Origin of the sequence: Glycomyces sambucus (genome assembly GCF_900102815.1) — a bacterium.
Lineage (GTDB): Bacteria > Actinomycetota > Actinomycetes > Mycobacteriales > Micromonosporaceae > Glycomyces > Glycomyces sambucus.
Genome location: NZ_FNGF01000006.1, coordinates 1 through 109766 on the forward strand (window position 1 = coordinate 1; position 109766 = coordinate 109766).

A 109766-nucleotide genomic window follows, 5' to 3' on the forward strand; every position below is an offset into this window, starting at 1 on the left:
GCTCAGCTCAGCTCAGCTCAGCTCAGCTCAGCTCAGCCCAGCTCAGCTCAGCGACCACGATTATCGCTCTTGCTCCTCGCCTTCGCGCTCGCCACGGCGGCGACCGCCAGCGCGGCCAGACCCATGGCGACGCCGATCCAGATCGGGGCGGTGAGGCCCCAGTGCGCGTCGATGGCGAGGCCGCCGAACCAGGCCGAGAGGGCGATGCCGACGTTGAACGAGGCGGCGTTCACCGAGGAGGCCAGCGAGGGGGCGCCTTCGGCGGCGTCGAGGACCCGCGTCTGGAGCACCGGGACCATCGCGAACCCGGCCGCGCCGATCACGAAGACCATGATCGCGGCCGGGATCGGGGCGTGCACGGCGAAGGCGAAGACGACCAGCGCGACCGTGGCCGCGGCGAGCGTTCCGAACAGGGCGGGCGTCACGGCGCGGTCGGCGAGGCGTCCGCCGAGGAGGTTCCCGGCGGTGAGGCCGACACCGAAGAGGAGCATCAGCCAAGGGACCGTTGCCGTCTCGAATCCCGAGACCTGGGTGAGGATCGGTTCGAGGAAGGTGATCGCGGCGTAGGCGGCGCCCCAGCCGAGCATGGTGATCGTGAGGACCACCCACACCTGCGGGCGGCGGAAGACGGCGAGTTCGCCGCGCAAGCCCTGGCCCGGGTCGTTCGCGCGCGAGGGCACGAAGAGCAGGATCGCGGCCAGCGCGAGCGCGCCGATCGCGACGATGGCCCAGAACGCGGCGCGCCAGCCGAGCTCCTGGCCGAGGGCGGTGCCGAAGGGCACGCCGACGACGTTGGCGAGCGTCAGGCCGGTCATCATGAGTGCGATTGCGCGCGAACGCTTCTCGGGGGCGACCAGTCCGGCGGCCATGACCGGGCCGATGCCCATGTAGGCGCCGTGGCACAGGGCCGAGACGATGCGGCCGGCCATGAGCACGGTGTAGGTCTCGGCGACGGCGGCGAGCACGTTGCCGGCGATGAAGAGGGCCATGAGGACCGCGAGCATGGTCTTGCGCGGGAGCCTCACACCGACGGCGGTCATGATCGGGGCGCCGATGGCGACCGAGGCGGCGTAGCCGGTGACGAGGAGGCCCGCGGTGGAGATGGAGACCTTCAGGTCCTCGCCGAGCGGGCCGAGGAGGCCGACGACCACGAACTCGGTGAGCCCGATCCCGAAGGCGCCCAGTGCGAGTGCGCCGATGGCGAGCGCGCGGCGGCGCTTGGCCGCGGTCGGCGCAGCGTCGGGGGCGCGGTCGGTGCCGCGGTCGGGGGCCGGGTCGGAGGCGGGGCCGGTGGAACGGTCGGTCGCGGCGGTGGTCGGCACAGTGGTCCTCTCGGGCGGGTCCGGTTCCGGGCGAGACGGGGGTGCCCTGAAACCGCGGCCAAGTATTCCTCGCGTCCCGGAATCGGTCCATCGGTTTGTCCGACCGTTGCGGAAAGGGTGCGGGGCGTGCGGATGCGACCTTCGTCGGACGTCAGGTGCTGCTTTGGTCGTGAGCCGCTGGGGCGCAGGTCATCCCGCGGGGCGAGGCGGCGCACCGGTGCGCCGGGCGAGGCTGGAGGCCGACTTCAGCAAGGGAGAGACCCCCGTGACCAACACCCGTCGTCGTACGCTCATTGCCGGAACCCTGGGAGGCATCACCATCAGCGCTTCAACACTCGATGCGGCGGCGGCCGAGCCGTCGCGGCAGATCGCGTTCGGCCCCGAAGGCTGCGAGCCGGACCTGGAGGTCGACTGGCACGCGGGCTGGCCCTCGTCCAAGCACGACCCCGAGCCCGAGATCCAGTCGCACGCCGCCGACGAGCACACGATCGTCATGCGGCAGAACAAGTCCGTGAACTACGAGGCGCCGTTCATGTTCCTTCTGTTCGGGAACGAGCGGGCGCTCCTCATCGACACCGGGGCGACCCCCGAGCCGGAGTACTTCCCGCTGCGGGCCACCGTCGACGGGCACGTCTCGGACTGGCTGGACCGCCACCCGCGCCGCAAGTACGAGCTGGTGGTCGCCCACACCCACGGGCACGGCGACCACAAGGCGGCCGACGCGCAGTTCGCCCACCGGCGGCGCACCACTGTGGTCGGTCCGGGCCTGGACGAGGTGTTGGCGCACTACGGGTTCGACGACTGGCCGGCCACGCCGCGCGAGATCGACCTGGGCGGCCGGGTGGTCGACGTGATCCCCGGGCCGGGTCACCACCCGGCGGCGACCGTGTTCTACGACCGGTGGACGCGGATGCTGCTCACCGGCGACACGTTCTATCCGGGGCGGCTGTACGTCGACGACTGGAATGCATTCGAGACCACTGTGGACACGCTTGTGGCGTGGTGCGACGCGCACCCGGTGTCGCATGTGGTCGGCTGCCACGTCGAGATGTCGGTGCTGCCGGGCGTCTCGTACCCGCGCGGGTGGACGTACCAGCCCGACGAGGCCCCGCTCCCGATGACGGCGGCGCAGCTCCGGGAGCTCCAGGCGGCCGTACGCGAGATCGGCGGCGCGCCGGGGAAGCACGTGTACGACGCGTTCGAGGTCTGGTACCAGGCGGAATAGGGGCGCGGCGCGGAGGTCCGGACGCCCGGCGGTTCGAAGGCCCGGCGATTCGGCCGGCCGATGACCGGTCGGTCGGTGCCGGTCGGTCGGTGGCCGGCCAGGACCTCCCGGTCGCCGCTCCGGCCCGTCCGATCCGACCGGTCTTAGGACCTGCGGTGCAGAGGGGACCGGGACGCGCGACCGAGGCGGGCGGGCCTTCGCGTTCCTAGCCTTGGACTCCCGCGGGCCGGAACCGGTCCGGGGAACCCGAGGAGGAGAACATGACCATCCTGGTCACCGGTGCGACGGGGAACGTCGGCCACCACCTGGTCGAGCGGCTGGTCGCCGACGGTCACCCCGTCAGGGCCCTCACGCGCGACCCGGCGACGGCGCGGCTCCCCGAGGGGGTCGAGGCGGTCGCGGGCGACTTCGCGGACCTGGCCAGCCTGGAGCGGGCGCTCGACGGGGTCACCGGCCTGCACCTCATGACGACCTTCGGGCCCAAGAACGAGACCGTCCCGCACAGCGCGCAGCTCGCCTCAGCCGCGCTCGCGGCCGGGGTGAAGCGGGTGACGCTGCTGTGGAACGGGTACCGCGGGCCGGTCGAGGACGCGTTCGCGGCGCTCAACGCGGTCGAGCTGCAGCCCGGCGAGTTCATGTCGAACGCGCTGACCTGGGCCGAGGAGATCAAGGCCGAGGGCGTGGTGCGCGAGGCGTTCGGGCACATCGGGCACGCGCCGGTCCACGAAGGCGACATCGCGGCCGTCGCCGCGGTAGCGCTGACCACCGATGGCCTTGCGGGGCAGCAGATCCCGCTCACCGGGCCGGAGACGTTGAACGTGGCCGACCAGGTCGGGGCGATCAACGACGCCACCGGGAAGGACGTGCGGTTCGAGGCCCTGAGCGAGGACGACGGGCGGCTGCGCATGCAGGCCCTCGGCTACGACGAGGCGACCATCGACTACGTGCTCGGCTGGCGGGAGGCGCCGCCGGCCTGGACCCAGCGCCCCAACGACGCGGTCGAACGCGCCACCGGCCGCCCCGCCCGCACCTTCGCCGAATGGGCGCGCGAGCACGCGGGCGCCTTCCGCTAGAGGTACGGCCAGAATCGGGGCGGGTGGCTCCGGCCCGGAGCCTGACGGCATCCACTCGAAGCACGGTCCGAACGAGGACCCCGCCCCGGAGCGGCACGGATCGCTCCGGCCGGGGCCGGACGGAAAGAGGGCAGCCTCGGGCGCCTCACGGCGCCGTATCGAGCAGCCCCCGGTTCGAGGGTGCCTCCAAGGTCCGACGATTTCCCGCCCGCTCCCCCGCTTCTCGGCCCTGCCGGGCCGAAAAGCGGCCATGATCACTTCCCTCGCCCCGGGCCAGGACGGCACTCCCTGCCCCGGACGGCGAAGCGGCCCGCAGGTGTCCCTGCGGGCCGCTTTCCCGTTGCGGTCGCTTGGTAGTCCTGCCGGCCGGTGTCGACCGCGCCGTGCGACCCGGTCCGGTCGGGCGGACTCGCGCGCTCGCGAACCGGCCGTCGAGCGGCGCACTGCCCGATCCGGTCGGGCGGACTCGCGCCCTTGCGCAACCGGTCTGCGAGCGGCGCACTGCCCGATCCGCTCATGCGCACTCGCGCGCTCGCGCAACCGGTCGGCGAGCGACGTACTGCCCGATCCGCTCGGGCGGACTCGCACCCTCGCGTAACCGGTCGGCGAGCACCGCACTGCCCGATCCGGTCGGACGGACTCGCGCGCTCGCGAACCGGCCTTCGAGCGGCGCACTGCCCGATCCGCTCGGCGAACCCGCGCGCTTGCGCAACCGGTCGGCGAGCACCGCACTGCCCGATCCGGGTCGGCGAACCCGCGCTTCCGCCTTGCTCAGACGGACTTGACGCCCTGGGCGATGGCCTCGGCGACCGGGGTCGTCGGGCGGCCGATGAGCCTGGAGAGGTCGCCGGTGCGGGTCGCGAGGAGGCCCCGCGAGATGGCGTCGTCGGCCCCGACGAGGATCGGCACGAGCGTCCCCGGCAGCCCGGCGCCTTCGAGGATCCCGCGGTGGACCTCGGGCGTGACCCGGTTGAGCGGAAGCTCCTTGCCGAGCTGGCGCGACGCCTCCGCGGTGAACTCCTCGAACGTCCACGCCCGGTCGCCGCTGAGCTCGTACTCGGCGTTCGCGTGCCCGTCGCCGGTGAGCACCGCGACCGCGGCGGCCGCGAAGTCCGCGCGCGAGGCGCTGGCGACCTCGGCGCCCTCCGCGGCGCTGGTGAGCAGGCCGCCCGTGGCGAGCGCCTGGCCGATCGCCTCGGTGTAGACCTCGTGGTACCAGCCGTTGCGCAGCAGCACGTACGGAATGCCGGAGTCGATCAGGTACCGCTCGGTGATCTGGTGCTCGCGGGCCAGCTCGAAGTCGGCGGCCGGGCCGCCGAGGATGCTCGTGTACGCGAGGAGCGCGACCCCGGCGCTCTTGGCCGCGTCGACCACGGCCTTGTGCTGCGGGACCCGCTGGCCCACCTCGCTGCCGGAGATGAGGAGGACCTTCTCGCCCTCGCGGAACGCGTCCGCCAGCGACGCCGGGTCGCTGTAGTCCGCCTGGCGGACCTCGACGCCCAGCTCGCCGAAGCGGCGGGCCTTCGCGGCGTCGCGCGCGACGACGGCGATCTCCTCGACGGGGACCTGGTTGATCAGGCCCTCGACCACCAGGGTGCCGAGCTTTCCGGTTGCTCCGGTCACGACGATCATCTGCTGCTCCTTCAGTGTCGGTTGCGACGATCTTTTCACTTTCCAAATGAAAGCACAATCAAAATGAAAGCACTATCGCGGAGGTAACATTGCGGGATGACCTCCCGTCCCGTGCCGCACGTCCTCAGCGAGTTCCAGGTGCTCGCCGACGGCTGCCCGTCCCGTCCGGTCCTCGACCACGTGACGGGGCGCTGGGGCACGCTCATTGTGCTGTCGCTCCATGAGGGCCCGAAGCGTTTCAGCGAGATCCGCCGCGCGGTCGGCGGCATCAACGACAAGGCCCTCGCGCAGGGCCTGCGCCACCTCGAACGCGACGGCCTGGTCATCCGCGACGCCTCCGACGGCTTCCCCTCCCGCGTCGAGTACGCCCTCACCGAGGTCGGCACCGGCATGGAGGCGCGGCTGCGCGAGATGGTCGCCTATCTCTACGAGCACATGCCCTCGGTCCTCGAAGCCCAGGCCGGGTACGACACCGAGCACCCGGCGGCCCCCTAGCGGCGCCGCGCGCACGGCCCGCCGACCCGATCCGGTCGAACCGTCCTCCCCCGGCCCTTGACGATTCCTCCGAATGCCCGAAACCGCAGGTGACGGCCGCCCCGGCGCCTAAACTCGGGCCATGGCGTCGCGGGCCTCGTTCTTCGGAGGGCTGCGGCCGGCCACGGCGATCCCGCTGTGGGTCCGGCTGCTGCCCCTCGTCGCCCTGTTCGCCGCCTCCTTCTTCCAGCTCTTCCGCCCCGACCCGCTCCACGCGGGCATCGCCATGGCGGTCGTCCCGATCCTCGCCGCGTTCGTCCTCGGCCCCGGCTGGACCGCCGCCATCGCCGCGTTCGGCCTCGCGGTCGTCGCCGCGCCCATCCCGGTCTCGCGCCGCTTCGACGGCGACGACATCGTGGTGGTCTCCATCGTCTTCGCCACGGCCATCGGCATCTCGTGGCTGCGCCAGCGCTTCGAGACCGGCCTGGTCACCCTGCTCAGCGTCTCCGAGGCCGCGCAGCGCGCCATCCTCCCCGAGCTGCCCGAGCGCGTCGGCGGCCTCGCGTGCGCCGGGTTCTACCACTCGGCGCAGCAGGGCGCGAGCATCGGCGGCGACCTGTTCGACGTGCGCCGCAGCCCGTTCGGGACCCGGCTGATCCTCGGCGATGTGGAGGGCCACGGGCTCGACGTGGTGGGCGCGGCCTCGATGCTCCTGGCGGTCTTCCACGAGGCGATCCTGGACGAGCCGGAGCTGACCGGGGTCGCGCGGCGATTGGAGCGGCGCATCCTGGGCGACGCCGACGGCGGGTACATCCCCGAGCTGTTCGCCTCGGTGCTGCTGGCCGAGTTCTCCGAGGAGTGCGACGAGGTGCGGCTGCTGTCGTGCGGGCACCCCTCGCCGCTGCTGCTGCGCGGCGAGACCGTGGAGGAGGTCGACCTCAAGCCCGCGCCGGTGCTCGGGCTGCGGCTGTCCGACACGCCGCGGGCGGGCACGGTCGCGGTGCTGCCGTTCGGGATCGACGAGACGCTGCTGGCGTTCTCCGACGGCCTGGTCGAGGCGCGCGACGCCGACGGGGAGTACTACCCGCTCGCGGAGCACCTGGAGGGGCTGGTCACGCCCTCGCCGCGGTCGCTGGTGGCGTTCGTGTGGGAGGACGCCTCGCGGTTCGCGGCGCGCATGGACGACGATGTCTCGATCCTGGCGGTGACCAGGGTGCTCGGGAGCGGTGCCGCGGATTAGTTTTTCAATCCGTTTGACGAAGGGTGTTTACAAGAGTTCGGTTCTGTGTGAATATCCAAATGACTCGATTGGCACCCCCGAAGGAGACGACGATGTCATCCCCCCGTCCCCCGCGTGCGCTGCCCCTGCGCCGCAACGGCTTCCGGCGCGGGCCGGCCGCGCTCGGCGCCGCCGGCCTCGCGGCGGCCGTCGCAGCCGCGGCCCTCCCCGCACTCACCGGCGGCCCCGCGAACGCCGAGGAGGCCGCCGCGAACGCGGTCACCGTCACGCTCGACCCGTCCTATCAGCAGGCGGCGTTCGAGGGCTGGGGCACCAGCCTCGTGTGGTTCGCCAACGCCACCGGCGGCTACCCCGACGAGATCCGCAACGAGCTGGCGGACATGCTCTTCGGCGAGGACGGGCTGAACCTGAACATCGCCAGGTACAACATCGGCGGCGGCAACGCCCCGAACATCGACGACGAGTACCTGCGCGGCGGCGCCGCGGCCGTCCCCGGCTGGTGGGCCGCCCCCGAGGGCACCACCCAGGCCGACAAGGACTGGTGGGACCCCGAGGACCCCGAGCACTGGGACTGGGACGCCGACGAGCGCCAGCGGTGGTGGATCGACGCGGTCAAGGACGACGTCACCCACTGGGAGGCGTTCGCCAACTCGCCGCCGTACTTCCAGACCGTCTCCGGGTACGTCTCGGGCGGCTTCGACGCGAACCAGGACCAGATCAGGACCGACACCGTGGACGAGTTCGCGGTGTACCTCACCGAGGTCATGGAGCGGGTCGAGGCCGAGCACGGGATCGAGTTCGACACCGTCGACCCGCTCAACGAGCCGAACACGAACTACTGGGGCACCCAACTCGGCCCGGACGGCGTGCAGCCCACGGGAGGGCGCCAGGAGGGCGCGCACGCCGGACCCGAACTCCAGCAGCTCGTCATCAACGCGCTTGCGGAGCAGCTGTCCGTCTCGGAGCTCGACGCGGTCGTGTCCGCAATGGACGAGACCAACCCGGGCACGTTCGTGCGCAACTGGAACGCGTACACGGAGGAGTCGCGCGCGAACGTCGACCAGCTCAACGTCCACACCTACGGCACCGGCCAGCGCACCAGCGCCCGCGACCTCGCCAAGGCCGCGGACCTGCCGTTGTGGATGAGCGAGGTCGAGGGGTCGTGGACCTCGGGCCAGGATTACGAGTCCATGGAGAACGGCATCGGGATCGCCGCGCGGATCACCGACGACCTGCGCGAGCTGGAGCCCGCGGCGTGGGTGCTGTGGCAGCCGGTCGAGGACGTGGCCGGCGGGCACAGCTGGGGCTCGATCCACCTCCCGTTCGACTGCACGGCCGAGGACACGCTGGAGACCTGCCCGATCCGGGTCAACACGAAGTACTACACGATCCAGAACTTCACGCACTACATCGAGCCCGGCGACCACGTGATCGCGACCGACGACGCGGCGACCACGGCCGCGGTCGAGGCGGACGGCAAGGGCGCGAACGCGGTGTACACCAACAGCAGCGACGCGGCCGTGGAGGTGACCCTCGGCCTGTCCGGGTTCGACCGGATCACGCGCGGCGCGACCGTGACACCGGTGGTCACGAGCGCGGACGGCGCGCTCGTGGAGGGCGAGGCGGTGCGGGTGCGCGGCGGCGAGGCGACGCTGACCGTGCCGGCGAAGTCGGTGACGACGTTCGTGATCGAGGGCGTGTCAGGTGTGGCATGTGACATGGCACTGTTCCAGGACGGGCACGTGTACCGGTTCGACGGGGTCCAGAGCGGCAAGTCGATCGCGCCGAGCGCGGACGGCACCGGGATCGTCATCGAGACCGACGACGCCGCCGACGGGGCGCAGCTGTGGGAGGTCGAGCGGCTGACCGAGGGCTACACGAACACCGAGGAGTACGCGATCGTCAACGCGGCCACGGGGGCGCGGCTGGCGGTCGCGGACGGGCTGGCGGTGCTGGAACCGGACGAGGGCGAGCCCTCGGCGGCGGCGACCTGGTACCTCTCGACCACCGGCGACGGCACCTACGTGCCGGTGAACGCGGGCACGGGCCTGGTGCTCGACGTGTGGGGCGAGGCGACCGCGGACGGGTCGCCGGTGCAGACGTACACGCCGACCTCGGCGCCGAACCAGCGCTGGGGCGTGGTCGACGAGACCGTGCTGCGGGCGCAGCAGGTCAGCGCGTACACGGTGCCCGGGTTCGTGCCGGAGCTGCCGGCGACCGTGCCGGGCGTGTACCGGGACGGGGTGCGCGGGGCGCTCCCGGTCGAGTGGGACATGCCGCGCGAGTCCACATGGAACCGGGTCAGGACCGTGACGGTGACGGGCGAGGCGACCGACGCGCTCGGGAACACGTTCCGCGCCAAGGCGAAGGTCGGCGTGGACACGTTCTCCGCGACCGAACCCGCTGCGGCCGTGACGTACCCGGGGTTCACGCCGCCGCTGCCGGCGACGGTGACGGCGCTGGGCGACCACGGGACCGAGGCCGCGGTGCCCGTGGCGTGGGAGGAGCCCGCCGAGGGCGCCTTCGACGAGTACGGGACCGTGGCGGTCGCGGGCACGGCGGTGCTCGTGGACGGCACGGAGCTGCCCGCGGTGGTGAACGTGGAGGTCACGGACCCGGTCGAGGCGAACGTGGCGCTCGGCGACGGGGTCTCAGTGACGGCAACGTACACCGAGCCGGGGTACTCGGCCTCGGCGCTGCGCAACGGGGTCCTGACGGACAAGGCGTGGTCGAACTGGAAGTCGGGGCCGTTCAACACCGAGGAGACCATCGCGGTGGAGCTGCCGGAGGCGCGGGACGTGACCCGGGTGGTGTCGTACTTCTGGAGCGACGGCGGTCGTCCGTCCTATGCGGACACATTGACGGTGCAGTACCGCGACGCGGCGGGGAACTGGGTCGACGCGGGGTTCGTGGACGTGCCGACCGGTGAGGCGCCCGTGGTCGACGTGGAGGTGAACGCGAAGACGTCCGCCGTGCGGTTGGTCATGACCGCCGGTTCCGGCGGGACCGCGGGGTGGATCATCCTGAGCGAGATCGAGGTCTACGCGAAGGCCCCGGCCGCCTAGGCGCCCGGGGGCACGACGAGCCGGGGCCCGCACCGCGTTCGGCGGTGCGGGCCCCGGCCGTGTGCGGAGGGCAGGAGTGCGGAGGGCAGGAGTGCGATGGGCGGGGTGGAGGCGGTGCCACAGGCGCCGGGACGGGCGGACGCGGCGGGCGGGCCGGCTCGGCGGGCGGGCGGGCTCGGCGGCTTTGGTCTGCGGCTTCGATTCCGGGGCGGCTGTCGGTCCCCGGTCCTACGCTTGGCCGGTCGGAAGGGGAATGCCATGTCAGACGACCCGATCGCGATCTCGCCGCCGGTGCCGATCCTGCGGATCTTCTCGGTCGAGAAGGCCCTGGAGTTCTACGTGGGCTATCTGGGCTTCGCAGTCGCCTGGGAGCACCGGTTCGAGCCGGGCATGCCGCTGTACATGCAGGTGGAGCGCGGTGCGGCGGTGCTGCACCTGAGCGAGCACCACGGCGACGGCACACCGGGCACGGCGTGCTTCGTGCCGATCCGCGGCATCGAGGCGTTCCACGCGGAGCTCGCCGCGAAGGACTACCCGTTCGCGCGGCCCGGGATCGAGGACGCCCCTTGGGGATCGAGGACCTTGACCGTCGGCGACCCGTTCGGCAACCACCTCAGGTTCGACGAGGCGCGGTAGCGGGACCCGGGAGCGGGGCCGGGCCACGGGAACGGTGACGCACCGCGCCGCCCGGCCGTCGAGCGGCCGGGCGGCGCGTGTCGATCGTCTAGGCGCCGAAGGCGTCCGAGAGGGCGGTCAGGCTCTCGGCCTCCTCCTGCGTGAGCTCCAGTTCGGCGGAGGCCAGGAGCGGGGCGAGCTGGTCGAGTTCGCGCGCGCCCGCGATCGGGGCCGCGATGCCGGGGCGGCTGCGCGCCCACGCGAGCGCGACCGAGGCGATCGCGGTGCCGCGGTCCTGCGCGATCTCGTCGAGGCGCTCGATGATCGCCAGGCCCGCCGGGTTCAGGTTCTTCCCGGCCGAGCCCCCGCGCACCGACCGCTCCAGGTCGGCCTCCGTGCGGTACTTGCCGGTGAGGAACCCGCTGGCCAGCGCGTGGTACGGGAAGACGCTCAGGTCCTCGGCCACGGCGATGTCGCGCAGGCCCGGCTCGAAGGTCGCACGGCTGACGAGGCTGTACTTGGGCTGGAGGGCGACCGGGCGGGCGGCCCCGGTGCGCTCGGTGATGTCGAGCCACTCGCGCAGGCGCTCGGGGCTGTAGTTGGAGACGGCGACGTGCTTGACCTTGCCGTCGGTGACGAGGGCGTCGAAGGCGGCGACGGTCTCCTCCAGCGGGGTCTCGGCGTCGTCGAAGTGCGCGTAGTAGACGTCGATGGCGTCGGTGCGGAGCCGCTTGAGCGAGGCTTCGGCGGCGGCCTTGACGTTCGCGGCCGAGAGGCCCTTGTACTCGGGGTGCTGGGAGACCTTGGTGGCGATGAGGAGGCGGTCGCGGTTGCGGGCGAGCCAGGAGCCGATGACGGTCTCGGACTCGCCGCCGGAGTTGCCTGGCGCCCAGGCCGAGTAGGCGTCGGCGGTGTCGACGAGGGTGCCGCCGGCGTCGGCGAACGCGTCGAGGACCCGGTGGGCCTCGGCCTCGCCGGTGGTCCAGCCGAAGGTGTTGGTGCCGAGGACGAGCGGGTGGATCTCGATGCCGGTCCTGCCGAGCTTGGCCATGGGTGACCTCCAGGGTCGTGTTCCCGGGGCGCACGGGCCGTGCGCCGCCGCGGCCCGGCTCCGCCGGACCGGTTTCCGAAGCGATCCTTTCATACACCCCGGGAACACCGCGCCGGAATCCGGACGGCCGTTCGAGTGACCCGTTCGGCGGTTGCCGGCGTCAGAAGCCGAGCAGCGACAGGTGGAGGCGCGTCTCCGTCCCCTGCGCGCTGGTGTGCGTGCGCAGGAGGTCGACCACGGAGTTGACGAGCAGGAGCCCGCGCCCGAAGGGCTGGGCGGCGTCGACGGGGCGGCGCCCGGCGAGGAGGTCGGTGATGTGGCCGGCGTCGGAAACGGCGCAGACGAGCGCCCGCTCGTCCGACCAGATCCGCAGCTCGGCGCTGCCGCCGCCGTGGAGGACGGAGTTGATGAGCAGTTCGGTCACGGCGATCTCGAGGTCGACGAGCTGCATCCCGGAGAGGCCGGCGCGGCGGCCGAAGGCCACTGTGAACCAGCGGGCGTTGTCGATCGTGTCGATGTCGACGGCGCGCTCGATGGCGAACTTCGGCGGCGGTTCGAACGGCGCGTTGTACTCGCTGACGACGCGGCCGGGGTCGTAGGCGGCACTCGCGTGCTCCCCGGTGGGGTCGATAAGGCGGGGGTGGGTGGCGCGGAGGTCGGCCACCGCGCGCGTGCCGAGGCCGGCGACGTCGTGGGGGCAGAGCATGGCGACGTCGCGTCCGGCGAACGCGTAGTTGATGAGCGCCTCGTGCTGGGCGCACGCGGGGTACTCGGTGTCGGTGCGGCCCGGCCAGGTCGACTCGCCGACGACCCAGGACCGCCGGTCGGCGTAGACGTCGGTGAACGCGCGCAGCACGCCGGGGATGATGCGGCCGGGGTTGGCGCCGACCTCCGACATGTTCAGGAGCCGGACTCGGTCGACGGCGCCGCCGAGCGCCTTGCGCAGCAGTTCGAAGTGCTCGACGGGGACGGCGATCACGACCGGCGCGTCGAGGGCGAACGCCTGCTCGATGAACGCCATGGTCCCGGTGAGGTACTCGTCGTCGCCCGTGTACTGGAAGGCGGTGTGCCTGAAGGGATCGCCGGTCGCGGGACCGGCAGCGGCGGTCAACTCGGATCTCCTTCGATCGCAAGGACGTTGACGGGGATCTGCCCCGGCGGCGGGATTCGGGGCGATGTGGAGCCAGCAGCCTCAGTCTAGGCCGCGGAGCACGGCCGGACAATGTGGCATGTCCAGGGGGTCCACGCCCCCGTGACAACACCGCCGCGCGGGGTTACGGTGGAGGTCACAGTGGAGAGTTTCGGGTACCCGCGTGGGCCAGTGCTTGCGATGCCGGCCAGGTGCGGGGGAACGGTCGTCTGAGCGCTCCAGCGGACACTGATCGGTGGCGGGCCCCGTGCCCGTCGCGGGAATGGGCCCCTCCGCAGCGGGCCGCCCGCAGCCCACCGGTGACCGCCTGGCCGTCCGGCCCGCTCGCCGAAGACCCGGCCGCGCGCCGGGAACCGAACCGACCGCTCAGAGGCGGTGCTCCACCATGAACGCACGACATCCCGATGACCGGTACATGCTCGGCCGCGGCGGCGACCGGACCCGGGAGGCCCTGTTCGCCCGGCTCGCGGCGCTCCCCGACGGCGACCCGGAACGCCTCGTGTTCCGCGACCGGCTCGTCGCCGGCCACCTGCCGCTGGCGGCGCACATCGCGAAATGCTACGCCGGCAAGGGTTTCACCGAGGAGGAACTGCTCGAAGCGGCCTCGGCCGAACTCATCGGCGCCATCGACCGGTTCAACCCGGCCTGGGGCGACTTCCTCACCTTCGCGATCCCCTCCATGATGGACGCGGTGCGCCGGCACTGCCGCAGGACGACCTGGCCGCAGGACGTCCCGCACCACCTCGTGGAACTGCGCTCGGCGATCGCGTACGCCGACGCCGCACTGGCCCAGGACCTGGAGCGGCCGGTCACGACGGCCGACATCGCCGCACGCCTGGGCACCACCGAAGCCCGCATCGAGGCGGGCCGGGAGGGGGGCCGGGAGTTCCCGCCCGACCCCCTGGACCGGCCGCCGAAGGCTGCGGCTCCTCCGGTGCCCGTCTCCCGCCTCCTGGAGACGACACTGGAGGAGCTCAGCCGGCGCCTGCTGGCCGCGCCCGAGACCGGCGAGATCCGGACGAGCGACTACGGCGGCCGAGACGGGCCCTAGCGGTCCTGCGTCAGTCCTGTGCGTCTCCAACGTGCGGCCCGATTCGCCGAGGCGCTCCGGCTCCTGGACGCCTGGACCGCCCGCGGCGGCACGCGACCGCTGAGGCCCGGGCGGCGTGCGAGGGGCCGGCGCCGGTTCACCTGACCGGGACCAGGTGCGCTCGAGCGCCCGCCGTCCGGCGCCGGACGTAGTGGACCGTGAGCACCGCCAGCAGCGGCCCCCAGGCCGCCAAGGGCGCGTAAGCGACCCAGAAGACCGCGGTCTGCCAGCCGTGCACGACCAGCCGGGTCGGCTCGCCGTCGATGCCCAGGCCGAACGCGTACAGGACCAGCGCGTACGGCAGGACCATCAGCGCCGCCGCGCCCAGCGCGGCCGGCACCGCCGCGGCCCAGACCGGCACCGTCCGCCCCCGCAGCAGCGGCACCCAGCGCGGCCACACCTCGCCCCACACCGTCACCAGCCCGACCGCCAGGAACGCCAGCGCCTCGCTGACCACGCTGAGCGCCACGATGTACCACCACGGGCCCGCCTCCAGGCCGCTCGCGGCGGCCATGACCTCAGGGTCGGTCTCCAGCAGCGGCGCACCGCCGATCATCGCCAGGATCCTCCAGACTCCGGAGGGCAGGGCGGTCAGCGCGACGGCGTAGGCGGTCCACACCGCCCAGCGCGGGACCCCTGCGGCGGTGCGGCCGTGGAACCGCTCGGCGAAACCGGGACCGGTCATCGGAACTCCTCTGCTCGACGTGGACGCCGGGACGCCGGCGCGGTCGCTCGAGTCTCACCCGGCGGCACGCGGCGGGGCCTCCCCCGAGCGCCGCGAACCGCTCCCCCGCTCGGGGGAGCGGACGCGCCCGAGCACCCACGCCCCGGGACCCGTTCCATGGAGCCGCTCCTTGGGACCCGCGGAAGTAATCGAGTGTGATCAATCACTACGTCCGCCGGAATTGCCCGCACTGGTTATGATTCACGGCCATGACGTATCTGTTCGATGTCATCACCTGGGGCCGTGAAGGAAACACGGTCGACGGGCGGCTCACCAGCCTGATCGGCCGTGACGCCCGCTTCCACCGCGGCCCCGAGTTCGCCCTCCAGCTCCTCATGGACGCGTGGTTCCAGGGGTTCGGCGCCGGCGACATCGACGCGGGCACCGCCAAGGAGTTCGAGGAGTGCTTCGAGCTGTTCCTGGGCAAGCGCGTGTGGATCGACGGCAAGGGCTTCGTCCTCGACGAGCACACCAAGCAGCCGGTCGAGCCGAAGGTCAACGCCTACAAGGCGTACGAGGGCCAGCTCGACGGCACCGCGGGCGCGTGGGGCAAGTACACGATCCTCACGACCAAGCCGCGCGGCGAGGACTTCCGCAGGCGGACCGAGGCGATCATCGCCGCGTTCCGCATGGAGCCCGAGGACGACGGCGAGCACGCGGACTTCTCGATCGAGGTCACCGATCCGAGGTACCTGGCGCACATGGGCCGGCACGCGAGCTTCGAGACGGCGTTCACCGGGCACCTGCCGGGGTAGACGGCCCGCGGTGCCGCCCGGTGCGGCCCCGTCCGCTGCCGCACCGGACCGTCCAGCACCGCCTCGTATCGCACTGTCGCTTGCGGCGCATGGGGAACCGCCGCCGAATCGTGCCCCGCCGAACGGCCCCGCGCCGGTAGGCTCCTGCGGATGACCTCCTGGGAATGGGACGAGACGCTGTACGCCGGCGCGGCAGTCCACTACGGCAACGGCCGCATACCGTACCCCGCCGCGCTGGCCGAGGCGGTGCGCGACGCCCTCGGGCTCGACGGCACCGGGCGGCTCCTCGACGTCGGGTGCGGGCCCGGATCGCTCACCGTGCTCCTGGCGCCCCTGTTCGCCGAGGCGGTCGGCGTCGACGCCGACCCCGGCATGATCGCCGAGGCGCGGCTCAAGGCGCCCGGCATCCACTGGCAGCACCTGCGGGCCGAGCGGCTGCCCGCCGACCTGGGGACGTTCCGGGTCGCCTCGTTCGCGCAGTCCTTCCACTGGATGGACCGCGACCTCGTCGCGAAGCGGGTGCGCCCGATGCTCTGCCCCGAGGGGGCGTGGATCCACATCGGAGCGACCACGCACCGCGGCATGGACTCCGATGAGCCGCTGCCGCTCCCGTCCCCGCCGTGGGAGGCGGTCGAAGCGCTCGTCCGGCGCTACCTCGGGCCCGTGCGCCGCGCCGGGCAGGGGGTGCTCCCGGACGGGACCGCGGGGGGCGAGGACGAGGTGATGCGCCGGGCCGGGTTCTCCGGGCCCGAGGTGATCAGCGTGGGCGAAGGGCGTGTGGCCGTGCGGAGCGAGGACGAGATCGTCGCCTCGGTGTTCTCGCTGTCGAGCTCGGCGCCGCACCTGTTCGGCGACCGGCTCGCGGCGTTCGAGGCGGATCTGCGCGCGGTGCTGCGGGAGGCGGTCCCGGACGGGCGCTTCGCGGAGCGGTTCCGCGACATCGGGATCTCCGTCTGGCGCCCGTGACCGGCACCCGTAAAGACTGTTGGCACGCTCCCACGGACAGGCAAACCATGATATTTATTGATATCGATAGATTAGGTCTTCCGCAGTCGGGTTGGGATGCGGACCGAGCAGAGGAGATTCTGCATGGCTTCCATGCCGACCCGGCCGCGGCGCCTCGCCGCGGCCGTCGCCCTGTCAGCGGCCGTCGCCGCCGGCACGATCGCGATCGTCGCGGCGGGCCCGGCGCACGCCGTGGGCTGCCAGGCGCTCGACTACCGGGTGGTGAGCGACTGGGGCTCGGGCCACCAGGCCGCCGTCTCCCTCACCGCCGAGGACGGCGCCGTGAACGGCTGGGAGATCGAGTTCCAGCTCCGGCCCGGCGCCCAGGTCCAGAGCGCCTGGAACGTCGACTGGTCGCAGTCCGGCACCGCGTTCACCGGCGCCGACGTGGGCTGGAACGCGACCGTCGGCGCGGGCCAGACCCGCGAGCTGTTCGGCCTCGTCGTCTCCGGCGCGGGCGCCGAGCCGACCGAGTTCACCCTCAACGGCGTCGACTGCGGCACCGTCGAGGAGCCCACCGAGACCCCCAGCGACGATCCGACCGAGACGCCCACCGAGGACCCGACCGACCCGCCGACCGATCCCCCCGAGCCCGGCGAGTGCCCGGCCGGGGCCGTCTGCGACGGCTTCGAGAACCAGACCGGGACCGTCCCGGGCGGGGCGTGGAGCGTCGGCGCGCCCGACTGCACCGGCAGCGGCGCCGCCGCGGTGGACTCCACTGTGGCCAACGGCGGCGGCAAGTCGATCCGCGTCGACGGCGGTGCGACCTACTGCAACCACGTGTTCGTCGGGCGCACCTTGCCCGCCGACGCCGACTGGTTCCGCGTCTACATGCGCCACACCACGGCCCAGCCCGCCAACCACACCACGATGATCGCGATGCAGGACCGCAACGACGCCAACTCCGATCTGCGCCTGGGCGGCCAGAACTCGATGCTCCAGTGGAACCGCGAGTCCGACGACGCCACCCTCCCCGAGCAGAGCCCGGCCGGCGTCGCCCTGAGCGAGCCGTTCCCGGTGAACACGTGGATCTGCGTCGAGTACCGGATCACCGGCGGCACCCTCACCACCTGGGTCGACGGCGACCCCGTCACCGGGCTGACCGCTGACGGCACGCCCACCCACGACGTCGACTCCCAGTGGCTCTCCAAGCCCTCCTGGAACCCCGACCTCGCGGACCTGCGCCTGGGCTGGGAGAGCTACGGCAACGACGCCGACACCGTCTGGTACGACGACGTCGCCTTCGGCCCCGACAGGATCGGCTGCTGAACCCGCACCCCCGCCCCGCCGCATCCGGCGGCGGGGCGGGGTCAGTCCCGCGCGCGGAACCGGGCCGAGGCCCACGGGGCGAGCTGCACCGCGCCCCAGGCGATCTCCACCACGAGGAAGGCCCACAGGAGGTCCGGGGCGCCGTGGGCGAGGGCGTTCGCCATCCACAGCGAGAAGAGGACGCGGGCGGCGGCGTCGAACAGGCCGTGGAGGCGCTGCGGGCGCACGAGGCGCAGCAGGGACCACACCACGACCACCGAGCCCATGAGGTTGGCGTACAGGACCTGCATCGGGTCGAGGCCGGGGAACGCCGCGAGGCCGAGGGACCCGCTCAGGGCGTTCAGGCCGGCGTGGACGAGCGCGAGGGTCCAGGGCGTGGCGAACCCGGCCGTGACGGCCAGGTCGTAGGTGGCGCTGGCGCGGACCACGGTGAGGTACGAGAGGCGTTGCGGCGCAGTGGTCGCGATGAGGGTCGACATGGTGTCTCCGTTCGTTCGGTCGCGCTACCGTAAACGGTGGAGTGCACTCCAGTGTCAAGTCGAGAGGAGCGGCCCGTGCGGATCGGGGAGCTGTCGGAGCGGTCGGGGCTGAGCCGGGACGCGATCCGGTTCTACGAGCGGATCGGACTGGTCGAGTCGCACCGGTCCCCCAACGGGTACCGGGACTTCGGCGACGAGACCCTGCCGTGGCTCGACTACGTGCGCACGGCCCAGCGGCTCGGGTTCTCGCTCGCGGAGATCGCGCGGCACGGGGCCGAGGTGCGCCTGGCGCCGGACCCGACGGCGGCCCTGTCGGCCCTGTTCGCGGAGCGGATCGCCGCGGTCGACGCGAAGATGGCCGAGCTCGCGGCGCTGCGCGCCGAACTCGCCGAGCGGGCCGGCACGGGCTGTCCGCTCGAACCGGACCGGGTCAGATCGGCGCGGGCCGGATCGCGGCGGGCCGGATAGCGGTGGATCGGGTAGCGGCCGTTCAGATCGCGACGGCGCGATAGCAGCGGTTCAGCAGCGGCGGTTCAGTCCTCGACCCCTCAGTCCTCAGCCGTTCCGTCCTCGACCGTTCCGTCCTCGACCGTGAGGACGGTCTTGCCGCGGGACTCGCCGGCCCGGATGCGGGCGAGTGCGGCCGCGGCGTCCGCAAGCGGCGCTTCGTGGTCGATGCGGAACCGCAGCTGTCCTCTCTGGACGGAGTCGGCGAGGGACGCGAGGGTCGCGGGCCGGGCGTTCGCGTACAGGTTCGAGCCGCGCAGGCCGCGGGAGGCGAGGAGTTCGGCGTCCACGGCCCCGTTGGCGGAGACGATCGCGCCGTTCGGCTTGAGCAGCCCGGCGATCGCCTCGATCTGGGCCGGGCCGGAGACCAGGTCCACGATCGCGTCGATCCCGTCCGGGTGGGCCTCGCCGACCTGCTCGGCCGTGGGCCCGGCGGTGTAGTCGACGGTCTCGGCGGCGCCGAGGCTCCGCAGCAGCGCGGCCGTCTCAGGGTCGGTCGTGGCGATGACGCGGATGCCCTGGGCCGCCGCGAGCTGCACCGCGGCCTGGCCGACGCCCCCGGACGCGCCGTTGACGAGCAGGCACTGGCCCGGCCCGGCGCCGGTGCCCTCCACGAAGTCGTGGGCGGCGGCCCCGGCCGTGGGCAGGGCCGCGCCGGTCGCGAAGTCGAGCTTGTCGGGGAGGCGGGCGAGCTTGGCGGCCTTGGTGATCGCGTACTCGGCGTAGGAGCCGCGGCCGGTCTTGACGTCCATGAACTGGCCGAAGACGCGATCGCCCGGCTCGAAGCGCGGGTCGGTGAGGTCGGGCTCCCCGGCGCTGACGACGGTGCCGGCGCCGTCGGAGCCGAGCACGAGCGGGAACTCGTGGTGGACCGCGTCGCGCATGGCGCCCTCGACGACCTTCCAGTCGAACGGGTTGACGCCCGCGGCGGCGATCTTGACGAGGACTTCCCCGGGGCCGGGTTCGGGGACGGGGAGGTCGGTGAGGCTCGGCTCGGTGTGGAAGTCGGTGACGACGACGGCGCGCATCTCGTGGGTCCCCTCGGTTGGCCCGGCGGGCGCCCGGCTGCGCCCGGCCTGAATCTACACCGGTGCGTACCCCGATGCGGCCGTTCGAATGCCGCTGACACCGAACGCTTTCACCCCCAAGGGGATCGACGCATACCAATCGGGGCGTTTCGCCAGCGCACGAGGGCCTTGTACGCTTCATCGTGGACACGGCCCCCCTCCGCCGTCCCCTGTGCGAACGCGTCCGCCCCTGCCCTGCCGACCCCTCGGAGGAGACCCCCATGCGTGCTCGGACGGACCGCGGCGTGCTCCGCGGACGGATCCACGGCCGCTCGCTCCTGGCCCTCGTCGCCGTCGCCGCGCTCGTCTCGGCGGTCGCGGTCTGGCAGTTCGGGTCGCTGCGCGACGAGCACGACCCCGACGTGGCCGGGGCCGACCAGCCCGACCGGCCGCGGTACACCGAGTCGGCCGAGAGCCCAACCCCGAGCGCCCCGGTCTCGCCGTCGCTCACCCCCGAGTCCTCCGCGGTCCCGGAGACGAGCGGCGCGCCGGATCCGGGCTCGGAGGAGGCCGCGACCAGCGCGGCGAGCGAGGCGGCGGTGACCGGGCCGCAGTGCACGGCCTCGCTGGAGCTCGACGACGAGTGGTCGGGCTCGATCTCGGTGGACGTGGAGGTCGCGAACACCGGAACCGAGCCGATCGACGGCTGGGAGGTCGTCCTCGACCTCGCGGGGCTGGAAGTGACCGGGCTCTGGGGGCTCGACCACCTGGACGGAGACCGCTACGGCGACATCATGTTCAACGCCGGCATCGACCCAGGGTCGAGCGTCGGCCCGAGCTTCCAGGCCGAGGTCGAGGGCGAGTGGTCGCTCCCGGCGACCGTCCCGTGCACGCCGGAGGCGTGAGCCGGGGCAGGTCCCGGCCTGCGGATCGGGGCGCTAGGCGGTCAGGGTGGTCGGGTCGTGGCGGACCGGGAAGTTCACCGAGTTGGCGATGAAGCAGGTCTTGTTGGCGTCGTGGTGGAGCTCGGCGGCGCGTTCGGCGTGCGCGGGGTCGGCGAGGGTGACGACCGGGTGGAGGACCACCTCGGTGAAGCGGCCGCTGTAGCCGCCCTCCTCGGTCATGGTGCCGGTGGCGGCGTCCTCGTAGGCGGTGACGGCGATCTTCTCGCGGGCGCACAGCGACATGAAGGTGAGCATGTGGCACTGGGAGAGCGAGGCGAGGAGGAGTTCCTCGGGGTTCCAGCGGTCCTTCTGGCCGCGGAACGCGGGGTCGGCGCTGCCCTGGATGAGCGGCTTGCCGGGGGTGGCGATGTCGTGGTCGCGCCCGTAGCCGAGGTACGAGGCGGTGCCCTTGCCGGTGTTGCCGGTCCAGGTGACGGTGACTTCGTAGTGGTGCTCGCGGCCGGTCATGGCGGCTCCTTCCGGGTCGACGGTGCCTCTTCTTGACAGTGGGATTTCGCAGCTGTGCATCTTCGTCTGAGCGAATCGTAGCCGGGGGCGGGGCGCGGCGGCCGGTTCAGGAACCGGGCAGCAGGACGGTCTCGTGGTCGGGGAGCTTGTCCCACCAGTGGCGGTGGCGGCGGTAGACGTCGGGCTCGCGGTCGGCGAGGAGCGCGGTGAGGCCCTTGGCCTCGGCGGCGAGGGCGTCCCAGACGTCGTCGGGGAGCGGGTGGAACGCGGTGGCCTCGATGCCGCCCTCGACGGTGCGCCAGACGCCGGCGGCGAAGCCGTCGACCAGGAGCATGGGGAGGACGTCGCCGTTGTTGCGGATGAGGGTGGTCCGGTAGTCGGGCGGGACGGTGCGGCCGCGGTCGTGGAAGGCGAGGAACACGTTGTCCCACATGGCCATCAGGCGGGGCGGGGCGGGAACGTCCTCGTCGGGGAGGGCGGCGCCGGGGAGGTCGTACAGGACCTCCCCGTTCGGGCCCTGGTAGAGCTCCAGGTCGAGGGTGGCGACGGCCTGCTTGACGCGGGCGCGCTGGACCATCGCGAACTGGGCGACGTCGGCGATGGCGACGGGGCCGAAGCCCTCGATGTGGCGGCGGACGAGGGTGGCGAGCGCGGCGTCGGCGGCGTCGGGGTCGCGGAGGGTCGGCTGGTCGGGGAGGGCCGCGTAGGAGACGGTGTCGGCGAAGCTCCAGGGGCCGCCGGTGGGGACGCGCAGGAGGGGCGCGTACTGGCGGATGCCGGGCCAGACCTGCTTGGCGGTGTCGGGGCCGAGCCGTCCGGCGAGCCAGTCCTCGCATTCGCGGGCGGTGCGGACCTCGCCGTCGGCGAAGAGGGCGGCGAAGAGGTCGTCGGCGAGCGCGGCGGCCTCGGGGCCGGTGATGCCGGACTTGGCGATGCGGCCGCCGAGCTTGGCGGCGTAGAGGGAGGGCTCGGTGGCCTCGCGGAAGGGCCGGTACTCGTCGGCGGCGACGGCGTGGAGGGTCATGCGCACGGGGTTGCCGCGCAGGACGCGGCGGTCGGCGTAGGCGGCGTCGAGGTCGGCGGGGTCGAAGCCGGCGACGCGGTTCCACAGCCCGATGTACGGCGAGACCGGGGACTGGGCCTGGACGGCGACCGCGCCGCGGATCGCGGAGGCGGCGTCGGTGTCGGCGCGGACCAGGAGGGACTGGCGGTCGAGGGTGGCGCGGTTCAGCCGCCGGGTCGTGAGCTGCATGGTCAGAGGCTAGCGGCCGGGGCCGACAGGAGGAGGCGGGGGCCGCCGGCCTCAGCGCGCGGCGAGGTACTGGGCGAAGGTCATCGGGGGCGTGCCGGTGAGGGCTTCGACCTCGCCGGGGGCGGAGGCGAAGCGGCCTTCGCGGACGGAGGTGAACATGCTCGCGTACGCCTCGATGAGCCAGTCGGGTTCGCCGTCGGCCTTGAGGCGGGCGCGGTAGTCGGCGTCCTCAACGGGCGTGTAGCGGACCGCGGTACCGGTGGCCCGCGAGGCCGCGGCGGCGATCGCCTCGCCCGTGGCGTCGACCGGGCCGGTCAGCTCCACGACCCCCTCGGTCCCGGCCAGGACGAGCGCGGCGAGCGCGCGCGAGACGTCGTCCCTGGCGATGAGCGACATGCCCGCACCGCCGAGCGGCAGTGCGAGTTCGCCGGTGCGCTGGGCCTCCTCGAGCCAGGTGTCGGCGAAGAAGTCGGCGAACACCGAGGTGCGGGCCACGCAGTGCGGGCGGTCCTGGAGGAGCGCTTCGGTGGCGCGGTGGCCGGGCGCGTAGTAGAAGCCCGTCGCGGGGTCCGCGTCGAGGATGCCGGTGTAGACGATCCGGCCGACGCCGGCCGCGTCGGCGGCGGCGAGGACGTTGCGGTGGTGGCGCACCATGGTCTCGGCGAGGCCGTCGCTGGAGACCACCACGAGTGTGTCGAGGCCGCGCATCGCGGCTTCGAGGGAGGCGGGGTCGTCGTAGTCGGCGCGGCGGGCCTCCAGGCCGGGCGCGGGCGGGACGGCCTCGGGGCGGCGGGCCAGCGCGGCCACGTCGTCGCGGCCCGCTGCCAGCAGGTGCCGCACGGTCCCGGAGCCCACGCCCCCGGTCGCCCCGGTGATGCCGATCATCTCGTCCCCTTCGTGCCGCCCGGTCCTTCGAGGCGCAACTGTAGCGGGACGCGATCGGGGCCGGGCCCTGCCGGCCCGGCCCCGAACCCCGGGGAGGTCACATCTTCGCCACGTACTCCGCGCAGGACTGGAGGAGCAGCTCGCTGCCCTGCTTGGACATGTCGTGGGCCTCCTGGGTCTCCAGCGTCTGCGTCAGGACCAGGCGCGTGCGGTCGCCGCCGAGGTCGGTCAGGTCCAGGCGCATGACCTCTTCGCTGCCGCCGGGAACGTCCATGCCCATGACCAGGTACTCGTTCTCGGCCACGTCGATGTAGCGGCCGGTGATCGGGAACTCCTGGCCGTCGGGGGTGACGACGGTGGCGGTGTACTTGCCGCCGGGCCGCACGTCGAGCTCGACGGAGCCGGGCTTGGAGTAGCTCCACGCCTCGTAGTGCGGGTTCTCGGTCCACGCGGTCCAGACGGTGCTGACGGGCACGTCGACCTCGGCGGTGAGGGTGTAGGTGTAGCCGTTCTCGTTGGCGGTCATCTCGTTCTCCCGTGTTCGGTGCTTGCTGCTTATGCCGGTGTAGACGGGGCGGCCCGCGCGGATTCATCGCACCTCCCGGAATCTTTTCTCCGCCCCTGCTCAGCGCGGTCGCCGGGCCGGTGGCGGGGGTCTGCGAACATGGAGTCACCCTCTGGAACGGAGCGCGCGATGCGACTGCCGGACGGCGCGAAGTCGCGCGCCCTGCTCATCGGGACCGCGGCGTACGACCACCTGCCCGGAGTGCCCGCGGCCCGGAACAATGTGGACGGCATGCGGGAGTTCCTGCTGGGCCGCACCGGACTCGACGCCGCGAACTGCACCTCGCTGACCGACCCGCGGGATCTGACGGCGGTCGGGCGGGCCGTGGAGGAGGCGGCCCGCGAGGCCCGCGACCTGCTGCTGGTCTACTACAGCGGCCACGGGCTCGTGGGCTCGGACGGGCTGCTGCACCTGGCGCTGCCGCAGACCTCGCAGGAGCTGCTGCCGTGGAGCGGCGTCCCGTTCGCGTTCCTGCACCGGGCGGTCCAGTCGGCGCCCGCGCAGACCAAGGTGATCGTCCTGGACTCGTGCTTCTCGGGCATCGCGACCGAGGTGCTGGGCGGCGAGGACGGCATCCTCGGGCAGCTGCGCGTCTCGGGGCACTTCACGCTCACCTCCTCCCCCGCGAACTCGCCGTCGTACGCGTTCGCGGGGCGCCACTTCACGGCCTTCACCGAGCTGCTGCTGCGCGTGTTCGAGGAGGGCGTGGCCGGGGCCGGGGAGCTGCTGACGCTCAACGACGTGTACCGGGAGCTGGTGCGCCGCGCCCGGGAGCTGGACCTGCCGCAGCCGCAGAAGTGCGGCACCCACACCGCCGACATGCTCGCGCTCGCGGCCAATCCGCGCCGGGGCGGCGCGCCCGCCGAGCCGGTCCCGGCCGACGCCGTGCACGGCCCGGCGCCGGGGCACCCGCCCGCGGCGGCGCCCGAGGCGCTGGTCTCGGCCGACGAGGTGCGGCGCTGCGCGTTCGCGACGGTGAAGCTGACCGAGGGCTACGACGAGGACGAGGTCGACGTGTTCCTCGACCGGGTGGTGCTCGCGCTGCTCGAACCGGAGCGGGGCGCGCAGCGGCTCAGCGCCGACGACGTGCGGACCGTGCGGTTCACGCCGACCCGGCTGCGCGAGGGGTACGACGTGACCGAGGTCGACGCGTTCCTGGACCGGATCGAGGCCGAGTTCGAACGGCGCCAGGCGCTCGGCGCGACCGGGGTGTAGGCCCGGGCCGCCTCGGTCCGGTGGAGCAGGCCCGTCGTTCCGGCGTTAGGCGCGTTCGAGGGCGGCGACCATGTCGGCGACGAGGGCGCGGACGCGGTCGGGGTCGGCGCCGGGCAGGACCGGGGAGTCGACCAGGTCGCGCATGACGCCCATGCCGAGCAGGAGCGCGCCGACGAGTTCGGCGCGGAGGGCGGCGTCCTCGCCTTCGAAACGGCGGGCCAGGTCGGCGAGGTAGCCGTCGCAGACCTCCTCGTGGAGGCGGGCGCGCACTTCCGGGCGCCCGGCCGAGCGGAGCATGAGCATGAGCGGGTGCTCGCCGCCGGAGGCGGGCCGGGTACCGAGGACCACCTCGCGCACGAGCGCGTCCGCGAGGCCGACGGGGCCGGTGCCGGGTTCGCCGATCCCTTCGGGCACTTCGGCTTTCGACGCCTCCGCGAAGAGGTCCTGCTTGGACCCGAAGTAGCGGAAGATCAGCGTCGGGTCCACGCCGGCGTCGGCGGCGATCTCGCGCACGCCGGTCCCGTCGAATCCGTGCTCGGCGAAGCGCCGGCGGGCGGCGTCGAGGAGGGCGGAGCGGGTGGCCGCGCGGTCGCGGCGCTTGGGCGCGTTCATGAAGTCAGCATAAGTCATCACTTGTTGACATAAGCGGCGGGTCGCGCTAGCGTAGTCATCGATCGATGACTTGACTTCCGAGAGGCGGCACTCCGTGCGCACGTACCTGATCACCGGCGGCACCGACGGCATGGGCCGGGGCCTGGGCCTGCACTTCCTGGGGCGCGGCGACCGCGTCGTGGCCGTCGCCAGCGGCGAGGCCAAGGGCCGGGCCTTCCTGGAGGCGGCCGGGCGGCTCGGCGCCGCCGACCGGGCCCGGTTCCTGCGCGCGGACCTGAGCACCGTCGCGGGGATGAACGCGGTCGTCGCCGACGTCGCGGCGACCGAGACGCGCCTGGACGGCGTCGTGTTCGCGACCCAGCGGTTCCAGGAGCGGCGCACCCTCACCGCGGACGGCCTGGAGTACACGTTCGCGCTGTCCTACTTGAGCCGCTTCGTGATCGGGCACGGCCTCGCGGGCCTGCTCAGTGCGTCCCCCGCGCCCGTGGTCTTCAACCTCGCCGCGCCCGGCGGCTTCGCGGGGCGGATCTTCTGGGACGACGTGCGGTTCGAGCGCGAGCCGTACAAGGGCATGAAGGCCGCCACGCAGGCGTCCCGCGCCAACGACCTGCTCGCGGTGGACTTCCCGCGGCGCCACCCGGACTCGCCGGTGAAGTACGTGGTCTACAACCCGCTGTTCGTCAAGACCGCCATGGCCGAGCCGCTCAAGCAGCCGAAGAAGGCCGTCACGAGCGTGCTCGCCGCGCTCTTCGCCCAGCGCGTGGAGCAGGCGATCGTCCCGATGGCCCGGCTCATGGACGACCCGCCCGCCGAGCGCGCCAGCGCCTGGCGCCGCACCACCCGGCTCCCGCTGACCGGCGCCGACTTCGACCCCGAGGCCGCCGACCGCCTCCACGCGCTCACCGAGGACCTGGTCGCCTCGCTCCGCGCGTGAAAAAGGCCGCGCCCCTTGGTGATAGGGGGCGCGGCCGCGACCGTCGCCTAGTCCACGACCTCGTCGAGGTCGATGAGGCTCTTGACCGCGTCGAGGCGGCGGGTGGACTCCTCGGGGTCGACCGTTCGGCGGTCGATGAAGGCGAGCGCCTGGTTCGCCTCAACGAAGGGGCGCATCCGGGACTCGTAGCGGGCGAAGGCGAGCGCGTGGTCCTCGGTGCGGCCCAGTTCGTAGGCGAGGACGTACGCGCCGGTCAGCGCGAGGCTCGTGCCCTGGCCGGAGGTCGGGGCCGCGCAGTGGGCGGCGTCGCCGAGGAGGACCACGCGGCCGTGCGACCACGCGTCCATGTTGATCTGCGCCATGGAGTCGAAGTAGAAGTCCTCGGCGTCGGCCATGCGCTCCAGGAACCCCGGGACCTCCCAGCCGAAGCCGGTGACGCGCTCGGCGACGAGCCGCTTCTGCGCGGCGGTGTCGCGGTGGTCGTACTCGATCGGCTCCGAGGCGAAGCCCAGGAAGATGCGCAGCTCCGCGTTGTCGCGCACGGTCATCACGACGCCGCCGTTGGCCCCGTCGTTGAACCAGGTCTGCCAGCGGTCCATGCCGAGGTAGTTCTCCTCGGAGAACACCCCGAGGTAGGTGCCGAGGTGGTTGATGTACGCCGACTCCGGGCCGAACACGAGGCGCCGGGTGTTGGAGTGGAGGCCGTCGGCGCCCACCACGAGGTCGAAGCGGCGCGGGGCGGCGTGCTCGAACTCGACGGCGACGCCGTCGGCCTCCTCGCGGACCGCGGTGATCGAGTCGCCGTAGAGGTACTCGATGCCCTCGTTCCTGGCGTGCATGAGGTCCACGAGGTCCTCGCGGAGGATCTCGACGTCCTCGGAGTCGAGGGCGCCGGCGGAGAGCGCGAACTCCTCGGAGCGGAAGACCTCGTTGCCCGCGGCGTCGAGCATCGACATGCCGCTGGAGTGGTTCGCGAGGGCCTTGACGTCGGCTTCGAGGCCCATGCGGCGCACGACCTGGAGGCCCGCGCCGCGGACGTCGACGGTCTGGCCGCCGCGGCGCAGGGCCGGGGCGCGCTCGACGACGACGGGGGTGAGGCCCTGCTCGCGGAGCCAGTAGGCGAGGGCGGTGCCGGCGACGCTGGAGCCGGAGATCAGGACGGTGCTCATGGGGGTTCCTCCCGTTGCGGAATCGCCGGGTCGGCGGTGTTCCTCGACTGGCACCACCGTAGAAAAATCTGTCCTGACCTGCAAATACGCTCGGCAACTGCGCTAGGACAGCGTGCCCCGCAGCGGCCGGGGCGCACTAGGATCTGTCGTAGGACAGACCGAGAAAGGGGTTGCCGTGGCCGAGCCGACCGAGCCGCCGTACGCGCGCATCGCCGCCGAGCTGAGCAGGCGCATCGCCGACCGGGAGCTCGCGCCGGGCGACAGGGTGCCGTCCACGCGCCAGGTCGCCCAGGAATTCGGTGTGGCCCTCGCCACAGCAACGAAGGCGCTGGACGTGCTGCGGGCCGAGGGCCTGGTCACCACCCGCCCCCGCTCGGGGACCGTGGTCGCGGCGCGGCGGACCGCCAGGGCCGGCGGCCCCGCCGCACTCACCCGGGACGCCGTCGTCGCCGAGGCCGTCGCGATCGCGGACACCGAAGGGCTGGAAGCGGTCTCGATGCGCGCCGTGGCCGGACGCTGCGGCGTGGCGCCGATGTCCCTGTACCGCTTCGTGGAGGACCGGCAGGAGCTGCTGCTCCTCATGGCCGACACCACGTACGGCGCCGCGAGGTTCGATGTGGACGAGGCCGGTCCCTGGCGGCCGCGAGTGGAGCGGATCGCCCGCGAGCTGTGGCGGCTCCACCGCGCCCACCCCTGGCTCGGCGGCGTCAGCCCGCTCACCCGGCCGCTCCCCCTGCCGAACGTCATCCGCATGGGAGACAAGCTCCTCGGCGCCCTCGCACCCCTGGGACTGCCGCCGCTCCTGCACTTCAACGTCCACGTGCTCGTCTACAGCCACGTCGTCAGCCTGGCGGGCACCGTCGAACTCGAGGACGAGGCCGTCTCCGAGACCGGCCTCACCGCCGACGAGTGGACCGACCTGCAATGGGTGCAGCGCATCGGCGACGACGCGTTCATGGCCGAACTCCCCCACTTCGCCCGCCTCTTCGGCGCGCTCGGCTCCATGTCCGACGGCTACGACATGGACCTCGACGAGATCTTCACGCTCGATCTCGCCGTCTTCCTCGACGGCGTCGAAGCCCTCGCCGCCCGCCACCGGGAGGGCCCGGGGCGCACCGGCCCGGACCCGGAGCAGACTGGTGGCGGGCGACGGGAGGACGCGCATGGGTGATCGGGCGAGGACGGCCGCCGTCATCGGCGGCGGGGTCGCCGGAGCCGTCGCGGGCGCCGCGCTGGCGAAGGCCGGGATCGAGGCCGTGGTGTACGAGGCGTACCCCGGGCGGCCCGAGGGCGTCGGCGGCACGCTGTCCCTGGCCCCCAACGGGGTTCGGGCGCTGGAGGTCATCGGCGCGGACGAGGCGGTCCGGGCCGCGGGCGACCCGGTCGACCGGATGGACATGACCGTCGGGAACCGGAGGCGGTTCACGATCCCCGCGCTCCCCGATCTCGGTCCACTGTGGTCGATGCATCGGACGGACCTCCACCGGGTCCTCCACGAGCGGGCCGAAGCGCTCGGCGCCCGGTTCGCGTACGGCAGGCGGCTGGCGTCGGTGCGCGAGCGCGCCGACGGCGTGACCGCGGTGTTCGCGGACGGCACCGAGGCGGAGGCCGACGTGCTGATCGGCGCGGACGGCGTCCACTCCGCGGTGCGCGGCCTGGTCGACCCGGCCAACCCCGGGCCCGCGTACACCGGAATGCTCGGCTTCGAGTCGGTCGCCGGCTACGAGCCGCCGGTCGACCCCGGCGTCATGACCTTCGCGTTCGGGCGGCGCGGGTACTACCTGTACTGGCGCCTCCCCGAGGGCGGCACCAGGTGGGGCGTCAACCTCCCCTGCAAGGAGCCCTTGACGTCCCAGGCGGTCCGCGAGCGGTCCAGTGAGGACTGGATCGCGACGATGCTGGAGGTCTACGACACCGACGAGCCCGGCGGCGCGCTCCTGCGCTCGACCGGCCCGGTGCAGGCGCACGGCGCCCTGTACCTCATGCCGAAGGTCCCGACCTGGCACCGCGGCCGCCTGGTCCTGGTCGGCGACAGCGTGCACGCCCCGTCGAACTCCTCGGGGCAGGGCGCCTCGCTCGCGATCGAGAGCGCGATCGAGCTCGCCCGGTGCCTGCGCGACCTCCCGGTCGCCGAAGCGCTGCCGGCGTACGAGCGGCTGCGGCGGTCGCGCGTCGAGTCCGTCGCCGCGCAGGCCGCGAAGGCCAACGCCGTCAAGGCCCCCGGAGCGCTCGCGCAGGCGGTCATGCCGCTGGTGATGCCGCTGTTCATCCGGACCGTCATGCGCCCCGAGCGCACCCTCGGCCCGGTGCAGCGCCACCGCATCGACTGGGACGCAGCGGTGGCATAACCAAGGGACGCAACGAGAAGGAGCACTCCGATGACCGACCTGCACGTCGTCCTCGGCGCCACCGGCGCGATCGGCTCGGCCGTGGCCGCCGAACTCGCCGCGCGCGGGCACCGGGTGCGCGCCGTCAGCCGCCGTGCCGAGGGGCCGGACGCGCTCGCCGCCGATGTGACGACGCCCGAGGGCGCGGCCGCCGCGTGCGAGGGCGCCGCCGTGGTCTACCAGTGCGCGCAGCCGCCGTACGCGAAGTGGGCCGCGGAGTTCCCCGGGTTCACCGACACCGTGCTCAGCGGCGTCGAGCGGGCCGGGGCGCGCCTGGTCATGGCCGACAACCTGTACATGTACGGCCCGGTGCGCGGCGCCATGACCGAGGACCTGCCGTACGCGGCCGAGAACCCGAAGGGCCGGGCCCGCGCGGAGGTCGCGAAGCTCGTCCTCGACGCGCACCGCGAGGGCCGCGTGCGCGCGAGCCTCGGCCGCGCCTCCGACTACTTCGGACCCGGCGGGCTGAACACCATCCTCGGCCCGACCGTGTTCGCGGCGGTCGCGGCCGGGCGGACCGCGCGCTGGGTCGGCGGGCTCGACGTGCTCCACACCGTCTCGTACCTGCCCGACATCGCCGCGGGCCTGGTCACGCTCGGGGAGCACCCGGAGGCCGACGGGAAGGCGTGGCACCTGCCGGTGCTCGCCGCGCCCACGGGCCGGGAGTTCCTCGACATGGTGTGGGAGGCCGCGGGCGGGGAGCCGAAGCACGCCGCGCTCGGGCGCGGGACGCAGCGGCTCCTGGGCCTGTTCAACCCGGTCGTCAAGGAGCTGGGCGAGACCTGGTACCAGCGCGACCGGGACTGGGTCGTGGACGACACCGCGTTCCGGGCGGCCTTCGGGGAGCCGCGCCCGACCCCGCACGAGGACGCGGTCGCCGCGACCCTCGCGTGGTTCCGCAAGCAACGCTGATTCGGCCGAAACCGCACGAAAGGGCTCCGGAGCTTCGTACACTGCGCACATTTCCGTCTCCAATGGAGGGCATCATGACGCAGGAATACGGGCAGCCCGGAGCCCCGGCACGCATGCCCCGGGAGATGAACGGACTCGCGGTCGCGGCGTTCGTCCTCGCCATCGTGGGCTGGTGCAGCCCGCTCGGCATCCTCGGGCTCATCCTCGGCTACGTGGCCAAGGGCCAGATCGTGCGGCGCAACAACTCCGGGGAGGGGCTGGCGCGGGCCGCGATCATCCTCGGATGGATCGCGATCGTCGCGTTCATCCTCCTCCTGGTCTTCGGCATCGTCGGCGGCGTCTTCGCGAACTGGGACGAGTGGCGCCAGGACTGGAACGAGAAGTACAACTAGCACTCGGCGGGGGATCGGGCGGGGCCTGCGGGCGCCGCCCGATTTCCGTGATCCCCCGCCCCCGCCCGGGCCTTCCCCTACGCTTCGGGGCCATGGGAGACAGGACAAAGAGGACAGTACTCGCGTTCGCCGCCGGGGCGTTCGCGGTCGGCGCGCTCACCGCGCCCGCCGCCGCGGCCGAGGAGCCGCGGTACCGGGCCGACCAGATCGCCGAGCTGGAGGCCGCCGACGTGCGGCTGGAGGCGGGCGAGACGCGGTCGGTGGCGCACGGGGAGGCGGCGTTCATCAAGGCCCGCTTCGACGGCGTGGTGCTGGGCGAGCGGGACCGGATCGCCGTCGCGAGCCCGGACGGGACCGAGTCCTACGAGTACGGCCCGGCCGACGTCGAGGACGGCGTGCTGCGGGCCCTGTCGATCGAGGGCGACACCGCCGAGGTCGAGCTGCGCGACGCCGCCGACGGGGTCGCGGCGGCGGCGCGCCTCGCCGCGTACGCGCGGGGCCTGAACGAAGAGGAGCTGGCGTCGCGGCCCAGCGGCTCCGCGGCCGGGCCCGAGAGCGTGTGCGGGCGCGACGACTCCGCCGACGCGGCCTGCTACCGGGAGACCGACCCGGTGGCATGGGACGCGAGCCGGTCGGTGGCGCGGCTCATCATCAAGGACGAGTACTACTGCACGGCGTGGATCGCCGACGACTCGAACCGGATCATGACGAACAACCACTGCCTCGACACGCAGAAGGAGGCGCGCGCGACCGAGGTCCAGTTCGGGTACGAGTGCGCCGAGTGCGGGGGCGGGGAGGTGGAGACCCCGCTCAAGGTGCGGGGCGAGGAGGTCCTGGCGACCGACTACACGTACGACTTCACGCTGTTCACGGTGGACGACTACGACGCCATCGCGCACCTGCCGCACCTGGTCGTCGATCCGCGGCACGCCGAGAACGGCGAGAAGGTCTTCATCGCGGGGCACCCGGGCGGGAAGCCGATGCGGATCGCGAGCGAGGACGGCCGGGCGGTCGCGGGCGGCCAGTGCCGCATCGAGGACAACCGGGCCTACGGGCGCGGGTACGCCTCGGACCTGTCGTACTACTGCGACACCGAGGGCGGGTCCTCCGGTTCGCCGGTGGTCAGCCGCACCACGGGCGCGGTGGTGGGCCTGCACCACCTGGGCGGGTGCCCGAACAGCGCCGCGCGCATGGACCTCATCTACCCGATGATCGCGCCGTACCTCCAGTGGGACTTCTGAGGCCGGGAACGGACCGGCATCCGGCGGTCGCGTTCGTCGGCGGCCCGGTTGATCGGCGGGCGGCGGGGCACTCCCCCGCCGCCCGTTCCGTTTTCCCGGCGCTCGACGTTTGCGCTGGTTACAGTGGATGCAAGCCGATGTGGAGGTGCCCGTGAGCGAGACGCCGAGCGAAGAGGCCAGTTCGAGAGACGCAGCCGGAGACGCAGCCGAGACCGCGTCCGAGTCCGCGGCTGGGGCCGGGTCTGCGGCCGGGTCCGCGACCGGCGCCGAGTCGGGGACCGGCGCCGAGGCCGCCTCGGATGAACGGCAGGGCGGGGTCGGCAGAGTCGTGCGGTGGGTGGTGGCCGTGCTCGCGTGCGTCCTCGCCGTCGTGGCCGTGACCGGCGCCGTGGCCGCCTACTATGCGCGCCTTGAACTCCTGACCACCGACCGGTTCGTGGAGCGGACCGAGCCGATCGCCGAGGACGAGCGGGTGCAGGCGGCCGTCGCGAAGACGATCACCACCGAGATCACGAACGCGATCGACCTCGACGCGATCTCCTCGCAGGCGGCCGGGTGGGCCGGGGTCGAGAACCCGCCCGCGTACATCGAGGACCTCATCGCCTCCGCGGCCGAGACCCTGCGCGCGTACATCGAGACCGAGGTGAACGAGTTCGTCGCGAGCCCGGCGTTCCTGAAGGTGTGGGACGCGGCGGTCACGGAGGCGCACTCGTCACTCGTGTCGGCGCTCGAAGGCGAGAACACCGGATCGCTCAGGGCCGAGGGGAACACGCTCACGCTCGACCTGGGCCGGGTGGTCGAGGTCGTCAAGGAGCGGCTGGCGGAGAACGACTTCGCGTACGCCGCCGACATCCCCGCGGTCGAGGCCGAGTACGTGCTGCTCGACTCGTCGCAGGTCCCCGAGCTCCAGCAGCGCACCGAGCAGTTGGAGTGGGCCGCGACCTGGCTCCCGTGGATCGCCCTGGGGCTCCTGGTCGTGGCGGTGGTGGTGGCGCCGCGGCGGTGGGTCGCGGCGCTCGTCGTCGGGGTCCTGGCGGCGATCCTGGCGGGGGCGGCGCTCATCGCGCTGGGGATGGGCCGCGAGCGGTTCATCGCGGAGGCAGGGGACGCCTCGTTCGCGCCGATCACCTACGACGCGTTCACCTCGGGCCTCAAGGGCTCCTATGTGGTCATGCTCGTCGCCGCGATCGTGGTCGCGGTGGCGGCGGTCGGTGCGCTGTTCCTGCGCCGGAACCGGGCTTAAACGCGCGAGGTCGCGGCCGCGCCTGGCGGCCGCGACGACCGCGCGCTTGACGGTGTCGTCCACGGCGGCGCCGTTGAGGACGTCCAGGGCGGCGGCGGTCGTGCCGCCGGGCGTGTCGACGCCTTCGAGGAGTTCGGCGGCGGGCTCGTCGCTGGACTGGAGGTGCAGGCACGCGCCGAGGAGCATCTGGTCGACCATGACGCGCGCGGCGGCGCGGTCCATGCCGCCCTCGACGGCGGCGGTGGTCATGGCGTCGGCCAGGTAGAACAGGAACGCCGGGCCCGAGCCGGCCACGGCCGTGACGAGGTCCATCATGGGCTCCTCGACGACCACGGTGACCCCGACCCGGTCGAACAGGTCCTCGATCTCGGTGAGGTCGGTGCCCTCGGGCGCGGTGAGCGCGGTGGCGGCCTCGCGGGCGCGGGCGGCGACGTTCGTCATGGCGCGCACGACGGTCACGCCCTCGGGGAGCCGGTCCTGGATCGCGGCGAGCTTGACGCCGGCGGCGAGCGAGACGACGACGGCGTCCGGTTCGAGCACGGGCGCGATCTCGGCGAGCACGCCGTCGACGGCGCCGGGCCGCACGGCCAGGAGCACGACGTCGGCCTCGGCGACCGCGCTCGGGTTGTCGGTCCCCACCTCGATCCCGTACGCGTCGGCCAGGACGGCCGCGCGCTCGGCGGGCAGGGCCGTGGCCCAGATCTGCGCGGGCGGCATCCCCGAGTCGAGCAGCCCGATGAGGACGGCCTCGCCGAGATGGCCGACGCCCAGTATCGCGATGTCCATGACGCACCTCCCCCGGAACCGCAATCTAACGGCCCCTGCCCACCACGCTCAGCGTTTCGGACGAATCGGCGCTATCGAAGCGCTTCGGCCATGGCGCTGAGCCAGCGGTCGGTCGCACGGGTCTGGATCGCCTGCGCGACCGGGCGGGCGAGGCGACTGGCAACGGTACCCGGGACGGAGAAGGACCGCACGGTGAAGCGAGTGCGGTCACCGAGGGGTTCGAGGAGGAACGCGGCCTCGCCGCGCTCGGGGTGGCCGGGCAGGGACCCGTAGCCGAAGCCGACCAGCCCGGGGGTCTCCTCGGCCCACACGACCTGGCAGGGGATGCGCATGACGCCGGCGAAGCGGAGGGCGACCTCGACCCCGGCGGCGGCGCGGGGCGCGGTGGGCTCGGGGCGCAGGCCGCAGCGTTCGTGGAGGCCCCAGGTCATGAGGATCTCGGCGGGGCGGTCGAGGGGCGCGTCGAGGACGGTCTCGCGTTCGAGGTGGCGGTAGCCGGCGGGGAGGTCGCGGGTGCGGGTGGCGCCGATCTCGGGGTAGGTGACCTTCAGGTCCACGGGGGCTCCGTCCGGGGGTTGGGGGCTTCGAAGAGGACGTGGTCGCGCAGGCGGCCGGTGGCGAGGGAGTAGCAAGGGGAAAGTCCGATGCGACGGAACCCGTTGCGGGACAGCACTTTCTGCGAGGCGAGGTTGTCGGGCAGAGTCTCGGCGCGGAGCTGGTCGAGGCCGAGTTCGCCGAACGCGATGTACTTCGCGAGGCGCACCGCCTCGGTGGCGATGCCGCGGCCGCACTCGGCGACGGCCACCCAGTAGCCGACGCTGCACGTGCGCAGGTACGGGCCCTGGACGATGGTGTTGAGCAGGAGGCCGCCGACGGCGCGGCCGCGTTCGAGGATGACGTAGGAGCGGCCGGTGCCCGCGGCGGTGCGGGCCAGAGCGGCGGCGATGGCCTCGCGGACGCCGGAGAGCGTGTAGGTGGCGTCGTCCTCGTCGGGCTCCCAGCGGGCGAGGTGGTCGCGGCTGGCGCCGCGGAGCGCGGCGAGGTCCGCGGCGTCGGCCGGCGCGACGGGCCGGAGCGCGATCGCGGGCGGGGCGGGGATCTGGTCGAGCATGGTTCCCCCTTCGGTCGGTGCCGACCGGTCGAGCGTAGTCCCTCGGGCGGGCCGGCCGCCCGACCTTCGGAGGGGGCGGGGCGACTTCGGTATCGGATCGGGGCGGAAGGGTTGGCCGGGCGGCGCGCATTGGCTAGGTTCGGCGCATGCAGGGTGAGCGGCGCGGGGCGCGCGGGTGGGCGGCGGACGCGGCGCTGTTCGCGTTCGGCGTGTTCGCGTGGCTGTACCTGAGCGCGGACCGGATGCGGCTGGGGCTGCCCTCGCCGCCGTGGCTGTTCGAGCTGGACCAGCTCGCGGGGGTGCTCGCGCTGGGGCTCTTGTGGCTGCGGCGGCGGTGGCCGACGCAGGCGGCGGCCGTGGCGGCGGGCCTGTCGTCGTTCTCGGAGACGTCGGCGTTCCCGCTGCTGGTGCTGCTGTTCACGGTGGTGGTGCGGCGGCCGCTGCGGACGGCGGCGTGGGTGTTCGGCGGGGCGATGGCCGCCGCGGTGGTGTACTCGGTGATCCGGCCGCAGGAACTGGGCGTCCTGGGGAACCTGGCGTTCGCGGTGGTGCTGTACGGCGGGGTCGCGGGCTGGGGCATGTTCACGCGGTACCGGCGGGCGCTGCGGGCGCGGGCGGCCGAGCAGGAGCAGGGCGAGCGCGAGCGGGCGCGCCAGCGCGCCCGCGAGGAGCTGGCGCGGGAGCTGCACGACCTGCTGGGGCACCGGTTGTCGCTGCTGAGCCTGCACGCGGGCGCGATGGAGTACCGGACCGACCTGACGCCGCGGGAGCTGGCGGGCGCGGCGGGCGTGGTGCGGGAGCAGTCGCACCTGGCGATGCGGGACCTGCGGGAGGTGATCGCGGTGCTGCGGGCCCCGATCGGGGAGCTGCCGCAGCCGTCCGTGGCGGATCTGCGGGCGCTGGTGGAGGAGGCGCGGCCGGGGTCGGAGATCGCGTTCGAGGTCGCGTTCGACCCGGAGGCGGCGGGCGAGGCGCCGGAGCGGTCGGGGCGCACGGCGTACCGGATCGTGCAGGAGGCGTTGACGAACGCGCGCCGGCACGCCGAGGGCGCGGCGGTCGCGGTGACGGTGTCGGGCGGGCCGGGCGACGGACTCGAGGTCGCGGTCGTGAACGGGCCGGGCCGGGACTCCGGCGCGGGTTCGGGGCACGGCCTCATCGGGCTGGAGGAGCGCACGGCGCTCGCGGGCGGGCGGCTCGACTACGGGCCGACCGGGGACGGCGGCTGGAGGGTGCGGGCGTGGCTACCCTGGACGGCATGAGCGAGCGTGTGAGGGTCCTGGTCGTGGACGACGACCCGCTGGTGCGGGCGGGCCTGCGGATGATCCTCGGCGGCGCGGCCGATGTGGAGGTCGTCGGCGAGGCGGGCTCGGGCGTGGAGGTGCCGGCGCTGGTGGCGGAGCTCGGTCCGGACGTGGTGCTCATGGACCTGCACATGCCGGTGGTGGACGGGCTGACGGCGACCGAGCGGCTGCGGAAGGTTCCGGGCGCGCCGGAGGTGCTGGTGCTCACCGCGTTCGAGGCCGACGGGCACGTGCAGCGGGCGCTGCGGGCGGGCGCGGGCGGGTTCCTGCTCAAGGACACGCCTCCGGCGCAGATCGTGGCGGCGGTGCGGCGGGTGGCGGCCGGGGAGCCGGTGCTGTCGCCGGAGGTGACGCGGCGCCTCATCGGCATCGCGGTCGGCGGCGGCGACGACCGCCGCGCACCGGCGCGAGAGCGCCTGCGGGCCTTGAACCCTCGGGAGACGGAGGTCGCGGCCGAGGTGGGCCGGGGCCGCTCCAACGCCGAGATCGCCGCGACCTTGCACCTGAGCATCCCCACGGTGAAGACCCACGTCTCGGCGGCCCTCGCGAAGCTCGGCCTGAACAACCGGGTGCAGCTCGCCCTACTGGTCAACGACGCCGGCCTCGTGAGCTGACTTCGGGCGGGCTACTGACCGAAGCCACCGGACTCGTGAGCCGCCCACACAACGCTTCGACCGCCACCGCCACCGCCACCGCCACCGCCACCGCCACCGCCACCGCCACCGCCACCGCCACCGCCACCGCCACCGCCACCGCCACCGCCACCGCCACCGCCACCGCCACCGCCACCGCCACCGCCACCGCCACCGCCACCGCCACCGCCACCGCCACGATTGTGAGCCGATCTCACTCCTGCTGCAATGTCGGACCCTTGGGGCAGGGTTGCGACGGGGGGCCCGTGGTGACTGTAATACATCACATGTCACACAGCACCGTTGTCCGAAGTGTTCCGACGGGCCCCGGCGCGGGCGGGCGGACCGGAGGTCGATCGCCGCGCGCGCACTGACACAATGCTGGCACCGACCCTCCCTCACCAGACGGAAGCCCCATGACCGACACCGACGCACTGCGCAAGCGCCTCAACGAGATCCGATGGCAGCTCCGGGGCGAGGCCCGCCTGGCCGCCCTGGAGGAGCACCTGGCGGCCGTCGAGGCCGACGGGGACGCCCCGCTGCTGAACGCGACCCTCACCGCCCTGGTGGACTGCTACGAGTACTCGACCGACTCCACGCGGCTGCTCGTCCCGTACGCGCGGCTCCTCCGCAACCTCGACACGGCTCCCGAGCACTTCGACGATCAACTGCTGCGGTCGGTGTACTGGCAGTTCAAGTGGATCGTGTACAAGCTCCGCGACCACCCGGACGTGCCGCTTGACTCCATTGAGGACGCGCTGACGCAGTTCCGCGAGCGCTACTCGGAGGCCGGCCACTCGCTGCACCCGTACTACGAGGCCGAGCACTGGTTCGCGCACTACATCGGCGACCGGGAGCGCGCCGACCGCGCCGCCGCGCAGGTCCGCGCGACCGAGCCCGACTCCATGAGCGACTGCGAGGCCTGCCGCGTCAACGACATCGGCGACATGGCCGCGTGTGCCGGGGACGACGAGGCCGCCGTCGCGGCCTGGCGCCCCCTCCTCGACGGGCGCCTGCGCTGCGCCCACGAGCCGCACAACACCCTCGCCGACTCGCTCCTGCCGCTCGCCCGGCTCGGCCGCCTCGACGAGGCCCGCGCGAACCACCACCACGGCTACCGGATCAGCCGCGACAAGGACGACATGCTCGGCTACATCGCCCGGCACCTGCGGTTCTGCGCGCTCACCGGCAACGAGGCCCGCGCGATCGAGATCCTCGCGGCCGACCGCCGCGCCTACGAGCTGCCGCTGAGCCCCGACACGCGCCAGGAATGGCTCGAAGGCGTCCAGACCCTCGCCGCGGCCCTGCGCGCCCGCGGCATGGGCGACGCCCTCCTCGCCGGGCCCGGTGAGCGTGACTGGACCGCCGACGACCTGCACGAATGGGCCGACACCGAGCGCCGCGAGCTGTGCGAGCGGTACGACCGCCGCAACGGCACCACCGTCCACTCCGAACGGTCGCGCGAGCTGGTCGAGCCCGACCGGAGGTATCCGCACGTCCCGCTGGGGCTCAAGGCGATGCCGCTCATCGAGACGGCACCCGAACCCGTGGAGGCCGAGCCGGGCGACCGGTCCCTTGAGGACGCGCTCGCGCACGCCCGCGAGGGCATCGAGGACGCCGCCGACGACCGCGCCGAGCGGTGGCTGGAAGTCGGCCGCATCGCCGAAGCGCTCGGCGCCGAACTCGACCCCGCCGACGAGGCCGAGATGCTGCTCGCCAAGGCCGAGCCCAAGACCGCCCTCGAAGCGGCGCAGGACCTCGCGGCCATCGCCGCGACCCTCTTCGCCGAGGCCGGGCTCCCCGGCCGCGCGCTGCTGTGCCGGATCGCCAAGGCCGCCTGGGGGATGCGCGCCGAGCCCGCCGCGTTCGGGCCGCTCGCGCCCGGGTTCCTCGCCGAAGCCGACGCGCTCACCGCCGCCGCGCCCGCCGACGCCGCCCGCGCGCGGGCGCAGGTCCTCATGGCGCAGTTGCAGTCCGGGCTCATGCTCGGCGAGCGGCCCGGCGACGACCTCGCCGCCGCGTTCGCCGAGGCCGACGCCGGCCTCGCCGTCATCCCCGGGCACCGCCGCGCCGCGCTCGCGCGGACGCAGCTCGCGATGATGCTCCCCGAGTTCGAGACCGAGGCCGAAGGCCGGATCACCGCCCTGGGCAAGGCGTTCGGGCTCGCCACCGACGGCGGGTTCCGCTACGAGACGTTCATCAGCGCCTTCCAGTACGGCTCGATGCTCAACCAGGCCGGGCGCCTCGGCGAAGCCCTCGCGGTCGCCGAGACCGGCATCGCCGCGGTCAAGCACGACTACCCGCCGTTCCCGGTCGCCGCGCTCCACCTGACGGCCGCCGAGTGCTCGATCAACCTCGGCGACGCCCGCGCCGCCGAGCGGCACGCCGTCCAGGCCGCCCACTGGTACGACCGCGCGGGCGAGACCGGCTGCGCGGGCGTGGCCCGCCACCTCCTCGGCAAGTCGCTCGCGATGCAGCAGCGCGGCGAGGAGGCGGTCGTCATCCTCGAAGCGGCCCTTGCGGACCTGGCCGAGATGCACGAGGACGAGCACTGGCGCCTGGTCGACTCCCGGTACCTGCTCGCCGAGAACTACCAGCGGACCTTCGACGCCCAGGTCGGGCTCACCCACGTCCTGGAGGGCCTGCGGCTCATGGACGAGGGCCTCCCCCACCCCAACCCCGCGTTCTACGCCCAGTCCGCGCACCTCGCGGGCGAGCTGCTGGAGCGCACCGGCGAGGCGAAGTCCGCAGTGGACGCCTACGGGCGCTCCGCCGCCGCGTGGCGCGGTCTCGGCTCGCTCTCGGCCGCCGCCAACCCGATCCGCGCGGCCCTGTGGGCGCGCCTGCGCACCGACGGCGCCGACACCGAGGCCGCGGTCGCCGAGATGGGCGCGCTCGCAACGGAACTCGAAGCGTCGTGGCGCAACCCCGACCACCCCGAGGACTACCGGGACGCGTGCCGCCGCGAGTACGCCAAGACCCTCGCCCAGGAGTCGCGGATGCGCGGCGACGACGAGGAGTCCGAAGAGGCGTGGGCGCGGCGCGCCCTGACCTCCGGGGAGGCGGTGCTCGCCGTGGCCGAGGACGGCGAGTTCCTGGTCGAGATCGGCGTCCAGACCGCGCACAACATGATCGCGGCATACGAGGAGCTCGGCGACCTCGACGCCGCGGGGACCCTCGTCGACCGCATCACCGCCCGCCTCGACCCCGAGGCCCACGACGGCCCCCGCAGGGCCCTCGCCGGCCACTTGGAGGACGCCCGGGAGCGCGCGGCGGACGACGCGACCGAAGCCGAAGCGGGCGAGGACGACGCGACCGAGGGCGGGTCGGCCGAAGGCGAAGCGGCGGCCGACGCCTCTGCTGAAGGCCAAGCGACCGAACGGGACTGAGCCCGGTCGGCCGCGCCCGAACCCGTGCGCGTCCGTCCGGGCCCCGGCTCACCCCTGGCGGCGCTCGATGAGCTCCAGCAGCTTCGTCACCAGGTCGACCAGCGCGGCGAACGGGCTCACCAGCCGCTCGATCGCCTTGAGCTTGCTGCGGACCCGCCCGGGGGGCTTGGCCTCCTCAAGGGACTCTTCGAGGTCGTCGAGGTTGTCGCTGATGACCTCGTAGCGCTCGCCCACGTTGTCGCGCAGCTCCTCCAGGCGCTCGCGCAGCTCCTCGACGAGTTCGAGCATCTGCTCCACCAGCACCTCGTCGGCGTGCGCGCGGTTGACGAACACCGTGCCCCGCGACTGCTCCCCGATCGCCCCCACGGTGGCGGAGGCGCCGGTCCCGATCGCGCCGGTCTGGACGCTGCCGTGGAACCGGTATCCGGTGGTCTGGTCGTCGTTCTGCTTGTCGCCCATCACTTTCCCTTCTTGACGGTGCCGCGGCTGCCCTTGCCGACCGCGCCGACGTTCGCGGAGGCGCCCGCACCCGCCGCCCCGGTGTTGAGCTGCCCGTAGTTGATGACCCCGTTGTTGACGATGGCGCTCGCGCGCTCCTCCAGCTCCCCGGTGTCCACATTGACCTCGTGGAGGTAGTTCACGAGCGCGTCGAGGATCTGGCGCTCCATGATCTCGATGTACTTGACGGCGTCGCGGAACTGGAAGTAGTTCTGCTCGACCTCGTCGGTGCCGATCTCGCGGACGCCGATCACGGCGCCGTGGTCCTCGGGCTCGCCGCGCCTGCCGGTGCGGCTCGCACCCGCGCGGCCGATGTTGCGGATCGTGTCGAAGGGGCTGCGGGCCAGTTCGATCGGCATGAGCGCGAGCCCGCGCAGGAACCCGAGGAACACCGCCGCCCCCGGGGAGGCCGACCCGCGCCCGAACACGTGGTAGCGCTCGGGGGTGGGCGGCAGGATGCAGCTGGAGAACTCGACGTACAGGGTCTCCCCCTGGAGTGCGGCGTGCACGAACACGGTGGTGACGAGCTCGCCGTCCCAGGCGTCGACCTCGCACCGCAGGTAGTGGCGCACCGGGGTGGTGGGGTCGCGTTGGACGTGCTCCACCGACTGGAACTGCGGGTACCCGACCGAGGGCAGCTCGCTGGGGTACGAGATCGGCTTGTCGATGTCCCGTCCCGAGACGTAGACCTGGTCCTCCAGGGTGAGGTTCGGCAGCCGCTTGGTGATCGCGGTGTCGTGCGCGAGCTTGGCCATCCACTCCCTGATGAAGTCGTCGAGGCCGATCGGGTCGATGGCCATCGGCGAGGGCCCGCCCTCGCCGTCGCGGTCGGCCGGGTAGAGCGTCAGCGCGAACTGCCACGTCGTGACGTCCTGGCCGGAGCCGACGAAGGGCGAGCGCGAGGCGTGGTAGTTGACGACGGGCGCGCGCTGCGCCATGCCGATGAACGCCGCCCGGGAGGTGGGCGGGCGCTGCGGCTCCGGTTCGCCGGGGATGCGCACCAGGGCCCGCCGGCGCACGACGCCGAAGGTGGTGGTGACGGCGGCGAAGACGATGAGCCACACCACGACCGACGCCAGGCCCGGCGTGCCGTCGTTCAGGTACACGGCGCAGTTGCCGTACATGTCGTACTCGACGCACTCGCCGGGCTGCGGGCCCAGGAACTGCTCGAACAGGTCCCCGGACTCGGGCGAGACCATGCCGGTGCCGAGGAGGTAGGAGTACAGGAAGACGGGGACCGCCACGGCGATCGCGGCGATGCCGGCCTGGCGCGCGGTGCGCTTGCGCCGCGCTTCGGGGCTGCGGTCCCGCTGGTGGGGCGGCGGCGTGAACCCCCGGTCGACCATGAGGACCGGCAGGCCGATGAGCGCCCACAGGACCAGGGCGACCACGAGCGCGACGAGGTTCGTCGTCCCGGCGCAGAGGGCGATCACGAGCAGGCCGGCGAGCAGGGCCTGCTGGGCGGTGTCGATGGTGCGGGCCTTGAGCACGTGGCGGAGGATGGGCGCCGCGTCGGTGCCCGGGTTGGGGGCGATGGCGCGGTCCTCGCGCCGGTACACCTCGTCGATGACCCGGTCGCGGAACTCGCGGTCGAGGTAGGCGGCGGCGCACAGGTGCTTGGTGGCGTCGTTCTTGAACGTCCGCGGCGGCGGCTGGGGCGGCGGGGGTGCGAGCGCGGGCGCGCTCATCGGTTCGGTCACGGGGATCGGCCTCCTGCGTCAGGCGAGCTGGTCGCGGTCTTGGAAGTAGATGCGGCCCTTGGCGTTCGGTCCCATTGCTCCGATGGCAGCCCGGGCGCCGTCGCCGAGGGCCCCGATGTAGGTGCCGCCGGGGCGGGCCGGGGGGCGGGCCGGACCGGGGGCGGTGTGCTCGATGAGGGCCAGCGCGAACGCGGCGGCGTTGCGGGCGGCGCGCGGCTGGTCGCGGAGGTCGTCGGCCTTGTTCTTGCCGTCGACGAGGTCGGAGACGCCGCGGACGACCATGGCCTCGACGCCGCTGCGGCGGGCGGCGGCGGCCATGGCGCCGTGGCTCTCGGTGTCGAGGGCCTGGGCGTCGCCGCTGTGGAGGGCGATGAGGCGGGCAGTCTCGGAGCGGCGTCCGGTGACGACTTTGGCGCCGGAGGCGATGGGGCGGTGGAAGACGCGGGGGGCGTCGGTGCCGAGGCGGCGGGCCCACTCGCCCTTCTCGGCGAGGAGCATGGCGAGCTGGTGGAGGGCGAAGGAGGTGGGGAGGGCGTCGGGGCGCGGGAGGCGGCCGTGGTCGGTGTCCTCGCCGGACTCGTAGCCGTAGACCTTGGTGGCGGCGACGACGTCGCCGACGGCGGCGTCGCGCAGGCCCCCGGCGACGCCGCAGAGGACGAGGAGTCTGGGGTTCCAGGTGGCGAGGGCGTGCTCGGCGGCGGCCGCGGCGCGCTCGTTGCCGCGCCCGCCCATGGCGAGGACGAGGTTCCAGGTGCCTTGGCGCCCTTCGAGTTCGAGGGTGCGGTAGGCGGTGCCGTCGCGTTCGTGGTCGGTGATGGCGCTGCCGCGCAGGAGGTCGAGGAGGGCGGCGCGTTCGATGTCGATGGGGGTGAACAGGACTGCGGTTGCGGGAGGGTTCATGGGTGTCTCCGGAGTCGTTCGGCCGCGGGTCCGCCCGCGGGATGCGTTTCGGCGGGCGACTGGCGCTCACACCTGCTCGGGAGTTATTGTTTTGACAACAACAAGGCGAGCGTAAGCCGCCCGGGAATTATTGTCAAGTCATCAATAAGGAGGACACCGTGGTCGACGATCCGGCTCCGACCAGCTATGTTGCGGCGGACATCGTGATCCTGACGATCAGTGGCGGCGAGTTCCGCGTCCTCCTCATCGAGCGCGGCAAGGCGCCCTTCGCGGGGCGGCTCGCGCTCCCCGGCGGGTTCCTGGAGGACGACGAGACCGTGGACGACGCCGCGGCGCGGGAGCTGTTCGAGGAGACCGGGTTCGCGGTCGGGGAGTCGCTGCTGGAGCGGGTCGGGGTGTACTCGGAGCCGGACCGGGACCCGCGGAGGCGCGTCGTCAGCGTCGCCTACGCCGCGCTCGTGCCCGGGCCGCCGCCGACCCGCGCGGGCGGCGACGCGGCCGAGACGGCCTGGCTGCCGGTCGACGAGGCCCTGAAGGAGCCCCTGGCGTTCGACCACTCGCGGATCCTCGGGGACGCGGTGGCCCACGCGCGCCGGCACCTGGAGTACACGACCGCGGCGACCGCGTTCTGCCCCAAGGAGTTCACGATCGCCGAGCTGCGGCGGGTCTACGAGATCGTCTGGCGCACGAGCCTGGACCCGGGGAACTTCCACCGCAAGGTCACGCGCATCGAGGGGTTCCTGGTGCCGACGGAGGAGACCACGACGCGCAACGGCGGGCGGCCCGCGGCGCTGTACACGGCGGGGCCGCTCAAGTGGCTGCCGCTGCCGCTCTCGCCGGCGCACTGAGCGCGGCGGGGCACCGGCCGCGAGGCCCGTCGCTCCCGCGAGCACGAGGCGGGCGGGGGGCTACTTGCGCGGCAGGGTCTCGGCGAAGGCGATGCCGCGTTCGATCCACTCGCGGAGTTCGACGTCGGAGGCGCAGATGTCGTCGCCGAGCCTGATCCAGCCGGTGACGGTGCGCCCGCCCATGACCATGGGCCCGGCGCCGGGCTCGGCGAGCAGGTCGGCGTAGTCGTCCTTGCCGACGCGGACCATCGCCCCGCCGGCCCCGAGCGCGGCGGCGGCCATGTTGCCGTGGACCATCCAGCCCAGCCCGCCGAACATCTTCCGCTCGAACACGTAGGGACGGTTGTCGAACGCGTCCCTGATCCTGTCGGCCAGCCCCTCGTCGTACGCCATGCCCCCATCGTGCCAGCAGGGTCCGACAATCCCGTCCGACAATCCCGTCCGGCAGCCGGGCCCGGTCAGGCGCGCGGCGCGGTGCGGAAGCGGTTGCGGTACTCGGTCGGGGCCGTGCCGAGCTGGCGCCGGAACGCCCGGATGAGGGTGTCGACGGTGTTGAAGCCGCACGCGGTCGCGATGCGGTCGAGGGTGTCGTCGCCGCCTTCGAGGCGGTGGCGCGCGGCCTCGACCCGGGCGGCCTCCACGTACGCGGCCGGGGTGCGCCCGAGCTCGGCCTTGAAGACGCGGGTGAGCTGGCGCTCGCTCAGGTGCGCGAGGCGGGCGAGGTCGCCGATGCCGAGCGGGTCGGTGAGGTGCCCGGCGATGTGGTGGCGCAGCTCCTCGACCCGGCGGGTGGTCGAGACCGGTTCGAGCGGGACGCTGAACTGGCTCTGCCCGCTCGGTCGCTTGAGGTACATGACGAGCTGCCGGGCCACGCGCAGCGCCGCGGCCTCCCCGTGGTCCTCGGCGACCAGCGCGAGCGTGAGGTCGAGGCACGCGGTGATGCCCGCCCCGGTCCACACGTGCCCGTCGCGGATGAAGATCGGGTCGGCGTCGACCGCGACGGCCGGGTGCTCGGCGGCGAGCTGGCCCGCGGTGGACCAGTGGGTGGTGGCGCGGCGGCCGTCGAGCAGGCCGGCCTCGGCGAGGATGTGCGCACCGACGCAGACCGAGGCGACCCGGGTCGCGTTGCGCGCCAAGGTCTTCACGTGCGCGACCACCTCCGGGTCGGTGACGGCGCGGACCCGGCCGCCGGGCGCGGCCTCGACGCGTCCGGGGACCAGGAGCGTGTCGATCCGCTCCCCCGCCAGCGCGTCCAGGGTGGTGTCGGGCAGGACGCGGACCCCGGCGAACGTGGTCACGGGCGCCGCGCCCGGCGCCGCGAGCACGACCCGGTAGCCCGCGGCCTCGCCGAGGTCGCGTTCGAGCAGGGCGAAGACCTCGGGCGGGCCGGTGACGTCGAGGAGGTCGACCCCGTCGAAGAGCACGATGACGACGAGGCGTTCGGGACGGTCCATGGCCGCGACCCTAGCCGCGGATGTCGGTATCTGCAAGTCAGGCGACATTGCGGACACACCCGGGCGGTCGTAGCGTGGAGCCCGGGCCGCCGCGGGGCGGCCGGAACCTTGAGGAGGAACCCATGGGCGCCAGCACGTTGCGCGAGATCATCGGCCTGGACCAGGCCCCGGCGGCGCTGTCCGACGCGACGCTGATCCTGGTGGACTACCAGAACACGTACACGCGGGGCGTGATGGAGCTGGAGGGCTGGGAGCCCGCGCTCGACGCGGCGGCGGACCTGCTCGCGCGGGCCCGCGAGGCCGGGGCGCACGTCGTGCACGTGGTGAACGACGGCGGTCCCGGGCCGTACGACTACAGCGCGGAGATCGGGCAGATCCACCCGAGGGTCGCGCCGGTCGACGGCGAGGACGTGGTGGTGAAGTCGGTGCCCGACGCGTTCGTGGGCACCGGGCTGGGCGGGGTCGTCGACGCCGCCGGGCACGGGGACGTGGTGGTGGCGGGGTTCATGACCCACATGTGCGTCCAGTTCACGGCCCAGGGCGCGTTCCTGCGCGGGAACCGCCCGACGGTGGTCGCCGACGCGTGCGCGACCCGGCCGCTGGGCTCGGCGGTGGGCGAGACGAGCGCGGCGGCCCTGCACGGGGCGGCGCTCGCGACGATCGCGGACCTGTACGGGGTGGTCGTGCGGGGTGCGGGCGACCTGGGCTGAGTCGCGGCCCGGGTGGACAGTCGCGGCTCGGACGCTGGGCCGGGACGCGTCGCGCCCGGCCGGTGGGCCGGGCGCGAGGGTCAGGGCCGCTGGCTGATGCGGACGAGGTTGCCGGCGGGGTCGCGGAACGCGCAGTCGCGCACGCCGTGCGGCTGGTCGACGGGTTCCCAGGCGAGTTCGGCGCCCGCGTCCCGCAGGCGGGCGAAGACGGCGTCGAGGTCGGCCGTGGCGAGGGTGACGGCCGCGTACGTGCCCTTGGCCATCATCTCGGCGATCATGCGGCGCTCGGCCGCGGTGACGCCGGGGGCGGCGCCCGGGGGCTCCAGGACGAGGGACGTCCCGGGGCTCCCCGGCAGCGCGAGGGTGATCCAGCGCCCGCCCGCGTCGCCCTCGTCGGAGCGGACCGCGAAGCCGAGGGCGTCGCGGTAGAAGGCGAGCGAGGCGTCGGGGTCGGTGTGCGGCAGGGTCGCGGAGTGGAGCACGAGGTCCATCAGGCCCCGGTGCCCTCCCAGGCGAAGCCGTCGGGGTCGGTGAAGGACCCGCCGGAGCCGCCGATGGCGATGCGGTGCGAGCCCGAGCCCTCGGTGTCGACGAACGCGGTCTTCTTGAACGCCTTGCGCGGGTAGAGGGCCAGCTTCACGGCGCCCTTCTCGGTCGCGAACTCGGTGTACTTGCCGCCGTAGCTCTTCGCCACCTCCAGGCCGTTGTCCTCGTAGAACTTCTTGCTGGCCTTCATGTCGGTGGTGCCCATGAGGAGGACGACCTCGTCGTACTCCTTGGCGGCGGGCCCGGTGTCCTTCTTGGAGGAGGACACGAGCTTCATGACCACGCCGTCGGGGGTGCGCAGGACGCCGCCGTAGCCCCAGAAGGACTTGACGGGGGCCTTGACGACCTCGGCGCCGGCTTCGACGGCCGCGTTGAAGAGCAGGTCCACGTTCGCGGGCTGGGAGGCGATGAGGTCGAGCGTGAAGCCGCGGAAGCCGCTCGTGGGCTCCTCGGAGGCGCGGAACTTCAGCGGGAGTTCCGGACCGAACGCAGTGGTGTAGAAGTCCTCGGCGGCCTGCGCGTCGGCGGCCTCGACGGTGATGTCTTCGATGTAGGTCATGCTTACAGGCTATTTCCGGGGCGGGCCCCGGCGCTTCTCGATTCGTGATCGCTTCGGCGCCCGCCCCGGACCGGGCGGTCAGGAGGTGACGCGGAAGGTCGCGTCGGCGCGCTCGGTGGCGGTCGAGACCGGGTCGAGGCGCAGCAGGTAGTTGTAGTGGCGGATGTAGCGGGTCGGGTGGTTGTACGAGGTGAACGAGCTCCACGAGGCGTCGGCGAGCCCGGAGACGCGGTTGAAGGTGGCGTCGCCGTTGAACTGCGAGGTGCCGTCGCGCGGGGCGAGCACGAAGTCGTAGTCGACGTGCCGCAGGAAGTACCCGGGGTAGTTGACCGACTCGAAGGAGACGGCGCTGGAGGACGCGAGGCCGGGCACGAGGCGGAACTGGGCGTCGGCGCCGGGGCTGACGCCGGCGTCGATGCGCACGTCGAGGTTCGCGTGGCGCACGTACCGGTCCTGGAAGTTGTAGGACTGGAGGCGGTTCCAGACCGGGGACTGGTAGCGGCCCAGGACCCGGTTCTCCTCGGCCTGGGTGAGGTTGAGGACGTAGCCGTGGCGCTTCAGGTTCGCGCCGAGGCTGTAGCCGGAGGTGGTGCGGTAGCCGGAGACGGCGGCGGGGTTGGTGGTGAGGACGGGCATGTAGCCGCGGCCGGTGGCGTACTGGTCGAGCCACAGCGCCCATTCGGTGCGGTCGTTGAACTTCTGCCACATGGGGCCTTCGACGCCGCCGCCGGTGAGGTTCGCGAGGTCGCCGAGGCGGGTCCAGGTGCCGGTGAGGGAGTTGCTGCCCTCGATGACGATCTGGCTGGTCTTGGAGGCGCGGTAGTAGCGGTAGCCGCCGGTGCTGCCGGCCGCTTCGACGATCTGGGTGTCGATGAGCCCTTCGCTGCCGGCGAGGTTGATGTACGCGGTGGGGGTGGTGATCGAGCGGAAGTCGGTGGTGCGCGCCGACCAGATGCGGTGCTTCCTGATCCCGCCGACGGTGGAGTTGGTGGCCCAGTAGAGCAGGAAGTTCCCGGCCCCGGCGTCCCAGATGGCCTCGGGGGCCCAGGCGTTGCCGGCGTCGCCGATCGAGTTCGCGACCCCGAGGAGCCAGGGCGCGGACCAGTTGACGAGGTCGGTGGACTCCCACACGACGAGGTTGCGGCTGCCGCGGTTGGCGGCGTCGTCCCAGGAGGTGCCCGAGCCGATGCGCAGGTCGGTGGCGACGATCCAGTACCGGTTCCCGGCCGGGTTGCGCACGATGACGGGGTCGCGCACGCCCTGGGTGCCGATCGGGCTGCGGAGCACGATCTGGCCGCGGTTGAGGTCGGTCCAGTTGAGGCCGTTGTCGCTGTGGGCGAGGTAGATCTGCTCGCCGCCGGTGCCCTCCCCGATGAAGTGGGCCATGAGGTAGCCGGTGTAGGTGGTCTGGGCCGCCGCGACGTCCGGGAACGCGGCGACGAGCGGCGCGGCGGCGGCCGCGGTGAACAGTCCGCGGCGACTGAGGCGCGCGGAAGGGGATGCTGGCATGGGCCACTCCAATAGGGGTCAGGCAGCCGGAACAGGTGATGTGAAGGCTAACATCAACACATTGAGACAGTCAACATCTTCGATTTCGTGCGCTTGGAGGAAGTTGGCGACGGCCGTCGGCGGATTCGGGGTCCGCGACCGCGCGGAACCGGCTGTAGGGGCGGTCTCGAACCCGCAACCTACTGTTTACAAGACAGTCGGCCTGCCGTTCGAGCCCGCGTACCGGGCCGGGGTCGTCCCCACGACGCGTTTGAAGTGCCGCGTCAGGTGCGACTGGTCGTAGAACCCGGTCGCCGCGGCGACCGCGTGGACGGGCCGCCCGGCGAGCAGGAGCCGCCGGGCGCGGTCGACGCGGCGCGTGACCAGGTACTGGTGCGGGGCGATCCCGAACTCGCTCCCGAAGGCCCGCACCAGGTGCGCCGGGTGGGCGTGGAGCTCGGCCGCGGCCTCGCGCAGGCTCACCCCAGGGCCGATGCGGCGGTCGAGCAGGTCGCGCATCGCGTGCGCCAGGCGCCGGTCGCGCACCGGCTCGGGGACCGGGTCGCGGCGGCGCAGGTGCCTGCGGAGCCGGTCGGCGACCAGCTCCACGCGGCTCTCGGCCTCCAGCTCGTCCCCCGGCCGCACCAGCGACTCGTGCAGCAGGTGGACCTGGCCCCGCAGCGCGGCGTCGGCGATCTCGGGGCCGTCGACCGCGCGGCCGATGAGGGCGTCGTCCAGAAGCGTGCCGTCGAGGTAGAGGACCCGCTTGCGGAACCCGTGCGGCGTCGCGGACTGGCCGTCGTGCGGGACCTGCGGCGGCAGCAGCGTCACCAGGCTCCGGAGTGCGCCGTGCTCGTGGCGGTCCAGGTCGTAGCGGACGGCGCCCTCGTCGATGAGGAGCAAGGTCCACGTGTCGTGGACGTGCATGGGGTAGGCGTGGTCGGTGAAGCGGGCGTGGAACGCCTCGGCGACCCCGCCCACGGCCGGTCGCCACGCCTTGACCTCGGACACCACGTTTAGAACGTACAAGACTCCGGGCCGCGCCGGTTCGTAGCGTTGCCCGCATGGATCACGAAGCACCAGTCCGGTTCGACACCAAGATCGCCGTCCTGCTCCGCGCCGACCTCGCCGTCTGGCAGCGCCTCAACGTCACGGCGTTCCTGGTCAGCGGCCTCGGCACGGCCGAGCCGGAGGTCATGGGCGAGCCCTACGAGGACGCGGCGGGGAACGCCTACCTGCCGATGTTCCGCCAGCCCGTCATGGTCCTGGAGGCCGGCGGGGAGCAGCTGGCCGCCTCGCACGCGAAGGCGCTCTCGCGCGGACTCCGCCTGTCGCTGTTCACGACCGAGCTGTTCACCACCGGGAACGACCGGGACAACCGCGCCGCGGTCCGCGCGGCCGACAAGCTCGACCTCGCCGGGATCGGCGTCTACGGACCGAAGAACGCGGTCGACCGGGTCGTCAAGGGCGCGCGGATGCATCCCTGAGCCGGGGTGGGAGGCGTCCGCGCGCCCGCGGAACGTGCGGCGCCGGTCCCGGGCGGGCGACCCGCCCGGGACCGGCGCCGGCGACTACTCGCCCCAGTTCGCGGCGGCGCGGCGGCGCCGGACGGCGAACACGGTCAGCGCGCCGGCGACCGCCAGCGCGGCCGCTCCGGCGATGGTCGCCGTGAGCGCGGCGCCGGTGCTCGGCAGGCTGCCGCCGCCGCCCGGCTCCTCGACGTCCTCGACGAACTCGGCGATGCCCCAGTTGGCGTTGGTGTTCCAGGACAGGCCGGTCGGGTCGTACCAGGTGTGCACGGCGGTGCGGACGCCGTCGGTGCCGTCGTTGACCTGGAGTTCCAGGCCGTGCTCGGTGCCGATCGCGGCCTGCTCGGGCGCCATGGCGACCCTGATCTCGACCAGGTACCCGGTGTCGGTCGCGGTCGCGGCGCTGGTGACCTCGCCGGCGTCGGGTCCGTTGCCGCCCACCGAGACCGCGTTGGTGAAGCTCACGCGGTACTGGCCGTCGGACGCCTCGTAGCCGCCGCCTCTGGTGTTGCCCGGGTTGAGGAACACCTCGACGGAGTCCTCCTCCCAGGGGTTGGCGCTGGCCTCGTCCAGGGCCGGGTCGGTGACTTCGAAGAGCGCGTAGATCCCGCTCTCGTCCCACAGGAGCGAGACGTCGGCCTTGGCGCCGTCGGCGGATCCCTCCACATTGACTTCGGTCGCCACAGTGGACGCCTCGTCCCAGGCGGCCTCCCTGGTCCCGTCGATCGCGGGGGCCGAGTCCGCCAGCGGCACTTGGACGCGCGCGAACTCGGGGTCCTCGGTGTCGGGGATCTCGGGGAGGACGCTCGGGTCGACGATGCCCCAGTAGGCCCACTTGGACCGGAGCGTGTCGTCGAACAGCAGCGGGCTCTCCAGGGGCCGGGTCTCCGAGCGCAGCCAGGAGCGGCCGTCGTGCAGGCCCCAGACGGTGACCGACTCGAGGAGGTCGCTGTGCTCGCGGTACATCGCGAACAGGTCGCGGAAGTAGTGGCCCTGCTCGATGAGGCGGGCCTCGTACTCGGGGAACTCCTCGCCCTCGCCGGGGGCGCCGATGGCGACGTCGAGTTCGGTGACCGCTTGCAGGACGCCGAGGTCGGCGAACTTGAGGAGGGTGTCCTCGATCTGGTCGATGGAGGTGTTCAGGTTGATGTGGGTCTGGTGGCCGACGCCGTCGACGGGCACGCCCGCGTCGAGCATGTCCTGGACCAGGCCGTAGAGGTTGTCGCCCTTGCCGGGGTTCTCGGTGCCGTAGTCGTTGATGAAGAGCTTGACGTCGGTGGCGCCCACGGCGTCGAACTGCTCGCGGGCGATCCGGAACGCCTCGTAGACGTACTCGGGGCCCTCGAAGATCTCGTACCAGCGGCTGTGGCGGTAGACCTCGGCGTTGTTGTCGCTGATGACCTCGTTGACGACGTCCCAGGCCCAGATGCGGTCGCCGTAGTGGCCGGCGAGGGCGCCGATGTGGGCCTCCAGCCGGTCGATCATGATCTGCCGATCCTCGGCGGAGCTGCCCAGGGGCTCACCGGCGTTCGGGTGGCCTTCGGGGTACTCGAACCACCATTCGGGGACCTGGCTGGTGTGCCACAGGAAGGTGTGGCCGTAGACGTCCATGCCGTTGGCCTCGGCGTAGTCGACCAGCTCGTCGGCGGCGCTGAAGTTGAAGTCGCCCTCCGTCGGCTGGATCGCGTCGGGCTTCATGTGGTTCTCGGCGGTGATCTGATCGAAGTGCTTGTTCAGCAGCTGCCCGGAGGACTCGACGAGGTCGCGGCCGTCGACGGCGGCGCCGATCCGGAAGTCGTCGGCGAGGACGTCCTTGAGGCTGGGGATGTCGGGTTCGATGCCGGGCGGCTCCAGTTCGGTGACGGTGAAGTCGTCGATCCAGTAGGAGGCGTCCACAGTGGGCGATTCGACGTAGAACGTCAGGCTCGTCGCGGGCGAGGCGATCGAGTACTCCCCCGACAGCGTGCTCCAGTCGCCGCTCGCCGGGGCCTGGTACACGACGCTGTCGTAGGAGGTCCCGTCGGCGGTCTCGCGCTGCACGGTGGCGGTGAGCGCGTCTCCGGCGCTCCCGTCGGCGAAGCGCACGGAGACCGAGATGTCGTACACCCCACCGGGTTCGACGACGTCGGTGAGGTCGACCGAGGGGCCGTGCCAATCGGCGGAGCGCCCGGTGGTGAGGAGCGCGCCGTCCTCGACGGCGAGCGTGACGGGCCCGCGCGGGGCCCAGTCGCCGGCGGTGCCGTCCTCGAAGTCGGAGGAGTAGACGACGCCGTCCTGGGCGGAGGCGGACGGGGCGAACACGAACGCCGCCGCGGGCAGGAGCAGTGCTCCGCCCACCAGCGCGGGCAGTCGCCGGCGCCGTTCGCGAGCTTGTTGATTCATGGGTTGCAGGCTCCAACGCGGAGGAGGGACACGAGGGTTCCGAAAGTTTCGGGGATTTCATGAAACTTTCAGGTGAGGGTGGGGCCATGATATGCACGACTTCGACGCCTGTCAATTCGGTCGCGCGAGCGTTGCGAGCCGCCGGGCGGGGCGTTCGCAGGCGGGAGCCCTCCCGCCCCTGCTCGCGGCTTAGGAGGCGGTCCGGTCGGGGACGGCGAGGCCGACGATCCAGGAGACGACACCGACGAAGATCGCGCCCCAGAACGCCGGCCGGAACCCGTCGATCGCGAACGGCAGGCCGAGCGCGTCGGCGATCCACTCCGTCAGCAGGAACAGCAGGGCGTTCACGACCAGGGCCGCGAGGCCGAGCGTCACCCAGTACACGCACCCGCCCGCGCGGCGGAACAGCGGTTTGAGGGTGGCGTTGACCAGGCCGAAGACGAGCGCGACCCCGATGAGCGTGAACGTGTTGCGCACCGGGCCCGCCGCGTCGACGCGGATGCCGTCGATCATGAGCGCGGCCAGCGCGAGGGCGGCCGCGGTGATGAGGGTCCGGACGAGGAAGCGCATGGCGGGACCGGTCAGGCCAGGAGCTTGGCTTTGGCCGCGGCGAACTCGGCGTCGTTCAGGGCGCCCGCGGCGTGCAGCTGGGCGAGGCGGTCGAGCTGGGCGAGCATGTCGTCCCCGCCGCCGGACGGCGCGGGCGGGGGCGCGGCGGCCTGCTGCCGGTACGCCTGGGCGTCGGCCTGGGTCTGCGCCCGGTTCTGGGAGGCGCGCTCCATAGAGCGGTTGACGGCGCCGGCGGTCCCGGCGATGACGGCGGTGCGCGCCATCGTGCCGAGCAGGCCGGGGCGTCCGAAGCGTCGTGGCATGGCGTGTCTCCTCAGGTCGCGGCGAGTTCGGCGAGGGCGGCGGCCGGGACGCGTTCCCAGTCGACCACGCGCCCGCCCTTGCCCCGGATGGAGGCGGCGAGCGCGGCGGCCCAGGCGTGCTCGAACACGAGCATGCCGATCGCGGTGCCGGGTTCGAGCTCGGCGGCGACGGCTTCGGCGTCCTCGGCGGCCAGCAGCCCGGCCGGGTCGCCGACGAGGGACGCGAGGCGCTCGTCCGCGGCGGCGGCCTCGATCCACTCGACCGACCCGTCTTCGGTGCGGCTGACCAGCAGTGCGTCGATGACGGTGATCGTGCCGGCGGCGGTGAGCGATTCGAGCTCGGCGAGGATCGCGCCGTCGAAGCGCCCGCCGGAGAACTCGACCAGGACCAGGTCGACCGGTGCCCTGTCTTCCATGTGCGCCTCCCCGACCGGCCGCGTCCGGGCCCGGTCCTGGCTGGACGCTACCGCGCCGCCCGTTCCCGGACACCGGTTTCACCGGAACTGCGCGGCGCGCGGACCGCGGGTGTCCGGCGAGGCGGTTCGCGCGGAAAGCGACCGCGAGCGGACCTCGGCTTCGGTACGTTGACTCCACGCCGGGCGAACGGGGGGACGCGATGGCCGACATGCCGTTGTCGCAGGCCGAGCGGGCCGAGCTCGAACGGCTCCGCGCCGAGGCCGCGCGAGGGCCGGGACGGGGGCGGCGGGGCGCGCGCTGGTTCGGCTCCACGCTCCTGCTGATCCTGGCGGCCCTGCTGGCGGTCGCGTCCGTCGTGGTCCTCTACGCGCGCGACCAGCTCCTGGACACCGACCGGTACGTCGCGACCGTCGCGCCCCTGGCCGAGGACCCCGAGATCCGGGCCGCCGTCGCCGACCGGGTCGGCGAGGCCGTCAACGACCGGCTCGACGTCGAGGGGTACGTCGCGCGGGCCCTGGACGCGATCCAGACCGAGGGCTCGCCCGAAGCGCTCGACGCCCTCGCGGGGCCCGTCGCCGCGGCCGTCGAGGGCTTCGTGGACGACCAGGTGCACACCGTCGTCTACTCCGACCGGTTCGCGCAGTTGTGGACGAACGCGAACACCACCGCGCACGAGGCGGTCGCGGCGATCCTGCGCGGCGAGGCGTCCGAATCGCTCCAGCTCCAAGGCGACACGGTGTACCTCGACCTGGGGCCGCTCGTGGAGCAGGTGAAGGACCTGCTGGTCGCCCGCGGCCTGACGATCGCCGAGCGCCTTCCGCAGGTCTCGGTGCAGTTCCCGCTCGTCGAGGTCAAGGGCATCGCCAACGCGCAGGGCGCCGCCGCGCTCCTGGACGTGCTCCGGTGGGTCCTGCCGCTCGCGGCCATCGCCCTGCTGCTCGCCGGGGTGCTCCTCGCGCCGGGTCGGCGCCGGGCGCTCCTCGTCGGCGCGCTGCTCCTGGCCGCCGCGATGGCGCTGCTCCTCGCGGGCGCGGCCGTCGCGCGGACCGCGGCGCTCGCGAACCTGCCCGAGGGCGTGCGCTCGCCGCAGGCGGTGGCCGCGGTGTACGACATCGTGACCCGGTTCCTGCTGGCCGGGGCGCAGACGGTGATCGTCGCGGCCCTGGTCGTCGCGGTGGCCGCCTGGCTCGCCGGTCCGGGCCGCGCCGCGACCGCGATCCGCGGCGCCGCCGCGCTCCTCCTCGACCTCGCCGCCGCGGGCCTCGTCCGCACAGGCCTGCCGCTCGGCCCCGTCCCGGGCGCCGCGGCGCGGTCGCGGCGGACCCTGGAGGCGGTCGCCGTGGCGGCCGCGGTGGTGTGGCTGATCCTGTGGCCGCACCGCGGCGTCGAAGGGACGCTGTGGATCGCGTTCACGCTCGTGGTGGTCGTCGCGGTGATCGAGGTGCTTGCCAGGGCCGACCGCCGGCGGCACCGGACTCCAGCCTCTACCTCGGCCCCGGCGGTGTGAGACCGCCGTTCGACCGCGAGCCGCCGCTTCCGATCGACTCCGTGATCGGCGAACCGCGCTGGATCCCGGACGCGCTCAGTCCTTCAGATGAGCCTTGACCTCGGTGAGGCGTCCGTCGAGAAAGGAGCGTTCGACGTCGTTGCCGGTGAGGGCGATCGCCTCCTCGTAGGCGAGGGCGGCCTCGTTCCACCGGCGGAGCCCGCGGAGGAAGTCGGCGCGGGCGGCGCTGAGGTACCCGTAGGCGGCCAGCGCCGGTTCGGCCTCCAGCGGTGCGAGTGCGCTCAGGCCGGCCGCGGGTCCGTCGCGCAGCCCGATCGCGACGGCGCGGTTGAGCGCGGCCACAGGGGAGGGTCGCAGCCGCAGCAGGGTGTCGTACAGGCCGACGATCTCGGACCAGTCGGTGTCCTCCCAGGTCGGCGCCTCGGCATGGACGGCGGCGATCGCGGCCTCGACGGCGTAGCGCGTGGGCGGCCGGCGCGACAGGGCGTCGGTGAGCAGGGCGGCGCCTTCGTTGATGGCCCGGGTGTTCCAGCGGGTGCGGTCCTGTTCGGACAGGAGCAGCAATCGGCCCTCGGGCGAGAACCGGGTGGCCGATCGGGCGCCGATGAGCAGCATGAGGGCGAGCAGGCCGCTGATCGCGGCGTCGGCGGGCATGAGGAGGTGCAGCATGCGGGCCAGGCGGATCGCGCTCGCGGTGAGGTCGCCGCGGACCAGGTGGGCGCCGAACGGTGCGGTGTGGCCGGTGGTGAAGATGAGGTAGACGACCTCCAGGACGGCGTCGACGCGTTCGTCGAGGTGCTCGGGGGCGGGGACGCGGTAGGGGATGCGCGCCTTGAGGATCTTCTTCTTGGCCCGGGTGATCCGCGCGGCCATGGTCGGTTCCGGGACCAGGAACGTATGGGCCACTTCGGCTGTGGACAGCCCGCAGACCAGCCGCAGGGTGAGCGCGATCTGCGCTTCCGGGGCGAGGGCGGGGTGGCAGCAGGTGAACACCAGCCGCAGCCGGTCGTCGTCCAGCGCGTCCTCGGGACCGGGCACCGCGGTGTCGCCGACGAGCAGCGGCATCGAGCGGCGGAAGGCCGATTCGCGCCGCAGCACGTCGCGGGCCCGGTTCCGCGCGATCGTGGTCAGCCACGCCCCGGGCCGCGCCGGAACGCCGTCGCGCGGCCACGTCTGGAGCGCCTGCGCGAACGCGTCCTGGGTGCATTCCTCGGCCAGGTCCAGATCCCGGGTGAGCTGCGCGGTGGTGGCGAGGACCTGGGCCCAGTCGCGGCGGTGGGCCAGCGCCACCGCCGCGTTGACGTCGTCGTCCACCCGCTATCCGTGGTCGACGACCGGTCGGATCTCCACGCCGCTGTGGCCCTGCCGCACCTCCGGCAGCAGCGACGCCAGCGCCGTGACCGCGTCGATGTCGGCGGCCTCCAGCAGGTAGAACCCGCCCAGGACCTCCTTGGTCTCCAGGAAGGGCCCGTCGGTGATCGTCACCCGCTCTGACGCGCCCGACCGCAGGGAGGTCGCCACCGCCGCGGGCTCCAGCTCCTCACCGCCGAGGATCGCCTCACCGGCCTTCGCGGTGAACGCGTCGTGCGCGACGGCATGGGCCTTGCGCTGCTCGTCGGTCATCTCCTGCCACTGCCGGTCGTCGCCGTAGATCAGGATCATGTACTTCGCCATCTGCCCATCCCATCACTTCAGGGGCCCTGACTGGACCCTCTCCCCAACGACGAACGGCACCGCCCCGGGATCGACAACCGCGGCGAAAAACCTCCGGTGCGGCGGGCGGCTCCGTTCCCTGACGGCCTCATGGCGGCGCGGTGTCCCGCGGCGCTTTCCGCGCTGCGGGACACCGCGCCGCCGGTCACGCCTCGCGGCGCAGCTTCGCGGCGATCAGCGACAGGACGACCATGCCGGTCATGACGCCGATGGCCAGGTCGAGCGAAGGCGCGAAGAGCTGCGCGGACGAGAGCGCGTTCCCGGCGATCACCGCGATCGCGCCGATGCGGGCAGCCCACGCCCAGGACTTCTCGCCCCGCCAGGCGAAGGCCCGCGCCAGCACGAACAGCGCGGCGGTGAGCGCGATGAAGGCGACCATCCCCACCAGGAGATGCACGACGGTGTGCCAGGCGAGCGTGCCGGACGTCTCCATCGGCGTGCCCTCGGGGAAGCCGGCGCCCGGTTCCATCACGAACACTCCGGACAGGACGTAGCCGACACCGTAGACGGCGATCAGGCGCGGCGCCCAGCGGCTCGGAACGGCGCGCCGCAGGCCGATCGCGCCCGCGACGGCCAGGGAGCCGGCAACGATGAAGTTGGTGATCTGGAGCCAGCCCAGCGGGCCGACCGAGAGCATGCTGATCGGATGGCGGGCGAGGTCGAACCCCGGCTGGGTGAACGCCTGCGCGAGCGACACGACGATCCACAGGGGAGCCGAGACGGCGAGCGCCGCAAGGAGCGCTCGCGTCGTGCGGGCGGCGTGCGTGCCGGTCGGGGACGTTTCGAGTGACGTGGACATGTGCGTTCCTCTCATCAGGTCGCGGCCGGATCGGGCCGCTTCGCACAGAGGTCGAACCGCGCCGACGGAAATCGACAGCCGCCGGTCGACTTTTTTCGAGCCGCCGGTCGGCAGGGCCCGGAGCCCTCAGCTCCCGCCGGATCGGGCGATGTAGGCCGCGATGCCGTCGAGCAGCACCGCGATCCCGAACGCCTCGTGGGCGGCCTCCTCGTCGCCGCTCCCGGCCGCGCTCGCCCCCGCGAACGCCGAGAACAGCCCCGGGTAGTCGTCCGGGTCGGCGAAACCGGCCAGCAGCGCCTCGAACCCCGCGTAGGGCGACGCGGCATCGCCCTGCGCGGCGCCCCCGTCCCCGTCGGCCCGCTCGGCGGCCGCGGTGACCCGCTCGATCTCGATCTGCACGCGGGCCTCGCCGAGGACGTGCTGGGCGAGCAGCCCGGTGATCCGCAGTTTCACGGCGGGCGCCAGGTCGAGTCCGGACATGGCGCCCAGCGCCTGGTCGAGCCAACGGATGCGGTGCGGCCCGGAGGGCGCGGAGGCGAGCGGCAGATCGAGCATCCACGGTTCGGCCAGGGCGAGTTCGATCTGGGCGCGGGTCCACCACTCCAGGCCGTCCCGCCAGTCCAGGCCCTCGGGAACGTCGGGCAGCCGGGCCGCCATCGCATCGCACATGAGGACGTGGAGCTCGTCCTTGCCGTCGATGTGGCGGTACAGCGCCGCGGGAGAGACGTCCAGGGCCGCGGCGAGCCGCGCCATCGAGACCCCCGCAAGGCCCCCCTGTCCGGCGATCGCGATGGCCGCCTCGACGATCCGGTCCAAGGTCAAGGCCGCCTTCGGGCCGCGCCGGGGCGCGGGCCGGCGGCGCCAGAGGCGCTGGACCGTGGTGCTGACGGGGACCTCCTCCGGGGGTCGCCGTTCGCCCATCCGTGCCCTCCCGCTCGCTTCGTTCCGCCCTTGCCGATACAGTGAACAGCATATACTGTAAATCACATTCACTGATTGCGTCGATCGCCGTCGGTGAAGCAGGCCGACCGCGGCGGCCCCGCGCCGGACCAGTGAAAGGACTCCAGGCAATGGCCAAGACCCAGTACGCGACCGTGGACGAGTACATCGCCGCGTTCCCTCCCGACGTCCAGCGGGCCCTCACGACCGTCCGAGAAGCGATCCGGGCGGCGGTCCCCGAGGCGGAGGAGGTCATCAGCTACTCGATCCCCGCGTTCCGCCTCCACGGACCGGTGCTCTACTTCTCCGCGTACACGAAGCACCTCGCCGTCTCGTCCGTGCCCGAGACCATCGAGCACTTCCAAGGCGAGCTGGGCGGGTACAAGACCTCCAAGAGCCAGTTCCAGGTGCCCCACGGGACGCCGATCCCGGTCGAGCTCATCGCCAGGATGGCGAAGTGGCGCGCGGGCGAGAACACGCGCCGGGCCGAAGCGACCTGACCACCCTTCCGGGCCGGCCGCGAAGGGTGCAGGCGCGCCCCCTCGCCCGGCCCCGCAACCCCGCGATCCAAGGAGCATCATGAGCAAGTACATGCTGGTCATCCGGCCTACCGACACCGCGTTCGAGCAGCCCGGCGAGACGGACTTCGACACGATCATCGCCACCATCGGCGCCTACAACCAGGAGCTGATCCGCGCCGGCGTGCTGCTGGCCGCAGAGGGGCTCGACCCCGCCGAGAGCGTCGTCGTCGACTTCACCGAAGAGGCGCCCATCGTGTCCGACGGACCTTACGGCGAGACGAAAGAGCTGTTCAGTGGCTTCTACATCCTCGACGTCTCGTCCAGAGAGGAGGCAGTGGAGTGGGCCAGGCGGATGCCGTACTCGCGCCACACCCGGGTGGAGATCAGGCGCGTGACCCGGATCGACGAACTGCCGCAGGACAACGAGTGGGTCCGGAAGGAGCACGCATGGCGCGAGGCCACCGGGCAGCTCTGAGCGGGGCCGGGGCATGAGCGAGTCGAGGCGCGCCGTCGAAGCCGTCTGGCGGACCGAGTCCGCGCGGATCGTCGGCGCGCTCGCGCGCTACACCCGGGACTTCGCGCTCGCGGAGGACGTCGCCCAGGAGGCACTCGCCGAGGCGCTGGTGAGCTGGGCGACCGCCGGCATCCCCGACAAACCGGTGGGCTGGTTGACGGCCGTGGGCCGCAGGCGGGCCATCGACGCGTTCCGCCGCCGCGCCGCGGCCGACGAGCGCTACGCGATGCTCGCACAGGAGCTCGAAGACGCCGGCCCGGGAGCGGACGCGCTCTTCGACCCGGAGGCGATCGACGACGACAGGCTCGCGCTGATCTTCACCGCATGCCACCCGATCCTCGCCAAGGAATCGCGGGTGGTCCTCACGCTGCGGGTCGTCGGCGGCCTCACGACCGACGAGATCGCGACCGCGCTGCTGCTGCCGGTCCCGACCGTGCAGGCCCGCATCACCCGCGCGAAGAAGGCGATCGCCGCCGCGAAGATCCCGTTCGCCGTGCCGCCGCCCGAGGAGCGCCCGGCACGGCTGGGCTCGGTCCTGAACGTCCTCTACCTCGTCTTCACCGAAGGGTCCTCGGCCTCGCACGGGCGCGAGTGGATCCGGACCGATCTCGCGGACGAGGCGCTGCGGCTGGTCCGCGGCCTGATCCAGATCGATCCCGCACCCGAGGTGTCCGGCCTGCTCGCGCTCATGGAGCTGACGGCGGCGCGGTTCCCCGCGAGGACCGACTCCCGAGGACGCCCGGTACTGCTCGAAGACCAGGACCGGGGGCGGTGGGACGCCGCGGCGATCCGGCGGGGCCGGGCCGCGCTCGACCGCGCGCGATCGGCCGGGCGGGGGCTCGGCGTGTACGGGCTGCAGGCCGCCATCGCCGAGTGCCACGCGGTCGCCCCGTCCGTCGCCGAGACGGACTGGGACCGGATCGTCGCGCTCTACGAGGCCCTCGGAGACCTCGCGCCCTCGCCGGTGGTCGACCTCAACCGCGCCGCCGCGGTGTCGATGGCGTCGGGTCCCGAAGCGGGGCTGCGGATCATCGACGGACTCGTCGACTCCGGGTCGCTGGAGCGGACGCATCTGCTGTTCGCCGTCCGCGCAGGGCTCCTGGAACGCCTCGGCCGTTTCTCGGCCGCCTGCGAATCGTACCTGCGTGCGGTCGAGTTGTGCGCCAACGAGGCCGAGCGAGAGGTGCTCGAGGGTCTGGCCCTCGCGGCGGAAGACCGCGCGCGCCGGGGCTCGGCACACGCCGCGCCGGAGGCCCACGAAGAGCGGGCGTGAACCCGGACTCAGGCGAGCGGCTGCGCGAGCGCGACCGTCAGGGCGATGACGGCGGCCGTGCAAAGCGCGGTGCGCGCGGTGTTGAACCGGGTCCACCGGTCGTGGTACGCCGCGCGGATCGCGGGCGCGTTCTGGTCGGTGACCGCTCCGGCGGTGCGCAGCCGCCGGTTGAGCGGCAGGTTGACCGCTCCGGTGATGACGACCGTCGCTCCGTAGAGCACCGCGCCGAGGACGATCCACGGCAGCCGGCCCCCGCCGTCGCTCCCGAAGTGCAGGAAGACGGCGACGATCGGCAGGACCAGCGCACCGGTGAACGCGGCGAGGAACCGGGGGTTCTCGATGGACTCGTCGATCCGCTGCATCGCGGTGACGTAGCTGCGGGGGTCGGTGCGCGCGAGGCCCGGCATGACCGACGTGGAGAAGCCGAAGTAGAGGCCGGCCATGAGCGCGTTGATGACGAGGGCGGACGCCAGGACGATGGTGGGCATGAGCGGAGGTTCCTTAGGTCAGTGGTGGCGAAGGTTCAGGGTGGCGGGGGTTCAGGGTGGCGGGGTTCGGGGCGGCGGCCCCTCGGGGGGCCGCCGCGGGATCGGTGCGGTCGCTGGTCAGCGCGTCGCGGCTGTCGTTCCGGTCGGCGCCGTCGTTTCAGGCAGCTCTGTCGTTTCAGGCAGCCGTCGTCTCGTTCGACGTCGTCGTCTCAGCCGAAGCGGTAGGCCAGGCACCTGCCGCCGCAGCGGCCGCGGCGAAGTCGGCGAAGTCGCGCGCCGGGCGGCCGAGGACGTCGGCGACACCGTCGGTCAGCGACGCGTTGCGGCCGTCGAAGATGTTCGTGAACAAGCCGGCGAGCATCTCGGCGTCGTCGGCCGACATCCCCGCCTCCACGGCGCCCGCGGCGTACTCCTCGGGCGTGACCTGGAGGTAGACGATCTCCCGGCCGGTGGCGGCGCCGAGGTCCGCGGCCATGTCGCCGAACGTCATCAGCCGCGGCCCGGTCAGCTCGAACACGTGCCCGGTGCGGCCGTCCTCGGTCAGCGCCTTCACGGCGACCTCGGCGATGTCCTCGGCGTCGAGGACCGGTTCGCGCACGTCGCCCGCGGGGAGGGCGATGACGCCGTCGTGCACGGGCCCGGCGAGGAAGTCCTCGCTGAAGTTCTGCGCGAAGAAGCTGCACCGCACGACCGCGGTGTCCACACCGGACGCGAACAGGACCCGCTCGCACGCTTCGGCTTCGGGCTCGCCGCGACCGGAGAGCAGCACCAGCCGCTCGACCCCGTGCGCGGCGGCCGCGCGGCCGAACGCCTCGATGATCCCCGCAGCGGCGGGGACGGCGATGTCGGGCTGGAACGTGATGTAGACCCGGTCCATGCCGGCGAGCGCCGCGGACCAGGTCGCCGCGTCGTACCAGTCGAAGGCCGGGGCGGTCGAGCGCGAGACGGCGCGCACGGCGTGTCCGGCAGCGGTGAGCCGCGCGGAAACGCGGCGCCCGGTCTTGCCGTTCGCGCCGATGACCAGGTAGCGGGGGCTTGCGGTGGTGTCGTGGTTCATGCTCACCATCCTGCGCGGGGCCGGTGAGCATCTCCATAGGTGAATCGCTCAGATACCTCTCTCTGCGTCTACGATCGGGGAGTGGATGTGCTCTCGCAGTTCCTCGACGGCCCTCGCGCCCGGTCCGCCTTCGTCCTCAAGGTCGTCCTCGACTCGCCGTGGTCGATGCGCATCGAGGACGACGCCCCGATCAGCATCGTCGCCATCACCCACGGTCGCATGTGGATCGTCCACAACGGATCATCGGTGCCGGTCCCCCTCACCGCGGGCGACGTCGTCATCGCCCGCGGAACGGAGCACTACGTCCTCACCGACGACCCCGCGCGCGAGCCGACCGTCGTCATCGGCCGCGGCGGGCACTGCCGGACCCTCGACGGGACCAGGATCTTCGAGAGCATGTCGCTGGGCGTGCGGACGTGGGGCACTTCGGCCGTCAGACCCGACGTCATGCTCGTGGGGAGCTACCAGACCGACGGCGAGGTGAGCCGCTGGCTGCTCGACGCGCTCCCGCCGATCGTGGTGCTGCGGTCGACCGACTGGGAGTCCCCGCTCATCGCGCTGCTCGCGGACGAGGCCGTCAGGGCGGAACCGGGCCAGCAGGTCGTGCTCGACCGGCTGCTCGACCTCCTCCTCGTCGGTGCCCTGCGGGCGGCCTTCGCGGGCGGCGCGGTCACCGTGCCCGCCTGGTTCACCGCCGAGTCCGACGAGGTCGTCGGCCCGGTGATCCGGCGCATGCAGGACGATCCGGGGCACCCGTGGACGGTCGCCGAACTCGCCGCCGCGGCCCGGGTGTCGCGGGCGCAGCTCGCCCGGCGCTTCCAGGAGCTCGTGGGCGAGCCGCCGATGACGTTCCTGACCCGCTGGCGGATGTCGCTCGCCGCCGACCTCATGGTCGAGCCCGACGCCACCGTCACTGCCGTCGCCAAGACCGTCGGCTACGGCAGCCCGTTCACCTTCAGTACGGCGTTCAAGCGCGCGCACGGCCGCAGTCCGCGCACCTACCGCGACGAGCAGCGGGCCGAGGCGTCCGACCGCCGCTCCTCACTGACAGCGCCCCACGGCGCCTGAGGGCACTCCCGGTAAGCGCGGCCCGGAGCCATCGGTGAGAATCGCAGCATGGGCGAACCTCAGATCCTCACCCGCGCGGCACTCGCCGCCGACCTGCGCCGCCTCGGCCTCGCCGAAGACGACGCCGTCATGGCCCACGCCGCCTTCGGTCGCGTCGGCCCGGTCCTCGGAGGCCCCGACGCGCTCGTGGACGCCGTCCTCGATGCGGTCGGCCCCGCCGGGACCCTGCTGAGCTACCAGGACTGGGAGCTGAGCGTCGACGTATGGGACGAGGACGGCCGGGTCCGCGAGGAACTGCGCGATCACGTGCCGCCCTTCGACATCGCCACCGCGCGGCCCGCCCGCGACCACGGCGTCCTCGCCGCCGCCGTCGGCACCCGGCCCGGCGTGCGCCGCAGCGGCAACCCCGGCGCCTCCGTGGCGGCACTCGGCGCAGGCGCCGAGGAGTTCACCGCCGGTCACCCGCTCGACTACGGCTACGGCGAGGACTCCCCGTTCGCGCGCCTGGTCGCGGCCGGAGGCAGGGTCCTCATGGTCGGCGCGCCCCTCGACACCATGACGCTGCTGCACCACGCCGAGCACCTCGCCGACCTGCCCGGCAAGCGCCGCATCCGCATCGAGTACCCGTTCGCCACCGCGCACGGCACCGAGTGGCGCACCGTCGAGGAGTTCGACACCGGCGACCCGGTCGTGACCGGCCCACCCGAGGACTACTTCCGGCTCATCGTGGAGGACTACCTCGCCACCGGCGCCGGGCGCCGCGGCGAGGTCGGGCACGCCGCGAGCGTCCTCGTGGACGCCGCGGACATCGTCCCGTTCGCGGTCGCGTGGATGGAGGAGCGGTACGGAACCCGGAGCTGAGCACCGGGTCCGGCCGCACGCAGTGTCCCTTCAGGTCAGTCGCCTGCGGGCGAGGACTCCTCCCCGCTCTCCGGTACTTCGATCCAGCAGTAGGAGACCTCCTCGCCCTGCCAGTAGGTCGGTGCGGCACTCGGAAGCTCGCCCGACCAGCAGTGGTAGCGCGGATCGCCCGGCCAATGTGTGGGCGCCTCGCTCGGGAGCGGCATCTCGCACGGTGCGGGCAGCCCGGGGGCGGTCGGCGGCGCTTCCGTTCCTGCCGTAGGGCTCTCGAAGACGAGGACCTCGCCCGACGGGAGCGCGCAGACTTCAGTCGATCCGCCGTCGGCGGGACCGGGACTCGACTCGGCCCCGCCGAGGTGCTGGAGCGCCCAGCTCGCGGGGACGGCCAGGGCCGCGACCGCCACACCGGCCGCGCCGGCGCGGATCTGCCGGTGGCGGCGCAGCCGCACCCGCAGCCGGCCCGGGCCGGGCGGCTCGGCCTCGGCGACAGTGGCCTCGGCGTACCGGTGGAACATGGCGTGCAGGGGGTCTCGTCGGTCAGTGCTCACTGCTGCTCCTCGAATGCGTCGATGCTCAGGCGCTCGGCGAGCGCCGCTCTGCCCCGGGTGAGCCAGGAGCGGACGGTCGCCGCGGCCACCCCTTCCTGCTCGGCGATCTCCACCGCCGTCATGTCGGCCAGGTAGTGGAGGATCACCGCTTTGCGGTGGCGCTCGTTCAATCCGGCCAGCGCCTGGCCCAGGTCGATCCGGTCGGGTTGGGGCCCTTGGACGTGCGCCGGCCGCTGCCGCTGCAGAAGCCGCCGCAGGACCGCGCCGCGCCGCAGCCGGTTGGTCGCCAGGTTCCAGGCGACCCGCCGCACCCAGGTGGCGGGGTTGTCATAGGCGCTGATGGTCTTCCAACGCGCGAGCGCCTTGACGAAGGCGTCGGCGACCAGGTCCTCGGCTTCGGACAGGTCGCCGACGTAGGCGCGGATCTGCGCGGTGATCGGCCCGACGTTCGCGGCGTAGAAGTCATCGAAGTCGGCGTACGGTTCGGCGACCGCCCGCGCGGCATCGCGCATGCCCAGCGGCGGTGACTGCGACCTCACGGTCATCAGGTTCCTCGATTCGGATGTCGTCGCGATCAGACCGATCGCGCCCATCACACAAACGACACCACCGCCGCGATGCAGCGCACCGCGATCTTTCCACCCGGACCCGGTCCACCGCGCTCATGCACCCTGATCGTCCCGGGAACGAATCAGAGGAGGTGTTCGGGGAGATGCGAAGAGGCGCAACGAAACAGCAGGAAGTCCCGATACCGCGACCGAGGGCGCTCACCCAAGCACGATCGATGCCCAGCGCACGGGGATCCCGGTCGATCAGACCGGCGAATGAAGAGCGGTTCAGTCGGGCTTCCTGAGTTCCGGAAAGCCCTCCTGACCACTGGTTCCAAGTCGGGACGACAGGATTCGAACCTGCGACCCCTCACTCCCAAAGCGAGTGCGCTACCAAGCTGCGCCACGTCCCGAACCGGCCGCAACGCGGCCTCAGCAAGGGTACAGCACCTCCGCCCCATACCGCTGCCCGGTATTGACGCCGGTAGGCGGGGGTGCGGGTGGGTTGTCGGGGCTTGACCTGGGGTGGAGGTCGGTCAGTGTTCGGGCGCGTCCTTGCCTCGGAGGAGGCGCTTCGCGATCATCGCGAGGAGGATGAGCAGGGGGAGGCTCAGGAGGCCGAAGAGCACAACGAGGGGGATGAAGGCCGCCCAGTCGCCGGCGCCGGGCTCCCAGGCGCGGGGGTCGTCGTAGCCGATGAAGGGGGACGGGCGGCCCTCCATGAGGCGGGCCTGGACTTCCTGGCCCGGTTCGCAGCCGCCGACCACTTCGATGCGGGCCTCGACGGGGGTGCCCCCGTCGTCGGGGGTGAAGAGGCCGGTGCAGACCTGGCCGCCGCGGGCGTTGGAGACGCTGTCGACCACGGCGGTGCCGGGGACGCCGGCCTGGCCGTGGGACGCCCGGTAGCCGTCGACCAGCGCGGTGGTGTTCGCGTACAGCGCCACCGGGAACGCGAGGAGCACCGCCGCGACCACCGCGAGGAGCACCACGACGAGGACCGGGTGCGGCTTCTTCTGGACGGGGGCCATGTCGATTCCTCCCAGGGCGGATCGGTCGAGTGCATTCTGACCGGTCGCCGCAACCGCAGGGGCGGGAGTGGTCAGATTTTCGGGAGAATCGTTGCAACGCAACGATGTCGGGCGCGCGTACTGGGGAGGTCCGGGGCCACCGCCCCGGAGATCCGAAGGAAGGACGACACCGTGTCGAACACGCAACGTTTCAAGCGCCCGCGGGCGCTCATCGCCGGGAGTGCGCTGGTCGCGCTCGCGGCGTCGGCGGCGGCGCTGCCGCAGGCCGCGCAGGCCGCCCCGGAGGGCGAGGCGTGCGTCCTCCAGGAGCTGCCGATGCCCAAGGGCCTGTATTTCAGCGTCGTCACGGGCATGAGCACCGAGGGCTCGGTCATCGCCTACCGCGCCTACCCGGCCGGGCTGGAGGGCGACGAGCGCTACCCGTACCTGTACGAGGACGGCGAGGCCACGCCCGTGCCGATCCCCGGCGCGGACCAGATCCTCACCGATGTGAACGAGGACGGCCTCGCGGTCGGCGCCGGGTGGGTCGACGGGGTCCAGCGGCCCTACGCGTTCGAGGACGGCCAGCTGCGGGAGCTCGCGTCGAGCGACGGCGGGGCCGCGACCGGCGTCAACGACGACGGGGTGATCGTCGGCATCTCGGGCCAGGGCCCGATCGTGCCGGTGAAGTGGCTGCCGGGGCAGGTCGAGCCGGTCGAGCTGCCGCTGCCGAAGGGCGCGACCGAGGGCGGGGCGCGCGGGATCGACGGGGACGGGACGATCGTCGGGTCCTACGACGACGGCGCCGGCACCAGCGTGCCGTACGTGTGGCACCCGGACGGCTCCGGCGAGGAGCTGCCGCTGCCCGAGGGCGTCGACCCGGCGACGGTGGTGGCGTTCTACCCGAACGCCGTCGCGGGCGAGTGGGCGGTGGGCTACCTGCTCACGCAGGACTCGGAGAACGCCGTGCGCTGGAACCTGGAGGACGGCACCGCCGAGGTGCTGAAGCTCAGCTACGCCGAGGGGATCAACGAGGACGGGCTGGTCGCCGGCACGGTCGACCCGAGGGCGGCGGTCGCCACCGGGGACGGCACGGTCACGTACCTGCCGGGCCTGGTCGACCCGGCCGCGAACTGGTTCGGCGACATGGCCGCCGACGTGAGCGGGGACGGGGAGCTGCTGGCCGGCCAGGTCTTCGCGGGCGAGGACGAGTACGGATACCATGTCCTCAAGGCCGTCACCTGGGACTGCGACTAGCGGAAGCGGCGCCGGGTCCGCGGGGCCCGGCGCCTACTCGTCGTCGCGGTGGTGGCAGCACAGGATCGGGTGGAGCAGGTGCGCGAGGTCGTGCTGGCCGGTGACCGCCCGCGCGAACTCCAGGCGGACCCAGCGGCCGCGGCCGAGGTCGCCGGCGCGCTCGCCGAGGTCGACCACGAGGCCGTACCGGTCGAGCCGCATGACCTGCGGCGGCCGGTCGGCGAACGCGGTCGCGTCGCCGAGGAGGCGGCACAGGTAGCCCTCGATCTGCGGCGCGTGGTGGTCGGCGAGGTCCGCGAGGAGGTCCTGCTCGCACTCGTGGATCGGGTCGGGCGAGGCCGAGACGTAGGCGGCGAGGTCGACCAGCTCGGTGGTGCCGCCGCGGTTGAGCGTCACGCGGTCGGGGGCGATGCGGTGGATCGCGACGCCGTCGCCGCCGACTCCGCCACCAACAACGTCGAACAGGTCGGGGTCGGCGTTGGAGCGGGCGTATTCGAGGACGGCGTCGCGGCGCTCGGCCTCGGGCACCGGCAGGAGGTCGCCGACCACGCGGACGCGGCCGAGACTCGGCGCGCCGAAGCGCGGCGGCACGTCGTCGACGCTGAGGGACACGCGCGGGGCCTCGCGCCCGCGGAGCACCGCCGCGAGCTCCTCCCCCGCCGGGACGAGCAGGAGCGGGCGCCCGAGCCGGTCGGTGGCGTGCTGGACGCCGGTGACCGCGGCCCCGTCGTCGAAGCGGACGAGGCCGTGCAGACGGCCGCGCGCCAGCGTGCGGGCCGTCTCCGCCGCCGATGGGCGCATGGCGACTCCTTCCGTCGGGTGTGAAGTTAGCTGAGCCTACATGAATTTAGGATCACCTAACAAGAGACCCGCGGGACCGGAACCGGCCACATGGCCGAAGCCGCGCCCCGGGCCCGGCGCCGACGATGGCGGTATGGACACTCCCCAGCCCCGCCGCCGTCGCGAATGGACGATCGCGGCCGGCCTCATCCTCCTCGCCCTCGTGCCCTCGATCGCCGGGGCGTTCCGCATCGGCGAGATCGCCTCCGGCGCAACGCAGACCGACGCGAACGCCCGGTTCATGCAGATGCCGCTGCCAGTGGTCCTGCACATCGCCGGCGCCCTCGTGTACTCGATCGTCGGCGCGTTCCAGTTCCTGCCCGGCCTGCGCCGCAGGCACAACGGGTGGCACCGCTTCGCCGGGCGGTACCTGCTCGTCCCCGCCGGGATCACGGTCGGCGCGACCGGGCTGTGGATGACCGCGGTCTACGACGTGCCGCCGACCGACACCGGCGCGGTCGCCTTCTCGCGGTACGTCGTCGGCGGCCTCATGCTCGCGTTCATCGCCCTCGGGATCGCCGCGATCGTCCGAAGCGACTACTTCGCCCACGGCTCGTGGATGATCCGGGCCTACGCGCTCGCGATGGGCGCGGGCACGCAGGTGCTCACCTCCGGGCCCGCCCTGCTCCTCTTCGGCGAGCCGGACGCGGTGTTCCGGCTCATCCAGATGGACGCCGGGTGGATCATCAACGCGCTCTTCGCCGAATGGGTCATCGCCCGGCGGCGCAGGGCCGCGCGGCGGCCTGCGACGATCACGGTGTGACCGACATGAGGACCGTGCCGCGCAGGATCGGCGCCGCCTGGTCGCGCCCGCGCGCGGCCGGCGCCGACGGCCCGCGCCCGCGCGACGGCGCCCTGCTCACCGCGGTGGCGGCCGTCTCGGTCTTCGAGGGATTCGTGCGGCCCGACCTCGACTGGCCGCTGGTCACCGTGGTCGTGACGCTCGCGATCCTGCCGGTGCTGCTGTGGCGGCGCACGCGGCCGCTGCCCGCGGTGGCGGCGATGACGGCGGCGACCTCGGCGTTCGCGTTGGCGCACAGGCTGGCCGGGTTCGAACCGAACGCCCTGGTGACGACGTTCGTGTTCCTCACCGCGCCGTACGCGCTGTTCCGGTGGGGCTCGGGACGGGACCGGATCGTCGGCGCGGGCATCGTCGCGGCCGGGCTCCTGACCTCCAGCTTCCTCGGCAGCGACCCGATCGCGGACACCGCGGCCGGGGTCGCGTTCATGGGCGGCGCCTGCCTGCTCGGGGCGCTGCGGCGCGAGCGGGTCGAGTCGCGGGCGCGGCGCATCGACTCGGTCCGGGCCCGCGAGCGCGAGGCCCTGGCCCGCGACCTGCACGACACCGTCGCGCACCACGTCTCGGCCATCGTGATCCGCGCGCAGGTCGCGGGCGCGGACCCGGAGGACACCGCGCGGGTCGCGGAGTCGCTGCGGGTCATCGAGACCGAGGCGCAGGCGGTGCTCGCCGACATGCGCTCGCTCGTGCGCACGCTCCGCGCGCCCGCCGACTACGCGCCGACCGCGGGCCTGGACGAGCTGGCCCGCCTCGCCGATCCGGGGCCGCCGCGGGTGGCCGTCAGGATCGACGCGCCCGCCGACCTGCCGAGCGTGGTCACGACGACGCTGTTCAGGATCGCGCAGGAGGGCGTCACGAACGCGCGCCGGCATTCGCGCGGCGCCACCGGGATCGACGTGGAGGTCACTGTGGACGACGACGAGGCGCGGGTCCGGGTCCGCGACGACGGGGCGCCCGCGAGGGGCGACCAGGGCGGGGGCCACGGGCTCCAGGGCATGTCCGAGCGCGCGGCGCTGCTCGGCGGCGCGGTCGCGGCCGGGCCGGACCCGGCTGGCGGCTGGACCCTGCGGGCCTCGCTGCCGTTGGGGGGCAGGGCATGATCCGGGTGATCGTCGCCGACGACCAGGAGCCGGTGCGCACGGGCCTCTGCCTGCTGCTCGCTTCGCTGCCGGACGTGGAGGTGGTCGGTGAGGCCGCCGACGGGATCGCGGCGGTGCGCCTGGCGCGGCGGCTGCGGCCCGACGTGGCGCTGCTCGACATCCGCATGCCGGGCCTCAACGGCATCGACGCGACCCAGATGCTCGCGGGCCCCGCGGTCGCCGAACCGGTCGCGGTCATCGTCATCACCACGTTCGACCTCGACGAGTACGTGCACGGCGCGCTGCGCGCCGGCGCCAAGGGGTTCCTGCTGAAGGAGGCGGGCCCGCAGCTCATCGGCGAGGCCGTGCGCGCCGCCGCGAACGGCGACGCGCTCATCTCGCCGCAGGTCACCGCGCGGCTCCTCGGCGAGTTCTCCAAGCCCGTCCGCAAAGTGCGGCAGCCGGTCTCGCCGCTGACCGGGCGCGAGGAGGACGTGCTGGCCCTCCTCGCGACCGGCCTGACGAACATCGAGATCGGCGAGCGCCTGTACCTCTCGCTCGGCACCGTCAAGACCCACATCGCCGGGATCCTCACCAAGCTGGGCCTGCGCAACCGGGTGGAGGCGGCGATGTGGGCGTACGAGTCCGGGCGGGTGCGCGGGGAGGACTAGCGCCCGTCGCGGACGTGGAGGGCGGTGTCGTCGACGGGGAGCGTCGGCCCAGGAGGGGTTCGCGGGACGGATACGGACATGACGGGGTCCGCCCCGGCCTGGCGGGCCGGGGCGGACGGGGGCAAGACGCTAGAACGCCGCGTCGATGGTCGGTGCGGCGAACGCGGTCAGGGCGAAGGCCGCGGCCAGGAGGCCGAGTCCGACGCCGCGGGTGCGGCGGCTGCCCAGGGGCAGGGCCGCGATGACCAGCAGGACGATCGCGATGAGGTAGAAGAGGGCTTGGAAGGTAGCCATGACGGCCTCCCCAGCGGCGGGCGGAGGGCCGGGGCGCTGCCCGCCGCCGCACTCGCGGCTTGATCCCGGCCTGCTTGTCCTGTACCCGAAGTGGAGGTTCGCTGAACGCATTCGGGGGTGCTTTTCGGAGGGTGGGATTCGACCGGTTCCGTCACGGTCCGCCCTGAAATGCGGCGAGGGGAAGGGGCCCATCGCTCCTTCCCACTTCAGTTTATATCGCACCGGTCCCGGCAAAGGGTGCATCGGGGTGCCGATTGCGCCTCTGACCTGCTGCACAATGGCTCACCGGAGCTTGGAACACCTGGAGACGGGAGCTGGACATGCGGGTGCTGATGACGACCTTCGGATCGCGCGGCGACGTCGAGCCGATCGCCGGACTGGCCGCGGAGCTGCGGGCGCGGGGGGCCGAGGCGGTGGTGTGCGCGCCGCCGGACGAGGAGTTCCGGCAGCGGCTCGACGGCCTCGGCGTGGAGCTGGTGCCGATGGGCGAGCCGGTGCGCCCGCAGTTGAGCGGGGACCGCCCGCCCTCGACCGCGGACGCGCCGCGGCGCGCGGCCGGGCTGGTCGAGAGCCAGTTCGCGGCGGTGATGCGCGCGGGCGCGGACTGCGACGCCGTCATCGGGACGGGCCTGCCGCCGGCCGGGGCCGCGCTCGCGGCCGAGCGGCTGGGGGTGCGCTACGTGTGCGCGGCGTTCGTGCCCGGGGTGATCCCCTCGCCGCTGGTCCGGCCGCTGGCCCGCCCGGGCCGGCCGTACCCGGCGGACGAGACCGACAACCTGGTGCTGTGGGACATCGACGCGGCGAACATCCGGGACCTGTACGGCCCGGCCCTGAACGCGCACCGGGCCGCGCTGGGCCTGGACCCGGTGGAGGACGTGCGCGGCTACATCCTCACCGACCGGCCGTGGCTCGCCACCGATCCGGTGCTGGGACCGTGGCCGGAGGCCCCGGGGTACGCGGCGGTGCAGACCGGCGCGTGGTTCGTGCCGGACGAGCGGCCGCTGCCGGAGGACCTGGAGGCGTTCCTCGACGCGGGCGACCCGCCCGTGTACGTGGGCTTCGGGTCGATGCCGTGGAAGAACGGCAGGGAGGCCGCGGAGGCCGCGGTCGCGGCCGTGCGCGCCCAGGGCCGCCGGCTCGTGGTCTCGCGCGGCTGGGCCGACCTCGGCGCGACCGGCGGCGACTGCTTCGCGGTGGGCGAGTCGAACCACCGGAAGCTGTTCGCGCGCATGGCGGCCGTGGTGCACCACGGCGGCGCGGGGACGACGCACAAGGCGGCCGCGGCGGGTGCGCCGCAGGTCGTGGTGCCGCAGATCGCGGACCAGCCGTACTGGGCGGGCCGGGTGGCCGCGCTGGGGATCGGCGCGGGCCACGACGGGCCGGTGCCGACGTTCGACGCGATGACGGCGGCGCTGGAGACCGCGCTCGCACCCGAGACGAAGGCGCGGGCGGTGGAGGTCGCGGGGCGGATGCGCACCGACGGCGCGGCCCGGACCGCGGAGCTGCTCATCGAGGGGAGGGCCGCATGAGCGAGGAGAGCGTCTTCGACCTCCCCGAACGCCTGGCCGCCAAGGCGGATCCGGCGCTCATCGCCGACGACGAGCGGCACTTCGCGGCGATCGGGGCGAGCCTGGAGCGGTCGATCGCGGACGTGGCCGAGCGGCTGGAGGCCGCCCGGAAGGCGCCCGGCGGCGTCGGGCAGCACGCCGCGGACCGGGACCGGGAGGTGCACCGGCTGACCGGGCGCCTGAACGCGCTGCGCCGCTACGGCCTCGACCTGTGCCTGGGCCGGATCGTGGGCGAGGAGACCGTCTACATCGGGCGGCTGGGGCTCACCGACGCGGACGGGCGGCGCCTGCTGCTCGACTGGCGCTCCCCCGCCGCGGAGCCGTTCTTCGGTGCGACCCACGGGAACCCGATGGGCCTGGTGAGCCGGCGCCGCTACCGGTGGTCGGGCGGGCGCATCGGCGACTACTGGGACGAGGTGTTCACTCCCGAAGGGCTCGAAGGGAACGCGGCACTGGACGACCAGTCGGCGTTCATCGCGAGCCTCGGCTCCACCAGGTCGGCGCGGATGCGCGACGTCCTGGGCACGATCCAGGCCGACCAGGACGCCGTCATCAGGGCGGGTTCGAGCGGCGCGCTCGTGGTCGACGGCGGGCCGGGCACCGGCAAGACCGTCGTGGCGCTCCACCGGGCCGCGTACCTGGTCTACACCGACCCGCGGCTGGGCCACCACCGCGGCGACGTGCTGTTCGTCGGCCCGCACGAGCCGTACCTGGCCTATGTGGCCGACGTGCTGCCGAGCCTCGGCGAGGAGGGCGTCCAGACCTGCACGCTCCGCGACCTCCTCCCCGAGGGCGCGACCGCGCCGCCCGAGCCCGACGCCGAGGTGGCGCGGCTCAAGGCGGACGCGCGCATGGTGGCCGCGATCGAGCCGGCCATCGGCCTGTACGAGCGCGTCCCGAAGCAGGGCATGACCGTGGACACGCCGTGGGACTCGGTGTGGCTGGGTCCGGACGACTGGGCCGAGGCGTTCGCGGCGGCGCCGAACGGCGTGCCGCACAACGAGGCCCGCGACGACGTGTGGGAGGAGCTGCTGGCCATCCTGGTCGACAAGCACATGGTCGAGAAGCACATGGCCGGCGAGCACGACGCGGACGTGTCGGAGGAGCAGCTGCGGCGCGCGTTCCGGCGCGACCGGGACCTGGTGCGGGCCTTCGGGAGGGCGTGGCCGATGATCGCGCCGAACGACCTCGTGGGCGACCTGTGGACCGTCCCCGACTACCTGCGCATGTGCGCGCCGTGGCTCGACGACGACGGCGTGGACCGGCTCCAGCGGGCCGATGCGCAGGCGTGGACGGCGGCGGACCTGCCGATCCTCGACGCCGCGCGCCAGCGCATCGGCGACCCCGAGGCGTCGCGGCTGCGGCGGCGCCGCGAGGCCGAGATCGCCTCCGAGCGCGAGGTCATCGACAAGGTCGTGGAGGACCTGCTCGAAGCCGAGGACGACAACGAGGGCGCGATGATCATGCTCAAGGGCGCCGACCTCCAGGACGCCCTGGTGCACTACGAGGACCTGGAGACCGCCGACCCCGACCTGCTCGCGGGGCCGTTCGCGCACGTCGTGGTCGACGAGGCGCAGGAGCTCACCGACGCGGAGTGGCAGATGCTGCTCCAGCGGTGCCCGTCGCGGTCGTTCACGATCGTCGGCGACCGGGCGCAGGCGCGGCACGGGTTCACCGAGTCGTGGACCGAGCGGCTGGAGCGGGTCGGCATGGGGCGCGTCAGGACGGCGTCGCTGAGCATCAACTACCGGACGCCCGAGGAGGTCATGGCCGAGGCCGAGCGGGTCATCCGGGCCGCGCTGCCCGACGCGAACGTCCCGACCTCGGTGCGCCGCAGCGGCATCCCGGTCGGGCACGGGTCCCGGGCCGACCTCGACGGGATCCTGGAGGCGTGGCTGGCCGCCCATCCGGAGGGCACGGCGTGCGTCATCGGCGATCCGGACTTCGCGCCGCGCCCGCGCGTCCGCTCGCTCACGCCGGAGCTGTCGAAGGGCCTGGAGTTCGACCTGGTCGTGCTCGTCGGCCCCGAGGGCTTCGGCGAGGGGATCGAGGGGGCGGTGGACCGGTACGTGGCGATGACGCGCGCGACCCAGCGGCTGGTGGTCCTCACGGACTGAATGTCGTTGGAGGACACGGGGAACGGGTCACCGCTGCCGACCGAGGCCGGGTCAAAGCGGTGACCCGCGTGTGCATTCTACCGCTACTGCGAGAGGGTGTCGTAGAGGTCGTCGGGGTCGATCTGCGCCCGGTACTTGAACACGAGCGACACGTCGGTCCCGAAGGACCCGAGCCGGTCGGTGGGGTCGGTGATGAACTTCGGCTCGGCCCGCTGCTGCGCGATCACGGCCGCGGGGCTCCCGTTCACCTCCAGCACCCAGGTCGCCTTCCCGCCCGCGATCTGCGCGAGGTACTTGCGCCCGCGCAGGTACGCCACCGCCTCGGCGATCGTGCTCGACTCCGGCAGGTCGACGGTCTTCGCGTGCGGGTACGCGTCGTCGCCCGTCGCCACGCTGGAGCGGTCCACGTTGATGTTCATCGTTCCCTCCTCGGCTCCGTCTGATTGTGCCCGCCGGGCGGCCCCGTATGCGCCCGTGTTCGCGGAATTCGGTGCGGCGATGAATCCGGTGCCCCAGGCTCGTCGTATCCCAGAGGAACCCGACGAGGAACCCTGATCCTGAAGGAGACACCATGACCGAGCCGCAGACGCACACCCTGGAGGCGCCCGGCGCCGTCCTCCACTACGACGTGCGCGAGGGCGACGGGGACGCGACGCCGCTGCTCATCGTCGGTTCGCCGATGGCCGCCGCGGGCTTCACCACCCTGGCCTCGCACTTCGGCGACCGCCGCGTGGTCACCTACGACCCGCGCGGGTCCGAGCGCAGCGCCCGCACCGACGGCGCCGACGAGAACGAGGTCGAGGAGCACGCCGACGACCTGCGCCTGGTCATCGAGGCGGTCGGAGGCGGACCGGTCGACGTGTTCGCCAGCAGCGGCGGCGCCGTCAACGCCCTCGCGCTGGTCGCGAGCCGCCCCGAGCTGGTGCGGACCCTCGTCGCCCACGAGCCGCCCGCGTCGAGCGCGCTCCCCGACGCCGAAGCGGCCCTGGCGATCAGCGACGACATCCGCGCGACCTACCTCGCCTCGGGCTTCGGCCCGGCCATGGCGAAGTTCCTCGCGTTCGTCTCCCACGACGGCCCCTTCGACGCCGCCTACCTGGAGGGCCCCGCGCCCGACCCGGCCGCGTTCGGCCTCCCCGCCGAGGACGACGGCAGCCGCGGCGACGCGCTGCTCCAGCTCAACATGGGCACCTGCGGCGCCTACGAGCACGACTTCAAGGCGCTCCGCGCCGCCGTCGCCCGCATCGTGGTGGCCGTCGGCGAGGACTCCGGCGACACCCTCGCCGCCCGCGGCGCCCGCGCGGTGGGCGAGCGCATCGGCGTCGCCCCGACCGTGCTCCCCGGCGACCACGGGGCGTTCCTCGGCGGCGAGTACGGCCAGACCGGCAAGCCCGACGAGTTCGCCGCGGCCCTCCGCGACGTGCTGGACCGGTAGTCCGCCATGGGGAGCGACGTCTGGCCGCTGGTCCACGCCGAGCGCGCCGCGCTCATCGAGGACCTCGCGCTCCTGGAGGACGCGCAGTGGGACGCGCCGTCCCTGTGCGAGGGGTGGACCGTCCACGACGTGGCCGCGCACCTGGTGGACACGGCGCGGGCCACGCGGCTGGGCTTCCTCCTCTCGATGGTGCGCGCCCGGTTCGACTTCGACCGCCAGAACGCCCGGGGCATCGCCCGCGAGCGCGGCGCCACCCCGCGGGAGACGCTCGCGCGGCTCCGCGCGGCGGCGCCGCGCACCTCGACCCCGCCCGGGCCGCTCGGCACCCGGCTGGTGGAGGAGGTCGTGCACGGCGAGGACATCAGGCGCCCCTTGGGGATCGAGCACGCCTACGACCCCGAGGCGGTGGCCCGGGCGCTGCGCACGCACCTGGAGCTGGGCGCGTCGATGGGCGGCGCGAAGGAGCTGGCCGCGCGGGTCCGCTTCACCGCGACCGACGCGGACCTCGCGATCGGGGAGGGACCGGAGGTGCGGGGCAGCGCGCTCGCGCTGCTCCTGGCCGCCTCGGGACGCAAGGCGGCGCTGTCCGAACTCGACGGTCCAGGTACGGCGGAGCTGGGGTGAGGCCGGGGTGGGCTCGGCTCACTGCGGGCGTGCGGGCCCGGCTCACTCCGGGGCGCCGCTGAGGGAGAACTCGTTCCCGTCCGGGTCGCGGAACGTCGCGTGCCGGACCCCGTTGGGGTAGGTCTCCTTGACCACCGGCTGGATGCCCGCGAGGGCGATCCGCTCCAGGCGCATCGCGAAGTCGTCCACGAACAGCGTGTTCAGGGCGTTCCCGGCCCGGTCGGGCCGCAGCTCCACCGCGACCGCGCGGTGCTCGGCGAGCTCCCACACGGCCTCGGTGTCCCCGGCGAGGAACGACGCCGGGGCGCCGAAGAACCGCGCGTACCACTCCACGGCGGTGTCGAAGTCGCTCACGGGGACGCCGGCGTACAGGTCTAGGGCCATCGGTCCATCGTAGGGGCGGCGCCGAACCGGGACCGGCCGGTGCCCCGCGGGCTTACACTGGCGCGCATGGCGGAAGCGGTGGCGGCGTGCCCGGCTGGCTGACCGCGGGCGGGTGGGGGCTCCTCGCCGGGGCGGCCCTGGTGGCCGGCGCGCTCGCCGGCTACCTGGTCAAGGTGCCGCAGGCGGTGATCGCCGGGATCATGGCGTTCGGCTCCGGCGTGCTCCTGTCGGCCGTGTCCTTCGACCTCATCGCCGACGCGAACGAGCGGGGCGGCCTCGCGCCGACCGCGTTCGGGGCCGTCGCGGGCGCGCTCGCGTACACCCTGTCGAACGCGGCCCTCGCGCGCCGCGGGGCCCGGCACCGCAAGCGGTCGGGGCTCCAGCAGGCGGGCGAGGGCGACAGGCCGGGTTCGGGGACGGCGATCGCGCTCGGGGCCCTGCTCGACGGCATCCCCGAGTCGATCGTCATCGGCACCAGCCTGCTCGGCGGCGGGCCGGTCAGCGCCGCCACCGTCGCGGCCGTGTTCGTCAGCAACGTGCCCGAGGGCCTGTCCAGCGCCGCGGGCATGCGCCGGGCGGGCCGCGGGCGCGCCTACGTGTTCGGGCTGTGGGCCGCGATCGCGCTCGCGAGCGGGCTCGCCGCGGCCGCGGGCTACGCGTTCCTCGGGGACGCCCCCGACCCGCTGCTGGCGGCGATCACCGCGCTCGCGGCGGGCGCGATCCTGTCGATGATCGCCGACACGATGATCCCGGAGGCGTTCGAGGACGCGCGGCTGTGGACGGGGCTGATCGCGGTCCTCGGCTTCCTGGCCGCGTTCGCGATCGCCCAGTGGTGAGGTCTTAGGAGTGGGCCTCGTTGTAGCGGGCGACCACGCCGTCGGGGAGCTTGCCGCGGGCCTTGACGGGGAGGTTCTGCTCCTCGGCCCAGCGGCGGATGTCGCGGTTGCGGTCGCGGTCGTCGCGGGAGGTGGTGCCCCGGCTCTTGACGGGGAGGGCCTTGCTCGCGTGGTAGCGGCCCAGCTCGGTGCCGAACTCGCGGTAGGCCGTGAGGCGGTCCCGCAGCTCGTCGGCGTGGGGCTTGGAGAGGTCCACGCTGTAGAGGTACCCGTCGATGCCGAACTCGACCGTTTCGGCCGCTTCGCTCCCGTCGATGTCGTCGAACAACGTGACCACGGTCTTCTTCGCCACTGCGTCGCCTTCCTAACAGGATTATGACCATCGCGCACTCCGGTCGCGACGGCCGGTGAACGGCGACGCGGCAACGAGTGCGGGAGAAGTGCTGATGCTCATTGGAGAGCAGCAGTTCCGCACATACTAGCGAAACCGTTTCCCGCCGGAGCTGACGCAGGGGCCCGTTTCGGCCCCCGGCGCTACGCGAAGCCGAGCGCCGCTGCGGGGCAGAGCTGGACGGCGTCGGCGACCTCGCCGGCGTCGTCGGCGGCCTCGTCGGCCAGGAGCAGCACGAGGCCGTCCTCGTCGTCCTGGTCGAAGTAGGCGGGCGCGGTGAGCGCGCACATGCCCGACCCGGCGCAGCGCTCGCGGTCGGCGACGATCTTCACCATGGCAGGCCCCGTTCCGCAACTTGTATATTCATACTATACGTATACCACGTCGCGGCCGTTCACTCCAGTCCCGGACCGCTTGCGGCCCAATACAGGCGCTAGACCGGCAGCGTGAGGACCGTCCGCCAGCCGCCGTCCGGCGTCGGGTCCCAGGTCAGGGTCCCGCCGAGCAGCGCGGCCCGCTGGTGCAGGCCGAGCAGGCCGTGGCGGGAGCTCGGGAGCGGGACCGCCGTGCGGGTCGGGGCCGTGTTCGTGATCGCCACCGTGATCCCGGTGCCGGTGCGCGCCAGCGAGACCGCGGCGCGGGCGCCCGGGGCGTGCTTGCGCACGTTCGTCAGCGACTCCTGCACGGTCCGGTAGATCGCCCGCTCCTTCGGCGGGTCGAGGTCCGGCAGGTCCCCCACTCGCAGCTCGGCCTCGATCCCGCTGGCGCCCAGCAGGTCCCCCAGCTGCGCGAGGGTCGGCTGCGGCGAGAGCTCGGTCGGGCCCCCGCCGCCGGCGCGGAGCACGTTCACCATGTGCCGCAGCTCGTCCAGGGTCCGCACGCTCAGCTTCCGGATGGTCCCGGCCGCCTCCTTCGCCTCCGGGTCGGCCGTGCTCACCTGGAGCGCCCCGGCCCGGACCGCGATCAGGCTGACCTGGTGCGACACCACGTCGTGCATCTCCCGCGCGAGCTGCGCGCGCTCCTCGGCGAGGACCTTCTGCGTCGCCATCAGCTGCTCGTGCTCGCGGGCCTCGGTGATCTCCGCGAGCCGCGCCGACAGCTCCCGGCGGACCTGCACGATCTGCCCCAGGAACGCCGCCGCCGCGGCCGGCGCCAGCGCGTACGCGATGCTCGCCAGCCACCACGAGTCCGCGAAGAGCATCGCCGGGCCCGAGCCGATCGGCCAGATCATGCACGCCGCCAGCACCAGCGAGCACACCGCGAGGAACCAGCGCCGGTGCGAGACCACCGCGAGCGTGTACAGGGCGATGAGCGGCGCCGCCGACTCCCCGTTGAAGTACGCCGTGGGCAGCGTCAGCACGAACACCGCGAGCGGGAAGCGCCGCCGCACCGCCAGCGCGGCCACGCCGAGCGCGCTCAGCCACAGCTCCCAGGACGGCTCGGGCCACCAGAACATGAACCAGAGGTCGGCGCCCGCCACGACCACGAGCGCCGCGTCCGTCGCCCAGGGGCGCCAGAACCGCCTCACCGGTCGCCCCGCAGCAGCCCGGCCCGCTCGGCGACGAGTGCGGCCTGGACCCGGCCGGTGACCTTGAGCTTGGTGAGGATCGCGCTCACGTGGTCCTTCACGGTGCCGACCCCGAGGTACAGGCGGGCCGCGATGTCGCCGTTGGAGAGCCCGTCGGCGAGGAGCACCAGGATCTCGCGCTCGCGGGCGCTCAGCCGGTCGACGGCCGTGCTCGACCGGATGCGGCCCGCGAGGTAGCCGTCGACGACGGTGGAGGTGACCTTCGGGGAGAGCACCACGCCGTCGGCGGCGAGGGTGCGGACCTGGAGCGCCAGGTGCTCGGGGTCGGTGTCCTTGAGCAGGAACCCGGCCGCGCCCATGCGCAGGGCCGCGGCCACGTACTCGTCGGTGTCGAACGTCGTCAGCATCGCGACCACCGGCGGGCTCGGGAGCGCGCGGAGGCGTTCGAGGACGGTGAGGCCGTCCACGTCCGGCATGCGGATGTCGAGCAGGACCACGTCGGGGTGGAGCCGCCCGGTCTCGGCGAGGGCCTGGCGGCCCGAGACCGCGGCGACCACCTCGATGTCGCCGGCCGCGTTGAGGATGTGCTGGAACCCCGTGCGGATGAGGGCTTCGTCGTCGACGACCAGGACCCGGATCATGCGGCCTCCTCTCGATTGGCGCTCACGATTCGTAGCACGCCGCCGCCACTCCCCGCCGCCCGGAGGCGGCCGGACTGTGGGCGTCCTCGCAGGTCGGCGGCTTCGGCGGGCGTGGATTCCCGCCGATCGGCGGGTGCGGAACGGCCGGGCGGCGGGAGGGTTGCGTCCCGGCGGCGGGACGCGACCGGCGCACCGCCGGATGGGAACGGCCCGGGGCCCGCCGCACCTTGGAGCCATGACCGACACCGTCGCCCTCAGACCGCGCGATCCCGCGCTCGCCGGACCGCCCTCGCGCCCCGAGCCCAGCGGCACCGGCCGCGTCCTCGGCCTCGACGCCGCCCGCGCCGTCGCCGTCTTCGGCATGTACTACTCGCACGTCGGCCCGTGGGCCGACGAGACCGGGACCTGGAAGTCCTTCCTCATGGACCTCCCGCACGGGCGGTCCTCGGCGCTGTTCGCGACCCTCGCCGGGCTCTCGCTCGTGCTCATCGCGGGCGGCCCGCGGCCGAAGACCGGGCGGCCGCTGCGCCAGGCGGTGGTCCGGATCGCGATCCGCGCGGTCCTGCTGCTGGCCCTCGGGACCTGGCTGACCTCGCTGGGCACCTCGATCGCGGTGATCCTGGCGTTCTACGGCCTGTACTTCCTGCTCGCGCTCCCGTTCGTGAAGCTCCGGGCCCGCACGCTCGCGATCCTCGCGGCGGCCGTGGGACTCGGCGGGCCGCTGCTCGTGCAGTGGGTGTGGACGGCCGACACGGCGTGGACGGCGGGCTTCGACGCCCGCGACCCGCTCGTCCAGTGGGGCGGGGACGGCCTGCTCTCGCTGGCGCTCAACGGGACCTACCCGGCGGTCGCGTGGATGGCGTACCTGTTCGCGGGCATGGCCCTGGGCCGCCTCGACCTGGGCCGCAAGGCGGTCCGGGTGCGCCTGGCGGTCGTCGGCCCCGCACTGGGGCTCCTCGGCTACGGCGGCGCCTGGCTCGTCGCGAAGCTGCTGCCCGCGCCGGTGGAACCGGACTACACCGCGTTCGACGAGGCGTGGTCGAAGGCCCTCGCGGGCACCGACTCGCTCAACTGGACCGAGGAGCAGTGGAAGGCGTTCGACACCGAGCACGCCTCGATCTACGACAAGCTCCCCGACCAGGCCGCCGGCTTCGACTGGACCGCCCTCGCCGCCGCGTCCCCGCACTCGGGCACCCCGTTCGAGCTCGCCGGGAACATCGGCGTCGCGATCACCCTCATCACGGGCCTCGTGGCCCTGCTCGGCCACTGCGGCCGAGTGAGCGTCTGGGCCCGCCGCGTCCTGTACCCGCTCACCGCGGTCGGCGCGATGTCCCTGACCGCGTACGTCGGCCACATCGCCGCCGTCTGGTTCCTCGTCGACCACCCCGCGAACGGGGTCGGCTACGTGACCGGCTGGCGCATGTGGGCCGTGTTCGTCGCGGGCGCGATGCTCTTCGCCGTCGTCTGGAAGCCCCTCCTCAAGCGCGGCCCCCTCGAATGGCTCATGACCCTCGCCACCAAGCCCGCGAAGTACGTGAAGTAGGACGAGGCGGCGGGCGCCGCACCTCAGTCGGTGGGCTTCGGGTGGCCGGTACCGGCGTAGACGAGCCACACGGTCCGCGAGCCGTCGTCGATGAGGTACCAGAGCCGCCCGCCGCCGGTCACCTCGTACTGCCAGCGCTCGCAGGCGACGCCCTTCCAGACCCCTTCGCCGAGTTCGCCTTTCAGCCGGTGCTGCCGGGACGGGTTCGCCCGCGACCGGGGGTCGGCGCGGAGGTCGTCCCAGGCGCGGCGCAGATTGCCGCTCGCTTGGCGCTCCAGGTCGGACCAGCCTTTGACGGCGGCCGCATCCGCGAACCGCAGGTCGAACTCGTGCTCGGCGGGCGGCGGGGCTACGCGGTCCCCGCGCTTCGGGCTCAAGCGGCCGCCCCCGGCTCGGGGACCGGGCCGAGGTCGCCGGACGGATCGGCCGTGATCTGCCGGTACGTCTCGGGGTCGGCGTAGATCTCGGCGGAGTGGCGCCACTGCTCCAGCAGAACGGCGATCGGCCCGAGGTTGCGCAGCGAGGCGGAGCCCTGTGCGACTTCGATGAGCTCGGACAGCAGCAGGTCGCGGTCGTGTTCGGGCAGGAAGGCGGACCACGGCAGCGCCTCCGGCAGGACCTGCCGGATCAGGTCGCACTCGCCCGCCCGCGCGAGGCCGGCGAGCAGCCGGGAGGTGAAGTCGATGACCGTGGCGTCGCGATCGTTCTGGTCCGCCCGGACCAGGGCGAGGTCGGCCGCGCCGCGCCTGCGCAGCCGGATCGCGCGCACGGCGTCGAGTCGCGCCGCGATGGCCGCGGGGTGGTGGAGGAAATCGGAGAAGGGCATCTCCTCGAAGAGCGCTGACATACTTCCACGGTACCGTGGAACTCGGCCGGTCCCCACTCCGATCTCGTGATCGACCGCTTTGCACTAGGGCGGGCGGAGCGCGGGTCGCTCAGTCCGCGTGGGTGCGGGCCGCGGCGATGAAGTCGGCCAAGGGGGCCGGGAGCGGGTGCCGTTTGGGCCAGACCAGGGCCACGGTGCTCGGTTCGACGCCGTCGAGGTCGCGGTAGGCGATGTCGGGGCGGGCGTAGTAGCGGGCGGCGCTCACGGGGGCGAGGGCGATGCCGTCGCCGTTGGCGATGGCGGTGAGCCAGTCGTCGGGGTGCTCGGTGACCGCGCCGACCCGCACCTCGCGGCCGCCGCGGGCGTCGGCCGCGACCCAGTGGTCGCGGAAGGCCCCCGCGGCGTCGGGTGCGGCGACGAACGGCTCGTCGAGCAGGTCGGCGAAGCGCAGGGACTCGCGCCGCGCCAGCGGGTGGCCGGCGGCCATGGCGACGCAGCGCGGCTCGGTGAGCAGGGCGAGGGACGCGAACTCGTCCTGGCGGGGGAACGGCAGCCGCAGGAACGCGGCGTCGACCTCGCCGGAGACGAGCGCGGCGATGGGGTCGCCCCAGCTCGCCTGGCGCAGCTCGACCCGCCAGCCGGGCCGGCGCTCGCGGAAGTCGGCGATGATCGGCTGGGTCTTCTCGTTGGCGGCGCTGGCGAGGAAGCTGACGCGGAGCACCTGGGACGCTTCGGCTTCGGCGGCGCGCACCGCGCGGCGGGCGCCGTCCCAGGCGTCGAGGACGGCCGGGACGGCGGCGGCCAGCGCCTCGCCGGGACCGGTGAGGGCCATGCCGTGCTTGGAACGAGTGAAGAGCCGGGTGCCGAGGCGGTCTTCGAGCTGCCGGATCTGCTTGGTGAGCGCGGGCTGGGAGACGAAGAGGCGTTCGGCCGCGCGCGAGAGGTTGCCCTCCTCGGCGACGGTCCGGAAGTACCGCAGCAACCGCGTGTCGACATCCATAACCTCAGGTTATAGATACAGGTATTGGACGGGTGCGGGGATCGGCCGGAGACTGGGAGCGTCCCGGCGCCCGCCGGGCGGGAACCGGAGGACCGCCGCGATGTTCGTCGCCCTTGTGATCGTCACCCTGATCGCCGTCGCCGCCAACGCGGTCGAGTCGGTCGCGAACTTCGCGGGCGCGGCCTGGGTGAAGGCGAACTCGCGGGCGGTGGGGGTGCCAGACCCGTGGCTGCCGTTCCTGGGCGTCGTCAAGGGCGCGGCGGCGCTCGGGCTCGCGGCCGGATTGTTCTGGCGGCCCTTGGGGATCGCGGCCGCGGTCGGACTGGTGGTGTTCTTCGTGCTGGCGACGGCGCTCCACGTCAGGGAGCGCGTGTTCCACAACTTGCACGGCCCCTTGCTGTTCCTGGCGTTGAGCGTCGCGGTGCTGTGGCTGATGCTCAGCGCCTGAACGGCAGTCGGCGGGGCCCTCCGGAGAGGACCCCGCCGACCGGCCGGGTCAGCGATGCGGGTCTAGCCGAGTCCGGCCGCGAGGGCGTTCACGAGTTCGCCGTTGCTCGTGTCGCCGGAGAGCTCCCAGGAGAACGCGCCGCCGAGGCCCTGGGCGTCGAGCCAGGCCGTCTTCGTCGCGATCGTCGCCGGGGTGTCGTAGCTCCACCACTCGTTGCCGCACTTGGCGTATGCGGTGCCGGCGATGGTGCCGGTGGCGGGGCACTCGCTCTTGAGGACCTTGTAGTCCTCGATGCCCGCCTCGTAGGTGCCGGGTGCGGCGCCGGTGGCGGAGCCGCCCGGGGTCGCCTGGGTGACGCCCGTCCAGCCGCGGCCGTAGAAGCCGAAGCCGAGCAGCAGCTTCTCGGACGGGATGCCGAGCGACTTGAGCTTGGCGATGGCGGTCGCCGAGTCGAAGCCGGCGATGGGCTGGCCGCTGTAGGAGTTCAGCGGCGAGTGCGGTGCGGTGGGTCCGTCGGCGTCCCAGGCGCCGAAGTAGTCGTAGGTCATGACCTGGTAGTAGTCGACGTACTGGGCCGCGGTGCCGTAGCCGCCGAGGTCGATCTTGCCGCCGGCCGTGCCGTCGGCGGTGATCGCGGCGGTCACGAGCTCGTCGTTCCCGAACTTGCCGCGCAGCGCGCTCATCAGGTTCGTGAACGCCTGGGTGCCGCTGGAGTCGCAGGTGAGGCCGCAGGCGTTCGGGTACTCCCAGTCGATGTCGATGCCGTCGAACAGCCCGTCCCAGCGCGGGTCGTGCAGCAGGTTGTAGCAGGAGTTGGCGAACGCGGTCGGGTTCTGCGCCGCCTGGCCGAAGCCGCCGGAGTAGGTCCAGCCGCCGAAGGACCACAGGATCTTGATGTCCGGGTACATCTCCTTGAGCTTCAGGAGCTGGTTGAAGTTGCCGCGCAGGGGCTGGTCCCACGTGTCGGCGACGCCGTCGACCGACTGGTCGGCGGTGTACGCCTTGTCGATCGCCGCGTACGAGTCGTCGAGCGTGCACTGCCCGTTCTTGACGTTGCCGAAGGCGTAGTTGATGTGCGTCAGGTCCTCGGCCGAGCCGGAGGAGACGATGTTCTTCACGTGGTAGTTGCGGCCGTAGACGCCCCACTCGGTGAAGTAGGCGGCGTTGATGCTGCCGCCGGTGCCGGGGTTCCCGGTGGGCTCCTCGGTCGGCTCCTCGGTGGGCTCCTCCGTGGTGGGCGGGTCGCCGCCGTCGGAGCAGGCGCCGAGGGACTGCCAGACGCCCCACTCGCCGGTGGTGCCGGGGGTCTCGCCGGTGGTCCACCACTTGGCGCGGTACTCCACGCTGTTGTGGCTGACCTGGTCGCCGCCGACGTAGACCTCGGAGGAGACCCAGGGGTCGGAGCAGACGGTTTCCGCGTGTGCGCTGAAGGGGTTCGCGACGGTGTAGATCAAGCCGGTCGCGAGTACGGCCAGGGCCGCGCTCGCGAGGGCGATGAAGCGCCGGGTCCTCAGTCGTCTCAATGTTCCTCCCAAAGGTAAAGAGACTTAACTGATAAGTATCTTTATTTTTATGGGAGGGCCTCGCGAAAGTCAAGCATTCGCATCGAAAAATTTCAATGGCGGCTTTGTTACCGAAATGGGAGCGCGGCCGCGGCGGCCACGGACCGTCACCATCGGCTCGACGCATTCGCTTTGCGGCGGTTCGCTATGGTGTTCTACGAAGGCAGGCAGGGCCGGAGGGGCGGACCCGCCGCGCAAGGGCGCCGTCCGCGGCGCCGCGCCCGGCGGATCCGCCCCTCGTCCTTCCCATTGCGATTCACGGACATCGATTCGTAACAACCAGCCGTTGCGTTTGAAACCGCGGTACAGGAGCATGCACACGACCACCATCGCGACCAGCGCGAGCGGATACCCCACGGCCCAGTGCAGTTCCGGCATGTCGTCGAAGTTCATGCCGTAGATCCCCGAGATGATCGTCGGCGCGATCGCGATCGCCGCCCACGCCGAGATCTTCTTCGTGTCCTCGTTCTGCCACGTCCCGATCTGCCCCTGGTGCGCGGTGAGGACGGTGGTCAGCAGGCTCATGCACGTCTCGATCGCGGAGTCGACCCGGATGAGGTGCCCCGCGACCTCCCCGAAGCCCGAGGCGTCGAACAGCGGCGCCCCGGCCCGGCGCTGCCGCACGTTGTGCGCGAAGGGGATCAGCGGGCGCACCGCGTTCTGGAACTCCAGCGTCTCGCGGATGAGGAAGTAGATCTCCTGGTTGCGGTCGACGCGCTGCCCCGAGAACACCGCCCGCTCCAGATCGGACACGTCGTCGGTGAGGTCCTCCACCGCGCCGTCGTACTGCTCCACGACCGCGTCGAACAGCGCGTGCACCACCGCGACCACTCCGCCGGACCGGAACCGGTCGTCCCGGAGTCGTTCGCGCACATGGGGAACGGGGTCCACCACGCCCCGCCGCACCGTCACCAGCGAGCGGCCGTCGGTGAAGATCGCGAGGTCCCCGGTCTCGACCTGCCGTGTCGCCTCGATGTACCAGACGGTCTTGACCAGCAGCAGCGCCGACTCGTCGACGACCTCCACTTTGGGCCGCGGGTGCACCGCGTGCGCCGGGTACGTGCCGAAGCGGTCCATGCCGAGCGCGTGCAGCGCCTCGGCGAGCGCGTCGGCGTCCGCGGCGTCGAACTCGACCCACGCGAACGCGCCCTCGGCGGCGGCGTCCTCCCGGAGGTCGTCGCCGCTCCCGCGGCGGTCGCGCGCGCCTTCGGCCGTGACCACGGTGTAGTCGATCATCCGCTCCCCCGTTCGCGTACGGACGAGTCTAGGCGCCGTAGACGATCCGATGGGCCGCTTCGTGGGCGCGCCGGGTCAGGCGCAGGTAGTCGTTGAGAAACCGCTCGGTGTCGTCGCCGTACCCGAGGGTCTGCGCGAGCCCGATCAGCTCGGGGCCCGAGCGCGGCAGGTCGTCGCGCGGGACGCCGCGCGCGAGCGTCATGTCGTTGCGCACCCGCGAGACGAACAGCCACGCCTCGCGCAGCGACAGGAGGTCGGCGGCGTTCAGGTGCCCGGCCGCCGCCGCGGCCTCCAGGGCCGGCACCGTGCGCGTGGTGCGCAGGGCGGGGTCCTCGCCGTGCTCCAGCTGCAGCAGCTGCGCGGTCCACTCGATGTCGACCAGGCCGCCGCGACCGAGCTTGGTGTGGCCGTTGGGGTCCGCGCCGCGCGGCAGCCGCTCGGAGTCCACTCTGGCCTTGACGCGCCGGAACTCGGTGCGCTCGGCCTCGCTGAGCCCGCCGGGCCGGTACCGGACGTCGTCGGCGAACCCGGTCCAGGCCGCGGCCAGGCCCTCGTCGCCGGCCACGGGCCGCGCGCGCAGCAGCGCCTGGCGCTCCCACAGCCGGGCCCGGTCGGCGTAGTAGCGGCGGTACGCGGCGAAGCTCGGCGCGATCGCCCCGCCCTTGCCCTCGGGCCGCAGGTCGAGGTCGATCTCCAGCGGCGGGTCGGCCGTGGGCGCGGCGAGCAGCGTGCGCACCGACTCCACGATCTTCGACGCGGCCTTGCGCTCGGGGTCGGTCGATCCGTCGTGGACGAACACCACGTCGGCGTCGGAGCCGTAGCCGGTCTCGCGCCCGCCCAGGCGGCCCATGCCGACCACGATCATCGGCGGCGCGTCGTCGAGGCCGCGCGAGGCGATCTCCAGGGCCGCTTGGAGGACGGCGTCGGTGAGGTCCGACAGCGCCAGCCCCACGCCCTGGTCGTCCAGGAGCCCGAGCATGTCGGCGGCGGCGATCCGGATGAGTTCGCGGCGCCGGATCGCGCGCACGGCCCCGATCGCGGCGGTCGCGTCCGCGTGCCTCGCCGCGGCCTGGCGCATCCCGGCGGCGAGTTCGGCGCGCGGGCGCGGCGTCAGGTCGGCGTTGTCGGAGAGGTACCGGAGCGACTGCGGCACATGCAGGAGCAGCGATGTGAAGTACCGGGAGGTGCCCAGCAGCCGCGCGAGCCGCACCGCCGCGGGGCCACCGTCGCGCAGCAGCCGCAGGTACCAGGGCGTGGACCCGAGCTTGTCGGAGACCTGCCGGTAGGCGAGCAGTCCGCGGTCGGGCTCGGGCGAGTCGGCGAGCTCGTGGAGGACCACCGGCAGCAGCGCCCGCTGCACCGTCGCGGTGCGCGAGACGCCCGCGGTGAGCTGCTTGATGTGGGTGAGCGCGCTCGCGGGGTCGTTGAAGCCGAGCACGGCCAGGCGCCCGGCGGCCTGGGCCTCGGTCATGCGCAGTTCGAGGGTGGGCACGCGCGTGACGGCGTCGAGGAGCGGCTTGTAGAGCAGCTTCTCGTGGAGGCGCCGCGCGGTCGAGGCGTGCGCGCGCCACGCGGCCAGGAACCCCTCGTCGGTGGTGTAGCCGAGGGTCCGCGCGAGGTGGTGCAGCGGCTCGCCGCCGTCCGGCACCCGGTGGGTGCGCAGGAGCCGCTGGAGCTGGAGCCGGTGCTCGACGGTGCGCAGGAAGACGTACGTGTCGGCGAGGTCCTCGCCGTCGCGGCGGGCGAGGTAGCCGCCCGCGACGAGCACCTCCAGCGCCTCCAGTGTGGACCGCACCCGCAGCGCCGGGTCGCCGCGCCCGTGCACCAGTTGCAGGAGCTGGACGGCGAACTCGATGTCGCGCAGGCCGCCCGGCCCGAGCTTGATCTCGTACCGGCGCTCGGCGGCCGGCACCGAGTCGACCACCTTGCGGCGCATGTCGCGGATGTCGGCCACGACCCCGGGCCGGTCGGCGGCGCCCCAGATGAACGGCTGCACCGCGGCGAGCCATTCGAGCCCGAGCTCCAGGTCCCCGGCGGCGGGCCGGGCCTTGAGGAGCGCCTGGAACTCCCAGGTGCGGGCCCAGTCCTTGAGGTACGCGGCGTAGGACTCCACGGTGCGCACCAGCGCGCCCGAGCGGCCCTCGGGCCGCAGCCCGGCGTCCACGGGCCACGTGGCGGGCCCGACGATCTGGATCATGCGCGCGGCCTGGCGGGTGGCGAGCGCGAGGTCCCCTTCGGCCGCGAAGACCACGTCCACGTCGGAGACGTAGTTCAGCTCCTCGGCGCCGGTCTTGCCCATGGCGATCACCGCGAGGCGGGTCTCCCCGGGGTGCTCCTCGCGGGCGAGGTCGAGGCCGCGGGCGAGGACGGCGTCGGCGAGGCGCGAGAGCGCGTCCGATGTGGACCGGAGGTCGGCGGTGCCGGTGAGGTCGGCGGCGGCGATGCGGAGCAGGTTCTCCTTCCAGGCCGTGTTGAGCCGGAGGGGCCCGGCAGCGCGGACGCGCGCGAGGCCGGCGTCCTCGTCCTCGGTGAGCGCGGGCGCCGATTCGGGGTGGGCGCGCAGGAAGTCGCCCAGCGCGTTGCTCGCGGCGACGACCGCCTGGCGGGCCTCGTCCGCGTCCGGTGCGCGCTCGTCGTCAGGCGTCAAGGAGCGGCAGCGCCTTCTTTTCGCCCGCGGCCACCTTCGCGAACCGCTGGAGGATCGGCTTCCACGTGAAGACGATGTGCTCGTCGACCTCGGCGGCCTTGGCGAGCGCGGCCTCGTCGAAGGCGCCGAACCCGGCCAGCTGCTCGGGCGTGAACTCGAAGTGGGACTGGACGCCCCAAGCGTTCTCGCGGATGCGGAAGATCTCAAGGGCCCCTTGGGGGGAGGACGCCAGCAGGGTGGCCTCCTCGGGGAGCTCGACGAGTTCCTGGCGCCGCCAGCGGATGACGTCGATGGTCATGGGCGCGGGCCCGAAGACGAGGTCGCGCCCGGCGGCGTCGCGCTTGGCGAGCATCCGGGGCCCGAACGGCTCGTCGCGGTCCTCGACGCGCCCGCCGAAGGCGGTGGCGAGGATTCTCGCGGAGGAGCAGATCGCGAGGGTCGGGGTCTGGTCGGCGACGGCGGTGGCGAGGAGGCCGGCGAGGTCGTCGCTCCAGTCCTTGCCGCGGCCCCCGCCCAGGGCGATGAGGGCCTCGTGCCCCCCGGGCGAGTTCGGGACGGCCTCGCCGAGGTGGGGCCGGACCGTGTCGAGTTCCATGCCGGCCTCGGCGAGCCAGGCGGCGGCCCGGCCGAGGCCCTGCTGCGGATCGTTCTCGATGACGAGTGCGGTGGTCACTCCCCCATGCTAAACGGTCGCCCGGTGCATGCGGCAGTGCTCCTTCGTCACCGGCCGTGACGCCCGGCGCCGGGCGTCACGGGCGCCGTCCGTCAGAGGGTGATGTAGCGCTTGCGCTCGAAGGCGGTCACCTGGGTGCGGTAGTCCTCCCACTCCTGGCGCTTGTTCTTCAGGAAGTAGTCGAAGACGTGCTCGCCGAGGACCTCGGCCACGAGCTCGGAGGACTCCATCTTGTCGAGGGCCTCGTCGAGGTTGGCCGGGAGCGGCTGGTAGCCGGCGGCACGGCGCTCGGCGCCGGTGAGGGCCGACACGTCGTCCTCGGTGCCCGGGGGCAGCTCGTAGCCCTCCTCGATGCCCTTGAGGCCGGCGCCGAGGAGCACGGCGTAGGCGAGGTACGGGTTGGTCGCGGAGTCGAGGGAGCGGATCTCGACGCGGGCCGAGTTCGGCTTGCCGTAGACGGGCACGCGCACGAGTGCGGACCGGTTGGCCTTGCCCCACGAGACGTACGAGGGCGCCTCGGAGATCTGGCCGGGCTGGGCGCTGGAGTACAGGCGCTTGTAGGAGTTCACCCACTGGTTGGTGATCGCGGTGAACTCGGGCGCGTGGCGCAGGAGCCCGGCGATGAACGCCTTGGCGGTCTTGGAGAGCCGCTGCTCGTCGCCCGGGTCGTGGAACGCGTTGTCCTCGCCCTCGAACAGCGACAGGTGCGAGTGCATCCCCGAGCCGGGCTGGGTGTTGTACGGCTTGGGCATGAAGGAGGCGGTGACGTCGGAGGTCATCGCGATCTCCTTGACCACGTGCCGGAACGTCATGATGTTGTCGGCCGTGGTCAGCGCGTCGGCGTAGCGCAGGTCGATCTCCTGCTGGCCGGGGGCGACCTCGTGGTGGGAGAACTCGACCGAGATGCCGACCCGCTCCAGGGCGAGGATGGCCTGGCGGCGGAAGTCGCGGGCCACCGAGTGCGTGGTGTGGTCGAAGTAGCCGCCGTCGTCCACGGGCTCGGGCTTGGCGCCGGTCTCCGGGAAGATGTCCTTGAACAGGAAGAACTCGATCTCGGGGTGCACGTAGAACGTGAACCCGCGGTCGGCGGCCTTGGAGAGGGCCCGGCGCAGCACGTGGCGCGGGTCGGCCCAGGAGGGGGCGCCCTCGGGGGTGAGGATGTCGCAGAACATGCGGGCGGACTCGCCGATGCCGCGGCCCTCGAAGGGGAAGACCTGGAACGTGGTCGGGTCGGGCATCGCGACCATGTCGGACTCGTACACGCGCGCGAAGCCCTCGATGGCGGAGCCGTCGAAGCCGATGCCCTCCTCGAAGGCGGACTCGAGTTCGGCGGGCGCGACGCTCACCGACTTGAGCGTCCCGAGGACGTCGGTGAACCACAGCCGCACGAAGCGGATGTCGCGTTCTTCGAGCGTGCGAAGCACGAACTCCTTCTGCCGTTCCATGGCCGGTCTCCTCTGTCCTGGGGCGGCAATTGTCTCACCCGATTATGTCGCCGAAGTTAACCCGGCCAGAGCGACTCCAAAACGTGAGAGGAGGTACATTCGGATGCGTGTTCGCAGGTGAGATCAGGCAGTTGTGGCGTTATCCGGTCAAGGGACTCAGGGGCGAGCCGCTGCGTTCGGCGGTGGTGGATGCGGACGGGATCGCCGGCGACCGGCTCCTGGGCGTGTTCGAGCCCGGCACCGACAAGTCGGTGTGGGGCGGCAGCCATCCGAAGCTGATGGGCTGGGAGGCCGCGCACCCCGCGCAATGCAGCAACGCCGACTCCGCGGCGGGCGACCCGGTGCTCTACGAGTCCGGCGGCGCGGCCTGGGCACTGGACGACCCGGGGCTCCCCGCGCGCCTGGCCGAGACGGTCGGCGCCGACAAGGGCGTGGAGCTGCGCAGGACGCGGGGCAGCGCCGGGCGGATGCTGGTGGTCTTCGAGGCGAGCCTGCGCAGGCTCAGCGAGCAGCTGGGCCGCGAGATCGCGGCGGCGCGGTTCCGCCCGAACGTGGTCGTGGACGCGGACCTGGAGCCCTTCGCGGAGTACCGGCTGGAGCGCGGCTCGTCGATCCGCCTGGGCGACAACGACTTCACGCTCCAGAAGCCGTGCGAGCGGTGCGTCCTGCCGAGCTGGACCCCCGACGGCTCGAACGTGCGCGACATGGAGCTGCACAAGCACATCATCAAGGAGACCGACAACCACTTCGGGATCTACGTGACGACCCCCGCGCGCGTCGTCGTCAAGGTCGGCGACCCGATCGCGGGGTGAGACGGAGGACGCCCTGAGCCGGGGATCGGTCGGCTCAGGGCGCAATCCCAGCATAAACGCCGACTGCGACATCCTGGGTTCACGAGCCCGTGACGCGCGCGACGCTCACCTGTACGCGCTCTAGGACGCCGCGCTCCCGGGCACCGCGTGCTCAGAAACCGCGTTCTCGGACACCGTGCTCTAAGACACTGTCGCCCAGCGGTGCACGAACGGGTACAGCTCCTCCAGCGTGCGCCCGGACGCGGTCGCGCGCGGCCAGGGCCGCCCGTAGTGGTCGATGTAGGCGGTCGCGCAGCCGCGGTCGGCGGCGGGCGCGAGGTCGTTCACGGGGATGTCGCCGACGCTGAGGATCCGCTCGGGCTTGCGGTCCTCCAGCAGGTCGTCGAGCATCCGCTCCAGGCCCACGGGCTTGGCGGCGTCGCCGACGACCGCGTCGAAGAGGCCGTCGAGGCCGAGCCGGTCGAGCACCGGCTCCAGGCTCGCCTCGGGGGCGTTGGTCACGAGGCGGACCTCGACCGAGCGGGGCAGGCCCCAGATGAACTCGGCGAAGCCGGGCGGCGCCCAGACCGCGAAGTCCCCCGCGGCCATGCGTTCACGGGTGGCCTCGTAGTGGGCGGCGCGGACCGCGTCGGGGACGCCGAACTCGCCGGCGAGGCGGCGCACGGCGTTGTCGGCGTCGTACGCGTCGAAGGTGGAGGCGGTGGTGGGCTTGCCGGCGACGAACGCGGCGTGGGCGGTCAGGAAGGCCCGCTCGTCGGCGGGTTCGAGTTCGGCGGCGACGAGGCGGGCGTAGTGCGCGGCGTGCTCGGAGCCGAGCCGCACGGTGCCGTCGTAGTCGAAGAGCAGGATGGCGTCGTTCACGTACTGAGACGCTACGCGAAAGGCCGCCTTCCTTGAACGGGAAGGCGACCAGACTCACGGGCGTTCGGAAAGTTCACCCGCGCACGCGGGTCACTCGAAGCCGTGCTCCCTCGCGGGGAACTCCCCGGCGCGCACCTCGTCGGCGTACGCCTTCACCGCGCCCTGGAGGACCGAGGCGAGGTCGGCGTAGCGCTTGACGAACCGCGGCGGCTTCCCGCCGCGCAGCCCGGCCATGTCCTGCCACACCAGGACCTGCGCGTCCGTCTCCGGTCCGGCGCCGATGCCCACGGTCGGGATCGGGAGCTGCTTGGTGATCTCGGCGGCGACCGAGGAGGTCACCATCTCCAGGACCACCGCGAACGCCCCGGCGTCGGCCACGGCGTGCGCGTCGGCCACGATCTCGGCGGCCTGGGCGTCGCGGCCCTGGACCCGGTAGCCGCCGATCGAGTGCTCGCTCTGCGGCGTGAACCCGATGTGGCCCATGACCGGGATCCCCGCGTCGGTGAGCGCCCGGATCTGGGCGGCCATGCGGCGCCCGCCTTCGAGCTTCACGGCGTGGGCGCCGGCCTTCATGAACCTGACGGCGGTCTCCAGCGCCTGCGCGGGCCCGGCCTCGTAGGAGCCGAACGGCAGGTCGGCGACCACGAGCGTCCGCTTGGTCGAACGGGCCACGGCCGCGACCAGCGGCAGCAGCTCGTCGACGGACACCTGGAGGGTGGTCTCGTAGCCGTAGACGTTGTTCGCGGCGGAGTCGCCGATGAGCAGCGCCGGGATGCCGGCCTCGTCGAAGAGGGCGGCGGTGTACTGGTCGTAGGAGGTCAGCATCGCCCACTTCTCACCGCGCTCTTTCGCGTCGATGAGGTGGCGGGTGCGGACCCGCTTCACGGTGGTGCCCGGCCCGTACAGGCTCGGGATCTCGTCGGCCCCGCTGGCGGGGGAAGTCGATGAAGACGTCATCGTCGTGCTCCGAATCTCCTCGTGGCCGGCGCGCCGGTCCCCGGGTGGTTACCGAACAAAACTAACGCTCATCGATATCTCTGTCACGCGTCCGCGACGCCGTTGTGACAAATCACCCCCGGGGAGGGCCCCGGTGGTGTCGCGCTAGCCCGCTTCGCCGGGACGCCCCCGGAACCGGTTGGTGATCGGCAGGCGCCGGTCGCGCCCGAAGGACTTCACGGTGATCTTCGTGCCCGGCGCCGACTGGCGGCGCTTGTACTCGGCGTTGTCGACCAGGCCCGCGACTCGCCGGACCACGTCGGCCGGGTAGCCCAGCTCGACCAGGTCCTCGCGGCCGGCGTCCCCGTCCACGTAGCCGGCGAGGATGCCGTCCAGGACCTCGTAGTCGGGCAGCGAGTCGGAGTCCCTCTGGTCGGGCCGCAGCTCCGCGCTCGGCGGCTTCAGGATCGTGTTCTCCGGGATCGGCTCGGTCTCGCCGAGGCTGCGGGCCTTTTCGTTGCGCCAGGTCGCGAGCGCGTAGACGAGGGTCTTGTAGACGTCCTTGATGGGCGCGAACCCGCCCACGGCGTCGCCGTAGATCGTGGAGTAGCCCACCGCGTACTCGCTCTTGTTGCCCGGCGCGAGCACGAGGTGCCCGTGCTGGTTCGACAGGGCCATGAGCAGGGTGCCGCGCACGCGCGCCTGGAGGTTCTCGACCGCAAGCCCGGAGACGGCGACCTCGGAGAGGTACGCGTCGACGATCGGCTGGATGGCCTCCACGGAGTAGGTGAGCCCGCAGCGCCGGGCCAGGTCGGCGGCGTCGTCGAGCGAGTGGCCCGAGGAGTACTGGCTGGGCATGGAGACGACGTGGACCTTGTCGGCGCCGATCGCGTCGCGCGCGAGGACCGCGGTGAGGGCCGAGTCGATGCCGCCGGAGAGCCCGAAGATCACCGACCGGAAGCCGTTCTTGCGCACGTAGTCGCCCAGGCCCAGGCGCAGGGCCTCCCAGATCTCCTCGAGCCGGTCGAGCTCGGGCGCGAACGGCGGCTCGATGCGGGTCTGGACCGTCGCGGGCGCGGTGGAGAGGACGTGGAGCGACGTGCTCATCGCGGTCGCGGAGTGGTTCGCGACGTCCCCGCTCCCGGCGGCGGCGACCTCGACGTCGGTGACCAGCAGCTCGGAGCCGAAGCGGCGGGCCGAGGCGAGGACCTTGCCGTCGGGGGCGACGACGAACGAGCCGCCGTCGAACACCAGCTCGTCCTGGCCGCCGACGATGTTCAGGTACGCGATCGGGGCGCCGGCCTCGGCCGCGCGCTCGCGGGCGACGGCGAGGCGCCGCTCCTGCTTGCCCTGCTCGTAGGGCGAGGCGTTGATGTTGACGACGAGGCCGGCCTCGGCCTGCGCCGAGGCGGTGATCGGGACCCCGCCCCACAGGTCCTCGCAGATGGTGAAGGCCACGTCGACCCCGCCGATGCGCGCGAGGTGCAGTTCGTGGCCGGGAACGAAATACCGCTCCTCGTCGAAGACCCCGTAGTTAGGGAAGTGCCGCTTGTAGTAGCGGAACAGGACCGTGCCGTCCTGGATCAGCGCAAGCGCATTTCGGATGCCCCGTCCGCCGACCGCGCCGATGCTCGCGGGGATCGGCCCGTCCGCGTCCAGGTATCCGACGACGACGGGCAGCGCGCCGTTCCCGTCCTCGGCGATCTCTTCGGCGAGCCTGACGAGGCGCTCGCGACTGGCCTCCACGAAGGAGTGGCGCAGGGCGAGGTCCTCCACCGGGTACCCGGTGAGGGACTGCTCGCCGGTCGCGAGCAGGTGCGCCCCGGCCGCGCTGGCCGCCGTTGCGGCGCTGCGGATGAGGGCGGCGTTGCGGTCGAGGTCGCCTACCACCGGGTTGTCCTGGGCGAGTGCGATACGGAGCGTCGGCATGGGCCTATTCTTCCGTGTTTTCGTTCCTTACGTCATGTGACTTGCGCGAAGTCCGGGCTTCTAGAGCGAGCGGGCGAGCAGGACGCCCGACAGGACCAGGCCGTACACGACGATGGCGAAGCGCAGCGGGCGCTCGGGGATGCGCTGGAACAGGCGCGCGCCGATGTAGCCGCCGATGAACGTGGCGGGGACGAGGACGCCGATGGCCCACCAGGCGACGTCGGCCCACACGCCGTACATGACGCTGGTGACCACGCCGACGATCATGGTGCAGAAGTTCTTCAGCGCGCCGATCCGGGCCAGCTTCTCCGACACGCCCATGGCGATGACGGCCATGAGGATGAGGCCGAGCGCGGCGTTGAAGTAGGAGCCGTACAGGCACCCGGCGAACACGCCCGCGTGCAGCGCCACCGGGTGCAGGTCCCGGCCGCCGTTCAAGGCCGTGACCTTGCGGTTGATCCAGGGGCCGACGGCCATGAGGACCGTGGCGGCGAGGACCAGGAACGGCACGACGGCCTCGAAGACCGAGTGCGGGGTGTTCAGCAGCAGGAGCGCGCCGCAGACCGAGGCGACCAGCGCGGTCGGGATGAGCGCGAGCGCGCGGCGCTTCTGGGGCGCCAGGTTCTCGCGGGAGCCGAACGCGGCCGCCGCGTAGGCGGGGGCGACGGCGATGCCGTTGGTGGCGTTGGCCTGGAGCGCGGGCACGCCGACGGCCATCAGCGTGGGGTAGGTGATGAGCGAGCCGCCGCCCGCGACGGCGTTGAGGCCGCCGCCGAGCAGGCCCGCGAGCACCAGCAGGGAGACCTCGATCAGATTCATGGCTCACGCAGCGTACGCTTGACCGCTGGAACGAGATGGCCAGGCGGCCGCGGCAGTGACGGGAGACCACTACTGTCGAGGAACGTCCGGGCTCCACAGGGCAGGGTGGTCGCTAACGGCGACCCGGGGCGACCCGCGGGACAGTGCCACAGAGAACAGACCGCCAGGCGACTGGTAAGGGTGAAACGGTGGTGTAAGAGACCACCAGCGCCGCCGGCGACGGCGGCGGCTCGGTAAACCCCACCCGGAGCAAGGTCAAGAGGGGCCCCTCGGGGCCCTGCGTGAAGGACCGAGGGCGGCCCGCCCGAGCCCGCGAGGGCGCCTTCACGGGTAGACCGCTCGAGCGCGCCGGCAACGGCGCGCCAAGATGGATGGCCGCTCAACGACAGAACCCGGCGTATCGGCCATCTCGTTCCCTCTTCCCCGCCGCTCAGACGGAGGCCGGGGGCTCCTCTGACGGGTCGGACTCGGCGAGGGGGCCGAGGCCGTAGTGGGACAGGAGCTTCGCGGTGGCGCGAGTCATCTCGGGGAGGGCGTCGACCGGGTGCCAGCCGGCGTCCCAGACCTCGTGGCCGTCGACGATGACCTCGGTGGTCTCGGGGTCGCGCACCAGGCGGAAGACGTTGTCGACCCAGCGGCCGTTCGTGTGGACCACCGCGTTGGGCCGCGCGGGGGCGAGTTCGGCCGGGTCGGCCTCGATGCCGGTCTCCTCGGCGAGTTCGCGGCGGGCGCCCTCGACGGGCTGCTCGCGCCGGTTGAGCAGGCCCGCCGGGAGCGACCAGCGCTTCCCTGGGGGCTGCTTGAGCATCAGCAGCCGCGTGCGGTCCTCGTCCATGACGAGGACGACGGAGCCGAGCGTGTAGGTCGGCGTGGCGATGCGGACGATCCGGCGGCGCATCGGGTGCGGGAGGCGGTAGAAGACCGTGCCCACGAACCGCCGCAGCAGAGGCGCTTTCCGGCGCCGCACAGAGGGAGTCACGCCCACACCCTACAGACGCGCGGAAGGCCCGGAGCGTGGCGCTCCGGGCCTTCGAACGCGTTGCTGCTACTGCGGGCCGAGCTTGCGCGTGCCCGTGTAGTACTCGTAGGTGAGGCCGCCGACGGCCAGCAGGACCGCCACGACGCCGACCGTGATGAGCCACGCCATCCAGAAGACGAGCCCGACGCCGGTGAGGACCGCGGCGAGCGCCAGGCCGAGCGGCCAGTACGAGCCGGGGCTGAAGAAGCCGACCTCGCCCGAGACGTCGGAGATCTCCCCGTCGGGGCGGTCCTCCGGGCGCGGGTCGATGCGGCGGGAGATCACCCAGAACACCAGCCAGACCATGCCGGTCAAGAGCCCTGAGAAGATGAGGGCGACGGTGCCGACCCACTCGACCTGGTTCGGGACCCCGTAGGCCGGGTTCTCGTTCAGGTAGGTCCAGTAGCCGTACCCGGCCGCGAAGATGAACATCGTCACGGCCACGATGGCGAACAGTTTGTTCTCGGTCTTCATCGCTGGTCCCCTAGCTCGCTTCGCCCGAGGCCGGGTCGGTGTTGAACGGGTGCGTGGTGGTCGCGTACGCGTCCTGGCCGATGAGCTCCAGGGCTTCGGGGGTGCTCATGCCCTCGACGCGGGCGTTCACGAAGGTCTCGTAGTCCTCCGGGGAGACGACGCGCATCTCGAAGTTCATGAAGGCGTGGTAGGCGCCGCACAGCTCGGCGCAGCGGCCCACGAAGGTGCCCTCGGAGTTGAAGTCGACCTCCCAGCGGGTGGTCTGCGCGTCGGAGCCGGGGATCAGGTCGCGCTTGAAGAGCAGGTCGGGGACCCAGAAGGAGTGGATGACGTCCTCGGCTTCGCCGACGAAGCGCACGTCGTCCTGGTTGGGGACCACGATGATCGGGATGTAGTCCGAGTCGCCGGTCTCGGTGACGGGCTCGCCGTCGGCGCCGGTCAGGGGCTCGCAGTTCTCGTCGGTGTAGGTGAACTGCCAGTTCCACTTGAACGCCGTGACCTCGGTGCACGCCGTGGGCTGGTCGCTCATCTCGGTGACGTTGTCCTGCACGATGACCGTGTAGTAGAACAGGATGCCGATGAGCACGAACGGCAGGGCCGTGAAGGTCAGCTCGGCGGGGAGGTTGTACTTGGTCTGGCGGGGCAGCTCGGTGTCGCTGTCCTTCTTCTTGTAGGCGGCGATGCACCAGAAGGTCAGGCCCCAGACGATGACGCCGACCACGAGGGCCGCGATCGTCGAACCGACCCAGAGGTCGAACATCTGCTCGGACTGCGTGGTGGGGCGAGTCCGGGGCCAGCCCAGGTAGAAGGCGTCGTCAAGGCTGCAGCCCGCGAGGAGGATTGGGAGCAGCGCGGCGATCCCGGTGAGACCTATCGCGCGGCGGGCTCGGCCGCGACGTTCTCGGGACGGTTTTCCGACCACCTGTCTCATGCCTTTCTCAGCGCTCGGCTCCGCGTCCGCCGCCGGGCAGGCGACAATGGCACGGACTTGACGGCAGAAGCCTACTGCTTGGCTCGTGAAGCGGGGCGCAAGGGGTTGGGTTCGGGTCAGGGTGTCTTCTAGATTGGAACCCGTGACCGAGACCTACTTCGACGGCGCGACCGCCCAGCCGGTCCATCCGGCGGCCCGCGACGCCTATGCTGCGGCTTTGTCGGAGGGCTGGGCCGGGCCCGGACGACTGTACACATTGGGCCGGCGCTCGCGGATGCTGCTGGAGGCGGCGCGCCAGTCGGCGGCCGCGTCGCTGGGCGTGAGTGCCGATGAGGTCACTTTCACATCGAGCGGGACACAGGCCGTGCACGCCGGGATACTCGGCGTCATCGCCGCGCGCAGTGAGCCCGGACCGCTCGTCCACAGCGCGGTCGAGCACTCGTCGGTGCTGCACGCGGGCCAGTGGCACGAGGCGCGGGGCGGCGAGGTCGCGGTCGTGCCGGTGGACCGGCTCGGGCGGGTCGACGCCGATCCCCTCGCGGCGGTCGCGGGGGGCGAGGGGGCGTCGGTGCTGGCGGTGCAGTCGGCGAACCACGAGGTGGGGACCCGGCAGCCGGTCGCGGAGATCGCCCGCGGCATCGGGGACGTGCCGCTCGTGGTCGACGCGGCGGCGAGCCTGCCGTGGGAGCCGGTGCCCGAGGGCTGGTCGGTCCTCGCGGCCAGCGCGCGCAAGTGGGGCGGCCTGTCGGGGGCGGGGCTGCTGGTGGTGCGCAAGGGCGTGCGCTGGCGCAACCCGTTCCCCGGGGAGGACTCCTCGATCCGGGAGGCGGTCAGCGAGGTCGACGTGCCGGCGGCGGTGGCCGCGGCGGCGTCGCTGCGCGCGGTGGTGACCGAGCGCGAGGCGCTGTCGGCGCGGATGCGGGTGCTGACGGAGGGCATCCGGGAGCACATCGCGGCGACGGTGCCGGAGGTGGAGCTGCCGGGCGATCCGGTGGACCGGCTGCCGCACATCGTCACGTTCTCGTGCCTGGGGGTGGACGGCGAGGTGCTGCTGACGGAGCTGAACCGGGCGGGCTTCGCGGTGTCGTCGGGGTCGGCGTGCGCGTCGACGCGGCTGCGGCCCTCGCACGTGCTCCAGGCGATGGGGGTCCTCAGCCACGGGAACGTGCGGGTGTCGCTGCACCGGGAGACGACGGAGGCCGAGGTGGAGCGGTTCTTGGAGGTGCTGCCGGGGATCGTGGCGTCGATCCGGCGGCTGTCGCGATGACGTTGGGCGGCTTGGGTTGCGAGGGGTCCTCGGACTGAGGTCCTAAGACGACGGGGATCACGGGGCGACCCGTGCGGCTTTCTATTGCAAAGGACTTGCAGTTGTGAAACTGTGGCGACAGTGTTCGAACTGCCGCGATAGAGAGAGGCGACGATGACCGTCTACACGCTGCCCGACCTGCCCTACGACTACGGCTCGCTGGAGCCGCACATCAACGGGTACATCCTCGAACTGCACCACGACAAGCACCACGCGGCGTACGTCAAGGGCGCCAACGACACCCTGGAGCGGATCGCCGAGGCCCGGGACAAGGGGGACTTCTCCTCGATCGTGGGCCTGGAGAAGACCCTCGCGTTCAACGTCTCGGGGCACGTGCTCCATTCCCTCTACTGGGAGAACATGAGCCCGGACGGCGGGGAGCGCCCCGAGGGCGACCTGGCCGAGGCGATCGACGAGTACTTCGGGTCGTTCGAGGGCTTCCACGGGCAGCTCTCGGCGGCGACGACGCTCGTGCAGGGCTCGGGCTGGGGCGTGCTGTCGTACGAGCCGCTGTCGAAGCGGCTCATCGTGGAGCAGGTCTACGACCACCACGGGAACGTGGCCCAGACGTCCGTGCCGCTGCTGGCGTTCGACGCGTGGGAGCACGCGTACTACCTCCAGTACAAGAACGTGCGGCCCGACTTCGTCAAGGCGATGTGGGAGGTCGTGAACTGGCAGGACGTGGCCGCGCGCTACGAGGCGGCCAAGGCCGTCTGACCGCAGGTCCCCGGGCCGCGGCCGCGCACCCCCCGTGGTGCGGTCGCGGCCCGGTTCTCGTGCGGCCCGGTTCTCGTGCGGCGCGGTCTCGGTGCAGCACTGTCTCTGTGCAGCACTGTCTCCGTGCAGTGCTGTCGCGTTCGGCCCCTTGTGGTCAGGACGTGCAGCGCACGACGCGCACGCGGCTTTCGCGTCACCAGCCCAGGTCGGCGCCTTCGGACTCGTACCCGTCGCGGGTGCGGGCGCGCCCGGCGGCCAGGAGCACCAGGACCAGCGGCAGGCCCGCGGCCGTGGCGAGGAGCGGCAGGTGGTCGGCGGTGCCGTACCAGGAGGGCGCGGCCTCCTGGAGCATCGCGGTGAGCTCGTACCCGGCCCAGTCGCCCAGCGGCAGCCCTTCGGTGAGCTTCGTGAGGCCGAACCACGCGATCATCGCCGTCCCCGCGCCGCTGAGGAGCCCGGTGGCCGCGACCGACCACTGGGGACCGAAGCGGATCGCCACAGCCAGCGAGGCGAACAGGACCGCGACGGCGAGGTACGCCACGGCGGAGTCGGTGAAGCGGAAGCGCACGATCTCGTCGAGGTGGAGGAGGTACAGCTCCACGAAGTCGTCGCCGCGCTCGCGCAGGCGCTCGGCGGCCCCGGCGCGGGCCTCGGCGGCCGCGATCCACACCGCGGCGGCGCAGACCAGGGAGACCGCGGCGATCGCCGACGCCGTCAGGAACGCCGTCCGCGAACGGCGCGGGGCGGGGTCCGGGAGTCCGGTCAGTGGTCGGAACAAGGAAGTCTCCGATCATCGGCTGCGCGAACCTCCATCCTACGAGGCCGCGTCCGGCGGGGCCAGCTCGCCGGGGGCGTCCGGCGCCACAGGTAGTCTGGGGCGCACCCGCCCCGACACCGCGAAGAACGGCCCCCCAGTGACCCCAGATTTCCTCCGCGACGCCGCCGGCACCGCCGCCGTCTTCGGCTTCTTCGCCATGGCCTGGTTCGGCTGGGCCCAGGAGGCCCCGCCCGCGAAGTGGCTGTGGCCCTTGCGCATCGGCTCGATCCTCAGCGGCCTCACCGCGGTCGCGGGCGGACTCCTGCTGTGGCGCCACTGGTCCGACGGCTCGGTGATCGACGCGAGCGTCGGCCCCAAGTTCGGGATCATCGTCGGCGTCGAGTTCGCCCTGGCCGGGCTCGGCTGCGGGCTCCTCGCCTGGCGCAAGCGGGCCGACCTCATGTCGGCGTGGATCGCGTTCGTCGTGGGCGTGCACTTCTTCCCCGTCGCCGTGCTCCTGGAGATCCCCGCGCTGCACGTCACCGCCGCGCTCGTGACGGTCGCGTCGATCGCCTCGGTGTTCATCGCGAAGGCCCGCTCGCTCACCGTCAGCGCCGTCGTCGGGGCCACCACCGGCCCGATCCTCCTCGCCTCCGGGCTCCTCGCCCTCGCCGACGCGCTCACCCGCTGACCCGGCCGCTCGAGCCCTCGACCGCCGCGACCGCACCCGCTAGCCTCAGCGGATGAGGGTTCTGCATCTTTCGGACACGCACCTGACCGGCGACGGCGCCCTGCACCGCATGGGAATCGACGCCGCGGAGGCCCTGGCCGGCCTCCTGGCCCACCTCGCGCCCCTGCGGCGGATCGACCTCGTCGTGGTCACCGGCGACGTCGCCGACGACGGCTCACCCGGCGCCTACCGGCTCGCCCGCGACATGATCGGCGCCTTCGCCGCCGAACGCGGCGCGCCCCTGGTCTTCACCACCGGCAACGCCGACGACCGGGACGCCTTCGCCGAAGTGCTCGGCAGCGGCCACCTCGACACCGGGCCGCGCGGCAGCGCCTTTCACGAGGCCGCGATCGACGCCGTCCACTCCCCCGAGCGCGCCGCCGCCACCGCCCACGACGGCGTCCGCCTCATCACCCTCGACACCCTCGTCCCCGGGAAGGTCCACGGCCGCATCGGCGCCGCCCAGCTCGACTGGCTCCGCGGCCTCCTCGCCGCCCCCGCCCCGCGCGGCACCGTCCTCGCGTTCCACCACCCGCCCATCCGCTTCCCCAACGCCGTCCAGGACCCGGCCACGCTCATCAACCCCGGCGACCTCGCCGAAGCGATCGAGGGCACCGACGTGCGCGTGATCCTGTGCGGGCACTACCACCTCCAGCTCGCCGGCCGGCTCGGCGACGCCATGGTGTGGACCGGCCCGGCCGTCGTCAACCGCCGCGACCTCAGCTGCGGCGACGAGGCCATCCGGTACGTGCACGGCTCCGCCGCCACCCTCATCGACCTCGCCGACCTCCGCGCCCCCGTCTTCCACACCCTCCAACCCGGCGACACGCTCCGCGAGATGGGCGGCGAGCAGCTGCGGGAAGCGCTGCGGCACCTCGGCCCCGAGGACTAGCGGGAGGCCGGGCCCGGAGGCGGCCCGGCCTCCCCTGCGGGCTACTTCACCGCGTGCGTGACGTCGCGTTCCTCAGCGTAGAAGCAGGCGGTCGGGTGGGTTCCGTTGTCGCCCGCGGCGAGTGTCGGGACCTCCTCGGCGCAGTGCTCCGTGGCCTTCCAGCAGCGGGTGCGGAAGCGGCAGCCCGACGGCGGGTTGATCGGGGACGGGACGTCGCCCTGGAGCACGATCTCCTCCCGGTGCCCCCGCAGGTCCGGGTCGGGCACGGGCACCGCCGACAGCAGCGCCTGCGTGTACGGGTGCCGCGGACGGTCGTAGATCTCCGGCCCCGTCCCCCGCTCGACCACCTTGCCCAGGTACATGACCGCGACCTCGTCGGCGATGTGGCGCACCACCGACAGGTCGTGGGCGATGAACACGTACGCCAGTCCCAGCTCGTTCTGCAGCCGCTCCAGCAGGTTGATGACCTGCCCCTGGATCGACACGTCGAGCGCCGACACCGGCTCGTCGCACACCAGCACCTGCGGGCGCAGCGCCAGCGCACGCGCGATCCCGATCCGCTGGCGCTGCCCGCCGGAGAACTGGTGCGGGTAGCGGTTGACGTGGTCCGGGCTCAGCCCGACCATGTCCAGCAGCTCCTTCACCTCGCCCGCGCGCTTGTTCTTCGGCACCACCTCGGGGTGGATCGCGAACGGCTCGCCCACGATGTCGCCCACGGTGAGCCGCGGGTTGAGCGAGGTGTACGGGTCCTGGAACACCAGCTGGATGTCGCGCCGGAACGGCCGGATGCGCCGCGCCGACAGGTTCCCGATCTCCTTGCCCAGCAGCTTGATCGAACCCGACGTGGGGGTTTCGAGCCCCACCAGGAGCTTCGCGAGCGTCGACTTGCCGCAGCCCGACTCGCCCACGACCCCGAGCGTCTTGCCCGGGTAGAGCTTCAGGTCGACGCCGTCGACGGCCTGCACGTGCCCCACCGTCCGCTTGACGACGACGCCGCGCTGGATCGGGAAGTGCTTGACGAGGTCGCTCGCCTCCAGGACCGGCGCGGCCCCGGTCTCGGACCGGTCGGGTTCAGCGTTCATCGGTGTAGACCTCCTCGGCGAAGTGGCAGCGGGAGCCGTGGGACTCGGCGGGCTCGGTCCACGGCGGCACCTCGGACTTGCACTTGTCCTCGGCCGCGAAGCAGCGCGGATGGAACGGGCACCCGCCCGGGAGCGCGGCCGGGTTCGGCGGCAGGCCGCCGATCACCTCCAGCTCCCGGCCGACGGTGTCGACGCGCGGGATCGCCCGCAGCAGCGCCTTCGTGTACGGGTGGGCCGGCCGCTTGAACGCGTCGCGGATGCCCGCGCGCTCGACCACCTCCCCCGCGTACATGACCGCGACCTCGTCGGCGACGTCGGCGACCACGCCGAGGTCGTGCGTGATCAGGATCAGGCCCATGTGCCGCTCGGACTGGATGCGCTTGAGCAGCCGCATGATCTGCGCCTGCACCGTGACGTCGAGCGCGGTGGTCGGCTCGTCGGCGATGAGCACCTCAGGGTCGAGCGCGAGCGCCATCGCGATCATGACGCGCTGGCGCATGCCGCCGGAGAACTGGTGCGGGTAGTGCCCGACCCGGTTCTTGGCGTCGGGGATGCCGACCTGGTCGAGCAGTTCGATCGCCTTGAGCTTCGCGTCCTTGCGGCTGGAGCCGCGGTGGACGCGGAACAGCTCGCCGATCTGGAAGCCGACCGACCACAGCGGGTTGAGCGAGGACAGCGCGTCCTGGAAGACGATCGCGATGTGGTTGCCGCGCACCTCCCTGCGGGTCTCCTCGGACTGCTCCAGGAGGTCGACGCCGTGGAGGCGCACGGCCCCGCCGGTGATCGCCGCGGGCGGGGTGTCGAGGATGCCCATGATCGCCTGCGAGGTCACCGACTTGCCCGAGCCGGACTCGCCGACGACGGCGAGGGTGCGGCCCTGCTCCAGGGTGAAGCTCGCGCCGCGGACGGCCGGGACGCGGCGGCCGCGCACCCGGAACTCCACGTGCAGGTCGTCCACTTCGAGCAGCGGGGAGTTGAAGTCGGCGCCCGGGAGGGTGTCGCCGATGACGCGGACGGTCTCTGCCACCGGGGTCACCTCAGTTTCGGGTCGAGGGCGTCGCGGAGCGCGTCCCCGAAGGTCGCGAACGCGAACACGGTCAGGACGAGCATCCCCAGCGGCCAGGCGAAGAGGTAGACGTACCCGCCGCCCGCCCACTCGGTGCCCTTGGACAGCAGCACGCCCCAGCTGGTGGCGGGCGGCTGCACGCCGATGCCGAGGACCGCCAGCGCCGCCTCGGTGACGATGATGCCGCCGATGGTGGTGGGAACGACGGCGGTGACCGGGACGATCGCGTTCGGCAGGATGTGCTTGAACATGACCCGGCGGTCGCTCGCGCCCAGGCACTTGGCGGCCACGACGTAGTCGAGGTTCTTCGTCTCCAGGGTGGCCGCGCGCGTGTACCGGCAGAACTCCATCCACCCGAACAGCGACAGGGATATCGCGGCCGGGGCGATGGTCTCGAACAGGTTGTCGGCGGCGACGCGGCCGCGGAACAGGCTCAGGATCAGGACGGCGCCCATGAGCATGGGGATGACGATGAAGACGTCGAGGCCCCGGGAGATGAGCGTGTCGAGCCAGCCGCCGTAGTAGCCCGCGAGGATGCCGAGGATCAGGCCCACGAAGACCGAGGCGACGATGACGACGAGCGCCAGGGTGATCGTGGGCCTGGTGCCGTGGACGAGGGTCGCGGCGAAGTCGCAGCCGAACGCGTCGGTCCCGAGCGGGTGGTCGCCGGTGAACCACGTGTCGGGCCGCAGTTTCGCCTCGCGGCCGAAGCAGGCCGTGGGGTCCTTGTCGGTGAACAGGCCCGGGAACGCGGCCATGGTGAACACGAAGAGCAGCACCAGGGCCGCGATGATGACGTCGGGGCGCTTGCGCATGGTGCGGAACGCGTCCGACCACAGCGACGCCTGCCGCTCGGCGGTCGGCGTCGGGGCGGTGAGCTCACTCATAGCGGATCCTCGGGTCGAGTGCGGCGTAGAGGAGGTCGACGATCAGGCTCACGAAGACCACGACCACCGCCGAGACCGTGAGGCCGACGATGACGAGGTTGCCCTCCTGGCGCTGCACCGCCTGGAAGATCATGCGGCCCATGCCCGGGATGCCCATGACGCCCTCGGTGAGGACGGCGCCGGAGAGCATGAACGCGAACAGGAAGCCGACGCCGGTGATGATCGGGATCATCGAGTTGCGGATGACGTGGACGATCGTGATGCGCATCGGCTTGAGGCCCTTGGCCTTGGCGGTGCGCACGAAGTCCGAGCCGAGGTTCTCGAGCTGGCTGGCGCGGATGAGGCGGGTCATGGTGGCGAGGCCGACGGTGCCGACGATGATGCCCGGGATGATGATCGTCGTCCACGGGTAGTCGGCGTTGTAGTTGGGTCTGAACACCTGGCCCATGAACGACTCGGTGCCCCAGATCCCCCTGGCCCAGCGGGTGAGCGGGACCGCCACGATGTACACGTAGGACAGCAGGATGAGGAACACCGGGATCGAGTCGGCGAGGATCGTGGTGCCGCGCACGGTGTGGTCGATGAACTTGCCGCGGTGGCGGGCGGCCCAGGTGCCGAGGACCATCGCCACGGTCACCAGGGTGATGGTGGCGAAGATGAACAGCCGCAGGGTGTTCGGGATGTAGATGGCCAGGAGCTGGCCGACGTCCCGGTTGCCGTTGAGGGTGGTGCCGAAGTCGCCCTGGACGAAGTTCTGGAGGCGGTCGACGAACGGCGACAGGCACGGGTCGCCCACCCGCTCGTAGCACTTGTTGTCGAGGCCGTAGAGGCGTTCGAC

The 109766-nt window shown here is 72.8% G+C and carries 115 protein-coding genes, 1 tRNA gene and 1 other RNA gene (1 of these 117 running past the window's edge); 48 read left to right on the forward strand and 69 right to left on the reverse strand.

The genetic code is table 11. The features are described from left to right. Positions 1-47 precede the first annotated feature (47 nt). The gene (locus tag BLS99_RS17835) at positions 48-1322 is read right to left on the reverse strand and encodes an MFS transporter (protein WP_245712297.1); all 1275 of its coding nucleotides are present in this window, start codon (positions 1320-1322) and stop codon (positions 48-50) included. A gap of 265 nt (positions 1323-1587) precedes the next feature. Here BLS99_RS17835 and BLS99_RS17840 point away from each other — a divergent pair, with 265 nt between their 5' ends. Further along, complete coding sequence (locus tag BLS99_RS17840) at positions 1588-2547, forward strand: MBL fold metallo-hydrolase (RefSeq protein WP_245712298.1); 960 nt, start codon at positions 1588-1590, stop codon at positions 2545-2547. Positions 2548-2807: 260 nt separating this feature from the next. Beyond that, positions 2808-3620, forward strand: coding sequence for an NmrA family NAD(P)-binding protein (locus BLS99_RS17845; protein WP_091052778.1), 813 nt, complete (start codon positions 2808-2810; stop codon positions 3618-3620). 771 nt (positions 3621-4391) lie between these two features. Here the strand turns inward: BLS99_RS17845 and BLS99_RS17850 are convergent. After that, a complete protein-coding gene (locus BLS99_RS17850; RefSeq protein ID WP_091052782.1) occupies positions 4392-5252 on the reverse strand; it encodes an NAD(P)H-binding protein in 861 nt (286 codons plus the stop codon). A gap of 96 nt (positions 5253-5348) precedes the next feature. On the opposite strand from BLS99_RS17850, the gene BLS99_RS17855 reads away from it, so the two are divergent. The 4 genes from BLS99_RS17855 to BLS99_RS17870 all read left to right on the forward strand — a co-directional run bounded on the left by BLS99_RS17855 (position 5349) and on the right by BLS99_RS17870 (position 10667). After that, on the forward strand, positions 5349-5747 hold the full coding sequence (locus BLS99_RS17855; RefSeq protein WP_091052784.1) for a winged helix-turn-helix transcriptional regulator: 399 nt from the start codon (positions 5349-5351) through the stop codon (positions 5745-5747). Between the two features lie 121 nt (positions 5748-5868). Beyond that, positions 5869-6966: a PP2C family protein-serine/threonine phosphatase gene (locus BLS99_RS17860; protein ID WP_091052787.1), complete on the forward strand. Its 1098-nt coding sequence runs from the start codon at positions 5869-5871 to the stop codon at positions 6964-6966. Between the two features lie 92 nt (positions 6967-7058). Then, the gene (locus BLS99_RS17865) at positions 7059-10031 is read left to right on the forward strand and encodes an RICIN domain-containing protein (protein ID WP_091052789.1); all 2973 of its coding nucleotides are present in this window, start codon (positions 7059-7061) and stop codon (positions 10029-10031) included. A 258-nt stretch (positions 10032-10289) separates the two neighbouring features. Further along, entirely contained in the window at positions 10290-10667 is a 378-nt protein-coding gene (locus BLS99_RS17870; RefSeq protein ID WP_218126619.1) for a glyoxalase superfamily protein, read from the forward strand. 88 nt (positions 10668-10755) lie between these two features. On the opposite strand, the gene BLS99_RS17875 is transcribed toward BLS99_RS17870, so the two are convergent. Together BLS99_RS17875 and BLS99_RS17880 are read right to left on the reverse strand one after the other, a co-directional pair. Continuing rightward, entirely contained in the window at positions 10756-11697 is a 942-nt protein-coding gene (locus BLS99_RS17875; RefSeq protein WP_091052791.1) for an aldo/keto reductase, read from the reverse strand. Positions 11698-11857: 160 nt separating this feature from the next. Next, on the reverse strand, positions 11858-12808 hold the full coding sequence (locus BLS99_RS17880; protein WP_218126627.1) for a sensor histidine kinase: 951 nt from the start codon (positions 12806-12808) through the stop codon (positions 11858-11860). A gap of 424 nt (positions 12809-13232) precedes the next feature. On the opposite strand from BLS99_RS17880, the gene BLS99_RS17885 reads away from it, so the two are divergent. Beyond that, entirely contained in the window at positions 13233-13898 is a 666-nt protein-coding gene (locus BLS99_RS17885) for a sigma factor (RefSeq protein ID WP_176953421.1), read from the forward strand. A gap of 136 nt (positions 13899-14034) precedes the next feature. Here the strand turns inward: BLS99_RS17885 and BLS99_RS17890 are convergent, their stop codons facing one another. Continuing rightward, positions 14035-14622, reverse strand: a complete 588-nt coding sequence (locus BLS99_RS17890; protein WP_091052797.1) for a hypothetical protein — start codon at positions 14620-14622, stop codon at positions 14035-14037. Between the two features lie 248 nt (positions 14623-14870). Between BLS99_RS17890 and BLS99_RS17895 the strand changes: the two genes are divergently transcribed. The 3 genes from BLS99_RS17895 to BLS99_RS17905 all read left to right on the forward strand — a co-directional run bounded on the left by BLS99_RS17895 (position 14871) and on the right by BLS99_RS17905 (position 17690). Further along, positions 14871-15416, forward strand: a complete 546-nt coding sequence (locus tag BLS99_RS17895) for a hypothetical protein (protein ID WP_091052800.1) — start codon at positions 14871-14873, stop codon at positions 15414-15416. A gap of 150 nt (positions 15417-15566) precedes the next feature. Further along, the gene (locus BLS99_RS17900) at positions 15567-16382 is read left to right on the forward strand and encodes a class I SAM-dependent methyltransferase (RefSeq protein WP_091052803.1); all 816 of its coding nucleotides are present in this window, start codon (positions 15567-15569) and stop codon (positions 16380-16382) included. A 123-nt stretch (positions 16383-16505) separates the two neighbouring features. Next, positions 16506-17690 carry a cellulose binding domain-containing protein gene (locus tag BLS99_RS17905; protein ID WP_218126633.1) on the forward strand — a complete coding sequence of 395 codons (1185 nt, stop codon included), beginning with the start codon at positions 16506-16508 and terminating at the stop codon, positions 17688-17690. Between the two features lie 41 nt (positions 17691-17731). On the opposite strand, the gene BLS99_RS17910 is transcribed toward BLS99_RS17905, so the two are convergent. After that, positions 17732-18169, reverse strand: coding sequence for a hypothetical protein (locus tag BLS99_RS17910; protein ID WP_091052805.1), 438 nt, complete (start codon positions 18167-18169; stop codon positions 17732-17734). Positions 18170-18244: 75 nt separating this feature from the next. Between BLS99_RS17910 and BLS99_RS17915 the strand changes: the two genes are divergently transcribed. Continuing rightward, a complete protein-coding gene (locus tag BLS99_RS17915) occupies positions 18245-18637 on the forward strand; it encodes a MerR family transcriptional regulator (protein ID WP_091052807.1) in 393 nt (130 codons plus the stop codon). Positions 18638-18717: 80 nt separating this feature from the next. Here the strand turns inward: BLS99_RS17915 and BLS99_RS17920 are convergent, their stop codons facing one another. Then, the gene (locus BLS99_RS17920) at positions 18718-19704 is read right to left on the reverse strand and encodes an NADP-dependent oxidoreductase (protein ID WP_091052809.1); all 987 of its coding nucleotides are present in this window, start codon (positions 19702-19704) and stop codon (positions 18718-18720) included. Positions 19705-19964: 260 nt separating this feature from the next. Between BLS99_RS17920 and BLS99_RS27470 the strand changes: the two genes are divergently transcribed. Beyond that, complete coding sequence (locus BLS99_RS27470) at positions 19965-20588, forward strand: cellulose binding domain-containing protein (protein ID WP_091052812.1); 624 nt, start codon at positions 19965-19967, stop codon at positions 20586-20588. 33 nt (positions 20589-20621) lie between these two features. On the opposite strand, the gene BLS99_RS17930 is transcribed toward BLS99_RS27470, so the two are convergent. The 4 genes from BLS99_RS17930 to BLS99_RS17945 all read right to left on the reverse strand — a co-directional run bounded on the left by BLS99_RS17930 (position 20622) and on the right by BLS99_RS17945 (position 23758). Further along, the gene (locus tag BLS99_RS17930) at positions 20622-21095 is read right to left on the reverse strand and encodes an OsmC family protein (protein WP_091052815.1); all 474 of its coding nucleotides are present in this window, start codon (positions 21093-21095) and stop codon (positions 20622-20624) included. 106 nt (positions 21096-21201) lie between these two features. Beyond that, complete coding sequence (locus BLS99_RS17935) at positions 21202-22347, reverse strand: winged helix DNA-binding domain-containing protein (RefSeq protein ID WP_091052817.1); 1146 nt, start codon at positions 22345-22347, stop codon at positions 21202-21204. A gap of 51 nt (positions 22348-22398) precedes the next feature. Beyond that, positions 22399-23232, reverse strand: a complete 834-nt coding sequence (locus BLS99_RS17940; protein WP_091052820.1) for an NAD(P)H-binding protein — start codon at positions 23230-23232, stop codon at positions 22399-22401. Between the two features lie 97 nt (positions 23233-23329). Continuing rightward, positions 23330-23758, reverse strand: coding sequence for an SRPBCC family protein (locus tag BLS99_RS17945; RefSeq protein WP_091052822.1), 429 nt, complete (start codon positions 23756-23758; stop codon positions 23330-23332). Between the two features lie 168 nt (positions 23759-23926). Between BLS99_RS17945 and BLS99_RS17950 the strand changes: the two genes are divergently transcribed. Next, entirely contained in the window at positions 23927-25012 is a 1086-nt protein-coding gene (locus tag BLS99_RS17950) for a caspase, EACC1-associated type (protein ID WP_176953422.1), read from the forward strand. A gap of 45 nt (positions 25013-25057) precedes the next feature. Here BLS99_RS17950 and BLS99_RS17955 read toward each other — a convergent pair whose 3' ends face one another. Next, positions 25058-25624: a TetR/AcrR family transcriptional regulator gene (locus tag BLS99_RS17955; RefSeq protein WP_091052827.1), complete on the reverse strand. Its 567-nt coding sequence runs from the start codon at positions 25622-25624 to the stop codon at positions 25058-25060. Between the two features lie 94 nt (positions 25625-25718). Here BLS99_RS17955 and BLS99_RS17960 point away from each other — a divergent pair, with 94 nt between their 5' ends. Further along, a complete protein-coding gene (locus BLS99_RS17960; RefSeq protein WP_091052829.1) occupies positions 25719-26558 on the forward strand; it encodes an SDR family NAD(P)-dependent oxidoreductase in 840 nt (279 codons plus the stop codon). Positions 26559-26605: 47 nt separating this feature from the next. On the opposite strand, the gene BLS99_RS17965 is transcribed toward BLS99_RS17960, so the two are convergent. Further along, positions 26606-27727 (reverse strand): FAD-dependent monooxygenase, encoded by a 1122-nt coding sequence (locus BLS99_RS17965; RefSeq protein WP_091052831.1) that lies wholly within the window; start codon positions 27725-27727, stop codon positions 26606-26608. A 175-nt stretch (positions 27728-27902) separates the two neighbouring features. On the opposite strand from BLS99_RS17965, the gene BLS99_RS17970 reads away from it, so the two are divergent. The 5 genes from BLS99_RS17970 (at position 27903) to BLS99_RS17990 (ending at position 32659) form a co-directional block, all read left to right on the forward strand. Beyond that, entirely contained in the window at positions 27903-28898 is a 996-nt protein-coding gene (locus BLS99_RS17970; RefSeq protein WP_091052832.1) for a winged helix-turn-helix domain-containing protein, read from the forward strand. Next, positions 28891-30075, forward strand: a complete 1185-nt coding sequence (locus BLS99_RS17975) for an FAD-dependent monooxygenase (RefSeq protein WP_091053519.1) — start codon at positions 28891-28893, stop codon at positions 30073-30075. The genes BLS99_RS17970 and BLS99_RS17975 overlap by 8 nt, the downstream gene beginning before the upstream one ends. Positions 30076-30105: 30 nt before the next feature. Further along, a complete protein-coding gene (locus BLS99_RS17980; protein ID WP_091052833.1) occupies positions 30106-31026 on the forward strand; it encodes an NAD-dependent epimerase/dehydratase family protein in 921 nt (306 codons plus the stop codon). Positions 31027-31100: 74 nt separating this feature from the next. Further along, positions 31101-31418, forward strand: coding sequence for a DUF4190 domain-containing protein (locus tag BLS99_RS17985; protein ID WP_176953423.1), 318 nt, complete (start codon positions 31101-31103; stop codon positions 31416-31418). 92 nt (positions 31419-31510) lie between these two features. Further along, entirely contained in the window at positions 31511-32659 is a 1149-nt protein-coding gene (locus tag BLS99_RS17990) for a trypsin-like serine peptidase (RefSeq protein ID WP_143034857.1), read from the forward strand. A 399-nt stretch (positions 32660-33058) separates the two neighbouring features. On the opposite strand, the gene BLS99_RS17995 is transcribed toward BLS99_RS17990, so the two are convergent. The 4 genes from BLS99_RS17995 to BLS99_RS18010 all read right to left on the reverse strand — a co-directional run bounded on the left by BLS99_RS17995 (position 33059) and on the right by BLS99_RS18010 (position 35799). Further along, a complete protein-coding gene (locus BLS99_RS17995; RefSeq protein WP_091052836.1) occupies positions 33059-33358 on the reverse strand; it encodes a hypothetical protein in 300 nt (99 codons plus the stop codon). Between the two features lie 13 nt (positions 33359-33371). Beyond that, positions 33372-34688, reverse strand: a complete 1317-nt coding sequence (proC, locus tag BLS99_RS26670; protein WP_218126643.1) for a pyrroline-5-carboxylate reductase — start codon at positions 34686-34688, stop codon at positions 33372-33374. A 71-nt stretch (positions 34689-34759) separates the two neighbouring features. Continuing rightward, a complete protein-coding gene (locus tag BLS99_RS18005; protein WP_091052837.1) occupies positions 34760-35245 on the reverse strand; it encodes a DUF1990 domain-containing protein in 486 nt (161 codons plus the stop codon). Further along, positions 35236-35799, reverse strand: coding sequence for a GNAT family N-acetyltransferase (locus BLS99_RS18010; RefSeq protein WP_091052838.1), 564 nt, complete (start codon positions 35797-35799; stop codon positions 35236-35238). The genes BLS99_RS18005 and BLS99_RS18010 overlap by 10 nt, the downstream gene beginning before the upstream one ends. Positions 35800-35945: 146 nt before the next feature. Here BLS99_RS18010 and BLS99_RS27475 point away from each other — a divergent pair, with 146 nt between their 5' ends. Next, positions 35946-37058 carry a sensor histidine kinase gene (locus tag BLS99_RS27475; protein ID WP_091052839.1) on the forward strand — a complete coding sequence of 371 codons (1113 nt, stop codon included), beginning with the start codon at positions 35946-35948 and terminating at the stop codon, positions 37056-37058. Then, on the forward strand, positions 37055-37714 hold the full coding sequence (locus tag BLS99_RS18020; RefSeq protein ID WP_091052840.1) for a response regulator transcription factor: 660 nt from the start codon (positions 37055-37057) through the stop codon (positions 37712-37714). Before BLS99_RS27475 ends, BLS99_RS18020 begins: the two co-directional genes overlap by 4 nt. Here the strand turns inward: BLS99_RS18020 and BLS99_RS18025 are convergent. Beyond that, positions 37689-37925 (reverse strand): hypothetical protein, encoded by a 237-nt coding sequence (locus BLS99_RS18025; RefSeq protein WP_176953424.1) that lies wholly within the window; start codon positions 37923-37925, stop codon positions 37689-37691. The two genes, BLS99_RS18020 and BLS99_RS18025, sit on opposite strands and share 26 nt — an antisense overlap. Positions 37926-38148: 223 nt before the next feature. On the opposite strand from BLS99_RS18025, the gene BLS99_RS18030 reads away from it, so the two are divergent. Continuing rightward, positions 38149-41121, forward strand: a complete 2973-nt coding sequence (locus BLS99_RS18030; protein WP_091052842.1) for a hypothetical protein — start codon at positions 38149-38151, stop codon at positions 41119-41121. Positions 41122-41169: 48 nt separating this feature from the next. Here the strand turns inward: BLS99_RS18030 and BLS99_RS18035 are convergent, their stop codons facing one another. Genes BLS99_RS18035 through BLS99_RS18045 form a run of 3 tightly spaced genes read right to left on the reverse strand, consistent with a single transcriptional unit; the run spans position 41170 to position 44219 of the window. Further along, positions 41170-41580, reverse strand: a complete 411-nt coding sequence (locus BLS99_RS18035) for a hypothetical protein (protein WP_091052843.1) — start codon at positions 41578-41580, stop codon at positions 41170-41172. Then, positions 41580-43319, reverse strand: coding sequence for a hypothetical protein (locus BLS99_RS18040; protein WP_091052844.1), 1740 nt, complete (start codon positions 43317-43319; stop codon positions 41580-41582). The genes BLS99_RS18035 and BLS99_RS18040 overlap by 1 nt, the downstream gene beginning before the upstream one ends. An 18-nt stretch (positions 43320-43337) precedes the next feature. Then, complete coding sequence (locus BLS99_RS18045; protein WP_091052845.1) at positions 43338-44219, reverse strand: 5'-methylthioadenosine/S-adenosylhomocysteine nucleosidase family protein; 882 nt, start codon at positions 44217-44219, stop codon at positions 43338-43340. Positions 44220-44377: 158 nt separating this feature from the next. On the opposite strand from BLS99_RS18045, the gene BLS99_RS18050 reads away from it, so the two are divergent. Then, a complete protein-coding gene (locus BLS99_RS18050) occupies positions 44378-45067 on the forward strand; it encodes an NUDIX hydrolase (RefSeq protein ID WP_091052846.1) in 690 nt (229 codons plus the stop codon). 60 nt (positions 45068-45127) lie between these two features. Here BLS99_RS18050 and BLS99_RS18055 read toward each other — a convergent pair whose 3' ends face one another. Together BLS99_RS18055 and BLS99_RS18060 are read right to left on the reverse strand one after the other, a co-directional pair. Continuing rightward, positions 45128-45460 (reverse strand): TfoX/Sxy family protein, encoded by a 333-nt coding sequence (locus tag BLS99_RS18055; protein ID WP_091052847.1) that lies wholly within the window; start codon positions 45458-45460, stop codon positions 45128-45130. 65 nt (positions 45461-45525) lie between these two features. Further along, complete coding sequence (locus BLS99_RS18060) at positions 45526-46521, reverse strand: GlxA family transcriptional regulator (protein ID WP_091052848.1); 996 nt, start codon at positions 46519-46521, stop codon at positions 45526-45528. Positions 46522-46643: 122 nt separating this feature from the next. On the opposite strand from BLS99_RS18060, the gene BLS99_RS18065 reads away from it, so the two are divergent. Continuing rightward, a complete protein-coding gene (locus BLS99_RS18065; protein ID WP_091052849.1) occupies positions 46644-47231 on the forward strand; it encodes an isochorismatase family protein in 588 nt (195 codons plus the stop codon). A gap of 80 nt (positions 47232-47311) precedes the next feature. Here the strand turns inward: BLS99_RS18065 and BLS99_RS18070 are convergent, their stop codons facing one another. The 4 genes from BLS99_RS18070 to BLS99_RS18085 form a co-directional block, all read right to left on the reverse strand. Continuing rightward, entirely contained in the window at positions 47312-47722 is a 411-nt protein-coding gene (locus BLS99_RS18070; protein WP_091052850.1) for a VOC family protein, read from the reverse strand. Next, positions 47722-48336 carry a VOC family protein gene (locus BLS99_RS18075; protein ID WP_091052851.1) on the reverse strand — a complete coding sequence of 205 codons (615 nt, stop codon included), beginning with the start codon at positions 48334-48336 and terminating at the stop codon, positions 47722-47724. The genes BLS99_RS18070 and BLS99_RS18075 overlap by 1 nt, the downstream gene beginning before the upstream one ends. Positions 48337-48414: 78 nt before the next feature. Then, positions 48415-49845, reverse strand: a complete 1431-nt coding sequence (locus tag BLS99_RS18080; RefSeq protein WP_091052852.1) for a glycoside hydrolase family 43 protein — start codon at positions 49843-49845, stop codon at positions 48415-48417. Between the two features lie 186 nt (positions 49846-50031). Continuing rightward, positions 50032-50838 carry a helix-turn-helix transcriptional regulator gene (locus BLS99_RS18085; protein WP_245712299.1) on the reverse strand — a complete coding sequence of 269 codons (807 nt, stop codon included), beginning with the start codon at positions 50836-50838 and terminating at the stop codon, positions 50032-50034. 50 nt (positions 50839-50888) lie between these two features. Here BLS99_RS18085 and BLS99_RS18090 point away from each other — a divergent pair, with 50 nt between their 5' ends. Continuing rightward, the gene (locus tag BLS99_RS18090; RefSeq protein ID WP_091052854.1) at positions 50889-51311 is read left to right on the forward strand and encodes a DUF2000 domain-containing protein; all 423 of its coding nucleotides are present in this window, start codon (positions 50889-50891) and stop codon (positions 51309-51311) included. An 84-nt stretch (positions 51312-51395) separates the two neighbouring features. Here BLS99_RS18090 and BLS99_RS18095 read toward each other — a convergent pair whose 3' ends face one another. The 4 genes from BLS99_RS18095 to BLS99_RS18110 all read right to left on the reverse strand — a co-directional run bounded on the left by BLS99_RS18095 (position 51396) and on the right by BLS99_RS18110 (position 55023). Next, complete coding sequence (locus BLS99_RS18095) at positions 51396-53735, reverse strand: endo-1,4-beta-xylanase (RefSeq protein ID WP_091052855.1); 2340 nt, start codon at positions 53733-53735, stop codon at positions 51396-51398. Positions 53736-53924: 189 nt separating this feature from the next. Then, positions 53925-54305 (reverse strand): phage holin family protein, encoded by a 381-nt coding sequence (locus tag BLS99_RS18100; RefSeq protein WP_091052856.1) that lies wholly within the window; start codon positions 54303-54305, stop codon positions 53925-53927. Positions 54306-54316: 11 nt separating this feature from the next. Then, positions 54317-54607 carry an SHOCT domain-containing protein gene (locus BLS99_RS18105; RefSeq protein WP_091052857.1) on the reverse strand — a complete coding sequence of 97 codons (291 nt, stop codon included), beginning with the start codon at positions 54605-54607 and terminating at the stop codon, positions 54317-54319. Between the two features lie 11 nt (positions 54608-54618). Next, positions 54619-55023, reverse strand: a complete 405-nt coding sequence (locus BLS99_RS18110) for a DUF6325 family protein (protein ID WP_091052858.1) — start codon at positions 55021-55023, stop codon at positions 54619-54621. Positions 55024-55232: 209 nt separating this feature from the next. Here BLS99_RS18110 and BLS99_RS18115 point away from each other — a divergent pair, with 209 nt between their 5' ends. Then, positions 55233-56531 carry a hypothetical protein gene (locus BLS99_RS18115; RefSeq protein WP_143034859.1) on the forward strand — a complete coding sequence of 433 codons (1299 nt, stop codon included), beginning with the start codon at positions 55233-55235 and terminating at the stop codon, positions 56529-56531. Between the two features lie 75 nt (positions 56532-56606). Here the strand turns inward: BLS99_RS18115 and BLS99_RS18120 are convergent, their stop codons facing one another. The 4 genes from BLS99_RS18120 to BLS99_RS18135 form a co-directional block, all read right to left on the reverse strand. Then, entirely contained in the window at positions 56607-57845 is a 1239-nt protein-coding gene (locus BLS99_RS18120) for an RNA polymerase sigma factor (protein ID WP_091052860.1), read from the reverse strand. Positions 57846-57848: 3 nt separating this feature from the next. Beyond that, positions 57849-58205, reverse strand: coding sequence for a YciI family protein (locus BLS99_RS18125; protein WP_091052861.1), 357 nt, complete (start codon positions 58203-58205; stop codon positions 57849-57851). Between the two features lie 184 nt (positions 58206-58389). Further along, positions 58390-59043, reverse strand: coding sequence for a DUF998 domain-containing protein (locus tag BLS99_RS18130; RefSeq protein WP_218126647.1), 654 nt, complete (start codon positions 59041-59043; stop codon positions 58390-58392). Positions 59044-59169: 126 nt separating this feature from the next. Then, positions 59170-59964 (reverse strand): TetR/AcrR family transcriptional regulator, encoded by a 795-nt coding sequence (locus BLS99_RS18135; protein WP_091052863.1) that lies wholly within the window; start codon positions 59962-59964, stop codon positions 59170-59172. A gap of 149 nt (positions 59965-60113) precedes the next feature. Here BLS99_RS18135 and BLS99_RS18140 point away from each other — a divergent pair, with 149 nt between their 5' ends. The 3 genes from BLS99_RS18140 (at position 60114) to BLS99_RS18150 (ending at position 62290) form a co-directional block, all read left to right on the forward strand. Beyond that, a complete protein-coding gene (locus BLS99_RS18140) occupies positions 60114-60482 on the forward strand; it encodes an iron chaperone (protein ID WP_091052864.1) in 369 nt (122 codons plus the stop codon). A 79-nt stretch (positions 60483-60561) separates the two neighbouring features. Continuing rightward, on the forward strand, positions 60562-60978 hold the full coding sequence (locus BLS99_RS18145; RefSeq protein ID WP_091052865.1) for a YciI family protein: 417 nt from the start codon (positions 60562-60564) through the stop codon (positions 60976-60978). A 13-nt stretch (positions 60979-60991) separates the two neighbouring features. After that, positions 60992-62290: an RNA polymerase sigma factor gene (locus BLS99_RS18150; protein WP_091052866.1), complete on the forward strand. Its 1299-nt coding sequence runs from the start codon at positions 60992-60994 to the stop codon at positions 62288-62290. Positions 62291-62298: 8 nt separating this feature from the next. Here BLS99_RS18150 and BLS99_RS18155 read toward each other — a convergent pair whose 3' ends face one another. Further along, positions 62299-62778 (reverse strand): anthrone oxygenase family protein, encoded by a 480-nt coding sequence (locus BLS99_RS18155; RefSeq protein WP_091052867.1) that lies wholly within the window; start codon positions 62776-62778, stop codon positions 62299-62301. Between the two features lie 175 nt (positions 62779-62953). Next, complete coding sequence (locus tag BLS99_RS18160; protein WP_091052868.1) at positions 62954-63844, reverse strand: NAD(P)H-binding protein; 891 nt, start codon at positions 63842-63844, stop codon at positions 62954-62956. A 72-nt stretch (positions 63845-63916) separates the two neighbouring features. Between BLS99_RS18160 and BLS99_RS18165 the strand changes: the two genes are divergently transcribed. Both BLS99_RS18165 and aac(3) read left to right on the forward strand, forming a co-directional pair. Beyond that, positions 63917-64903: an AraC family transcriptional regulator gene (locus BLS99_RS18165; RefSeq protein ID WP_091052869.1), complete on the forward strand. Its 987-nt coding sequence runs from the start codon at positions 63917-63919 to the stop codon at positions 64901-64903. Between the two features lie 48 nt (positions 64904-64951). Beyond that, positions 64952-65764 (forward strand): aminoglycoside 3-N-acetyltransferase, encoded by an 813-nt coding sequence (aac(3), locus tag BLS99_RS18170; RefSeq protein ID WP_091052870.1) that lies wholly within the window; start codon positions 64952-64954, stop codon positions 65762-65764. Positions 65765-65799: 35 nt separating this feature from the next. Here aac(3) and BLS99_RS18175 read toward each other — a convergent pair whose 3' ends face one another. From BLS99_RS18175 to BLS99_RS18190, 4 genes are all read right to left on the reverse strand, one after another. After that, positions 65800-66312: a hypothetical protein gene (locus BLS99_RS18175; protein ID WP_091052871.1), complete on the reverse strand. Its 513-nt coding sequence runs from the start codon at positions 66310-66312 to the stop codon at positions 65800-65802. Further along, the gene (locus tag BLS99_RS18180) at positions 66309-66905 is read right to left on the reverse strand and encodes a sigma-70 family RNA polymerase sigma factor (RefSeq protein ID WP_218126663.1); all 597 of its coding nucleotides are present in this window, start codon (positions 66903-66905) and stop codon (positions 66309-66311) included. The genes BLS99_RS18175 and BLS99_RS18180 overlap by 4 nt, the downstream gene beginning before the upstream one ends. 294 nt (positions 66906-67199) lie before the next feature. Next, positions 67200-67273: transfer RNA gene (locus BLS99_RS18185), tRNA-Pro, on the reverse strand. A gap of 123 nt (positions 67274-67396) precedes the next feature. After that, positions 67397-67888 (reverse strand): hypothetical protein, encoded by a 492-nt coding sequence (locus BLS99_RS18190; protein ID WP_091052873.1) that lies wholly within the window; start codon positions 67886-67888, stop codon positions 67397-67399. A 171-nt stretch (positions 67889-68059) separates the two neighbouring features. Between BLS99_RS18190 and BLS99_RS18195 the strand changes: the two genes are divergently transcribed. After that, a complete protein-coding gene (locus BLS99_RS18195; protein WP_091052876.1) occupies positions 68060-69124 on the forward strand; it encodes a hypothetical protein in 1065 nt (354 codons plus the stop codon). 33 nt (positions 69125-69157) lie between these two features. Here the strand turns inward: BLS99_RS18195 and BLS99_RS18200 are convergent, their stop codons facing one another. Then, complete coding sequence (locus BLS99_RS18200; protein WP_091052879.1) at positions 69158-69925, reverse strand: hypothetical protein; 768 nt, start codon at positions 69923-69925, stop codon at positions 69158-69160. 133 nt (positions 69926-70058) lie between these two features. On the opposite strand from BLS99_RS18200, the gene BLS99_RS18205 reads away from it, so the two are divergent. From BLS99_RS18205 to BLS99_RS18215, 3 genes are read left to right on the forward strand one after another with little or no spacing between them, the layout of a single operon-like run. Then, on the forward strand, positions 70059-70727 hold the full coding sequence (locus BLS99_RS18205) for a DUF2306 domain-containing protein (protein ID WP_091052881.1): 669 nt from the start codon (positions 70059-70061) through the stop codon (positions 70725-70727). Between the two features lie 5 nt (positions 70728-70732). Continuing rightward, on the forward strand, positions 70733-71863 hold the full coding sequence (locus BLS99_RS18210) for a sensor histidine kinase (protein ID WP_245712334.1): 1131 nt from the start codon (positions 70733-70735) through the stop codon (positions 71861-71863). Continuing rightward, a complete protein-coding gene (locus BLS99_RS18215; RefSeq protein WP_091052884.1) occupies positions 71860-72513 on the forward strand; it encodes a response regulator in 654 nt (217 codons plus the stop codon). Before BLS99_RS18210 ends, BLS99_RS18215 begins: the two co-directional genes overlap by 4 nt. 129 nt (positions 72514-72642) lie before the next feature. Here BLS99_RS18215 and BLS99_RS26355 read toward each other — a convergent pair whose 3' ends face one another. Continuing rightward, complete coding sequence (locus tag BLS99_RS26355; protein WP_176953425.1) at positions 72643-72807, reverse strand: hypothetical protein; 165 nt, start codon at positions 72805-72807, stop codon at positions 72643-72645. A gap of 320 nt (positions 72808-73127) precedes the next feature. On the opposite strand from BLS99_RS26355, the gene BLS99_RS18220 reads away from it, so the two are divergent. Then, the gene (locus tag BLS99_RS18220; RefSeq protein ID WP_091052886.1) at positions 73128-74336 is read left to right on the forward strand and encodes a glycosyltransferase; all 1209 of its coding nucleotides are present in this window, start codon (positions 73128-73130) and stop codon (positions 74334-74336) included. Next, entirely contained in the window at positions 74333-76492 is a 2160-nt protein-coding gene (gene helR / locus BLS99_RS18225; RefSeq protein ID WP_091052889.1) for an RNA polymerase recycling motor ATPase HelR, read from the forward strand. The genes BLS99_RS18220 and helR overlap by 4 nt, the downstream gene beginning before the upstream one ends. 83 nt (positions 76493-76575) lie before the next feature. On the opposite strand, the gene BLS99_RS18230 is transcribed toward helR, so the two are convergent. Next, positions 76576-76911: a hypothetical protein gene (locus tag BLS99_RS18230; RefSeq protein ID WP_091052891.1), complete on the reverse strand. Its 336-nt coding sequence runs from the start codon at positions 76909-76911 to the stop codon at positions 76576-76578. Between the two features lie 152 nt (positions 76912-77063). Between BLS99_RS18230 and BLS99_RS18235 the strand changes: the two genes are divergently transcribed. After that, a complete protein-coding gene (locus BLS99_RS18235; protein WP_091052894.1) occupies positions 77064-77927 on the forward strand; it encodes an alpha/beta fold hydrolase in 864 nt (287 codons plus the stop codon). Between the two features lie 6 nt (positions 77928-77933). Continuing rightward, a complete protein-coding gene (locus tag BLS99_RS18240; RefSeq protein ID WP_091052896.1) occupies positions 77934-78551 on the forward strand; it encodes a maleylpyruvate isomerase family mycothiol-dependent enzyme in 618 nt (205 codons plus the stop codon). A gap of 42 nt (positions 78552-78593) precedes the next feature. Here the strand turns inward: BLS99_RS18240 and BLS99_RS18245 are convergent, their stop codons facing one another. Then, positions 78594-78935 (reverse strand): VOC family protein, encoded by a 342-nt coding sequence (locus BLS99_RS18245; RefSeq protein ID WP_091052899.1) that lies wholly within the window; start codon positions 78933-78935, stop codon positions 78594-78596. An 86-nt stretch (positions 78936-79021) separates the two neighbouring features. Between BLS99_RS18245 and BLS99_RS18250 the strand changes: the two genes are divergently transcribed. Next, positions 79022-79771 carry a ZIP family metal transporter gene (locus tag BLS99_RS18250; protein ID WP_091052901.1) on the forward strand — a complete coding sequence of 250 codons (750 nt, stop codon included), beginning with the start codon at positions 79022-79024 and terminating at the stop codon, positions 79769-79771. A gap of 4 nt (positions 79772-79775) precedes the next feature. Here the strand turns inward: BLS99_RS18250 and BLS99_RS18255 are convergent, their stop codons facing one another. From BLS99_RS18255 to BLS99_RS18270, 4 genes are all read right to left on the reverse strand, one after another. Next, on the reverse strand, positions 79776-80123 hold the full coding sequence (locus BLS99_RS18255; protein WP_091052904.1) for a histone-like nucleoid-structuring protein Lsr2: 348 nt from the start codon (positions 80121-80123) through the stop codon (positions 79776-79778). Between the two features lie 182 nt (positions 80124-80305). Continuing rightward, complete coding sequence (locus tag BLS99_RS18260; protein ID WP_245712300.1) at positions 80306-80497, reverse strand: ferredoxin; 192 nt, start codon at positions 80495-80497, stop codon at positions 80306-80308. A 98-nt stretch (positions 80498-80595) separates the two neighbouring features. Then, complete coding sequence (locus BLS99_RS18265) at positions 80596-81690, reverse strand: sensor histidine kinase (RefSeq protein WP_245712301.1); 1095 nt, start codon at positions 81688-81690, stop codon at positions 80596-80598. Next, positions 81687-82331 carry a response regulator gene (locus BLS99_RS18270; RefSeq protein ID WP_091052907.1) on the reverse strand — a complete coding sequence of 215 codons (645 nt, stop codon included), beginning with the start codon at positions 82329-82331 and terminating at the stop codon, positions 81687-81689. Before BLS99_RS18270 ends, BLS99_RS18265 begins: the two co-directional genes overlap by 4 nt. A 235-nt stretch (positions 82332-82566) precedes the next feature. Here BLS99_RS18270 and BLS99_RS18275 point away from each other — a divergent pair, with 235 nt between their 5' ends. After that, positions 82567-83874, forward strand: a complete 1308-nt coding sequence (locus BLS99_RS18275; protein ID WP_176953426.1) for a DUF418 domain-containing protein — start codon at positions 82567-82569, stop codon at positions 83872-83874. A gap of 23 nt (positions 83875-83897) precedes the next feature. Here the strand turns inward: BLS99_RS18275 and BLS99_RS18280 are convergent, their stop codons facing one another. The 3 genes from BLS99_RS18280 to BLS99_RS18290 form a co-directional block, all read right to left on the reverse strand. After that, on the reverse strand, positions 83898-84251 hold the full coding sequence (locus tag BLS99_RS18280) for a type II toxin-antitoxin system RelE family toxin (protein WP_091052911.1): 354 nt from the start codon (positions 84249-84251) through the stop codon (positions 83898-83900). Further along, positions 84248-84721, reverse strand: a complete 474-nt coding sequence (locus tag BLS99_RS18285; protein WP_218126667.1) for a hypothetical protein — start codon at positions 84719-84721, stop codon at positions 84248-84250. The genes BLS99_RS18280 and BLS99_RS18285 overlap by 4 nt, the downstream gene beginning before the upstream one ends. 88 nt (positions 84722-84809) lie before the next feature. Beyond that, positions 84810-85700, reverse strand: coding sequence for a LysR family transcriptional regulator (locus BLS99_RS18290; protein WP_091052914.1), 891 nt, complete (start codon positions 85698-85700; stop codon positions 84810-84812). A 100-nt stretch (positions 85701-85800) separates the two neighbouring features. Here BLS99_RS18290 and BLS99_RS18295 point away from each other — a divergent pair, with 100 nt between their 5' ends. Then, a complete protein-coding gene (locus tag BLS99_RS18295; protein ID WP_091052916.1) occupies positions 85801-86148 on the forward strand; it encodes a DoxX family protein in 348 nt (115 codons plus the stop codon). Positions 86149-86210: 62 nt separating this feature from the next. On the opposite strand, the gene BLS99_RS18300 is transcribed toward BLS99_RS18295, so the two are convergent. The 5 genes from BLS99_RS18300 to glnA form a co-directional block, all read right to left on the reverse strand. Beyond that, complete coding sequence (locus tag BLS99_RS18300; protein WP_218126670.1) at positions 86211-87671, reverse strand: glycosyl hydrolase family 18 protein; 1461 nt, start codon at positions 87669-87671, stop codon at positions 86211-86213. A gap of 69 nt (positions 87672-87740) precedes the next feature. Continuing rightward, the gene (locus tag BLS99_RS18305; RefSeq protein WP_091052922.1) at positions 87741-88946 is read right to left on the reverse strand and encodes a CorA family divalent cation transporter; all 1206 of its coding nucleotides are present in this window, start codon (positions 88944-88946) and stop codon (positions 87741-87743) included. A 28-nt stretch (positions 88947-88974) separates the two neighbouring features. Further along, positions 88975-91593: a bifunctional [glutamine synthetase] adenylyltransferase/[glutamine synthetase]-adenylyl-L-tyrosine phosphorylase gene (locus tag BLS99_RS18310; RefSeq protein WP_245712302.1), complete on the reverse strand. Its 2619-nt coding sequence runs from the start codon at positions 91591-91593 to the stop codon at positions 88975-88977. Next, a complete protein-coding gene (locus tag BLS99_RS27080) occupies positions 91583-92266 on the reverse strand; it encodes a type 1 glutamine amidotransferase (RefSeq protein WP_091052927.1) in 684 nt (227 codons plus the stop codon). Before BLS99_RS27080 ends, BLS99_RS18310 begins: the two co-directional genes overlap by 11 nt. A 92-nt stretch (positions 92267-92358) precedes the next feature. Further along, the gene (gene glnA / locus BLS99_RS18320) at positions 92359-93711 is read right to left on the reverse strand and encodes a type I glutamate--ammonia ligase (RefSeq protein ID WP_091052929.1); all 1353 of its coding nucleotides are present in this window, start codon (positions 93709-93711) and stop codon (positions 92359-92361) included. Positions 93712-93818: 107 nt separating this feature from the next. Between glnA and BLS99_RS18325 the strand changes: the two genes are divergently transcribed. After that, entirely contained in the window at positions 93819-94523 is a 705-nt protein-coding gene (locus BLS99_RS18325; RefSeq protein ID WP_176953427.1) for an MOSC domain-containing protein, read from the forward strand. 180 nt (positions 94524-94703) lie between these two features. Here the strand turns inward: BLS99_RS18325 and BLS99_RS18330 are convergent, their stop codons facing one another. The 4 genes from BLS99_RS18330 to BLS99_RS18345 all read right to left on the reverse strand — a co-directional run bounded on the left by BLS99_RS18330 (position 94704) and on the right by BLS99_RS18345 (position 99068). Continuing rightward, a complete protein-coding gene (locus tag BLS99_RS18330) occupies positions 94704-95384 on the reverse strand; it encodes an HAD family hydrolase (protein ID WP_091052933.1) in 681 nt (226 codons plus the stop codon). Positions 95385-95474: 90 nt separating this feature from the next. Continuing rightward, positions 95475-96341, reverse strand: coding sequence for a 3-methyl-2-oxobutanoate hydroxymethyltransferase (panB, locus tag BLS99_RS18335; RefSeq protein ID WP_091052935.1), 867 nt, complete (start codon positions 96339-96341; stop codon positions 95475-95477). A 144-nt stretch (positions 96342-96485) separates the two neighbouring features. Next, positions 96486-98249: an NAD+ synthase gene (locus BLS99_RS18340; RefSeq protein WP_091052937.1), complete on the reverse strand. Its 1764-nt coding sequence runs from the start codon at positions 98247-98249 to the stop codon at positions 96486-96488. Between the two features lie 60 nt (positions 98250-98309). Further along, positions 98310-99068, reverse strand: a complete 759-nt coding sequence (locus BLS99_RS18345; protein WP_091052939.1) for a sulfite exporter TauE/SafE family protein — start codon at positions 99066-99068, stop codon at positions 98310-98312. Between the two features lie 31 nt (positions 99069-99099). Here BLS99_RS18345 and rnpB point away from each other — a divergent pair. Beyond that, positions 99100-99484: RNase P RNA component class A (gene rnpB, locus BLS99_RS18350), an RNA gene on the forward strand. Between the two features lie 14 nt (positions 99485-99498). Here the strand turns inward: rnpB and BLS99_RS18355 are convergent. The 3 genes from BLS99_RS18355 to ctaC all read right to left on the reverse strand — a co-directional run bounded on the left by BLS99_RS18355 (position 99499) and on the right by ctaC (position 101491). Continuing rightward, a complete protein-coding gene (locus BLS99_RS18355; protein WP_425432625.1) occupies positions 99499-100035 on the reverse strand; it encodes an NUDIX hydrolase in 537 nt (178 codons plus the stop codon). 78 nt (positions 100036-100113) lie between these two features. After that, a complete protein-coding gene (locus BLS99_RS18360) occupies positions 100114-100560 on the reverse strand; it encodes a cytochrome c oxidase subunit 4 (protein ID WP_091052942.1) in 447 nt (148 codons plus the stop codon). 10 nt (positions 100561-100570) lie between these two features. Continuing rightward, positions 100571-101491 (reverse strand): aa3-type cytochrome oxidase subunit II, encoded by a 921-nt coding sequence (gene ctaC / locus BLS99_RS18365; protein WP_091052944.1) that lies wholly within the window; start codon positions 101489-101491, stop codon positions 100571-100573. A 142-nt stretch (positions 101492-101633) separates the two neighbouring features. Between ctaC and BLS99_RS18370 the strand changes: the two genes are divergently transcribed. Beyond that, complete coding sequence (locus BLS99_RS18370; RefSeq protein ID WP_091052947.1) at positions 101634-102758, forward strand: cysteine desulfurase family protein; 1125 nt, start codon at positions 101634-101636, stop codon at positions 102756-102758. 153 nt (positions 102759-102911) lie between these two features. Further along, on the forward strand, positions 102912-103514 hold the full coding sequence (locus BLS99_RS18375; protein ID WP_091052950.1) for a superoxide dismutase: 603 nt from the start codon (positions 102912-102914) through the stop codon (positions 103512-103514). A 193-nt stretch (positions 103515-103707) separates the two neighbouring features. On the opposite strand, the gene BLS99_RS18380 is transcribed toward BLS99_RS18375, so the two are convergent. Then, entirely contained in the window at positions 103708-104292 is a 585-nt protein-coding gene (locus tag BLS99_RS18380) for a hypothetical protein (protein WP_091052953.1), read from the reverse strand. A gap of 136 nt (positions 104293-104428) precedes the next feature. Between BLS99_RS18380 and BLS99_RS18385 the strand changes: the two genes are divergently transcribed. Both BLS99_RS18385 and BLS99_RS18390 read left to right on the forward strand, forming a co-directional pair. Further along, positions 104429-104962 carry a hypothetical protein gene (locus tag BLS99_RS18385; protein ID WP_091052955.1) on the forward strand — a complete coding sequence of 178 codons (534 nt, stop codon included), beginning with the start codon at positions 104429-104431 and terminating at the stop codon, positions 104960-104962. A 52-nt stretch (positions 104963-105014) separates the two neighbouring features. Further along, on the forward strand, positions 105015-105893 hold the full coding sequence (locus BLS99_RS18390; protein WP_091052957.1) for a metallophosphoesterase: 879 nt from the start codon (positions 105015-105017) through the stop codon (positions 105891-105893). Between the two features lie 41 nt (positions 105894-105934). Here the strand turns inward: BLS99_RS18390 and BLS99_RS18395 are convergent, their stop codons facing one another. The 4 genes in view from BLS99_RS18395 to BLS99_RS18410 are tightly spaced (at most 5 nt apart) and all read right to left on the reverse strand, a layout consistent with a single transcriptional unit that may run on beyond the window. Beyond that, a complete protein-coding gene (locus tag BLS99_RS18395; RefSeq protein ID WP_091052959.1) occupies positions 105935-106975 on the reverse strand; it encodes an ABC transporter ATP-binding protein in 1041 nt (346 codons plus the stop codon). Continuing rightward, a complete protein-coding gene (locus BLS99_RS18400) occupies positions 106965-108002 on the reverse strand; it encodes an ABC transporter ATP-binding protein (protein ID WP_218126673.1) in 1038 nt (345 codons plus the stop codon). Before BLS99_RS18400 ends, BLS99_RS18395 begins: the two co-directional genes overlap by 11 nt. A gap of 5 nt (positions 108003-108007) precedes the next feature. Next, entirely contained in the window at positions 108008-108928 is a 921-nt protein-coding gene (locus BLS99_RS18405) for an ABC transporter permease (RefSeq protein WP_091052964.1), read from the reverse strand. Beyond that, a protein-coding gene (locus tag BLS99_RS18410) for an ABC transporter permease (RefSeq protein WP_091052967.1) crosses the window boundary here: on the reverse strand, positions 108921-109766 show its 3' portion. The gene runs 165 nt beyond the window's last position; the window shows 846 of its 1011 coding nt (coding positions 166-1011); its start codon lies off the right edge, out of view — the gene reads right to left on this strand; the stop codon is at positions 108921-108923. The genes BLS99_RS18405 and BLS99_RS18410 overlap by 8 nt, the downstream gene beginning before the upstream one ends.

Coding starts and splice junctions, on each gene's coding strand:
- BLS99_RS18215 (WP_091052884.1), top strand. CDS start 71,860: ATGATCCGGGTGATCGTCGCCGACGACCAGGAGCCGGTGCGCACGGGC.
- BLS99_RS18110 (WP_091052858.1), bottom strand. CDS start 55,023: ATGGAAGACAGGGCACCGGTCGACCTGGTCCTGGTCGAGTTCTCCGGC.
- BLS99_RS17875 (WP_091052791.1), bottom strand. CDS start 11,697: ATGGCCAAGCTCGGCAGGACCGGCATCGAGATCCACCCGCTCGTCCTC.
- BLS99_RS18095 (WP_091052855.1), bottom strand. CDS start 53,735: ATGAATCAACAAGCTCGCGAACGGCGCCGGCGACTGCCCGCGCTGGTG.
- BLS99_RS18055 (WP_091052847.1), bottom strand. CDS start 45,460: ATGGCGTACGACGAGGGGCTGGCCGACAGGATCAGGGACGCGTTCGAC.
- BLS99_RS17945 (WP_091052822.1), bottom strand. CDS start 23,758: ATGACCGCCAACGAGAACGGCTACACCTACACCCTCACCGCCGAGGTC.
- BLS99_RS17885 (WP_176953421.1), top strand. CDS start 13,233: ATGAACGCACGACATCCCGATGACCGGTACATGCTCGGCCGCGGCGGC.
- BLS99_RS17855 (WP_091052784.1), top strand. CDS start 5,349: ATGACCTCCCGTCCCGTGCCGCACGTCCTCAGCGAGTTCCAGGTGCTC.
- BLS99_RS18295 (WP_091052916.1), top strand. CDS start 85,801: ATGTTCGTCGCCCTTGTGATCGTCACCCTGATCGCCGTCGCCGCCAAC.
- BLS99_RS18020 (WP_091052840.1), top strand. CDS start 37,055: ATGAGCGAGCGTGTGAGGGTCCTGGTCGTGGACGACGACCCGCTGGTG.
- BLS99_RS17950 (WP_176953422.1), top strand. CDS start 23,927: ATGCGACTGCCGGACGGCGCGAAGTCGCGCGCCCTGCTCATCGGGACC.
- BLS99_RS18220 (WP_091052886.1), top strand. CDS start 73,128: ATGCGGGTGCTGATGACGACCTTCGGATCGCGCGGCGACGTCGAGCCG.
- BLS99_RS18105 (WP_091052857.1), bottom strand. CDS start 54,607: ATGCCACGACGCTTCGGACGCCCCGGCCTGCTCGGCACGATGGCGCGC.
- BLS99_RS18075 (WP_091052851.1), bottom strand. CDS start 48,336: ATGACCTACATCGAAGACATCACCGTCGAGGCCGCCGACGCGCAGGCC.
- BLS99_RS18275 (WP_176953426.1), top strand. CDS start 82,567: ATGACCGACACCGTCGCCCTCAGACCGCGCGATCCCGCGCTCGCCGGA.
- BLS99_RS17900 (WP_091052803.1), top strand. CDS start 15,567: ATGACCTCCTGGGAATGGGACGAGACGCTGTACGCCGGCGCGGCAGTC.
- BLS99_RS18125 (WP_091052861.1), bottom strand. CDS start 58,205: ATGGCGAAGTACATGATCCTGATCTACGGCGACGACCGGCAGTGGCAG.
- BLS99_RS18395 (WP_091052959.1), bottom strand. CDS start 106,975: ATGAACGCTGAACCCGACCGGTCCGAGACCGGGGCCGCGCCGGTCCTG.
- BLS99_RS18230 (WP_091052891.1), bottom strand. CDS start 76,911: ATGAACATCAACGTGGACCGCTCCAGCGTGGCGACGGGCGACGACGCG.
- BLS99_RS17865 (WP_091052789.1), top strand. CDS start 7,059: ATGTCATCCCCCCGTCCCCCGCGTGCGCTGCCCCTGCGCCGCAACGGC.
- BLS99_RS18190 (WP_091052873.1), bottom strand. CDS start 67,888: ATGGCCCCCGTCCAGAAGAAGCCGCACCCGGTCCTCGTCGTGGTGCTC.
- BLS99_RS17930 (WP_091052815.1), bottom strand. CDS start 21,095: ATGACCGGCCGCGAGCACCACTACGAAGTCACCGTCACCTGGACCGGC.
- BLS99_RS17935 (WP_091052817.1), bottom strand. CDS start 22,347: ATGCAGCTCACGACCCGGCGGCTGAACCGCGCCACCCTCGACCGCCAG.
- BLS99_RS17990 (WP_143034857.1), top strand. CDS start 31,511: ATGGGAGACAGGACAAAGAGGACAGTACTCGCGTTCGCCGCCGGGGCG.
- BLS99_RS18240 (WP_091052896.1), top strand. CDS start 77,934: ATGGGGAGCGACGTCTGGCCGCTGGTCCACGCCGAGCGCGCCGCGCTC.
- BLS99_RS17940 (WP_091052820.1), bottom strand. CDS start 23,232: ATGATCGGCATCACCGGGGCGACCGGGGGCGTGGGCTCCGGGACCGTG.
- BLS99_RS17920 (WP_091052809.1), bottom strand. CDS start 19,704: ATGCGCGCCGTCGTCGTCACCGACTTCCACACCGAGCCGAGCCTCACC.
- BLS99_RS17845 (WP_091052778.1), top strand. CDS start 2,808: ATGACCATCCTGGTCACCGGTGCGACGGGGAACGTCGGCCACCACCTG.
- helR (WP_091052889.1), top strand. CDS start 74,333: ATGAGCGAGGAGAGCGTCTTCGACCTCCCCGAACGCCTGGCCGCCAAG.
- BLS99_RS17980 (WP_091052833.1), top strand. CDS start 30,106: ATGACCGACCTGCACGTCGTCCTCGGCGCCACCGGCGCGATCGGCTCG.
- BLS99_RS18065 (WP_091052849.1), top strand. CDS start 46,644: ATGGGCGCCAGCACGTTGCGCGAGATCATCGGCCTGGACCAGGCCCCG.
- BLS99_RS18160 (WP_091052868.1), bottom strand. CDS start 63,844: ATGGTGAGCATGAACCACGACACCACCGCAAGCCCCCGCTACCTGGTC.
- BLS99_RS17955 (WP_091052827.1), bottom strand. CDS start 25,624: ATGAACGCGCCCAAGCGCCGCGACCGCGCGGCCACCCGCTCCGCCCTC.
- BLS99_RS18205 (WP_091052881.1), top strand. CDS start 70,059: ATGGACACTCCCCAGCCCCGCCGCCGTCGCGAATGGACGATCGCGGCC.
- BLS99_RS27470 (WP_091052812.1), top strand. CDS start 19,965: ATGCGTGCTCGGACGGACCGCGGCGTGCTCCGCGGACGGATCCACGGC.
- BLS99_RS18345 (WP_091052939.1), bottom strand. CDS start 99,068: ATGAATCTGATCGAGGTCTCCCTGCTGGTGCTCGCGGGCCTGCTCGGC.
- BLS99_RS18390 (WP_091052957.1), top strand. CDS start 105,015: ATGAGGGTTCTGCATCTTTCGGACACGCACCTGACCGGCGACGGCGCC.
- BLS99_RS18180 (WP_218126663.1), bottom strand. CDS start 66,905: ATGGGCGCGATCGGTCTGATCGCGACGACATCCGAATCGAGGAACCTG.
- BLS99_RS18140 (WP_091052864.1), top strand. CDS start 60,114: ATGGCCAAGACCCAGTACGCGACCGTGGACGAGTACATCGCCGCGTTC.
- BLS99_RS17910 (WP_091052805.1), bottom strand. CDS start 18,169: ATGTCGACCCTCATCGCGACCACTGCGCCGCAACGCCTCTCGTACCTC.
- BLS99_RS27475 (WP_091052839.1), top strand. CDS start 35,946: ATGCAGGGTGAGCGGCGCGGGGCGCGCGGGTGGGCGGCGGACGCGGCG.
- BLS99_RS17975 (WP_091053519.1), top strand. CDS start 28,891: ATGGGTGATCGGGCGAGGACGGCCGCCGTCATCGGCGGCGGGGTCGCC.
- BLS99_RS18010 (WP_091052838.1), bottom strand. CDS start 35,799: ATGCTCGACCAGATCCCCGCCCCGCCCGCGATCGCGCTCCGGCCCGTC.
- BLS99_RS26355 (WP_176953425.1), bottom strand. CDS start 72,807: ATGGCTACCTTCCAAGCCCTCTTCTACCTCATCGCGATCGTCCTGCTG.
- BLS99_RS18340 (WP_091052937.1), bottom strand. CDS start 98,249: ATGCCGACGCTCCGTATCGCACTCGCCCAGGACAACCCGGTGGTAGGC.
- BLS99_RS18090 (WP_091052854.1), top strand. CDS start 50,889: ATGGATCACGAAGCACCAGTCCGGTTCGACACCAAGATCGCCGTCCTG.
- BLS99_RS18100 (WP_091052856.1), bottom strand. CDS start 54,305: ATGCGCTTCCTCGTCCGGACCCTCATCACCGCGGCCGCCCTCGCGCTG.
- BLS99_RS17895 (WP_091052800.1), top strand. CDS start 14,871: ATGACGTATCTGTTCGATGTCATCACCTGGGGCCGTGAAGGAAACACG.
- panB (WP_091052935.1), bottom strand. CDS start 96,341: ATGACGTCTTCATCGACTTCCCCCGCCAGCGGGGCCGACGAGATCCCG.
- BLS99_RS18070 (WP_091052850.1), bottom strand. CDS start 47,722: ATGGACCTCGTGCTCCACTCCGCGACCCTGCCGCACACCGACCCCGAC.
- BLS99_RS18045 (WP_091052845.1), bottom strand. CDS start 44,219: ATGAACCCTCCCGCAACCGCAGTCCTGTTCACCCCCATCGACATCGAA.
- BLS99_RS18285 (WP_218126667.1), bottom strand. CDS start 84,721: ATGTCAGCGCTCTTCGAGGAGATGCCCTTCTCCGATTTCCTCCACCAC.
- BLS99_RS18080 (WP_091052852.1), bottom strand. CDS start 49,845: ATGCCAGCATCCCCTTCCGCGCGCCTCAGTCGCCGCGGACTGTTCACC.
- BLS99_RS18405 (WP_091052964.1), bottom strand. CDS start 108,928: ATGAGTGAGCTCACCGCCCCGACGCCGACCGCCGAGCGGCAGGCGTCG.
- BLS99_RS18305 (WP_091052922.1), bottom strand. CDS start 88,946: ATGATCGACTACACCGTGGTCACGGCCGAAGGCGCGCGCGACCGCCGC.
- glnA (WP_091052929.1), bottom strand. CDS start 93,711: ATGGAACGGCAGAAGGAGTTCGTGCTTCGCACGCTCGAAGAACGCGAC.
- BLS99_RS18135 (WP_091052863.1), bottom strand. CDS start 59,964: ATGGGCGAACGGCGACCCCCGGAGGAGGTCCCCGTCAGCACCACGGTC.
- BLS99_RS18270 (WP_091052907.1), bottom strand. CDS start 82,331: ATGATCCGGGTCCTGGTCGTCGACGACGAAGCCCTCATCCGCACGGGG.
- BLS99_RS18130 (WP_218126647.1), bottom strand. CDS start 59,043: ATGTCCACGTCACTCGAAACGTCCCCGACCGGCACGCACGCCGCCCGC.
- BLS99_RS18260 (WP_245712300.1), bottom strand. CDS start 80,497: ATGGTGAAGATCGTCGCCGACCGCGAGCGCTGCGCCGGGTCGGGCATG.
- BLS99_RS18035 (WP_091052843.1), bottom strand. CDS start 41,580: ATGGGCGACAAGCAGAACGACGACCAGACCACCGGATACCGGTTCCAC.
- BLS99_RS18145 (WP_091052865.1), top strand. CDS start 60,562: ATGAGCAAGTACATGCTGGTCATCCGGCCTACCGACACCGCGTTCGAG.
- ctaC (WP_091052944.1), bottom strand. CDS start 101,491: ATGAGACAGGTGGTCGGAAAACCGTCCCGAGAACGTCGCGGCCGAGCC.
- BLS99_RS18375 (WP_091052950.1), top strand. CDS start 102,912: ATGACCGTCTACACGCTGCCCGACCTGCCCTACGACTACGGCTCGCTG.
- BLS99_RS17985 (WP_176953423.1), top strand. CDS start 31,101: ATGACGCAGGAATACGGGCAGCCCGGAGCCCCGGCACGCATGCCCCGG.
- BLS99_RS18360 (WP_091052942.1), bottom strand. CDS start 100,560: ATGAAGACCGAGAACAAACTGTTCGCCATCGTGGCCGTGACGATGTTC.
- BLS99_RS18245 (WP_091052899.1), bottom strand. CDS start 78,935: ATGGCCCTAGACCTGTACGCCGGCGTCCCCGTGAGCGACTTCGACACC.
- BLS99_RS17860 (WP_091052787.1), top strand. CDS start 5,869: ATGGCGTCGCGGGCCTCGTTCTTCGGAGGGCTGCGGCCGGCCACGGCG.
- BLS99_RS18210 (WP_245712334.1), top strand. CDS start 70,733: ATGAGGACCGTGCCGCGCAGGATCGGCGCCGCCTGGTCGCGCCCGCGC.
- BLS99_RS18030 (WP_091052842.1), top strand. CDS start 38,149: ATGACCGACACCGACGCACTGCGCAAGCGCCTCAACGAGATCCGATGG.
- BLS99_RS17905 (WP_218126633.1), top strand. CDS start 16,506: ATGGCTTCCATGCCGACCCGGCCGCGGCGCCTCGCCGCGGCCGTCGCC.
- BLS99_RS18155 (WP_091052867.1), bottom strand. CDS start 62,778: ATGCCCACCATCGTCCTGGCGTCCGCCCTCGTCATCAACGCGCTCATG.
- BLS99_RS18290 (WP_091052914.1), bottom strand. CDS start 85,700: ATGGATGTCGACACGCGGTTGCTGCGGTACTTCCGGACCGTCGCCGAG.
- BLS99_RS18060 (WP_091052848.1), bottom strand. CDS start 46,521: ATGGACCGTCCCGAACGCCTCGTCGTCATCGTGCTCTTCGACGGGGTC.
- BLS99_RS18200 (WP_091052879.1), bottom strand. CDS start 69,925: ATGCGCCCATCGGCGGCGGAGACGGCCCGCACGCTGGCGCGCGGCCGT.
- proC (WP_218126643.1), bottom strand. CDS start 34,688: ATGGACATCGCGATACTGGGCGTCGGCCATCTCGGCGAGGCCGTCCTC.
- BLS99_RS17870 (WP_218126619.1), top strand. CDS start 10,290: ATGTCAGACGACCCGATCGCGATCTCGCCGCCGGTGCCGATCCTGCGG.
- BLS99_RS17850 (WP_091052782.1), bottom strand. CDS start 5,252: ATGATCGTCGTGACCGGAGCAACCGGAAAGCTCGGCACCCTGGTGGTC.
- BLS99_RS18235 (WP_091052894.1), top strand. CDS start 77,064: ATGACCGAGCCGCAGACGCACACCCTGGAGGCGCCCGGCGCCGTCCTC.
- BLS99_RS18115 (WP_143034859.1), top strand. CDS start 55,233: ATGCCGTTGTCGCAGGCCGAGCGGGCCGAGCTCGAACGGCTCCGCGCC.
- BLS99_RS17890 (WP_091052797.1), bottom strand. CDS start 14,622: ATGACCGGTCCCGGTTTCGCCGAGCGGTTCCACGGCCGCACCGCCGCA.
- BLS99_RS17965 (WP_091052831.1), bottom strand. CDS start 27,727: ATGAGCACCGTCCTGATCTCCGGCTCCAGCGTCGCCGGCACCGCCCTC.
- BLS99_RS18150 (WP_091052866.1), top strand. CDS start 60,992: ATGAGCGAGTCGAGGCGCGCCGTCGAAGCCGTCTGGCGGACCGAGTCC.